The following is a 111227-nucleotide window of genomic DNA, read 5'->3' as shown; positions in this document are numbered from 1 at the left end:
CGCCTGGATATTGAATTTGCACGCTTTTTGCTCGAACTGCCGGATGCCGATCCGGTAAACTATCTCGATAAAATTCACCGCCTTGCGCCCCGACACCATGAGCATGGTTGATCTCGACCCTCCACGCTTCCAGCCGCCCCGGCCCGTCGCCGGCGACGATGGATCGCGTCGCACCGTGCTGTACGGCGAGTACACCGTTTTCAGCGTGTTCCAGCCCGTGTTTTCCGTGTCGCACCGGCGCGCGATCGGCTATCACGCGTCCTTGCGCGCCCGCGATGACGCGCATCGCCACATTCCGTCTCACGAAGTCTTCACGCAAGCCGCGCGGCGCGGCGATCTGCTCGAACTCGGCCGGCTCGCTGAATCGCTGCATCTGGGTAACTTCAACGCGTTCGACAGCCACGACGAATGGCTTTTCCTCAGCCTGCATCCCGCCGCGCTGATGGATACGAGTTACGGCGACGCCCTGCTCGCATCGCTCAAGGATATCGGCCTGCCGCCGCAGCGCGTCGTGCTCGAAGTCCCCGAGCAGGCGGGCGGCGAGACGACGCGATTCGCCGAAATCGTCGATTCGCTGCGCAAGTCGGGCTTTCTGATCGCGCTGGACGGCTTCGGCGTGAAGCATTCGAACATCGATCGCGTGTGGCATCTGCGGCCCGATATCGTGACGCTCGACCGCTGCATCCTGCAGCAGGCGACCGAGCATTCGCATATCGAGCGCGTGCTGCCGCGTCTCGTGTCGCTGCTCCACGAATCCGGCCAGCTCGTTCTGATGGGCGGTCTCGCGACCGAGCGCGACGCGTTGATCGCACTCGAATGCAACGTCGACTTCGTGCAAGGCGCGTATTTCGCGCAGCCGAGCGTCGATGCGGTTCACAGCGAAGTCGCGGCGGGCGTGATGGACGCGCTGTCGGCGGCATCGCGCGAACGCGTCGCGGCGCGCGAACGGGCGCAAGTCACGCGTCTCGGACCGTACGTGAGCGGGCTGGAGCGCGCATCGGTCAAGCTGATGGAAGGCGAATCGCTCGTCACCGCGACGAGCGAGTTGCTGCAACTCGCCGACACCGCCCGTTGCTTCCTGCTCGATCAGGCCGGACGGCAGATCGGCGACAACGTCGTGCCGATCGTGCGCACCTCGCAACGCGCGAAGCGTTTCAGCCCGCTGCTGCATTCGGAGGGCGCGAGCTGGGAACGCCGGCCGTATTTCATCGAGGCGCTGCGCGCGCCGGGACGTGTGCATCTAACAGCGCCGTATCTCTCGATCAACGATGCGCACCTTTGCGTGACGGCGTCTATCGCCGCGCAGACGCCTTATGGATTACAGGTGCTGTGCGTGGATATCAACTGGGAAGGCGCTAAGCAGCGATAGGTCTACGCGCCGTTGCCGGAATCGGGACGAAGCAGATCGAAGCCGGCGAGTACCAGCACGCCGGAGAGCACGATGAGCGCGGCGGAATGGCGGCCGAAATACAGCAACGCGGCCGCCGACCAGGCCGCGAGGCACAGGCCTGCGAAGCGTTTCATGGCGATGCGATTCGGAGCATGACGACAAGCCGACATTTTAGGCTCGCGTTTCAGCCCGTGCAGCGACGGCCTGCGCTCAGGCGCCGAGCGTCGCCCTGCCGCGATGCTTGCTCCGGCTCAGATACCGGCCCAGTCGAATCGACGGCTTTTCGATCGCATAGTATCCGGCGATGCTGACTGGAAGAATCAGCACGGCGGCGATCAGCATCGACATGCCGTGATACGTTTCGCCGAAATAATGCAGCACGCCCAGCAGCACGATACAGTGCAGCAGATACAGGCTGAAGGAAATCTTGCCGAGAAATACCAATGGCCGCGCAGCCAGAAAATCGGCAAACGGCCTGAGCGAAATCGCCAGAATCAAAATGCCGGTCACGGCCGGAAGAACGACCCAATCGTCGGCAAAACCGCGCAGCACATCGTTGGATATCAGATGGCGATTCACCGAGCCAACGAGGACATATAGGGCGAGAGAAATCACCAATGCGCCGAAAAGCCAGCGCGGAGAAATCGGCGCAAGTTTCGACACGATGGCGTCGCGATATCGCGCAATCAGGGCGCCCAGCACGAACATCGACATGTAATGAATGGTTGGAATCCACTCGCCCCGAAGACTCGCTTCCATGAGCGTCCGATGCAGAGGGAAGTAATAACCGAATGCCGCGAGTGACAGGCCGGCACTCAGCGCTATGGAAAACCAGAGCGGCATCGCAAACACTACGACTATCAGAATCGGAAAGATGAGCGAGATACGCATCTCGTAGACCAGCGACCAGAGCACCGGGTCCAGCGTGCTGTTGCTGAATGGAATCAGAAAGTAGATATGGTTCAGCAGATCATGCCGATCGATGCCTGCATGCCATGCCTCGTTGACCCACTCGCCGGTCCACGACAGATTCGACCGGTAAAGCACGCAATACGCTGCATATGCGGCGAGTACCGCAAACAAGTAAGGTATATAAATCCGGCAGACGCGCTTGACGACGAACTCGGCGAAACCTGGCCTGCTTTCACCGGTGACCTGCAAAGTCAGCGCAAAGCCGCTCAGCGCGAAGAACAGAATCACGGCGGAATGCCCCTCCGCGATTACGCGCCACGGAACATGCTGAAGCCATCGTGTCAGTGTGATTTGCGAATAGTGATTGAATACGACGGTCAAAGCGGCAATGCCGCGCAATGAATCGAGTTGGTGATAGCGTGTCGTCAATGTTCAGCTCGCGTCTTTGGTTGGCCGGGCCAATATGCAGAATCGGAAGCCAGTTCGGCGACCCCGATCCCGTTAGACTGAGTGAGACTTCGACGTTCCCCAAAAAGCGCCGCACACTTAAAATGCCGGGCGCACCAATAAAAAAGCCCTCTTTCGAGGGCTTTCTTTCCGCTTGCGACGCTCTGAAAACCAAAGAACGCCGCAACCAATTTTCACGCGCAATCAGGCACCGAAATTCTTCGCTGCGAAATCCCAGTTCACGATATTCCAGTAAGCCTCGATGAACTTCGGACGCGCATTGCGATAGTCGATGTAATAAGCGTGTTCCCACACGTCGATGGTCACGAGCGCTTTCGCGTCGGTCGTGAGCGGCGTGGCGGCATTGCTCGTCGACACGATATCCACCGTGCCGTCGGTCTTCTTCACGAGCCAGGTCCAGCCCGAACCGAACGTGCCGGTTGCGACCTTGGCGAATTCTTCCTTGAACTTGTCGTAGGAACCGTACTTTGCGTTGATCGCGTCAGCCAGCGCGCCGGTCGGTGCGCCACCGCCGTTTGGCGAAAGGCTGTTCCAGAAGAACGTGTGATTCCAGACTTGCGCGGAGTTGTTGAACACGCCGCCCGACGATTTCTTCACGATCTCTTCGAGAGGCAGGTTCTCGAATTCGGTGCCGGGGATCAGCTTGTTCAGGTTTGTCACATAGGTCTGGTGGTGCTTGCCATAGTGATACTCGAGCGTTTCTTCCGACATGTGCGGAGCGAGCGCGTTCTTGTCGAACGGCAGCGGCGGGAGCGTATGTTCCATGATGCGAGCTTCCTTTCTATGTGGATTGTGGGATTGTGAGGATTGAAGCGTGGAGCAATGGATTGTAGGCGAGTTGGGATAACCCAGCAAACCGTGTGCCCTTTATGAGCAAGATTGCTTTCCATATGCCTCACAAGGCGTAAAAAGTGCTCTGGCGAGCCTCTTCGGGCACGTCAAATGTACGCCGATTTCTTGTGTCGCGTCGGCTTCAGAATTCGTCTGACAGACGCGGCTGAACATCTGCAAGCAACACGTCCGCGGAGCCTTCCGCGAGATGAACGGTGAGCGGCCGCCTCGGTTTCAACGCGTTCGGCGCACGCACGGCGCGGCCGGTTTGAGCGTCGATCAATGCGGCATAGCCGCGTTCCAGCGTGCGCTGCGGACTGAGCACCTGCAAACGCGCCGCCAGTTCCGAGACGCACGCTTTCTCGCGCTCCGCGCGTCGCTCATGCGCGCCGCCGATCCGCTGCGCAAGCCGCAGCAGATGCTCGCGTTCGGCAGCCACGTTCGGACGCCTGCGCTGCCAGCGATATTGCACCAGCGCGAAATGCGCGCGCGCATCACGCACGGGCCGCGCGCCCGCTGCGCTGAGACGGCTCGCCAGTTGCCGCAGATGCGCACGCTGCCGCGCGAGCCGTTCCGCCGGACTGACGAGCCTGCGCGCGAGCCAGTCGAGTTGCTGCGCGCGCCGCTCCATCATTCGGCCGAAGCCGCGCGCGAGCGCCGCATGCCGATGATCCAGCTCGCGCAACAGCAGCACGCGCTGCGGGCTGACGAGTTCGGCGGCGGCGGTCGGCGTCGGCGCCCGCACGTCGGCGGCGAAATCGGCGATGGTGAAATCCGTTTCGTGACCGACGCCGCTCACCACCGGCAACTCGCTCGCCGCGATCGCACGCGCGAGCACTTCCTCATTGAACGCCCACAGATCCTCAATCGATCCGCCGCCGCGGCACACGATCAGCACATCGACTTCGCGGCGCGCATTCGCGGCTTCGACCATCGCCGCGAGCTTCGCGCCGACGCCCGCGCCCTGCACCGGCGCCGGATACACGACGACCGGCACATGCGGCGCACGACGCGCGAGCGTCGTGAGCACGTCGCGCAGAGCGGCGGCCTGCAACGACGTCACGATGCCGATGCCGCGCGGATGCGTCGGCAGCGCGCGTTTGCGCTCGGCCGCGAAGAGTCCTTCGCTTTCGAGTTGCGCTTTCAGCCGCAGGAACGCCTCGTAAAGCCGGCCCTGCCCCGTGCGCCGCACCGCTTCCACGTTGAGCTGCAACTCGCCGCGCGGTTCGTACATCGTGACGAGCGCGCGCACCTCGATCTTGTCGCCTTCTCGCGGCGTGAACTCGGCGTATTGCGCACGGCCGCGAAACATTACGCAGCGCATCTGCGCGTTCGCGTCCTTGATCGAAAAGTACCAATGGCCGCTCGCCGCACGCGTGAAGTTCGACACCTCGCCCGACACCCAGACGAGCGGGAACGACCGTTCGAGCATCGAGCTGATTGCGCGATTGAGTGCTGAAACGGGGATGACGGCATCGCCGCTTTGCGACGGCAGGGAATCGGGAGTCATGTCTGATGGGAAAAATATTTGCGCTGCGGCCGCCGTGTCCGATGGACAAATGCCGCTGAACGAGGTACGCAAGTGTAGCAAGTGTCCACACAGAAAGACTTACCGCAGTGCGCGCAGGATCATCGCCAGAGGCCCGTGACTTCGTTGCAAGCCATTGATTCTTTGACGATTTATTTTCGTGAACACTGTAATCCCCGGAGCAACTCTTTCCTGACGCGGTGATGCGCCCGACGCGCCGCAAGTTCTTCACAGACTTATCCACAGGCGCTCGAATTGCACCGGGCCGAATCCTCACACATGCTGGCGACTGGCGCCCACGGCTCACGCGCGCTAGAGTGCCGGGTTCCAGCACCCGCCAACCGTACTCCGAGGAGCTGCCGTTGCACGCCATGCCGTACCCGACCTGCCGCCCGCCAGCGTTCAACGCGAAGGCGGTCCATGTCTGATTTCAAGCCGCCGATCGAGAACTTTCTCGCCCGCGAATGGCGCCGTCGCGGTCCCGTCGCCTGGGCGCTGACGCCCTTCGCCTGCATCTTCGGCGCGATCGCAGCCACGCGGCGCGCCTTCTACGAACTCGGCTGGATCAAGCGCGTCGATGTCGGCGTGCCGGTGGTCGTCGTGGGCAACGTGACCGTCGGCGGGACGGGCAAGACGCCGACGGTCATCGCGCTCGTCGAGGCGTTGCGCGCCGCCGGGTTTCAGCCGGGCGTGGTCTCGCGCGGCTACGGCGCGAAGGTCGCGAAGCCGACGAGCGTCACGCCGACGTCCGCCGCCGCGCAGGTCGGCGACGAGCCGCTCCTGATCGCACGACGCACGCACGCGCCGGTGTTCGTCTGCCCTGATCGCGTCGCCGCCGCGAAGGCGCTGATCGAAGCGCATCCGAACGTCGATGTCCTCGTCTCCGACGACGGCCTGCAGCACTACCGCCTCGCGCGCGCGTTCGAGCTCGTCGTGTTCGATGCCCGCCTCGGCGGCAACGGCTTTCTGCTGCCCGCGGGTCCGTTGCGCGAGCCGATGTCGCGCCGCCGGGACGCGACGCTCATCAACAGCCCGTACGAGCGCACGCTGCCGCCGTGGCCGGACACGTTCGCGCTCGAACTCGAATCCGGCGACGCGTGGTTGCTCGACGATCCGCATCAGCGTCGTTCGCTCGATCAGTTCGCGGGCGAGAAAGTGGTCGCGGCGGCGGGCATCGGCTCGCCGGAGCGCTTCTTCGCGACGCTGCGCGCGGCGGGCATCACGCCCGCGACGCGCGCGTTCCCCGATCACTATTCGTATCGCGAGAATCCGTTCGCGGGCGTCGAAGCCGATGCGATCCTGATCACCGAAAAGGATGCAGTAAAATTTGGGGCCTGGCGCGACGCACGCATCTGGGTCGTTCCGGTGCAAGCCGTGCTCAGACCGCGCCTCATCGCTCTTGTTGTGGAGAAACTCCGTGGACGCACGTCTGCTTGAAATCCTCGTTTGCCCGATCTGCAAAGGCCCGCTCAGTTACGATCGCGCGGCGCAGGAACTCGTTTGCAGCGCCGACAAGCTCGCTTATCCGATCCGCGACGGCATTCCCGTGATGCTCGTCGACGAAGCGCGGCAGACGGTCGAAGGCACGCCCGTCGAGCCGATCAAGCCGAACGGCGACGCCTGAGTGCGCTGACATGTCCGTTCCGTTCATCGCGGTCATTCCGGCGCGTCTCGCTTCCACCCGCCTGCCGAACAAGCCGCTCGCCGATATCGGCGGCAAGCCGATGGTCGTGCGCGTCGCCGAACGCGCGCGCGAATCCGGCGCGAGCCAGGTGCTCGTCGCGACCGATTCCGACCGCGTGGTCGAGGCCGTGCGTGATCACGGCATCGAAGTGATGATGACGCGCTCGGATCATCCCACCGGCACGGACCGTCTCGCCGAAGTGGCGACGCGCCTGAACTGGGACGACGACGCGATCGTCGTCAACGTGCAGGGCGACGAGCCGCTCATCGATCCGCAACTCGTGCGCGATGTCGCCGCGCACCTTGCCGCGCGTCCCGAATGCGCGATCGCCACGGCCGCGCATCCGATTCACGATCCCGCCGACGTCTTCAATCCGAACGTGGTGAAGGTCGTGCTCGATGTGAAGAGCGTCGCGCTCTACTTCTCGCGCGCGCCGATTCCGTGGACGCGCGATCTCTGGCAGCCGCACTGGCCGGATGTCGCCGCGCTCGCAAAACTGCCTTCCGTGCCGGAGAACGTGCTGCGCCACATCGGGCTCTATGCCTATCGCGCGAAATTCCTGCGCGACTTCCCCACGCTCGCGCAAGCGCCGATCGAAGCCGCCGAAGCGCTCGAACAACTGCGCGCGCTGTGGCACGGCGAGCGCATCGCGGTGCGCGTGACGCGGGACGCGCCGCCGCCGGGCGTCGATACACCCGCCGATCTCGAGCGCGTCCAGGCGCTCTTCCCCACAGCCGACTGAGCGCTGCCGCACAACCCGTGTAAACCCCGCCGACGCCCGATTGGCGGGGGTTTTTGGCGATTTCTATCCGCGTTATTACGGTCGCGATCGTAAGGAGCCGTGGCATAATCAAGCGATTGCGCGAGCCTTCCGGTCAGCGCCACGCTCAACGTTGCGCCGCTGTCCGCAGGTGCCCGCCGTCTCCTTTCGGCCGCGCGCCCTGTCGTCGACGCCGCACGAGCCAAGCCACCGGATGTCAAATCAGCCTCGCGGCTTGAAGCGGTTTATAGACGATTCGGAGAGATCACCATGCGTTTGATCCTGTTGGGCGCACCCGGTGCGGGCAAGGGCACCCAGGCAAACTTCATCAAGGAGAAATTCGGCATTCCGCAGATTTCGACCGGCGACATGCTGCGCGCAGCCGTCAAGGCAGGCTCGCCGCTCGGCGTCGAGGCGAAGCGCTACATGGACGCGGGCGAGCTGGTGCCGGATTCGCTCATCATCAATCTCGTGAAGGAACGTCTGCAGGCCGACGACTGCCAGAACGGCTATCTCTTCGACGGCTTTCCGCGCACGCTGCCGCAAGCCGAAGCCATGAAAGACGCAGGCGTCGCGATCGACTACGTGCTCGAGATCGATGTTCCCTTCGACGAAATCATCACCCGCATGAGCGGCCGCCGCGTGCATGCTGCATCGGGCCGCACGTATCACGTCAAGTTCAATCCGCCGAAGGTCGACATGACCGACGACGTCACCGGCGAGCCGCTGATCCAGCGCGACGACGACAAGGAAGAGACCGTGAAGAAGCGTCTCGACGTGTATGTCGCGCAGACCAAGCCGCTGATCGCGTACTACAACGACTGGGCGAAGAGCGGCGAAGCGCCGAACGGTTTGAAGGCGCCGGCGTATCGCAAGATCGCGGGCACCGGCACCGTCGACGAAATCCGCACGCGCGTGTTCGACGCGCTGAAGTAAAGCGCGCTACGCTTAAGGCTCGAAGAAAACCCGCTCTCGACGAGCGGGTTTTTTTACGCCTGTGAATCCGCATGATCGATGTGCGAATTTGCGATCACGGGCTTCGCTACAATCGACGCGTTTCCCACAAGGACTACATCGGCGCGAGCGGCACTTACCCCTGCCCTCGCATGCACGCACGAATCACATAACGGAGAAGCAGCATGGAGATGCAAGGCAATGTCTTTCTGATTACCGGTGGCGCGTCGGGACTCGGCGCGGCAACGGCGCGGCTCATTACGGCGCAAGGCGGCAAGGTCGTGATCGCCGATATGAACGAGGCGGCGGGCGTCGCCCTCGCGAACGAGCTGTCCGGCGCCTTCGTCAAATGCGACGTGAGCCAGGAAAGCGACGGTCAGCGCGCCGTCGAAACCGCGACGAGTCTCGGCACGTTGCGCGGCCTCGTGAACTGCGCGGGCATCGCGCCGGCGGCGAAGACGGTCGGTCGCGACGGTCCGCACGCGCTCGATCTGTTCTCGAAAGTGATTTCGGTGAACCTCATCGGCACCTTCAACATGATCCGGCTCGCGGCCAGCGTGATGTCGAAGAACGAAGCCAACGATGCGGGCGAGTGCGGCGTGATCGTGAACACGGCATCGGTGGCGGCGTATGACGGGCAGATCGGCCAGGCGGCCTATGCGGCATCGAAGAGCGGCGTGGCGGGCATGACGCTGCCGATCGCGCGCGATCTGAGCAAGAGCGGCATCCGCGTGATGACGATCGCGCCGGGCCTGTTCGAAACCCCGATGCTGCTCGGCATGCCGAAGGAAGTGCAGGACGCGCTCGGCGCGATGGTGCCGTTCCCGTCGCGCCTCGGCAAGCCGGACGAATACGCGATGCTCGTCAAGCACATCTTCGATAACCCGATGCTCAACGGCGAAGTGATCCGTCTCGACGGCGCGATCCGCATGCAGCCGAAATGACGCTTTGGATGTGAAAACGGCGGGCTTCTCCCGAAGTCCGCCGTTTTCATTTCAGTCGCCGTTGTGCTGCGTGCGTTGCCGCAGCTCATGCAATTCGGTCTCGACGACCGTCGCGTCCTCGGCATCCGGGCGTATCTCGATGTAACGCTGCAAATCCTCGAGCGCCGGCCGCAGATAATCCAGGCGCGCGTACGCGAAGCCGCGATCGCGCACTTCCTCGATGCTGTTCGGCAGTGCGATCACGAGCCGCTGCTGAACCGCGAGCAGCCGTTGCCAGCGTTCCGTCTGCAAGTAGGTGCCCTTCAGATTCCGCAGCATGCGCGCGACGATCTCGCGGCGCGTCGCGGGCTGCAACAGCACGCGCAGCGCGCTGCCGATCGATTCGCCCACACGCTGCACATATGGCTCCAGCATCTCGACCATCTGCGCTTCGGAGAGCGTTTGGCCGGTAGTCGGATCGAGCATCAGATCCTGGCCCGGTGTGGCGACGCGCAGCAGGAAATGCCCCGGAAACGACACGCCGCGCACCGGCAAGCCGAGTTGCTCGGCCATTTCCAGATAGATCACCGCGAGCGAAATCGGAATGCCGCGACGCCGGCGCAGCACCACGTTCAGATGGCTGTTGTCGGGATCGTAGTAATCGTTGAGGTTGCTGGAAAAACCCAGCTCGCGAAAGAAGTATCGGTTGAGCGCATCGACCTTGTGCTCGACGCTCGCGTCGCCGGGCATGCGGCGGCGGGCGCGCACGACGAGTTCGTCGATCTCCGCGAGCGTGGCCTGCATGTCGAGATCGGGATACGCATCCTGCGCGAGCGACAAAGCCGCTTCCGTGAGCGGAAGGCTCTCGTCGTCCGCCATCAGCGAAGAGAAGTAGTCGAGGATACGCGTTGTCGTCATCAAAGCGTGCGTCTCTTGAAATAGGCGTACTTGAAGCCCATTGCGGACAGAATACCGAAATATAGCGCGGCGAACACGACGAGGCTCGCACCGAGGAGCGCGATGCGCATGAACGGCGTCGCGCGCATGCCGATCCAGTCGAAATTGATCGCCACCCAATGCATCGTGCCCGCAAGAATCAGGCACGCGCCGATCAGTTGCACGAAAAAGCGCAGCCAGCCCGGCGAAGGCTCATAGATCTTGCGGCGGCGCAGACCCGCGAACAACAGGAGCGCATTGGCGAGCGCGCCGAGGCCGATCGAAAGCGTCAGGCCCGCATGGGAAAAAATCGGCACGAAGATGTAGTTGCTCACCTGCGTCATGATCAGCACGAAGATCGCGATCTTCACCGGCGTCTTGATGTCCTGCTTCGCGTAGAAGCCCGGCGCGAGAATCTTGATGAGGATGAGCCCGATCAGCCCGATTCCATACGCCGCCAGCGCGCGGCTGACCATCACGACGGAATGGCTGTCGAACTTGCCGTAGTGAAAGAGCGTCGCGGTAAGCGGCTCGGCGAAGAAGAAGAGCGCGATCGCGCTGGGCGCGGCCAGCAGGAACGTGATGCGCAAGCCCCAGTCGAGCAGCGCGGAGTATTCGTCGTGGTTGGCGTCGACGTGCGCCTTCGACAAGCTCGGCAGCAGGATCGTGCCCAGCGCCGCGCCCAATAGAGCTGTGGGGAATTCCATCAGGCGGTCGGCGTAGTTGATCCACGACACGGCGCCCGCGCCGATATTCGACGCGATATTGGTGTTGATGATGAGGCTCAACTGCCCCACCGACACCGCGAACATCGCCGGGACCATCTTCAGCAACACGCGCTTGACGCCCGGATGCGCGAGCGCGCGCCGGAAGTTCAGCCCGACGCGCGGCGTCATGTCGATTTTCTTAAGGCCGGGCAGCTGCACGAGCAATTGCAGCACGCCGCCGACGATCACCGCATACGCGAGCGCATAGACCGGCACCTTCAGATGCGGCGCGACGAACACCGCCGCGAAAATGAACGCGACGTTCAACAGCACGGGGGCGAACGCGGGCAGCGAAAACTGCTTGTACGTGTTGAGCACGCCAGAGGCGAGCGTCGTCATCGAAATGAGGACGATGTACGGAAACATGATGCGCGTCATCTCGACCGCAAGCGTGTATCCGATGCCTTCGTGCTTGAGCCCCGACGCCACCGCGTAGACGACCCAGCTCGCGCCCGCCATGCCGGCGAGCGACAGCACGACGAGGAACCACGTGAGCACGGTCGACATCGCGTCGACGAGCGCCTTGGTCGGATCGTGGCCCTTGCTGTTCTTGAACTCGGCGAGGATCGGAACGAACGCCTGCGCGAACGCGCCTTCCGCGGAGAGACGCCGCAGCAGATTGGGAATGCGGAACGCGACATAGAACGCGTCGGTATAGAGACTTGCGCCGAAAGCTCGGGCGATCAGCGTTTCGCGGATCAGGCCGGTCACGCGCGACAGCAGCGTGAAGCCGCTGACCGTCAGGAGGGCTCGGAATAGATTCATGGGGCGCTTATTATACGGGCCGCGTGCTACGCGCCCACGAGACTCCGCGTCCTACAGACCAAATGCACCAAATCGCCCCGAGACGGCGCGATCCACGCGCCGCTTGTCACGCCTCATATTCCCTTGCTATAATTTCCGGTTTCGAAGCTCCAAAATTCTATTGGATTGCGTAGCTTCGCGTCTTTTCCGGCTCAGGCCGGCGATGTTTTAGAGGTTCTCGGGCAATCGTTCCCGGGAGTTCAGATCAAAAGGCAGCGCGATCGAGTGCCCGTGTAAGGGTTTTTCAAGGCCTTCGCCGGCCGCGCGCTCCGGACAAGTAACAGCAGAAACAGGACAAGGAAACCGTCATGGCAAATTCCGCTCAAGCTCGCAAGCGCGCCCGTCAGGCCGCCAAGGCAAACTCGCACAACTCGGCGCTGCGCTCGAAGTTCCGCACGGCCATCAAGGCAGTTCGCAAGGCTATCGAAGCCGGCGATCAGGCCAAGGCCGCCGAAGTGTTCCAGTCGTCGGTCAAGACGCTGGACATCATCGCGGACAAGAAGATCGTCCACAAGAACAAGGCTGCTCGTCACAAGAGCCGCCTGGCTGCAGCAATCAAGGGCCTGCAGGCCCCCGCTGCCCAGTAATTCCGGCTCGCTTCTGGCGGGCGCTTTCGGTCATCGCGAGTTTTCGTTGACGGGGCGTTCGCCGAAGCAGCTTCCTGTTTCCGCTGCGCAGTAACGAAAAAGCCCGCTTCGGCGGGCTTTTTTGCGTCTGCGACTTCTGTCGCTTGCTGTCGCTTACTGTCGATTCATCAGGGCTGGTGCTGCTGGGTCTGCGTGCCGTGATGCGGCGGCAGTTCGCACGCCTCGGTCACGAGCAGATCGTTGTCCTTCGCGAAGTTCAGCACGAAGTCGAAAGCCATCGGCTCGATATCGCGCAGGCGCGAATCGACGATCACGACCTTGATGTCGCCGATCATCGTCGGACGCACGTAGATGGAGTATTGCAGACGGGCGTTGGGCCCTTTCGCCTTGGGGCCGAAGCCCGACATCACACCGCACAGGCGCTCGGACCAATCGCTCGGCCGAAACTTCCTCCCGTTCCTGGTGATGCCTTGTATGAAGTATTCGGTCGGAGATGTTTCAGCCATGTAGAAATACCTTTTGACGGCCGGTGACGCGCACCGGGACGCACATGCCTGACGCAGGGAACCGCATGGGCCGGCGCAGGAGATCGATTCTGTGAGAACCGTCCGCGCCCGCGGCAGGATTGGCGGACTCGACAGCACTGCGCAATCCACCGCGAAATCGAAACGCACGAAGCCACGCCGACCGAATTCTTTCGAACCCTTCGCCGCAAATGCGCGTGAAACGGTGCTGAATGTTGCAGAACTGTTGAAAAACGAGCGAGCGCAATTATACCGCAGCGACCTCTTTTCCGCAGCGCACACAGACATCGGGCGCGTCCATCAGGGCTATTACGAAGCCACGGGCGGGGCCTGCGCGCTCGGCATCGTCCTTTTGGCCAGCCTCGTCAAACATCGCAAAATCCTTTATGCTCAAATGCGATACCACTCACGACGGCGGCGCCGTCCGGCCCTGACGCCTCATGGCGAAGCAGCCGGTTCGAAGCCGCCGCCTGCGTTTCATGACCGCCAAAAAAATTCGCCACTATCTTCAGTTCAAGGATTTTTCGCTTGACGACTACGAGTATCTGCTCGAACGCGCGCGCATCCTGAAGCGCAAGTTCAAGAACTACGAGACCTATCATCCGCTGCACGATCGCACGCTCGCGATGATCTTCGAGAAGAGCTCGACGCGCACGCGTCTCTCGTTCGAAGCGGGCATCTTCCAGCTCGGCGGCCACGCGGTGTTCATGAACACGCGCGACACGCAGCTCGGCCGTGGCGAGCCGATCGAGGATTCGGCGCAGGTCATCTCGCGCATGGTGGACATCATCATGATCCGCACGTTCGGCCAGGACATCATTCAGCGCTTCGCCGAAAGCTCGCGGGTGCCCGTCATCAACGGGCTGACCAACGAATATCACCCGTGCCAGGTGCTCGCGGACATCTTCACGTTCTACGAGCATCGCGGTCCGATTCACGGCAAGACTGTCGCGTGGGTCGGTGACGCGAACAACATGCTCTACACGTGGATCGAGGCGGCGCACATCCTCGGCTTCAAGCTGCGCCTCTCGACGCCGCTCGGCTACAAGCTCGACCCCGCGCTGGTCTCCGAGGAAAGCAAGCCGTTCTTCGAAGAGTTCGACGATCCGAACGATGCGTGCGCGGGCGCCGATCTCGTCACGACGGACGTCTGGACCAGCATGGGTTACGAAGCCGAGAACGAGGCGCGCATGAAGGCGTTCGCGGACTATTGCGTCGACGCGGAGATGATGGCGCGCGCCAATCCCGACGCGCTCTTCATGCACTGCCTGCCCGCGCATCGCGGCGAGGAAGTCAGCGCGGAAGTCATCGACGGCCCGCAGAGCGTGGTCTGGGACGAGGCGGAGAACCGTCTGCATGTCCAGAAGGCGCTGATGGAGTATCTCCTGCTCGGCAAGCTCAATCACTGAGCAAATCGGCGCTGCCGATGAGCCGCGCATCCCAATTTTGCGGAAGCGCGGCTTTTTGATGTCAAAATAGCGTTTTTTCCGCGCACTTCATGCCCGTCGCGCGCCCGACGGACGCGAAGCGGCGCACAACCGCCGCACCTGGCTTTTCAGCACACGAGTTCACCATGAGCGATATCAAGAAAGTCGTGCTCGCCTATTCGGGCGGTCTCGACACCTCCGTCATCCTGAAATGGTTGCAGGACAACTACGACGCCGAAGTCGTGACCTTCACGGCCGACATCGGCCAGGGCGAGGAACTGGAGCCCGCGCGCAAGAAGGCGCTCCAGCTCGGCATCAAGCAGGACAACATCTTCATCGAAGACCTGCGCGAAGAGTTCGTCCGCGATTTCGTGTTCCCGATGTTCCGCGCGAACACCATCTACGAAGGCGAGTATCTGCTCGGCACGTCGATCGCGCGTCCGCTGATCGCGAAGCGTCAGATCGAAATCGCCCGCGCGACCGGCGCGCAAGCCGTCTCGCACGGCGCGACCGGCAAGGGCAACGACCAGGTCCGCTTCGAGCTCGGCTACTACTCGCTCGAACCCGGCATCAAGGTGATCGCGCCGTGGCGCGAATGGGACCTGCTCTCGCGCGAAAAGCTGCTCGCGTACGCCGAGAAGGCCGGCATTCCGATCGAAATGAAGCACAAGCAAGGCGGCGCGCCCTACTCGATGGACGCGAACCTGCTGCACATCTCGTTCGAAGGCCGCCATCTGGAAGATCCGAAGGCCGAAGCCGAAGCCGATATGTGGCGCTGGACCGTGTCGCCGGAAGAGGCGCCGGATCAGCCGGAATACGTCGATGTCGAATTCGAGAAGGGCGATCCGGTCGCGCTGAACGGCAAGCGCCTGTCGCCCGCCGAGATGCTGACCGAGCTGAACCGCCTCGGCGGCAAGCACGGCATCGGCCGTCTGGATCTGGTCGAAAACCGCTATGTCGGCATGAAGTCGCGCGGCTGCTATGAAACGCCGGGCGGCACGATCATGCTGAAGGCGCACCGCGGCATCGAATCGATCACGCTCGATCGCGAAGTGGCGCATCTGAAGGACGATCTGATGCCGCGTTACGCATCGCTGATCTACAACGGCTACTGGTGGAGCCCGGAGCGCCGCGCGCTGCAGGTGCTGATCGACCACACGCAGGAGAAGGTCAACGGCTGGACGCGCGTGAAGCTCTACAAGGGCAGCGTGTCGGTCGTCGCGCGCGATTCGAAGGAAACGCTGTTCGACAAGACCATCGCGACCTTCGACGACGACGGCGGCGCCTACGACCAGGCCGACGCCGGCGGTTTCATCAAGCTGAACGCACTGCGCATGCGCATCGCGGAAAACGCACGCCGCAAGCGCGGCGCGTAATTCGCGCGTTTGTGGACGTAAAAAAACCCGCCGGACTTTCGTTCGGCGGGTTTTTTTCTGCGCGTCGGAATCAGAGGCAGACTGGTTCCATCTCCAGTTCGACGTTAAAGCGCGCGAGCACGTCGCGCGTGATGGCTTCAGCGAGTTCGAGCACTTGCGCGCCCGTCGCGCCGCCGCGATTCACGAGGACGAGCGCCTGACGGTCATGCACTGCCGCACCGCCGATGCCGCGCCCTTTCCAGCCGCATTGGTCGATCAGCCAGCCCGCCGCGAGCTTCACCTGTCCGTCCGCCTGGCGATACGAGACGACGCCGGGTTCGCGCTGTTGCAGCGTCTCGAATGCCGCCGCGCTCACGACCGGATTCTTGAAGAAACTGCCCGCATTGCCGAGCACGGTCCAGTCAGGCAGCTTGGCGCGGCGCACGCTGACGACCGCATCGAAAATGGCCTGTGCATCCGGTTTTGCGGCGCCTTCGAGCGCGCGCGCGACGTCGGCATAATCGGCGCGCGGCGTCCACGCTTTCGGCAGCCTGAACACCACCGACGTGATCATGAAGCGCCCGCGCCCTGCCCGCTTGAAGACGCTGTCGCGATAACCGAACGCGCATGCGGCGCGATCGAAGTCCACGCGTTCGCCGGTCGCGAGTTCGACCGCGCTGAGCCGCTCGAAGCGCTCGCCCATTTCGAGCCCGTATGCGCCGATGTTCTGAATCGGCGCGGCGCCGACCGTGCCCGGAATCAACGCGAGGTTTTCGAGGCCCGGCATGCCTTGTGCGAGCGTCCAGGCAACGAAATCGTGCCAGTTTTCGCCCGCGCCGGCTTCGACGAGCCAAGCGCCGTCGTCTTCGCCGATCACGCGTTTGCCCGCGATGCCGACGATCAGCGCGACGCCGTCGAAATCGCGCGTCAGCACGATATTGCTGCCGCCGCCGAGCACGAGTTGCGGCATGTTCGCGATGCGCGCATCGGTGGCGAGCGCGACGGCCGCATCGACGGAATCGATGCGCATCGCATGACGCGCGCGCGCATCGAAGCCGAACGTGTTGTGAGCGAGCAGAGAGAAATCGGAGAGAAGCTGGAGCGACATGAGCGAGGCGCGTCGGTAGAATGACGACAGGTCCGTGATTATAGCGATTGCGCGAGCCGCGCTTGCCCGGCGCGCTCGCCTCAATGAAGGAGAAAGACAGATGCCATCGTTTGACGTCGTCAGCGAAGCAAACATGATCGAAGTGAAGAACGCGATCGAGCAGTCGAACAAGGAAATCTCGACGCGCTTCGACTTCAAGGGTTCGGATTCACGCGTCGAGCAGAAAGAGCGCGAACTCACGCTCTACGCCGACGACGATTTCAAGCTCGGCCAGGTGAAGGACGTTCTGCTGAACAAGCTGGCCAAGCGCAGCGTCGACGTGCGTTTTCTCGACTACGGCAAGCAGGAGAAGATCGGCGGCGACAAGCTGAAGCAGGTCGTCACGGTGAAGAAAGGCGTGTCGGGCGATCTGGCGAAAAAAATCGTCAAGATCGTGAAGGACAGCAAGATCAAGGTTCAGGCGAGCATTCAGGGCGATGCGGTGCGCGTGCAAGGCACGAAACGCGACGACCTGCAAAGCGCTATCGCGCTGCTGAAGAAGGAAGTCACGGACACGCCGCTCGACTTCAACAACTTCCGCGACTGATTTTTTGCCGCAAGAAGTGAAAAAGCCGTTCCGGTTTGCGCCGGAACGGCTTTTTGCTTTATTCGGGCGCTTGCGCCGCTTTCTTCTTTTCGCCGATGCGGCTTTCCTGCCCCGCCAGCAACTTCGAAATATTGGCGCGATGCCGCCAGATCAGAAGCAGGCTCATCGCGAGAACTGCGAGCGAGATGCGGCTCGGCCCGAACAGGAACACCTGAAAAAACGGCGCGAACACGGCCGCGACCAGCGCCGCCAGCGATGAATAGCGGAAGAAGAACGCGATGATCAGCCAGGTGAGCAGCGTCGCGATGCCGAGCGCCGGGTGGATCGCGAGCAGCACGCCCGCCGCCGTCGCGACGCCCTTGCCGCCCTGAAACCTGAAGAAAACCGGGTAGAGATGCCCGAGAAAAACCGCGATGGCCGCGAGCGCCGTGGCCGTGATGATGCCGGCGCTATCCCAGCCGAAGCTCGCGCCGAAGTGCGCGACGATCCACACGGGCAGCCAGCCCTTGAACGCGTCGCCGATAAGCGTGAGGATCGCGGCCTTCTTGTTGCCGGTGCGCAGCACGTTGGTCGCGCCGGGATTGCCCGAGCCGTACGAGCGTGGATCGGCCAGTCCCATCGCGTGACTCACGACGACGGCGAATGAAATCGAGCCGATCAAATAGGACACGACGGCGACGATCAGAAAAATCATGGTGTCTTTTCAGTTATGGCGAGAGCGGAACGCATTCTAATCGACGCTCGCGCACTGCACGGGCTTCGCGTCGAGCAACTCGGTCAGAACGGACGGCTTCAGGCTCACGAGATAGCCGCGCCGCCCGCCGTTCAGATAGATCCGGTCGAGCTCCAGAATGCTCGATTCGACGTACACCGGCATCGCTTTCTTCGTGCCGAACGGCGACGTGCCGCCGACGAGAAAACCGGAATGCCGGTTCGCCACGTCGGGCTTGCACGGCTCAATGCGCTTCGCGCCCGTCTGCCGCGCGAGGTTCTTCGTGGACACGGTGCGGTCGCCGTGCATGAGGACGATGAGCGGCTTCGCGTGCTCGTCCTCCATCACGAGCGTCTTGACGACGACGTGCTCGTCCACGCCCAGTTGCCGCGCGGATTCCTCCGTGCCGCCGCGCTCGACGTAATCGTAGGGATGCTCGCCGAACTCGACCTTGTGACGGCGCAGGAACTGCGTCGCGGGCGTTTCGGACACGTGTTTGGCTTTCGACATGGACGCATTGTAGCGGCGCGCCGGGCCGCTCACCATTGGCCATCCGGACGAGTGTGCAGCAACGCGCCGCCGTGGCACGATCGTTCGCGAACGAAGCGCGTCAACCGCGCGGATGATGCTCGCGATGCAGCTTTTGCAGACGCTCGCGCGCGACGTGCGTGTAAATCTGCGTCGTCGAGATGTCCGAGTGGCCGAGCAGCAGTTGCACGACGCGCAAGTCCGCGCCGTGATTGAGCAGATGCGTGGCGAACGCGTGACGCAGCGTGTGCGGCGAGAGCGGCGCATGCACGCCGCCCTTCAGCGCATGGCGCTTGATGATGTTCCAGAACTGCTGGCGCGTCATGCCTTCGCCGCGCGCGGTGACGAAGAGCGCGTCGGCGGACCGCGCGCCGAGCAGCACCGGACGCGCTTCGCGCAGATAGCGTTCGAGCCAGTCGTGCGCCGTCGCGCCGAACGGGATCAGGCGTTCCTTCGAGCCTTTGCCCATCACGCGCACGACGCCTTCGTTCAGGCCGACCTCGACCGTTTTCAGCGTCACGAGCTCGGTCACGCGCAGGCCGCTCGCGTACATCAGTTCGAGCATCGTGCGATCGCGCAGGCCGAGCGGCGTCTCGATGTCCGGCGCGCCGAGCAGCGCTTCGACTTGCGTCTCGTTGAGCGTCGAAGGAAAGCGCGGAGGCTGCTTGGCCGAGCGCAGCTTGAGCGTCGGATCGGAGGACACGCGGTGTTCGCGCAACGCCCATGCGTAGTAGCGGCGAAAGACCGACAGGCGCCTATTCGCGGACGTCGCCTTGTCGCCGCGACGCGCCGCCATGTAGCCATTCATGTCGGCTTCGCCGGCGGCGTCGATCGATGCGCCGCGCGTCGTGCCGAGCCATTCGGCGAAAAGCTTGAGATCGCGGCGGTACGCTTCGAGCGAGTTTTTCGCGAGCCCGTGTTCGAGCCAGAGCGCATCGCAAAAGAGATCGATCGCGTCCTGACTTGCGCTCGGTTGCGGCGTTTGTAGTTCTTCAGTCGTTGCGCTCGTCATGCGATCCGTACACCTTCATGCGTCAGAAGCCAGCGCTTCACGTTGCGATAAAAACCTTCGCCGGGATGATGCGCGAAGCCGCCGATCCCGCCCGATGCCACTACCCGGTGGCACGGTATCACGATCGGCAGCGGATTGGAGCCGCACGCCTGCCCTACCGCGCGCGGCACGCTGCCGATCTCGCGCGCGAGCTGGCCGTAGGTCCAGACATGCCCCGCCGCGATGCCGCTGATGCCCCGCCACACGCGCTGCTGAAATTCGGTGCCGCGGATCGCAAGCGGCAGGTTAAAGCGCATCGACGGAGTGTCGAAGTAACGGCGAATCTGCGCGACGGCTTCTCTGGCGAGCGGCGTTTGCGGCTCGATACTTTCGACGTCATCAGGCAGATAGACGATCTCGCGCACCGACTGCGCATCGGCGCGAATGCCGACTTTGCCGAATGGCGCGTCGATCACGGCATCGAACGGGATGTTCTTCATGATTGCTCCAGCGCCCAGCGAACGTGCTCGCGGACGAGTTCAGACGAATCATCTTCACGCGCACGCAACGCGTCGACGATAGCCTGGCGCTCGCCCGCATCCAGCCCTGACGCGCGCAACGCGTTGCCCATCGCGACCGCGATATTGCGCAGCCAGCGCTCATGCCCGATGCGCCGGATCGCGCTGCCCTGCATGCGCGTGTCGAAATCACCGGCGCTCCATGCAAACAGTTCGACGAGCGTCGCGCGATCGAGCCCATGCCGCACATCGAAATCCGCGACGGGCGCGGCCTGCGCGAACTTGTTCCACGGACAGACGAGCTGACAGTCGTCGCAGCCATAGACGCGATTGCCGATCAGCGGACGCATGTCTTCGGGGATGCTGCCGTGCAGTTCGATCGTCAGATACGAGATGCAGCGCCGCGCATCCACGCGATACGGCGCGACGATCGCGCCGGTCGGACATGCGCCGATGCAGCGCGTGCATTGCCCGCAATGCGCGCCCTCGCGCTCGGGATTCGGATCGACGGGCAAGGGCACATCGACGAAAATTTCGCCGAGAAAGAAGAGCGATCCGGCATCGCGATCGAGCAGCAGCGTATGCTTGCCGCGCCAGCCAGTGCCCGCCTTCTGCGCAAGCGCGACTTCCAGAACCGGCGCGGAATCCGTGAACGCGCGATACCCGAACGGCCCGATCTCATTCTCGATGCGCTCGGCCAGTTGCTGAAGACGATTGCGCATGACCTTGTGATAATCGCGGCCGCGCGCGTAGATGGAGACCACGGCCTGCGATGGCTTCGCGAGCCGCGTCCATTCGATCGCGCGCCAGTCGTTCTTCTGACCATCGGCTGTCGCGACACTTTCATCGCCCGTTTTCGCGAGCGTCTGCGCCGGCAGATAGGCCATGCGCACGGTGATGACACGTCGCGTTCCGGCCACAAGCTCGGCCGGTCTTGCGCGTTTCATCCCATGTTTGGCCATATAATCCATTTCGCCGTGATAGCCTGCTTCGAGCCAATCAGTGAGGCCTTTCTCGGCATCCGTCAGGTCGATATCGCTGATACCGACTGCACCGAACCCCAACTCGCGCCCCCAGTTCCTGATGCGTTGCGCGAGTTCTGCCAGCGCGTTTTCATCGATATCGAAAACGCGAGACTCTGATACGGATTCAGCGGCTGCGTCGCTGGACGCGGTCGTGACTTCAACGGAATGTTCCGGCAATCGGTTCATCACGACATTTTACGAGCAATGCCCGAAAGCCCCGCACGAACGACGCAAGACCTTCCTCACGCGCTTCTCGAACGCCGCTTCGACCTGCGCGACGAAGCCGCGACGCTCGCTTTCGGAGAACGCTTCGCGCGCGCCATCGACATCACGCGCCTTCATACATTGCAATCGTCGTCTGAACGATTTCACGGTCTCCAGGTCCAGTTGATCGGAGATCTGGGCGCGGGCAAGACCACACTCGTGCGCGCCACGCTGCGCGCGCTCGGCCACGCCGGCCGCGTGAAAAGCCCGACCTACACGCTCGTCGAACCGTACTCGCTCGTCATCGAAAGCGGCCCGCTCGACGTTTATCACTTCGATCTCTATCGCTTCGCCGATCCGGCCGAATGGGCCGATGCCGGCTTCCGCGAATATTTCGATGCGGGCGCGCTGTGCCTCGTCGAGTGGCCGCAACAAGCGGGCGGCCTGCTCGGCGTGCCGGACCTCGTGTTCCAGCTATCGCTGCCGGACGAGCACGGCTCGCCGGGCGATTCGAACGAAGAAGAAGGCCGCGTACTGACCGCGCGGGCGTTCAGCGAAACAGGAAAGTCATGTCTCGAAAGATGTTGATCAAGCCATTTCATTCGATCGAAGCGGGCGCCGTCGCGCCGCACAACTGGCGCCGCCGCCAGGTGCTGCGCGCGGGCGCCTCGACGCTCGTGCTCGCGCTCGTCGGACCGAAGCTCGCGCACGCGAGCAGCGTGCTCGGCGTGCGCGTGTGGCCCGCGCGCGATTACACCCGCGTGACGATCGAATCGGACCAGCCGCTCCAGAACGCGAACCAGTTGTTGCAGGGACCGGACCGGCTCGTCGTCGATCTCTCCGGCATCGATCTCGATCAGGCACTGCGGGATCTCGTCTCGAAGATCACGCCGAACGACCCGCAGATTCAGGCGGTGCGCATCGGGCAATATCAGCCGCATGTCGTGCGCATGGTGTTCGATCTGAAGGGATCGGTGAAGCCGCAGGTGTTCAATCTGGGCCCTATCGGCAGCTACAAGTACCGGCTCGTGTTCGACCTGTATCCGGCCGTCGCGCCCGATCCGCTGATGGAACTGCTCGCCCAGACCGAGCGCAAGCAGGAGGCGCTCGACCGCGCGAATCCGAATCCGTCGGTGCCGCCGCCCGCGACGCTCTCCGGCCCGTCCACCGCGCAGAAGCCGACGACGCCCGATTCCACCGATGAGTTCTTCCAGAAGTACGCGCAGAACGATGCGCCGGCCGAAGCCGCGCCCGCGCCGAAGCCTTCGGTGAAACCGCAGCGCGCGCCGACGCCGCCGCCCGTCATCGCGAAGAAGAACGACGACGATGACCAGTACACCTTCTCCACGCCGAAGCAGTCCGGCACCACGCGCCTGCTGACGGTGGCGATCGATCCGGGTCACGGCGGCGAGGACCCCGGCGCGATCGGCGGCCAGGGCACGTACGAGAAGCACATCGCGCTCGACATCGCGAAGAAGCTGCGCGCGAAGATCGACGCTCAGCCCAACATGCGCGCAATGATGACGCGCGACGCCGACTTCTTCGTGCCGCTCAACGTGCGCGTGCAAAAGGCGCAGCGCGTGTCCGCCGACCTGTTCGTGTCGATTCACGCGGACGCGTTCACGTCGCCCGACGCACGCGGCTCGTCGGTGTTCGCGTTGTCCGAGCACGGCGCGTCGAGCGCGGCGGCGCGCTGGATGGCGGCCAAGGAAAATTCGTCGGATCAGGTCGGCGGCATCAACGTGAAGTCGCAGGACGCGAGCGTGAACCGCGCGCTCTTCGACATGTCGACGACCGCGCAGATCCGCGATTCGATGCGCTACGGCAGCTTCGTGCTGAACGAGATCGGCGGCATCAACAAGCTGCACAAGGGTTCGGTCGAGCAGGCGGGTTTCGCCGTGCTGAAGGCGCCGGACATTCCGTCGATCCTGGTCGAGACCGCATTCATCAGCAATCCGGACGAGGAAACGCGCCTGAACGACGACGCCTATCGCGACAAGATGGCCAACGCGATCATGAAGGGCATCAAGCGCTACTTCGCGGCGAATCCGCCGCTCGCGAAGAGCCGCATGACGTAAGACGCGTGCCGTGCTTCGTTCAGCGCGCCGGCAGGATGCGCTGAACGAGCCGCGCGCCGAACACATTCACCGCGAGTCCCGCCATCACGAGCGCCGCGCCGACCACCTGCGCAACGCTCAGCCCCTCGCCGAGAAACACCGCCGCCGACGCGAGCCCGATCACCGGGACGAGCAGCGAAAACGGCGCGACGCTTCCCGCCGGATAGCGCGCGAGCAACTTCCCCCACAGGCTGTAACCGACGATCGTCGCGATGAACGCGAGGTAGAGAATCGCGAACACGGACACGAGCGGGATCGACGCGAGACTCGCTTCGATGCGCGCCGGCCCTTCGAAGATCAGCGAGAGCGCGAGGAACGGCAGCGGCGGAATCAGGCTGCCCCACACGACGAGCGAAAGCAGATCGACCTTGCCCATGCGCTTGGTCACGACATTGCCGAGCGCCCACATCGCGGCGGCGGCGAGCGTGAAGAGAAAACCGGCGAGGGTCATCGCGTGACCGCCGCGCATGCCGATCAGCGCGAGCCCCGCGGCCGCGATCACGAGTCCGGCGACATTCGCAGCGCGGATACGCTCGCCGAGAAATATCGACGCGAAGATGAGCGTGAAAAACGCCTGCGCCTGCAAGACGAGCGACGCGAGCCCGGCCGGCATCCCCACGTACATGCCGTAGAAGAGCAGCGCGAATTGCCCGAGCGAAATGGTGAGGCTGTAAGCGAACAGCCAGCGCAGCGGGATCTGCGGGCGCTTGACGAAGAACACCGGTAAGGCGGCGAACGCGAAGCGCAGTGCGCCGAGCAGCATCGGCGGCACACCGTGCAATCCGAGTTTGATGACGACGAAATTGACGCCCCACGCGACAATGACCACCGATGCGATCAGCAAATCCTTTGGCGACATCGCCCTTCCCCTCGTGTCATGTGCATGTTGGCGAGTCGTAAAGTGTAGCGGAGCGCGCGGCGGCAGGTTCGTCGAATGCCGCGCGACGTGACGAAGGACGCAAAAAAGCGCCCGCGCCGGATGTCGGCGCGAGCGCTTTCTTCGGCGTGCCGGAACAGCGCTTACTTGCTCTGGCCGCTGTCCGTCGCGGAGTTGTTGCCGGTTTCCGCGGCCGGTGTCTTCTTGGTCCCTGCATGCGCCGACTGCTTGTGCATCTTGTGTTTCTTCTGCGTCATGGGCGCCGCCGAATTATCTGTGGCATCGTTGCCCATCGCGCCCGACGAATTGCCCGACGACGTCTGCGCGAATGCGCCCGTCGCGGTGGTAGCGGCGACGAGACCCGCGGTAATGGCGATCAACAGCTTGTTCCTGTTCATGGCGAAGCTCCTATCGAGGTTGCGAAAGTTGCGTGAAGCCGCACGCGGACTGATGAGCGCGGCGACGTAAAAAACGAGAGCCTCGGCGGCACGCCTGCGCCGCCCGGAATCGGCCGGTAAAATCGACGATGACACTCGCGCCATTCCGGCGCGCGATCTTTCCATCGGAATTCGCCATGCCATCGCCGCTCCGCGCATTGCTCAAGCCTCACGAACACGACGTCGGCGGCCTCATGGTGCGTCGCGTGCTGCCCGCGCTCGCGGCGCGCACCGTCGGACCCTTCATTTTTTTCGACCACATTGGTCCCGCAACGCTCGTGCCCGGCAAGGGTCTCGACGTGCGCCCGCATCCGCATATCGGACTGGCGACGGTTACGTATCTCTTCGACGGCGCGATCATGCATCGCGACAGCGTCGGCTCGGTGCAGAAGATCGTGCCCGGCGACGTGAACTGGATGACCGCGGGGCGCGGCATCGTTCATTCCGAACGCACGCCCGATGAAGAACGCGCGTCCGGCCAGACGATGCACGGCATCCAGACCTGGGTCGCGATGCCGGCAGCGAGCGAGGACATCGAGCCTGCGTTCGAGCATCACGCCGCGTCAGCGCTGCCGCAGATCGAGCGCGATGGCGTCACGCTGCGCGTGATCGCGGGCACCGCGTTCGGCGCGAAGGCGCCCACGCGCACGTTCTCGCCAACGCTCTACGTCGCCGCGCAGTTCGCGGCCGGCAGCGCGATCACGCTTGATACCGAGCACGAGGAACGCGGCGTCTATCTCGTGAGCGGCGACTTGTCGATCGACGGCGAAGCGCTGCCCGAACAGCAGATGGCCGTGCTCGCGCCGGGCGCGAACGTGAAGCTGCACAGCACGAACGGCGCGGTCGCGATGCTGCTCGGCGGCGCGCCGCTCGACGGCACGCGCTTCATCGAATGGAATTTCGTGTCGAGTTCGCGCGAGAAGATCGACGCGGCAAAAATCGCATGGAGCGAGCAGCGCATGGGCCACGTGCCCGGCGAGACCGAATTCATTCCGCTGCCGCCACAGCGCCGCGAAAATCGCGCGCCCGAGGCATGAGGCGTGCGTGCGCGCTTGAGAGTCACGCGGATCGTCCCCATCTGTTTGGGATAGACCGCAAGCATTAGGAGAAAACGCATGGATACGACCCTCGCCACCTTTGAGCACGACGTCATCAACGCGTCGATGCTCGCGCCCGTGCTCGTCGATTTCTGGGCGCCCTGGTGCGGCCCGTGCAAGACGCTCGGGCCGATGCTGGAGAAGCTCGAAGCCGAAGCCGCGGGAAAGTGGAAGCTCGTCAAGGTGAACGTCGATGAGAACCAGGAGCTCGCCGCGCATTTTCAGGTGCGCAGCATTCCACACGTGGTCGCATTCGCGGATGGCCGCCCGGTCGATCAGTTCATCGGCGTGCTGACGGAAGGCCAGTTGCGCGAGTTTCTCGACCGCCTCGTGCCTGATGGCGCCGACGCCGAGCGCCACGCCGCGCAGAGCGCATGGGCCGCGGGCAATCGCAAGCAAGCGATCGATACCATCAAGGCCGCGCTCGCGCTTGATCCCGGTTACGACGACGCGCGTCTCGACCTGATCGAATGGCTGATCGCGGAGCGCCGCATCGACGAGGCGAAGGAAGAGGACAAGCTGCTGTCGCCGAAGACGACGCAAGGTATCGATGCACGCTACAACGCGCTGAAGACCGAGCTCGACGCCGCCGATGCGGCCGCGGATCTGCCGCCCGCCGACGCGCTCATCGACGCGGTCAACGCGAATCCCGACGATCTCGACGCGCGCTTCGCGCTCGCCAACCGCCTGATCGCGGGCCGCGATTACGGGGGCGCGCTGGAGCATCTGCTCGCGATCGTCGTGCGCGATCGTGCCTTCATGGACGACGTCGGCCGCAAGACGATGCTTTCCGTGTTCGAGCTTGCCGCGAATCAGCCCGATCTCGTGTCGCAATGGCGGCGCAAGCTGAGCGCGGCGATCAACTGATCGCGTGCTTCAATTGAAAACGGCCAGCTTTTGAAGCTGGCCGTTTTCGTTTCAGGCCGCGCGCTTCGCCAGATCGCGCAGCACGAACGCAGCGGCCGCGAAGCCAAAGCTCGCCGTCACGCACACGCTCGATCCGAATCCCGCGCAATTGAGGCCGACCGGCCCGGCGTAGCCCGCGCCCGTTTCGAGATGCTCCGCGCCTTCGCTGATATCGCACGCGGGTGCTTCGGGATAGATCAGCGGTTCGTCGGAATAGACCGCGCTCACCTTGAAACGCGCCTTCGGCCCGCGCGGAAAGCCGTGCATCTTGCGCAACTGGCCACGCACTTTCGACAACAACGGGTCCTGAATCGTGAGCGCGAGATCGTCGATACGAATGCGCGTCGGGTCCAGTTGGCCGCCCGCGCCGCCGACGGTGATGAGCGCCTGCTTGCGCGCCACGCACCACGCGATGAGCGCGGTTTTCGTGCGCACGCTGTCGATCGCATCGACCACGTAATCGAAGCCGCCGCCGAGCGTCGCATCGAAATTGCCGGGCTCGACGAAGTCCTCGATCTGCCGCACGTCGCAGGCCGGATCGATCATTTTGATGCGCTCGGCCATCGCCGTGACTTTCGCCTTGCCGTAGTTGCCGTCGAGCGCGTGAATCTGCCGGTTCGTGTTGCTTTCGGCGACATTGTCGAGATCGATCAGCGTCAGCTTGCCGACAGCACTGCGCGCGAGCGCCTCGGCCACCCAAGAGCCCACGCCGCCGATGCCGATCACCGCGACATGCGCCCTTTCGAACGCGGCGAGCGCGGGTGCGCCGTAGAGGCGCGCGATGCCGCCGAAGCGTCGGTCGCGGTCGGCGGCGTCTTCGGCGGACGGCGTTACAGCAGTTTCGGATGAAGCGTTCATGGCGTGCGTGGATGAAACCGGGTACGTTGAAAGCAAACTAAAAGCCGGAAAAATGCAGCGCCGTTGTGCGGCGTCAATCAACGCTTACAGGCGGCTGTCGAGTGTGCAAAGTTGGGTGGTCGATCATGCAAAATGCGGGCGAATTGCGTATTCTGCCTTATCGAAACCCTGGACGTGATAGCTGCAAGCGCCGCACCGCCGGCACGCAACAGGTCCATGGGTAATCAGGGCAAGATCGTTTCACCTTGGCTATACTGACCCGACTGTAGCGCTTGCATAAAATGACCACTCTCGCAGACCTTCGCAAAAACTATTCGCGCGACGCGCTCGATGCGACCGACGTCGACCCGAATCCGGTGAGCCAGTTCCAGACATGGTTCGCCCAGGCGCTCGATGCGAAGCTGCCTGAACCGAATGCCATGACGCTTGCGACCGTCGATTCGCAAGGCCGTCCGTCTGCCCGCATCGTGCTCATCAAGGGCGTCGATGAACGTGGCTTCGTTTTTTTTACCAATTACGATAGCCGCAAGGGCCGCGAACTCGCCGCGAATCCGGCGGCGAGCCTGCTGTTCCACTGGATCGAACTCGAGCGCCAGGTGCGCATCGAGGGCCGCGTCGAAAAGACGAGCGATCAGGAAAGCGATGCGTATTACGCGTCGCGTCCGCTCGGCTCGCGCATCGGCGCATGGGCATCGGATCAGAGTCAGCCGCTCGAAAGCCGCGAGGCGCTGGAAGCGCGCGAACGCGAGATGATCGCCAGATATGGCGACGCGCCGCCGCGTCCGCCGCACTGGGGCGGTTATCGCCTCGTGCCCGACAGCATCGAATTCTGGCAGGGACGTCCGTCTCGGCTGCATGACCGCATCGTCTATACGCGTGATGACGCCGGCGCACCGTGGCGAATCATGAGACTCGCGCCGTAAGGCACAAGAGCGCGAGCACAGGAAGCAACCGAGATCGCAACGGCAACGAACATGAAGGCGCGAGCCTTCCCTTGATTTTCTTTAGCGCGGAGAAACAAGCATGTTCTGGGAGAAAAAGCTGACGCAGTGGGTTGAGGAAGTGCGCGACCGGGCCAATCTGCCCGCGCGGCTCGTGCTGTGGGATGGCCAGCAGCACGATTTCGGCCAGTTCGCCGCCCCTCAGGTGACGCTGCATGTGAAGAGCGCGACTGCGCTGCCCTATCTGCTCGAACCGAGTCTCGACAATCTCGGCGAAGCCTATGTGAAGGGCAAGATCGACATCGAGGGAAAGCTGTCCGACATCATCAACATCGGCTATTCGCTCGCGAAAAGCACGGTGACGAGCGCAAGCAAGCTCGCGCGCGTACGACGCTACTTCAATCACTCGAAGACGTCGGACAAGAAAGCCATTCAGTACCACTACGATGTGTCGAACGAGTTCTATCAGCTCTGGCTCGACAAGAACATGGTCTACTCCTGCGCGTACTTCGAGAATGGCGACGAAGACATCGACACCGCGCAGCTCAAGAAAATCGATCACATCCTGACGAAGATTCAGGTTCAGCCGGGGCATCGTCTGCTCGATATCGGCTGCGGCTGGGGCGCGCTCGTGATCCGCGCGGCGCAGAAGTTCGGCGCGCAATGCGTGGGCGTCACGCTCTCCGAGAACCAGTTCAGGCTCGCGACCGAGCGCGTCAAGGCGGCGGGACTCGAAGACCAGATCGAGATTCGCCTGCAGGATTACCGCGACATTCCGGGGCAATTCGATCGCATCACGAGCGTCGGCATGTTCGAGCACGTCGGGCGTAAGAACCTGCCGGGCTACTTCGCGAGAATCCGCGAACTGCTCGTCGATGACGGCATCGCGATGAATCACGGCATCACGTCGTCGGATGCCGACAGCGGCGAGACTTCGCTCGGCGGCGGCGAGTTCATCGACAAATACGTGTTCCCGGACGGCGAGCTGCCGCACATCAGTCTCGCGCTCGAATGCATGCAGCGCGGCGGGCTGGAAGCGCTCGACATCGAAAGTCTGCGGCGGCATTACGCGCGTACGCTCGACATCTGGGCCGACAGGTTCGAGGAGCACGCGGAGAAAGCGAAGACGCTCGTCGACGATGAGCACTTCCGCATCTGGCGCGTGTATCTCGCGGGCTGCGCGTATGCGTTCGAAAACGACGACGTGTCGATCTATCAGGTGATCTGCCGCAAGGCGGGGCGCAGCGCGACGACGCTGCCCTGGTCGCGCCGATATATCTACGAGAAGGCGCTCTGAACCACGAGCCGGTACACATCGAAACGGGCGAGCCGGAAGATCAGTTCGATCTTTTCGGCGCGCCTGCGACCGCTTCGGCGGAGCCTGTAAAGGCACCGAAGCAAGCGAAACCACGCGGCGTCCTGCCCGCGCCTGTGCAGCCCGAACTCGAATCGATCGCGAAGCGCCTGCCCGACGCGATCCATCTCGGCACATCGACATGGTCGTTTCCGGGCTGGCGCGGCATCGTCTATGGCGACGAGTATTCGAACACGAAGCTTTCCCGCGACGGCCTCACCGCCTACGGCGTGCATCCGCTCCTGAAAAGCGTGTCGATCGACCGCTCGTTTTATGCGCCGCTGTCGCTGGCCGAGTACGCGCGCTACGCATCGCAGGTGCCGGAGCATTTTCGCTTCATCGTCAAGGCGCCCGCCTCCGTCACCGATGCCTTCATTCGCGGCGAACGCGGCACGCCCGACGCGGAGAACCCCGCGTTTCTGAACGCGCGGATCGCCATCGACGAATTCGTGACGCCTTGCATCAGCGGTCTCGGCGGGAAAGCGGGCGCGCTCGTGTTCCAGTTCTCGCCGCTGCCCGATGCGATGATCGTCGATCCGGCGAGCTTCATCGAACGGCTCTCGGCGTTTCTGCAAGCGCTGCCACCGCTCGAAGGCGAGTCGTGCTATGCGGTCGAAATCCGCGACGCGGTCATGCTGACGCCGCGCTTCATCCGCGCGCTGCGCAAAGCGAACGTGCGCTATTGCATCGGCGTGCATGCGCGCATGCCGGACGTGCGCCGTCAGGCGAAGGCGCTCGCGTTGCTGGACGAAGAAAGTATGGGACCGCTCATCGTGCGCTGGAGTCTGCACAGCGGCTTTCGCTATGAACAGGCGAAGGCGAAATACGAGCCGTTCGACAAGATCGTCGACGAAGACCACGACACGCGCGAGGCGCTCGCCGAACTGGCGGCCCGCTATGCAATCGCGGGCCAGCCTGTGGTGATCGCGGCGAACAACAAGGCCGAAGGCTCGGCGCCGCTCACGTGCTTCGAGCTCGCGCGCGGCATCGCGGAGGAATGCGAGCGCGCGCGGAGCGACTAGAAGCGCATCACGCTTTCAGCCGATGCGCGAACTTCTTGCGAAACTTCGCGACTTTCGGCCCGACGACCGCCGCGCAATAGCCCTGATTCGGATGCTGCGCGAAATAGTTCTGGTGATACGCCTCGGCCGGATAGTAGTCGTCGGCGAGCGGCACGACCTGCGTGACGATCTTGCCGCCGAAGACGTCCTCGCGCTGCAGTTCGTCGATCACTTCGAGCGCGATCTTGCGTTGCTCGTCCGAATGCGTGAACACGGCCGAGCGATACTGCGTGCCGACATCGTTGCCCTGCCGGTTGAGCTGGGTCGGATCGTGCGTCGCGAAGAAGATTTCGAGCACTTCGCGGTAGCTGATAACCGACGGATCGAACACCACCTTCACGACTTCCGCGTGACCGGTTTCGCCGTCGCAGACCTGCTCGTACGACGGATTCACCACCTTGCCGCCCGCATAGCCCGATTCGACCGACTCCACGCCCTGCACCGCGAGAAACACGGCTTCGGTGCACCAGAAACATCCGCCGCCGAGCGTCGCGGTTTCCAGTCCCGCTTGTTGGCTAGTTTGGGTCATAAGGCGCAACTCCTCATCAAGTGCATGCGGCCATGCCGCGGATCATGCATATGGATGCATCCGGCCTTTTCTTCAACCTTCCGGATACGATGAGTCGAGCTTACTGGGTTTGGCCGCACGGCGCAGAATGCCCCCTCGCCGCAGAAAACTTGCTGCGGGAATACGGTCATTTGGCGGCCGGCGACTGCCGATTCCGATAGAATCGAGACAAATCTCCAGCTTTTACATGACTTCTGAAAAGGTTCTTCCGACTGAAGCGCGACGCGCGGCCGGCTCGGCAGCACATGACACACTCGACCGCCCATTTGCCTGCTCATCTGCCAAATGACACGCGCCAAAAGCCCTAATTTCGACCCGACCGCGTTTCGCGCCGCGCTCGGCCAGTTCGCGACCGGCGTCACGGTCATCACGACGCGCACCGAGTCAGGCCAGTTGATCGGCATCACCGCGAGTTCGTTCAACTCGGTATCGCTCAATCCGCCACTCGTGTTGTGGAGCCTCGCGACGAAATCGGCGTCGATGCCGGTATTCCGCGCGAACAGCCACTACGTGGTGAACGTGCTCGCGTCGTCGCAACTCGACCTGTGCCGGCGTTTCGCCACGGTCAAGGGTGACCGATTCGCGGGCGTCTCGCACGCCGCCGGCGACACGGGCATGCCGGTGCTCGACGGCGCGCTCGCGTGGTTCGAATGCCACAACCGCAGCCGCTACGACGAAGGCGATCACGTGATTTTCGTCGGCGAAGTGGAGCGATGCGGCGTGCGCGAAGACGCGACGCAAACCGCGCCGCTCGTCTTCCACGCGGGCGGCTTCCATACACTGGGAACGCTGGAATAAACGCTCAGGGCGTGTGCGGGCGTCCCGGCTGCTCGATCAGCGCGACCGGCACGCCCGCGTCGTCCTTCATCGTCTGAAGCACGATGTTCGAGCGGATGTCGATCACGCCGGGCGCCTTGTAGAGCTTCGACAGAATGAAGTCGGAGTAATGCTTGAGGTTGTGCGCGAGCACGCGAAGCACGTAATGCGTGTCGCCGGTGACGACGAACGCGCCGACCACTTCCGGCCATTCGCGCACGGCTGCCGCGAACTTCTCGTGCCAGTTTTCCTGGTCGTTGCGCATCGAGACGTGGACGAACGCCTCCAGTTCGATGCCGAGCCGCTCGCGGTCGAGGCACGCGCGATAGCTCGCGATCACCCCTTCCTCTTCCAGCAGCCGCATTCGGCGCAAGCACGCTGACGGCGAGAGCGAAATGCGCTCCGCCAGGTCCAGGTTACTGATCCGTCCATCTTCCTGCAGTACCGCCAGAATTCGGCAATCTGTTGCATCGAGCGTGAAGCCGGTCATTTTTGAGTCCCCTAGCCCGTTTCATCGAATTATGTTCTAAGCGCGCCACTTTTGGGTGGTTATTTCGCAAGCACGTTTCGAGATAACGCGACTATGATTTGACGCATCTTCACAAATTCTGCTAGGGCGCGTCATGACGCTTCTGGACATTTCTCCGCCGATCGACACCGCCACGCCCGTCTGGCCGGGCGACACGGCGGTCGGCATCGAGCGCGTGTGGCGCATGGAGGCGGGCTCGCCGGTCAATGTCGCGCGACTCACGCTCTCGCCGCACACCGGCGCGCACGCCGACGCGCCGCTTCACTACGACGAGCACGGCAAGCCGATCGGCGAAGTCGCGCTCGACACGTACATCGGCGAGTGCCGCGTTCTGCACTGCATCGGTGCTTCGCCGCTCGTCACGCCCGAACACGTCGCCGCGCATCTCGACGGCATTCCGCCGCGCGTGCTGCTCCGCACGTATGCGAACGCGCCGCTCGACGCTTGGGACAGCGCCTTCGCCGCCGTCGCGCCGGAAACCATCGACTTGCTGGCCGAAAAAGGCGTGAAGCTCGTCGGCATCGACACGCCCTCGCTCGATCCGCAAGACTCGAAGACGATGGATGCGCACAAGCGCATCCGCGCTCACGGCATGGCGATCCTCGAAGGCCTCGTGCTCGACGCCGTCGCGCCCGGCGATTACGAACTGATCGCGCTGCCGCTCAAATTCTCGACGCTCGATGCGAGTCCGGTTCGGGCCGTCCTGCGTCCGCTTTCCTGATGATCTTCAAATATATGGACTTTTCGATGAAACATCGTGACGAAGCAGCGGCGCTCGACCGCGACGATCCGCTCGCCGGCCTGCGCGACCAGTTCGCATTGATCGACGGCGTGATCTATCTCGACGGCAATTCGCTCGGCGTGCCGCCCAAAGCGTCCGCCGCGCGCGCCGCCGACGTGATCGCCGCCGAATGGGGCGAAGGCCTGATCCGAAGCTGGAACACGGCCGGCTGGTTCGCGCTGCCCAAGCGTCTCGGCAACAAACTCGCACCGCTCATCGGCGCCGGCGAAGACGAAGTCGTCGTGACGGACACGATCTCCGCGAATCTCTTCAAGATTCTGTCGGCCGCGCTCAAGCTCGCGAACGAACGCGATCCGAAGCGGCGCGTGATCGTCTCCGAACGTTCGAACTTTCCGACCGATCTGTACATCGCGCAGGGTTTGATCGAGCAGCTCGATCGCGGTTACGAGCTGCGTCTCGTCGACGATCCCGCAGAATTGCCCGCCGCAATCGACGAAAACACCGCGATCGCGATGATCACGCACGTCAACTACCGCACCGGCTACATGCATGACATGGTCGCGCTCACGCAGACGATTCATCGCGCGGGCGCGCTCGCCGTGTGGGATCTGGCGCATTCGGCGGGCGCGGTGCCGGTCGATCTGAACGGCGTAGGCGCGGATTACGCGGTGGGTTGCACGTACAAATATCTGAACGGCGGACCGGGCTCGCCCGCGTTCGTGTGGGTGCCGAAGCGCCATCAGAACGCTTTCTCGCAGCCGCTTTCGGGTTGGTGGGGGCACAAGAAGCCGTTCGAGATGAACCCGGTGTATCGCCCGGACGACGGCATCGGCCGCTTTCTCTGCGGCACGCAGCCGATCGTGTCGATGTCGCTCGTCGAATGCGGGCTCGACGTGTTCCTGCAAACCGACATGCAAACGCTGCGCCGCAAGTCGCTTGCGTTGAGCGATCTGTTCATCAGGCTGGTCGAGGAACGCTGCGGCGAATTACCGCTCTCGCTCGCGACGCCGCGCGAACATGCGCAACGCGGCTCGCAGGCGAGCTTCGAGCATCCGAACGGCTATGAGGTGATGCAGGCGCTGATCGCACGCGGCGTGATCGGCGATTATCGCGAGCCGCGCATTCTGCGCTTCGGCTTCACGCCGCTCTACACGCGTTTCGTCGATGTGTGGGACGCCGTCGAAGTCCTGCGCGATGTGCTCGCGACCGAAAGCTGGCGCGCGCCCGAGTTCGCCGAGCGCGCATCGGTGACCTGAGAGGAACGTCGACATGAGCAATACACAAGGCTGCCCTTTCGGACATGGCGCACCGGCCGCAACGCAGGAAAAAGGCTGGCACGACGCCAAGCTCGATTTCTCCGATTCGATGAGCTACGGCGACTACCTCGGCCTCGATTCGATTCTCAACGCGCAGCATCCGCTCTCGCCGGATCACAACGAGATGCTGTTCATCGTGCAGCATCAGACGAGCGAGTTATGGATGAAGCTCGCGCTCTACGAGTTGCGCGCGGCGCTGGCGGCCGTGCATCGCGACGAACTGCCGCCCGCGTTCAAGATGCTCGCGCGCGTGTCGCGCATCTTCGAGCAACTGGTGCAGGCGTGGAACGTCCTCGCGACGATGACGCCCTCCGAATACACCGCGATGCGCCCGTATCTCGGGCAGTCGTCGGGGTTTCAGTCGCATCAGTATCGGCAGATCGAGTTCATGCTCGGCAACAAGAATGCGCAGATGCTCAAGCCGCATGAGCATCGGCCGGAAATTCTCGAACAGGTGCGCGAGACGCTCGAAGCGCCCTCCTTCTACGACGAAGTGATCCGCCTGCTCGCCCGGCGCGGCTTCGAGATCGATCCGGCGCGCCTGAATCGCGACTGGTCGCAGCCGACGACGCACGATCCGTCCGTCGAGGCGGCGTGGCTCGCGGTGTATCGCGATCCGTCGCATCACTGGGACTTGTACGAGATGGCCGAAGAGCTTGTCGATCTGGAAGACGCGTTCCGGCAATGGCGCTTCCGGCATGTGACGACGGTGGAGCGCATCATCGGCTTCAAGGGCGGCACGGGCGGCACGGCGGGCGCGTCTTATCTGCGCAAGATGCTCGATGTCGTGCTGTTTCCGGAGCTTTGGCACGTCCGCACGGTGCTTTGAAGCTTCAGGCGAGACGCGCGGCCAGCGCCTTCAGCCTCGGGCCGATCGTCTCGCGAAAATACGCCTCGTCCATCGACGACGCCGGCCCGCTGCTCGACAGCACGAGCCAGCGTCCGTTGCGCAGATCGCGAAACGGCGCGGCGATGGCGTTGACGTCGTCGTGCCAGTCGCGGAACGAATAGCAGCAGCCGTCGCGCGCGAAATCCTCGATCGCGCGGCGGGCGGCATCGACCTTTGCCTCGCCTTCGTTTTTCCCGAGTTCGTCGAACAGCGCCTCGCGCGCCGCCGGTTCCTGCACGGCGAGATACGCGCGGCCCATCGAACTCGTGAGCATCGACAGGCGCGAGCCGGGCGCAAGCCCGAGCGTGAGCGCCGTCTCGCTGCGGATCGTTTCGAGATAGATCATGTCGAGCCCGTCGCGGCAGCCGAGCGAAACCGCCGCGCCGATCTCCCGCGCGAGCGCGCGCATGTGCGGGCGGGCGAGTTCGAGCGTGTCGGCGCCCGCGAGCAACGTGAATCCGAGCGACAGCACTCCCGTGTCGAGCGCGTATTTGCCCGCGGGTTCGTCGAAGCGCAGATAGCCGAGTGTCGTCAGCGTGTAGGCGAGACGGTTCACCGTCGCCTTCGGCAAACCGGTGCGATCGACGAAATCGCGGTTGCCCAACAGCGACTCGCCCGGTCGGAACGCGCGCAGCAAATCGAGCCCGCGCGCGAGTGCGACGACGAACTTGCGCTCGTCGATCTCTTCGGACGATAAATGGCGCGATGAAATCGACGCTGAATTTCGGTTGGAATCGGCTGGCATCGGGTGATAAACTCCAAACTGGATTTGCAAAACATTGTTTCGCTTAGCGGAACTCATGTCAAGCGCCCCGCGCGCCGGCGGAACGGACAGACCTGCATGGATCCCGACACGCTCCCGGCGCTTTTCGATGTAATCAGGAGATAGCACATGGCCGACGCCGCCCGATTCAACTGGGAAGACCCGCTCTTGCTGGATCAGCAACTGACCGAAGACGAACGCATGGTGCGCGACGCCGCGCGCGCTTACGCGCAGGACAAGCTACAGCCGCGCGTGATGCAGGCGTTTCGCGAGGAAAAGACCGATCCGGCGATCTTCCGTGAAATGGGCGAACTGGGTCTGCTCGGACCGACAATCCCCGAGCAATACGGCGGTCCGGGCCTCAACTACGTGTGCTACGGCCTGATCGCGCGCGAAGTCGAACGCGTGGATTCGGGTTATCGCTCGATGATGTCGGTGCAATCGTCGCTCGTGATGGTGCCGATCAACACCTTCGGCAGCGAAGCGCAGAAGGAAAAATATCTGCCGAAGCTCGCGCGCGGCGAATGGATCGGCTGCTTCGGCCTCACCGAGCCGAATGCAGGTTCCGATCCGGCCAGCATGACGACGCGGGCGAAGAAAGTGCAGAACGGCTTTTCGCTGTCCGGCACGAAGATGTGGATTTCGAACTCGCCGATCGCGGACGTGTTCGTCGTCTGGGCGAAGCTGGAGGAAGACGGCCGCGACGAGATTCGCGGCTTCATCCTCGAGAAAGGCTGGAAGGGTCTGTCGGCGCCGGCGATTCACGGCAAGGTCGGCTTGCGCGCGTCGATCACCGGCGAAATCGTGATGGATGAAGTGTTCGTCCCCGAAGAGAACATCCTGCCGGACGTGCGCGGGCTCAAGGGTCCGTTCACCTGCCTGAACTCGGCGCGTTACGGTATTTCGTGGGGTGCGCTCGGCGCGGCCGAAGCGTGCTGGCACACGGCGCGGCAATACACGCTGGATCGCAAGCAGTTCGGCCGGCCGCTCGCGGCGAACCAGTTGATTCAGAAGAAACTCGCCGACATGCAGACGGAAATCACGCTCGGCCTGCAAGGCGTGCTGCGCCTCGGCCGGATGAAGGACGAAGGCACTGCGGCTGTAGAGATCACGTCGATCATGAAGCGTAATTCGTGCGGCAAGGCGCTCGATATCGCCCGGCTCGCGCGTGACATGCTCGGCGGCAACGGCATCTCCGATGAATTCGGCGTCGCGCGTCACCTCGTGAATCTTGAAGTGGTCAATACGTACGAAGGCACGCACGATATTCACGCGCTGATTCTCGGCCGCGCACAGACGGGCATTCAGGCGTTTTTCTGAACGAGCTTAGTTCACGATCGGGAAGGGCCGGCGCGGTTGCGTCGGCCCTTTTGCTTTTCGTCGTTTGTAACTTTCGATTCGCGCCTGAAACTTTTACGGGTCAGATCGTATCCATTCCAGACGATGTCCATGCATCGTCGAGGCGCGAGCGACTGGAACGGAACCTGCGTAAATCCACGCGGCAGGATGCACGCCTCCTCGTCAGCGATCCCATCTTTGGTTACGATGCCCGTAGCCTTACCGATTGGAGCCTTTTATGTCAGAAATCAACAAGGAGCGATTCATGTCGGATATCAAATCTGTACTCGCTGACGCCGAAGATCTCTTGAAGCAAGCCGCTACCGCCACCGGCGAACGCGCTTCCGAATTGCGCGAGACAGCCCTTACCCGCCTGAAGCAAGCGAAGGAAAAAGCCGCGGACGCACAGGTCGTCGTGATCGAACGAGGCAAGAAGGCCGCGCGCGCCACCGACGATTACGTGCACGAGCATCCGTGGGCGTCCATCGGCATTGCGGCGGGACTCGGCATGGTGATCGGGCTTCTGATCAACCGCAAATAAAGCCGTCTTGCCGGGTCAATGGCCCGCGGATTGCTAACCCGCTTCTTGTCGCGGTCCCCGCTGGACTGAACCGCGAGCGCCCTGCCCGGGCGCGCGGCTCGACACTCGCACCGGCCGGCCGCTTCACGCGCCGACCGGACCCACAAAAAAGCGGCACCAACGCGCTCCTCGCATTCAAGCCATGACGACCGATCGGCCCACGCAGCAATCGTCCCCCGGACCGCTGCGACGAATTCTGAGCTCCGCCTTCGCCATCTTCGAGACGCGCCTTGAACTCATCGGCATCGAGCTTCAGGAGGAAAAGGAGCGGCTCATCGGCGTGCTTTTCCTCGGGCTCGCCGCCATGATGCTCGCGATGATGGCGCTCATATCTCTCACGGTGCTGATCGCCATCTTCTTCTGGGACACGTATCGCTGGCAGGCGCTCGGCGGCATCACCCTTCTGTATGCGCTGATTGCAATCGCATGCGGTCTGCGCGCGCGCAGCAATCTGCTCGATGCGCCGAACATGTTCGACGACACGCTCGCCGAATTCCGTAAAGACCGCGACACGTTCCGCTGATCTCCGCGCCCGACATAAGCCATGAGCCAAAACGACGACACCTTCAGAGCGCCCAAGCGCGACAAGATGCAGAAACTGCGCACGCCGCACATGCGCGCGCTGCGCAAGGAACTGCTGATCGCCCGTGCGGATGTCGAACGCATGGAAATGCGGCAAGCCACACTCGACCTGCGCGCGTCGGTCACGCACTTCAGTTTCCTGCGCTTTCTGATGCCGGGCGGCGGCGCGCGCCGGTGGGGCAAGCGCCGTGCGTCTCCGGGCGGTATCGGCGGCATCATCAGTTCGCTGCTCGGCTCGGGCAATATCGGCGTGCTGCTCAAGCAGTATCCGATCATCGGCTCGGTCGCCTCGCTCGTGCTCACCAAGCCGGTGCGAACGAAGCTGCTGCGCAGCGCGAAGCCCGTGCTCAAATGGGGCGGCCTCGCGCTCGCCGGATGGGAAGGCTGGCGCATTTATCAGCAGATGAAGACCGCCACGCCCGACGCGCCTAGTGACGCGGCCGATCCGACCGTTTTCTGACATCGGCATCAGCCCTTTCCCACCCAGCACGCCGCCGACTGTGCCGCATCGAGCGGATCGGTCGTGCCCGACGTGTGATTCCAGCGTAGTCCGGTGGCGTCGATGACGAAGGCGCCGCAGCCGTCCTCATACATCGGGCCCGCCGCGATGGGCACGGCTTCGATCGCGTAGCCGCCGTTCGTCGGCGATTCCGGGAGCACGGCGACGCGATACACCGTCGCACCATTCGAAGGCGCCTGATCGAGTCCTGCGCTCAGCGTGATGGCATCGACGCCCTCCGATGTCTGCGCGAGCCGCGCCGTTTCGACGAACTGAACGGCCCGCGTCAACGCCGACGCTGCATCGACGCGATGCGCCTTCGCGACATGCGTCCGATACGCGGGAACGGCGAAAGTCGCGATGATCGCCGCGACGGCCAGCGGCGACCATCAATTCAAGCAGGCTGAAGCCTTTCTCTTTCATGTCGATCCTTCAAAACGGCCGGCCGACGACGCGCCGCCAGTGACTTGTGCTGGTGCCGTCCGCAACCTCGATCCGAAGCTGTAGCCAGACTTCGGAATCGGGCGTCGCGCCGAAACCGCGCGCGGTGATCAGATAGGACGTGGCCGTCCATGCTTCGATCAGGCACTGCGGCGCGCGGCGCGCGTACGGCCATGAGGCGAACGGCGCGATCGCGGCAGCGGAAGGCCCTTCGAACGATGTCTTCATGCGCCATCGCGACGGTTCGTCGTTCGGCGACGGGCTCGTCGCAGGCAACGCGAGCGCCAGCATCCGGCTGCATCGGATGAGCGCGCTGTCCGCTGCATGGAAGGCCTGCACGCGCTCGCGCGTTGCGATGGCCGCGCGTGTCGCAACGAGCGATGCCTGGAGCCCGGCGCTTGCGGTGCCAGCATCATCGCGGCGAGAATCAGGACGATCGGCAACGTGGCGCCGCTTGAACGTGAACGGCGTTTCACGGCGCGTCCCCGGATGCATTCGCCGGCGCATTGCGAATCGCGACGCGCCGCCAGAATGTCTGGCGAGCGCGGCCGTCGTCGGCGAAGGCGGGCGCGCCGGTGCAATCGACGTAATTCGTTCTGCGCTTCGTCTGCGTGGCGAAACCGCGCACGAGCACGCAAATGTCGGCGGCGTAGGCATCGCGCCAGCGCTCGCGTGCGACCGCCGACGCGTCCAGCGCCGATGGCGAGCCCGTCAGCCAATACATCACCCGAAGCCGCTCGATTCCTTCGACGACCGGTTGCGCCTGCCTGCCGCCGCCTTCGCAGTAAAGCTCGGGTTCGCCGGACGAACTGCTGGCCTTCGCGTAGAAGCGGTTCGTGACGAAAGCATCGGCGACGGTCTGGCCGATGCAATCCGTCGGCACGCCGCCGCTCGACGCCCACGTGGACACGACGTCGGCGGAATAGCGGATCTGCACGCCGTCCGAATGGCTCGCAAGAACTTCGCACGAGGCAGCCGTATCCGCGCCGACGACGCGGCCTTGCGCGCAACCGAAGATCGGTGCGTCGGCGTTGGGGCCGAGGTTCGATGCGAATCCCGCCATCTGGATCTGCTGGCCGAGCATGTCGAGCGCGATCGATCCGGCGTCGTGGATGCGCGCGGCGTCAGTGGCGCGCTCGAACGCGACGCGCTGTGCCCGAATAAAGCGCCAACGACGCGCTCACGATCAAAATGCCGAGCGCGAGCGCGATCGTCATCTCCAGCAGCGTATGGCCGCGCGACGCGAAGAGGCGTGGAGTCATCGTGCGAACGCCACCGAAATGCACGACGTGAGCGGCCTGGCGAGTGGCTCGGGACACGGATCGTACCGGTCGTCGGCGCGCCAGCTCACCGTGGCGATGTGCACGCCGTCGGCGCGATCGAACACGGCTACGTCGCCTGCCGGCAGCATCGACGACGCCCTCGCCTGCCATTGCGGCACGATCGCCGCGCGATCCGTATCGCCGCGCACGCCCTCCGCGACCGAATCCGCGATGAGCGCCGCGCGCTCCCGCAGCAGCGCCGCCCGCTCGCCCCGTGCCAGTCCGCTCTGCACCGCGACCAGCCCGAGCGCGGTCACGGCCGTGAGCGTAAGCGCGATCATCACTTCGATCAGCGAGTCGCCGCATTGCGCGCGCTTCATGCCGACGCTCCGCAACCGCCCGGCGTCATGCGCGCCCGCCCGCCTGCCGCGAGCCGTATGCATCGGCGCGACCCGGAATTCGCCGCGGAATCGGCGCTGCGCGGGGCGAAATCGAAACTCCGGAATCCGCCGATCACCTGCCCGGCGGGCGGCGTGAAAGACAGTTCGGTCGATGTCGCGGCGATTGCAACCGACGTCATCGCCGGCTGCATGCGCAGAAGCGTCGAAACACCGTCGCGATCGACGAACACGCCCCATCCGCACGACCAGTCCGTGACGCCGGCCTCGCAGCTTCGCCCCGCCGCGAGGCAATGACGCGACGCGTCGATCCGGCATAGCGTGACGCGCGCGCCGCGCCTGACCGATTCGGCACGCGCAAGCGAAAGCGTGGAAAAAAGCGAGCGCGCCCGCGCATCGACCTGATCGCGCACCTGCCAGGCTACGAACGACGGCGCGGCGAACATCGCGAGAATCGCCATCACGGCGAGCACCACGCACAGTTCGACGAGCGTGAAACCTTGATTTGAAGCGTTGAACATCTGCATTCCTCATCGATCTGATCGGGCCGAAAGACGCAATCTAGCGAGAAGGAATGCGCGCCGCCATTCGCCGAATGGCCGAGTGTTCACGCGATCCGATGCCCGGCACACTGCGCGAGCGAAGTGCAGGAATTCAGGCTTGGGAGAGAAACGATGCGGAAAGGTTCAGCGCTTGCGCGAAGTCGATTTCTTCGGCGCGGCACGCCGGAATTCATCGAGCACGTCTTCGAATTCGGAGACGTCTTCGAAACGCTTGTAGACGGAGGCGAAACGCACGTAGGCGATGGTATCGAGCTGCCGCAACTCGTTCATCACGAGTTCGCCGAGACGTTCGCTCTGCACTTCGCGCTCGCCGCTGCCGAGCAACTGATACTCGATGCGGGACGCGGCGGCGTCGATCGCGTCGGCTGCGACCGGGCGCTTTCTCAGCGCAAGCTGCATGCTCGCGACGATCTTGCGACGGTCGAACTCGGTGCGGCTGCCGTCCTTCTTGACGACGGACGGAAGCGCCAGTTCGACACGCTCATACGTTGTGAAGCGCTTGTCGCACGAGGGACAGCGCCTGCGCCGCCGAATGGCCGCGCCATCCTCCGACACGCGAGAATCCACGACCTGGGTATCTTCGTGTCGGCAGAATGGGCAGCGCATCGGCGTTGGGCTCGCGAATTAACGGTAGACCGGGAAACGCTTGGTCAGATCGGCCACTTGCGCGCGCACGCGCTCGATGGTCGCCTGGTCTTCCGGATTGTCGAGCACGTCGGCGATCAGGTTGCCGACGATTTCCGCTTCCTTCACGCCGAAGCCGCGCGTGGTCATCGCGGGCGAGCCGAGGCGCACGCCGCTCGTGACGAACGGCTTTTCCGGATCGTTCGGAATGGCGTTCTTGTTGACCGTGATGTGCGCGGCGCCGAGTGCGGCTTCGGCGGCCTTGCCGGTGATCTTCTTGGCGCGCAAATCGACGAGCATCACGTGGCTTTCCGTGCGGCCCGACACGATGCGCAGGCCGCGTTTCACCAGCGTTTCGGCCAGCACGCGCGCGTTGTCGATCACCGCTTGCTGATACGTCTTGAACTCCGGCGACAACGCTTCCTTGAACGCGACAGCCTTCGCGGCGATCACGTGCATCAGCGGCCCGCCCTGAATGCCCGGGAAAATTGCTGAATTGATCTGCTTCTCGAACTCGGCCTTCATCAGGATCACGCCGCCGCGCGGGCCGCGCAGGCTCTTGTGCGTGGTCGTGGTGACGAAGTCCGCGTGCGGCACCGGGTTCGGATACACGCCCGCTGCGACGAGACCTGCGTAGTGCGCCATGTCGACCATGAAGTAAGCGCCGACGCTCTTCGCGATCTTCGAAAGACGCTCGAAGTCGATCTTCAGCGCAAACGCCGACGCGCCCGCGACGATCAGCTTCGGCTTATGTTCCTTGGCGAGCGCTTCGGTTTTTTCGTAGTCGATGTCTTCGGCTTCGTTCAGGCCGTAGCTCACCACGTTGAACCACTTGCCCGACATGTTGACCGGCGAGCCGTGCGTCAGGTGACCGCCCTCGGCGAGGCTCATGCCCATGATCGTGTCGCCCGGCTTGAGCACGGCGAAGAACACGCCCTGATTGGCTTGCGAGCCGGAATTCGGCTGCACGTTCGCCGCTTCGGCGCCGAAGAGCTGCTTCACGCGATCGATCGCGAGCTGCTCGACGATGTCGACATATTCGCAGCCGCCGTAATAGCGCTTGCCCGGATAACCTTCGGCGTACTTGTTCGTGAGTTGCGAGCCCTGCGCGGCCATCACGGCCGGGCTCGTGTAGTTTTCCGACGCGATCAGCTCGATGTGATCTTCCTGGCGACGGTTTTCCTGCTCGATCGCCTTGAGCAATTCGGGATCGACATTGGCGAGGGTACTTTCGGCTCTGTCAAACATACGTTTTCCGTGAGTTCAAAACAGGTTGACCGGATCGCGCGTGCGCCACGTTTGATGCAGACGCAAAAGACGCTGGAAACCGATGGAGTCCAGGCGCGACGGATAGAGGATGAATCCGGTTTCGCGGAACGGACAGCCACCGGCAACGCAACGACGGCGTGCGGATCTCAGCTGCCCAGGCGAACGGCAAAACGACGCTCCGCGCTTCCTGGTGGGTCGCTCCACCTTGAATCCGAAGATTCTATCGCCAGTCACGCGGGGTTTGAGCGTTGTAGTTTAATGGGCGGGCAGGCTTTAGGCAACCGGCTTCCGGCGCGATCGGGCGCGCCTGGAACCGCGCTTAAAGCACGATCGTTCGCGCTCGCGATTGCTTGCCGCGCCGCATCAATGGAAGTACCCTTTGCGCCGTCGCCGGATGCGCTCCGGCTTTACTCATTTCACCCCGTTCGGAGTCCGCTCATGATCGTTTTCGTCACCGGCGCGTCGGCCGGATTCGGCGCCGCCATCGCCCGCACTTTCGTGAAGGGCGGCCATCGCGTGATCGCTGCCGCGCGTCGCAAGGAGCGCCTGGTCGCGCTGTCGAACGAGCTCGGCGACGCGCTCCTGCCGGTCGAACTCGACGTGCGCGATGAAGATGGGGTCCGCAACGCCATCGCGTCGCTGCCCGAGGCGTTCGCCCAGATCGACGTGCTCGTGAACAACGCCGGCCTCGCGCTCGGTCTCGAACCCGCGCAGCGCGCGAACCTCGACGACTGGAAAGGCATGATCGAGACGAACTGCACGGGACTCGTGACCGTCACGCATGCGATCCTCCCCGGCATGATCGAGCGCAATCGCGGACATGTGTTCAATATGGGATCGGTGGCCGGCACGTATCCGTATATCGGCGGGAACGTGTACGGCGCGACCAAGGCGTTCGTGCGGCAGTTCAGCCTGAACCTGCGTTCCGACGTCGCCGGCACCGCCCTGCGCGTGACCGACATCGAACCGGGGCTCGTGGGCGGCACCGAATTTTCCAACGTGCGCTTCAAGGGCGACGACACCAAGGCGGCGACCGTATACAAGGACGTGCAGGCGCTGACGCCCGAAGATATCGCCGATGCGATCTACTGGATCGCCACACGTCCGGCGCACGTGAATATCAATGCAATCGAGATGATGCCGGTCGCGCAGACCTTCGCACCGTTGCAAATTCACCGCGGCTGATTCGGGTATATGCCCAAGGTTTTGGCAGTCGTGCTTCCGGTTCCGGTAAAATGCCGCCGATGAATATTTGTCAAAAAGCGAGCCGGAGCGGGCCGATCAGCCTCCGCGCGAGCGGAGCGGCGCAAAGGTGAGTGATTCGTTGACTTTCGATTGGCCGGTTCGGGTGTACTACGAGGACACCGACGCCGGCGGCATCGTCTTCTACGCGAACTACCTGAAGTTCTTCGAACGGGCGCGCACCGAATGGCTGCGCGCGTGCGGCATCGACCAGCAGCGTCTCGCAGAGTCGAACGGCATCGTGTTCGTCGTGCGACGCACGTCCGTCGAATACGCGTCGCCGGCGCGTCTGGATGACGTCATTCGCGTCGTGAGCCGCATCGAGCGGCTCGGACGCGCATCGGTGGATTTTCATCAGGAAGCGTGGCGCGACGGCGTGCTGCTCGCGAGCGGCGACATTCGCGTCGCTGCGGTGGATCGCGCGTCGATTCGTCCGGCCGCCATTCCCGACGGCGTGCTCGACGGGTTGAAGCGCGGCCCAAACGCCGCGCCCGTCACCGCGTCATGCGGCGCGAATCCGGATCGGGCCTGAACGATGAACACATCGCACCCCGAAGCGAACCAGGGCATCGGTAACAGAGGAAGCACTAACGAGCATGAGCCGGTCAAGGCGCGGCTTTCGTTTGATTCACATCCCTTTCACGAAAGCATGATGCTTTGAGCGGACGCCCCTTGCGGGACGTAACAGCGGACCTTTATGAACAATACACAAGACCTGTCGATCATTTCTCTCGTCATTCACGCGAGCCTGCTCGCGCAGGCGGTGATGGCGCTGCTGCTGTTGCTGTCGCTGCTGTCGTGGACCTTCATCTTTCGCAAGTGGTTCGCGATTCGTCGCGCGCGGGCGCAAACCGAGCGTTTCGAGCGCGATTTCTGGTCGGGCGGCGACCTGCAGGCGCTTTATCAGAGCGCGGCGAATAATCGCCACACCATCGGTGCGCTGGAGCGTATCTTCGAATCCGGCATGCGCGAATTTCTGAAGGGCAAGGAGCGCCGCATCACCGATCCGGGCGCGATCCTCGACGGCTCCCGCCGCGCGATGCGCGCCGCGTTTCAGCGCGAGATGGACGTGCTCGAGGCGAATCTCGCGTTTCTCGCGTCGGTCGGCTCGGTGAGTCCGTATATCGGTCTGTTCGGCACCGTCTGGGGCATCATGAATTCGTTCCGCGGACTCGCCAACGTGCAGCAGGCGACGCTCGCGAACGTGGCGCCGGGCATCGCCGAGGCGCTCGTCGCGACCGCGATTGGCCTCTTCGCCGCGATTCCGGCGGTGGTCGCATACAACCGTTACGCGCACGATATCGACCGTCTGGCGATCCGCTTCGAAACCTTCATCGAAGAGTTCTCGAACATTCTGCAGCGTCAGGCGCACTAAGCAAGGAGTCCGCGATGGCAGGCCCCATTCGTTCCAGCATGCGCGGCAGCTCGCGCCGCGCGATGTCCGATATCAACGTCGTGCCGTATATCGACGTGATGCTCGTGCTGCTCGTCATCTTCATGGTGACGGCGCCGCTCGTTTCGCCGTCCATCATCAATTTGCCGACGGTCGGCAATGCGCAGCCGCAGGAGCAGCAGCCGCCTCTCGTCATCAACATCAAGGCGGACGGCAGCATGAACGTCCGCTACAAGGAAGAAGGCGGCGCGACGCAGGAGCAGAAGATGTCGAAGGAAGAGCTGAACACCTTCGTGCTCAATCGTCAGGAATCGCATCCGGATCAGCCCGTCGTGATCGCGGCGGACAAGACCGTGAAGTATGAAGTCGTGATGAACGTGATGTCCGATATGAAGGCGCGCGGCGTGAAGCGCGTCGGATTGCTCGTCAAATCGCAATGACCCTTTTGCACAGGCAGACACGCGCATCGTCCGCGCGACCGATTCGCCCGCCGCGCGAGCGTGGCACGGGCAAGGCGTTCGCGCTCGCGGCGTTGATGCACCTGCTGCTCGGCTGGCTGCTGTACCACGGCATCAACTGGCAGAACAACACGCCCGCGGGCTCGGAAGCGGAAATCTGGACCGAGATTCCGGACACGTCCGCGCCGACGCCCCGCCCCGCTCCGCCACCGCCCACGCCGGTGAAGGTGCAGCCCGCGCCGCCGCCCGCGAAGGACGAGGACGCGGATATCGCGTTGCAGGAGAAAAAACGCAAGCAGCAGGAAGTTGCCGCCCGTGAAGCGCAGCTGGCCGAGCAGCGCCGTCAGCAGGAACAGGCGCGTCAGGAAGCTGAAGAAAAGCGCCAGCAGCAACTCGCTGCCGCGGCCGCTACTCAGAAGGCCATGCAGGACAAGCAGAAGCAGATCGAGCAGCAGCGTCAGGCCGAACTGCAGAAGCAGCAGCAACAGAAGGCGCAGCAAGACAAGCAGCGTCAACAACAGCAGGCCGAAGCGCAGAAGCAGGAACAGCTCAAGGACCAGAAGGAACAGCAGGAAGCCAAGGCGAAGGCCGATGCACAAGCCAAGGCCAAGGCTGAAGCCGACGCGAAGGCGAAGGCGGCTGCGCAGGCGAAAGCCAAGGCCGATGCGGAAGCGAAGGCCAAGGTCGATGCCGAGCGCAAGGCGCGTCTCGCGCAACTGCAAGGTCAGTTGGGCGGGGGAACTGCGGGCAGCGGCGAAGGCCTCGCGAAGAGCGGCACGGGCAAGGGCGCGGGCGGCAATGCGACCTCGCCGGGATACGCCGAGAAGGTGCAGCGACGCGTGCGGCCGAATATCGTGTGGGCGGGCGAAACAGCCGGGCTCGAGACTGTCGTGTCGGTGCGTTGCTCGCCGACGGGCACGCTGCTGTCGGCGACCATCACCCGCTCGAGCGGCAACGAGCAGTGGGATCAGGCGGCCCTGCGCGCAGTGCAGCGCTCGGATCCGATGCCGGTGGATATCGACGGCAAGGCTCCCGACCGTTTCACGATTACGCTGCGTCCCGCAGGAGGCTGATCGTGCTTGAAAAGCCGCACTGTAAGCCGGCATTAAGCAGCGGGAACGAATTGTGCGAGCGCGGGTCTGTTCTGCAGTCCGCGGACACTTGAAAACGCTTTTATCTGGAACCTATACAGCATGAGTTTGATGACGAAGCTTGGCCTGAAAACGCTGGTCGCGTCCTGCCTGATCGCAGCCGGCACCGCCGCACACGCCCAGTTGAACGTACTCGTGACCGGCGTCGGTTCGACCCAGTTTCCGATCGCGACAGCCAATTTCGCCAATGAAGCGAGTTCTCCGCAGCAGGTCAGCGCGATCATTCGCCAGGATCTGCAGAGAAGCGGCAAGTTCACGAATATCGACGCGGGCGGCACGCCGGTGTCGGAGACCGATTCCGTCGATCTCGGCGCCTGGAAGGCAAAAGGCGCGGACGCGTTCGTGTCGGGCAGCGTGAACAAGCTGCCCAACGGCCAGTACGAAGTGCGCTTCCGCCTCTACGACACCGTCAAGCAGCAGAATCTCGGCGGCCTGTCGCTCGTCAGCGCCGAAAGCGGCCTGCGCATCAGCGCGCACAAGATCGCTGACTACATCTACGCGAAGCTGCTCGGCGGCCGCGGCGTGTTCGCCACGCGTCTGTCCTATGTCATTCAGACGGGCGGCCGCTATCAATTGCAGATTTCGGATTCGGACGGACAGGACGCGAAGATCGCCCTGTCCAGCCCGGAGCCGATCATCTCGCCGGCGTGGTCGCCGGACGGCACGAAGGTCGCATACGTGTCGTTCGAAAAGAAGAAGCCGGTGGTGTACATCCACGATCTGCCGACGGGACGTCGCGTGGTCGTGTCGAATCAGAAGGGCAACAACAGTGCCCCGGCGTGGTCGCCCGATGGCCGCAAGCTCGCGGTCGCGCTCTCGCGCACCGGCAACACGCAGATTTTCGAAGTCAACGCAGACGGCTCCGGCCTGCGCCGTCTGACGCAAGGCAGTTCCATCGACACCGAGCCGTACTACTCTCCTGATGGCAACTCGATTTATTTCACGAGCGATCGCGGCGGCCAACCGCAGATCTATAAGATGCCGGCGGCGGGTGAAAGCGCCGGCGCGGCCCAGCGGGTCACGTTTGCAGGCGCGTACAACACGAGCCCGCGCGTGAGTCCGGACGGCAAGCAACTCGCGTACATTTCGCGCACTGGCGGCGGCTTCAAGCTGTATCTGCAGGACCTCGCGTCCGGCACGGCGACGGGGCTGACCGACACGACGCATGACGAATCGCCGAGCTTCGCGGCGAATGGTCAGTACATCCTCTACGCCACCCAAGTGAACGGACGTGGCGTGTTGGCAGCCGTTTCGACCGACGGTCGTACGCGGCAAGTCTTGTCCGTACAGGGCGGTGTGGTGCGCGAGCCGTCCTGGGGTCCGTTCATGCAATAAGTCCAGCAATAACGTTTCACAAACAACGTTCAGCTACAACACAAGGAGAGGTACCATGATGTCGAAACTTCGTATCGGCCTGGCAGTTGCGATGGTCGGCGCATTGGCGGCGTGTCACTCGGGCGTGAAGCTCGACGAAGGCCAGAACAAGGGTGCAGTCGGCACGCAGCCGAACCCGACGGACGTGAAGCAGGTCAACATCGACCCGCTGAACGACCCGAACAGCCCGCTCGCCAAGCGCAGCATTTTCTTCGACTTCGACAGCTACGCCGTGAAGGACGACTATCAGCCGCTGCTGCAACAACACTCGTCGTACCTGAAGAGCCATCCGGAGCGTCACGTGCTGATCCAGGGCAACACCGACGAGCGCGGCACGAGCGAGTACAACCTGGCGCTCGGCCAGAAGCGTGCGGAAGCCGTGCGTCGCGCGATGTCGCTGATGGGCGTCGCCGATACGCAGATGGAAGCCGTGAGCCTCGGCAAGGAAAAGCCGACGGCAACGGGTCACGACGAATCGTCGTGGGCACAGAACCGCCGTGCGGACCTCGTGTACCAGCAGTAATCAACTTAACGTAACCAGTCACGGGTGAGTCGCCCTATGTTGTCTCGCTTTCCCTTGCTGCGCCTGGCCGCAGCCGCGTGCGTACTCGGTTCGACGATGCTGAGCGTGCCCGCGCACGCCGGCGTCTTCGACGACACCGAAGCGCGTAAAGCCGTGCTCGATCTGCGCACGAAAACTGACAGCCTGTCCAGTCAGTTGCAGGCGGCCCAGCGCACGATCCTCGATCAATCGAACCGTATCGACCAGCTCAATCAGCAGGTCGCCACGCTTCGCGGCCAGAACGAGGATCTGGCCAATCAGGTCGGAACGCTGCAAAAGCAGCAGAAGGACTATTACGCCGACCTCGACGCGCGCTTGAAAAAGTTCGAGCCGCAGCAAGAGACTGTCGACGGCGTAACCGGTTCGGTGCAGCCCGGCGAGACGGAAGCGTTCAACGCAGCGTCGACTCAATTCCGTAACGGTGACTACAAAAATGCCGCGGCGTCGTTCAAGGCGTTCGTGGCGAAGTATCCGCAGAGCCCGTATCAGCCGACGGCGCGGTATTGGCTCGGCAATGCGCTCTACGCGCAGCGCGACTACAAGGGATCGACGGCGATCTGGCAAGACCTGGTGAAGAGCTATCCGACGCATCCGCGAGCGCCCGAGGCGTTGCTCGCAATCGCGAACAACCAGATCGAGCAAGGTCAGAAGGCGGCTGCCAAGCAGACGCTTCAACAGATCATCTCGCAGTACGCCGGTACGGAAGTCGCGCAGACCGCGCAGAGCAAGATGTCGCAGGTGAAGTAAGCGAAGCGTCATCGTTTCGCGCCTCTCGAGGAGAATGCCCGCGGGCAATGAAGCCGCGGGCGTTTTTCTTTCGAGAATCAGGCTGTCCTTCGACGAACCGGGTTGACGGTTCTCGGAATTTGAGATTATAATTTTGCCTCTTTCGGGTCGTTAGCTCAGCTGGTAGAGCAGCGGACTTTTAATCCGTTGGTCACAGGTTCGAATCCCGTACGGCCTACCAAAGAATCAGGCAGAAAGCCCAGTCATTGCGACTGGGCTTTTTGTCTTTGTGCCTTCGCTGCAAGCCGGTCCATGTCCCGCGCATCGAGACACGAAATGTCTCAACCCTTCCTATAATCGGAGTCATTCCCGCCTATCCCCGCGCGCTATGACCTCCAGCCTCGACGAAGCCATCCTCCGCGTGTTGCCCACCGAACGGGACGCGACCGCCTGGCTCTCGACGCCCGAAATCCGCAGGCGTCTCGAAGAGCGCGGCCATCGCGTCGGCTATACGAAGAAGGTGCAGCGCCATCTGACCGCGCTCGAAGCCGATGCGCGCGTTGTGTCGATGCTCAACGGCCGCGAGTTGCTGTGGCAGCGCAAGCCGTGGCTGCACGGCCTGCAGGAAGGCGTCAGCGGCCTGATGAGCGCGTCGGAAGCGGTGGCGTTCCACATCCTTCAGCGCTTCGCGGGCAACAAGCTGCCTAACGCCGTGACGCGCGACATCGATCCGCTCTTCAAAGCGGCCGAATCGCGGCTGTCGCAGGAAAAGGCGGACAGCCGCATCTATCGCGCGTGGGCGGACAAGATCGATTCCGTCGACGGCTCGTTCACGCTGATTCGTCCGAAGCTGCGGCCGGAGATCTTTCAGACCGTCGCGACCGCCACTTTCTTCGAGCGCGAATTGCTCGTGCAGTATCGCCCCGCATACAAGGCGGAGCAAAAGCCCGAACAAGGCAACGATCCGAAGACGAAAACACTCTGGCCGCTCGCGCTCGTCGAATCGGCCGGCGTGATGTACATGGTCGCGCAAGATCCGAATCGCGCGCCGCGTCCGGAGAAAGGCGAGACGGAATGGATGCGCACGCTCTATCGGCTCGATCGCATTCGCTCGGTGACGGAGTCCGGCGAATCCTTCACGTACCCCGAAGATTTCAAGCTGCGCAAGTACATCGAAACGCAGCAGGTCTTCGACTTTCTGCCTGAGCCGCCCGTGCTGCTCGAACTCGCCTTCGAAGGCAATGCGGGCAATCAGTTGCGCGAATCGCCGATGTCGAAGGATCAGCAAATCGACGCCCTTCCCGATGGCCGCATGAAAGTCACGGGCACGGTCACGCCGAGTCTCAAGCTGCGCTGGTGGCTGCGCGCGCTGGGGGCGGGCGTCGAGATTCTCGCGCCGCAAGGTCTGCGCGATGAATTCGCGGACGACTATCGCAAGCTCGCGAGCCGCTATGGTCAGGTAGACGCGCAATGAACGACGCCGCGTTTTTCGAGCAAGCAGCCGAATGGATTCGTCATGCCGACGGCCTGCTGATCACCGCGGGCGCAGGTATGGGCGTCGATTCCGGACTGCCGGATTATCGCGGTCCCGAAGGCTTCTGGCGCGCCTATCCGGCGTTGCGGCATCACGGATTTTCGTTCGAGGAGATGGCGAATCCCGAAGGCTTCGTTCGCCATCCGCGGCTCGCGTGGGGCTTTTACGGGCATCGGCTCGCGCTGTATCGCGCGACCGCGCCGCATGACGGCTTTCATGTGCTGAAGCGCTGGGCCGCGCGCATGTCGCACGGCGCGTTCGTCTTCACGAGCAATGTCGATGGCCAGTTCCAGCGCGCGGGCTTCGCGCCCGAACGCATTGCCGAGTGTCACGGTGCGATCGACTCACTGCAATGCATCGACGCCTGCACGAACGACATCTGGTCCGCCGACAGCTTCGATCCGATCGTCGACGAGACGCGCTGCGAGCTCGTCAACGCGATGCCGCGCTGTCCGCATTGCCACGCGCTCGCGCGTCCGAACATCCTCATGTTCGGCGACTGGAACTGGATCGACACGCATTCGGCGCGGCAGGAGCAGAGGCTGGCCGCGTGGCTGCATGGCGTGGAAAACCTCGTGGTCGTCGAACTCGGCGCGGGCCGTGCGCTGCCGACGGTCCGGCGCTTCAGCGAGCGCAACGGGCCGCGCGTCATCCGCATCAATCCGCGCGAGCACGCGATTGCGCCGGGCTCGGGCGTAGGCATCGCCGGCGGCGCGCGCGAGACGCTGATGCGCCTCGACCGCATGCTTCAGCCCATGTAACGCACGTTGACCTGCGGTCCGAACACGTCGCGCACGATATCGACCAGATGATCGTGGTGGCTCAGAAAAATCACCTGCGTGCGTTTCGCGATCTGCGCGAGCACGCGCAGCCCGGCGCGCGCGCGGCCATCGTCGAAATTGATGAACAGATCGTCGGCGACGAACGGCAGCGCCGACGCCTTCTCACCATGCTCTTCCAGCGCCGCCAGCCGCAGCGCGAGATACAACTGATCGCGCGTGCCCTCGCTCATTCCTGCGATATCGACATGTTCGCCGCTCGCACGAACCGCCGACAGCGCCATCGGCTGCCGGTCGTAATCGACGACGAGCCGCGAGAAGGTATCGAGCGTGAGCGCCGAAAAGATCGCGCTCGCGCGTGAGAGCATCGGGCCCTGCCGACGCTCGCGATAGCGATCGATCGCCCACTTGAGCAGCGTCGATGCGGTCTCGACTTTCACGAAGCGCTCGGCGGCATCGGCCATTGCGGCAAGCGCTTCCTGGCGCTTCGCTTCGGCGCGCGCGGCATTCGCTTCGCCCGAAATGGCGTCGAGTTCGCGACGTGCGGCATCGAACGCGGTCGTGGTTTCGTTCGCGATTCGCACCGACTCGGACAGCGCCGCCCCGATGCGCGAAAGCTCGGCCGGCACGTTCGGCATGTCGGCGCCCTCCACTTCCGCGACGAGCTCGTCGAGCGACAGGCCATCGCCGCCCTTGATGAGCGCGGCGCGCGCGTCGTCCACCGCCGCGATCAGTGCCCGCTTTTTCTGCGATTGCGCGATCAGCGCCTGGAGCACGTCCGGTGTATCGACGCCGGCCAGATCATAGAGCGGACGCAGCGTCTCCTTCGCCTGTTCGACGTCGGCACGCGTCTGGTTCACCTGCTCGCTCGCCGACGCATGCGCCTTCTTCAATCGCTCCCGCTCGGCATGCGCCGCGGATGCGCGATCGAGGCGCGCTGACAGTTCCGTCGCGATTGTCTTCGCGCCTTGCGTCGCGAGCGATTCATCGAGTTCGCGCGCGAGCTGCGCCGCATCGGCGTCGAGTGCGGCGAGCGCCGCGCGCATCGCGTCGATCTGGCCGGTGCGCGTGGTTTCGATCTGCGTCAATTGCTCGCCGATCTTCTTCACGATATCGATGGCCGCTTCGGCCGCGGCCAGCGAATCCGACGCGTTCGCAAGGCCCGCCTTCGCGATGGCCGCCGACCACTCGCGCTGCCAGCGCGCGTACGATTCGCGGGCCGCTTTCGCGACGCCCTGCCGCGCGATTTGTTCAACCCGAGCTTCATCGAGTTGCGCGGCGACATTGCGGCGCGTCACCGTGGCTTCGTCGATGGCCGCGATATGCGCCTCGGCCATGTCGCACAGCATGCCGAGAGCGGCGTTCGCATCGGTGTGCGCGCCCGCCTCCGAAAGATGCCGCGCGAGCAAGTCGCGGCGCGTATCGGCATCGGCGGATTCGCGCGCGAGTTCCTCGGTGCGCGCGTCGAGCGTCTGCGCCGCGAGCAGCGCCTTGTCGCGCGCGGCGATCCACGACGGCGCATCGTCGAGCGGCATGTCCGCGATCTGCGATTGCGCGGCGAGCGCGCGCCACGCGTCGTCGAATGTCGCCAGCGCCGCTTCGGCTTCGCGCACGCTTTCCTCGCGCCGCGCGAGCGTCGATGCCTCGCTCGCGACGCGCCGTTTCAGCGCCGCGAGCTGCGTCGCGTGACCGACCGATCCAAGCTGACGATCGGCGAGGTCGTCGGCCGCGTGCATCGTGCTTTCGAAACCGGACGCGCCTTCATCGAGCGCGATATCGCCGGACCGGATCGCGGTCCACGCCGCATCGCGCGACGCGCGTGCGGCATGAACCTGATCGCCCGTCACGACATCGTGCGCTTCGACGAGCGCATCCAGTTCGCTGCGCGTCGCGTGAAGCGTGTCCTGCGCTTCCTTCGCGCGATCCGTGGCGAGGGTCAGCCGCGACGCGAGTTCCTGACGCTGCGTGCGCAACGCGGCAATGCGCTCGGCCGCCGGCAGCGTCATCGACTTCAATTCGGCGATCGGGCGCGACCATCGGCCAAGCGAGGCGATGCCCGCGTCGAGCGTCTGCTGCGCGTCGCGCGTCGCGTCTTCGAGGCGCTCTTTCGCCGCGTCCGAATCGCGATACTTTTGCGCGGCACGCAACGCGGCACGCAGACCCGGCGGCACATCGCCGCCCGCGATCGCCGCGAGCTTCGCGAGCTTCGCTTTCAGCGTGTCGATCTGCGCGGCGCTTTCGTCGGCGGCCTGATCCGCGTTGCGCGCGGCGAGTTCGAGTTCGCCGCGTTCGAGCATCAGGCTCGTGACCGTCTGGAGCGCGAGCGCGCCGGGCATCGTGCGGCGCACGTCCGCTTCGTCGTGCGGCCAGCCGAGTTGCGCGCCGTCCTGCGCGATCTGGCGCAGACGCATCGCGACTTCCTGTTCGAGCCGGGCAATATCGGTCGCGTGATGCGTGCAGCGCTGCTGCGTGGCGTCGAGCGCACGAATGCGTGCCTGTGCAGCGAGCAGCGCGTGATCGATGTGAATCGCGCTCAGTTCGGCGTGCAATTGCCCGGCTGCTTTCGCGTGGACGTCGAGCGCGCCTTGCGCGGTAGCGAGCCGCGTGAGTGCGTTTTGCAGCGTCGCCTCGGCGTTCGCGGGCAAATCGACGACTTCGCCCAGTTCGCGCAACTCCGCCGCCTTCTCGCGCCACACGTTCAGAAACGGCGCGACGCGCCGCACACGTTCCAGCTTGCCGCGCTGCGCTTCGAGTGCCGCGCGATGTGCGTCCTGTTCGCGGCGCTTTTCCTCCGCCTCTTCGACGGCGACATGCGCGCGCGTCCACTTCGCGGTTCGCACGCTAGCGAGCTTCAGTTCGTCGGTGGCTTCGTCGTATTGCTTCCGGCTGATGTTGTACGCGCAGCCCGACTTGCGCTTCGCCCACAGGCTGTCGGCTTCGTCCGCGAGACGCTGGCGCACGTCGCCCAAGCTCGCGATACCTGCCGCTGATTGAAACAGCACCTGCCCGACATCGCTCGACGCGTCGAGAATGCTCTGTCCGCCGCGAATCAGCGCCGTGTGATCGAGGCAGTACATCTGCTCGAAGAAGCTCTTGTCGGCCGCGCCGAGAAACGTCGCGAGCGCGTCGGCGGGAAGCGCGTCGCCGTTCGGCGCACTGAGCGACGATTTACGGCTCTTCGTGCGATGAAACGCGAAGGCTTCATCGCCCGTTTCGATCGACGCGCCGAGCCGCAAGTCGCTCTGCGGATGCACGAACGCGAGCGGCGAGCTGTGCGGCATGCCGAAGAGCAACTCGGAAATCGCGTTCTTGATGGTCGATTTGCCGGCCTCGTTCGGACCGACGACGAAGTGAAAGTCATGTTCCGCCGCCGGAAACTCGACGGCGTGATCGGTGAACTTGCCGTAGCGAATGAGTTCGAGCGTGCCGATGCGCATCGCTTACTCCGCGTCCGCCAGTTGCGCGATCAGTCCGGAGCGCACTTCGCCGACCAGCTTCGCGAGTTCGCCGTTGCGCACGTATTCGAGCTCGGGCACGGACTTCTGCAATTCGCTCGGAGCCTGCGATGCCAGCGCGATGAGTCTATCTTTCAGCATGCTCAGAAACTCCGGGTCGGATTCGGCTTCGATCAGCAGACCGTGAAGATCGGCGAGCGCATCGGTGCGGCCCGTCGACGGTTCGCTGTGCGCGAGCGGCTCGGTCGCGATCTTCACTTTTTCGAGCCACAGACGGTCGTGGCTGATCGCTGCGATCTGCGCGAGCACTTCGGCGCGCAGTTGCGTCTCCAGTCCGAACAGTTCGCCGTGCGCGCCAGTTGCGCCGGTGATCGTCACGCGCACCGCGTGCGGCACGGACGACGCCGCCGCTTCGACGAGCGCCTCAAGTGCGCGTCCGACCGCGAGCGCGACTTCATCGAGCGTGCTCGCCGACGATGCATCCACCGTGACCGCTTCCCAGCGCAGCACGTCGATGAAAAGCCGCTCGACGCTCACCTCTTCCGTGTCCGACACCGTGACGAGCACCGCGCCGCGCCGGCCCGTCTCGCGGATGTTGCGTCCTTGCAGATTGCCCGGAAACACGATGGTCGATGCGTCCTGCCAGATCGCGTAATCGTGGACGTGGCCGAGCGCCCAGTAGTGATATTCCTTCGCGTGCAATTCAGCGACGGAGCACGGCGCGTAACTCGCGTGCATCGAGCCACCTTCGAGCGCGGTATGCAGCACGCCGATGTTGAAGTACCCCGCGACAGGAGCCGGATACGAGGTGACGAGATTCGTCGTGACCGCTTTTTCCTTGAAGCTATGACCGTGCAACGCGACCTTCAGTGCGTCGATGCGAAAGGTCTGCGGCTTTCTCGTCGAGAACGTGTGGACGTTGTCGGGTAATTGAAGCTGGCTCGTCATTTCGCTTTCGGCATCGTGATTGCCGAACAGCACGTAGACAGGAACGCCCGCGCGTCGCAGGCGGCCCATTTCGCGGCAGAAGAAGATGCCCGTGTTGTGATCGCGCCAGGTGCCGTCGTACAGATCGCCGGCGATCACCATGAAATCGACCTGTTCGTCGACCGCCACCGACACGAGCTTCGAAAAGGCTTCGCGCGTGGCGTTGCGCAGCATGTCGGCGGGTGCGTCCGTGTAGGCGGAAAGGCCGTGCAGCGGGCTATCGAGGTGAATATCCGCGGCGTGAATGAAGCGCATGCTGTCTCCGTCAAAGGATGTCTTTCTGCCCGGACGATGGGACGACGATCATAGCAGCCGATCCGGACACATCGCGTCCCGATCGAAGTTGCGCATCCGGGACGCCGAATGTCCCGCGCCGCTCGCAGAATCGGCCGTTCGGATTCAACGCGACACGAGGATAACGATGAACGAAACACTCGAGCGGCACGCCACGATCACGAGCCCTTACACGCCCAGGAATGTCGATGCGGCGATCGTGCATCTGGAGCGCGTGCTGTCGGCGGAAGGCGCGAATTCGCTGTTCGGTCAGACCTACTGGCGCACGCGCGTCCAGCAGGTGAGCGCGACGCGCGGCCTGCAACACGGGCAGCGCGCGCGGCTGGAACGGCTGATGAAATTGCTGTCGGATGTGGGCTGCGTTCAGGCCTTCGAGCGCTGAACCGTCTGCGCCAGCGTGACGAATTCGGCCACCGGCACTTCTTCGGCGCGGCGCGTGAGATCGAAGCCAAGGGCATCGAAATCGATCGTGTCGCGATACGCGCCCAGGTTGTTGCGCAACACCTTGCGACGTTGCGCGAACGCGGCCTTCACGACATCGCTCAATACGGTTTCATCCACTTCGGGCAACTCGTGCGGCGCGAACGGAATCATGCGCACGATCGCGGAATTCACCTTCGGCGGCGGATTGAACGACTCGGGCGGCACGTCGATGAGCTTGTCCATCACGTAACGGTATTGCAGCATCACCGAGAGACGTCCGTAGTCTTTGCTCGCGGGCTCGGCGATCATGCGATCGACCACTTCGTCCTGCAGCATGAAGTGCTGGTCAATCACCTTGTGCGCGAACGCCGTCAGGTGAAACAGCAGCGGACTGGAAATGTTGTACGGCAGATTGCCGACGATGCGCAGCGTCGGCTTGTCCTTGTCCTCGCCTTCGAGCGCGAGCGACGCGAAATCGAAATCGAGCGCATCGGCGGAATGCACGACGAGCCTGTCGCCGAAACGCTTTTCCAGACGGCCGATCAGATCGCGGTCCAGCTCGACCGCGTGCAGCGGCGACTCGGGCGTGGCCAGCCGCTCGATCAGCGGCTCCGTGAGCGCCGCGAGTCCCGGCCCGATCTCCACCATGCGCTCGCCCCGCTTCGGCGCGATCACATCGACGATGGAATCGATCACGCCCTGATCGACGAGGAAGTTTTGCCCGAAGCGCTTGCGCGCGAAATGGCCTTGATGTTTGGTCGACATACTCGTTTGAATGAAGCGGCCGCGCGGCGCGAAATCAGGCCGCGCGTTTGTGACGCGCCATGGTGACGGCGGCGTCGATCGCGGCGATCATGCTGCCCGGATCGGCGCGGCCCGTGCCGGCGAGATCGAGCGCGGTGCCGTGATCCACCGACGTGCGGATGATCGGCAAGCCGAGCGTTACGTTGATGCCCTCGCCGAACGTCGCGTATTTCAGCACCGGCAAGCCCTGGTCGTGGAACATCGCGAGCACGCAATCGGCGTCTTTCAGATAGCGCGGCTGGAACAGCGTGTCGGCGGGATACGGCCCGGGCGCGTCGATGCCGAGCGCGCGCGCGCGTTCGAGCGCGGGCGTGATGACGTCGATTTCCTCGCGGCCCAGATAACCGTTCTCGCCCGCATGCGGATTGAGACCGGTGACGAGAATGCGCGGCGCGCGCAAGCCGAAATGCGCGCGCAGATCGTGATCGACGATGGCGAGCGTTTCGACAAGGCCGTCGATGCTGAGCGCCGCGGACACATCCTTCAGCGGCAAATGCGTGGTCGCGAGCGCGACGCGCAGCGGACGCTCGCTCGATCCCGCCAGCATCATCACGACGCGCGGCGTGTTCGTGCGCTCGGCGAGGTATTCGGTATGACCGGTGAAGGGAACGCCGGCATCGTTGATCGTGCTCTTTTGCAGCGGCGCGGTGACGATGGCGTCGAAACGGCCGGAAACAGCGCCGTCGATCGCGGCATCGAGCAGAGTCAGCACGTAGCGCCCGTTCGCGGCATTCAGCTTGCCGGGTTCGGCGGGCACGGCGAGCGCGTGATGCTCGATTGCGACCGTGCCGTGCGCCTCGGGCCAGCCCGCTCCGGCGCGCGTCTGGAGCAGCGCGCGATCGCCCAGCACCGTGAAGTGCGCCGACGGCCAGCGCTCGCGCGCCTGCCTGAGCGCCGCCGCCGTCAGTTCCGGGCCGACGCCGGCCGGCTCGCCGGTCGTGATGGCGATGGCGAGCGGCCGGGCGTCGGCGGTGCTCATGTTGTTACTGCGGCAGGGCAGCGATGCCCTTGTACTGCACGTACGCGGTGTCGCGCAGTTCGCGCAGCCAGTCGGAATACGCCTGCTCGGCCTTGCGCTGGCCGATCGCCTGACGCGCGATGTCGAGCTGCTGCGACGCCGATCCTTCCGCTTCGCGACGGCCGAGCACCTGAATCAGGTGATAGCCGTACTCGCTTCGCACCGGATCGCTGACGGCGCCGTCCTGGAGATTGTTCATCGCGCGCTCGAACTCGGGCACGGTCTCGCCCGGGCTGATCCAGCCGAGATCGCCGCCCTGCGACGCCGAGCCGTCCTGCGAATAGGTGCGCGCGAAGTTGGCGAAATCGCCGCCCGACGCGACTTGCTGCTTGATGTCGAGCAGTTTCTGGCGTGCGGCTTGTTCGGACATGCCGTCCGACACGCGCAGCAGGATGTGGCGCACGTGCGTCTGCACGAGCTTGGGCGCATCGGCGGCGGTGCCCTGACTCGCGCGGCGATCCACCAGCTTGATAATTTCGAAACCGCCGTCGGTGCGCAAAAGCGTCGGGACGACCTGGCCCGGTCGCAACGTCGACACGGCATTCACGATGCCCGCCGGCAACGTGCCGGGCGTGCGGAAACCGAGATCGCCGCCCTTGCTGGCGTCGGTGTCCTGCGAGTTCTGCTTGGCGAGCTTCGCGAAATCCTCGCCGCCTTGCGCCTGCTTGAGCACGGCATCGGCCTGGGCCTGCACCTTCGCGACTTCGCCCTGAGGCGCGTCCGACGGGAGCTTGAACATGATGTGCTGAAGGCGCAGATCGCTCGTATTGCGCGCGCCCGGACCGCGCTGGCTGGCGATGTAGTTCGCCACTTCGCCGTCGGACACGGTGATCTTGCTGTCGACTTCCTTCTCGCGCAGCTTCGAAAGCGTGAGCTCCGTGCGTGCGTCGCGCGTGAAGGTGGACCAGGGCACGCCCTGCGCCTCGATGCGCGAGCGATACACGTCGAGCGTCATCTGGTTTTGCTGCGCGAGACGCGCGAGCGTACGGTTGACCGTGGCATCGTCGATGGCGATGCCGTCTTCCTTCGCCTTCTGAAGCTGAATGCGCTCGAGTACCATCTGATCGAGCACTTGCCGCTGCATCTGGTCCGCGGGCGGCACGGGCGCGTTCTGCTGCTGGAGACGCTTGACGATGAGCGTCGTGCGGTCTTGCAACTCGCGCTGCGTGATAACGCCGTCGTTCACCACCGCGACGACTGAATCGGCGACCTGCGCATTGCGATTCGACAACGCCTGCGCACCGGCCGGCGAACTCAGGATCAGCGCGCCAGCGAGCACGCCCGCTGCGATTGCCGTCGATCGAAACATATTCACGTTTGCCACAGATACTCCATCAAATACGGGCTTCACCCGTTTGTGTCCTGCTTGAATGTGCTGCACTGCGCGGCTCCTGGCCGCTCTTCACTGCCTGACGTTGGATGCCGCACGCGGCCGCCCGTTCCGGCCTTACTCGTAATCGCTGTACCGGGAGAGCGGCGGCGCCGCTGGCGGCGGCGGCTGATAACCCTGGACGCTCGCGCGGAACGCGCTGACGAGACCGTTGTCGACGTTCGACAAGCCCTTGAACGTCAATTGCGCGAGCACGCGCGTGCCGGACGAAGGCTGGCCCTGCGTGTTCACGCCGTTGGCGTAACGCTGCATGCCGAAGCCCAACGCCCAGCAGTCGGCATCGTACTGGAAGCCCAGGAGCCCGTCGACGAGACGATGGCTCGCGAGATCGTAATTTACGCGGCCGACGGCATAGAGGCGATTCGTGAGCGGCCACTCGGCCGATAGCAGGATCTGGTTGATCGGCTCGTTCACCAGCGTGGTCTGGTTCGAACGCGTGTAGCGGTAGCCGATGTTGATCACCTTGCGTTCCGCCGGACTGAACGCAAAACCGATGCTCGAGCGCACAAGCTGGTTGTTGTCCACATTATATTGGAACGCGGTTTCCGAGGCGAAACCAGCGCCCAGCTTGATGGCCGCGCCCGCGATCAGGTCCGAGTGCTTTGCCTGTTCGGGCAACTGGCCCGGCGTGATCGTGACGCGCTGACTCTGGAAATAATACTGCTGCGCGATGACGAAACGCGCGCGCTCGTCGCCCGTCGCCGGATTGATGAAGCGCGTCGTCAGGCCTGCCGTGATGCGGTTCGCGTCCGCGATGCGGTCGTTGCCGACGAATGTGTTCGGCGTGTAGATCTCGGCGAGGCCGAAGTCGGCTTCGGATGTATCGAAAATCGGCGCGAAGTCCTGATTGTGATACGGCGTGTAGACGTAGTAGAGCCGCGGCTCCAGCGTCTGGATGTAATCCTGGCCGAAGAGCCGGACCGAGCGGTCGAACACGAGGCCCGTGTCGAAGCTGACGGTCGGAATCGACTCGGTGAAATTCTTCGGCTGCCCCGTCACCGGCGGCGACGAGCCCGCCACCTGGGTCGTCGCGATATGGCTCAGGTCGTAGGACGCGAAGTGCCATTGCACCTTCGGCGTGACGAAGTAACCCGGCGCGTTGATCCCGTAACTCAGATACGGGTTGAAGTACAGGCGGTTGCCGTCTGTGGCGCCGTCGGTCGTGATCGTGAAGCGCGTCGCGTCCAGTTCCGCGCCGTAGTCGAAGCCGCCGACGTTGTACTTGCTGTACTGAACGTTCACCTGCGGCTCGCGCGCGTAGGGCGGAACCGACGGCTGCAGCGTCTGCCAGCGCTGTTCGCGCGCGATTACCGACCACGGGCCGTTGTTGTACGTGAGCCCTGCTTCCTGCTGATACAGCAACTGCGTGCCGTTCAGGAACTGATTCGACGCGTTGCCCAGGTCTTCCGGATATTGATCGTCCGAAACCTTGTTGTAATTGACATAGCCGCCGAAGCCATTGCCGAAGTTCTGCCGATGCTGCCAGAAGATCGCATAGCGATTCGTGTGCGTCTGGCGGTCGTCCGGCAGATAGTCGCCGGTGAACGACCCGGAATACGTCGGCGACAGATACCGGTACGTCGCCTCTCCGAGTACGCCGCGCCGCGTCATGATGCGCGGCGTGACGGTCAGATCGCGATTCGGCGCGATATTGAAATAGTACGGGATCGTCGCTTCGAAGCCGGTCGTCGAGCTGAGCGAGAAGGTCGGCGGCAACAGGCCGCTGCGACGATCGCTCGTAAGCGGAAACGACAGCCACGGGCTGCCGAAAACCGGCACGCCCTGGAAGAACAGCACGCCGTTATGCGCGACGCCCTCTTCGGCGCCGGTGTCGAAATCGAACGACGTGCCCTTGATGTACCACGCCGGATCGGATTCGCACTGACAGGCGGTGTAGGTGCCGTGATCGATGCGCGCGCGCTCGTCGTCGATCATGTCGGCGCGCTCGGCGCTGCCCGAGCCGCCCGTCACGTTGAAATGGTACTTCGGGTTCGTCATGAACCCTTCGTTGGCCTCGACCTTCAGATGCGCTTCCGGACCGATGAACGACACGCCGTTGTCGATCAGCCTGACATTGCCGAAAGCATCGGCCATGTCCGTATCCTGGTCGTAATGCAGCGCGTCGCCCTTGATGACCGTCACCGTGCGCCGGATCTCCGCCGATCCCTTCGCCGCCATGTCTTCGTCGGTGGTGCCCGTCGCCTTGTCGCTCAGGAAGAAGGTCGAAGGCTGCTGGCCGTTTTGCAGCGGACGCTCTTCGAGTTGCGGCGCGAGGCGCAGACTGCCGGGGCCGTCGAGCGGCTGAGGATACGCGGCGTCGCCCGAGAGCTGGGCGTGCGCGAGAGCCGGCATCAGGCCCGGAACGGATAGAAGCGCGACGACGAGCCGCCGCCTGCGTGGCTGAGCGTCGCCTTGGGTTTTCGATACGGGAAACTGTCGTGGCGGCATGTATGGGTGGCGGTTCGATCCCGTTCGCGTCCCACGCGCCGATGCCGCCGGGCAGGCGGCCGCGCCCTTTCCGCAGTCACGAGCTTGACGGTCCGTTGTTAAGCAGGGACGACACTCGATCGAACGGTGACGCTCACGGTCGTCGGGGGCCTGGCGCCAGGCGTGAAACGGATCGCTTAAAAAAGTCGTGGGGTATTATATGGCAAGATGTTTGGCCCCTCGAATTTATGACGCATATTCCTTCCGACGCCCGCCTGAATCAGCTCCGCTCATGGCTTGAAAATTTCGCCGGACGCTACCGGCTGAATGTCGCCAGTCTCGCCCCCGCTTCCGCCGATGCAAGCTTCCGTCGCTATTTCCGGCTGCAGAGCGATTCGGAGCATGGCAAGACGCTCATCGCCGTCGATGCGCCGCCGCCCGAGAAATGCCGCGAGTTCGTGCAGGTCGCCGGGCTGCTCGAAGCGGCGAACGTGCACGTGCCGAAAATCCTCGAAGCCGATTTCGACGCCGGCTTCATGCTCGTGACGGATCTCGGCACCACGACTTACATGTCCGTTCTCGACGAAAAAAACGCGCGCCCGATGATGCGCGCCGCGATCGACGCGCTGAGCCGCTTCCAGCAAACCGCGCGCGAAGGCGTGCTGCCGCCTTTCGACGAGGCGTTCCTGCGGCGCGAGATGGAGTTGATGCCCGAGTGGTTCATCGGCCGCCATCTGGGCCGCGAAGTCACCGCCGACGAACGCAAGACCCTCGACCACACCTTCACGCTGCTCGTCCGGAGCGCGCTCGCTCAGCCGCAGACCTTCATGCTGCGCGATTTCATGCCGCGCAATCTGATGGTGTGCGAGCCGAATCCGGGCGTGCTGGATTTTCAGGACGCGGTGTACGGGCCGATCACCTACGACATGGCGTCGTTGATGCGCGACGCCTTCGTCAGCTGGGAAGAAGCCTTTCAGCTCGATTGCGTCGCCTATTACTGGGAACGCGCGAAGAAGGCCGGACTTCCCGTCGATGCGGATTTCGGCGAGTTCTACCGTCAGCTCGAATGGATGGGCCTGCAGCGGCACATCAAGGTGCTCGGGCTGTTCGCGCGCATCCATTATCGCGACGGCAAGCCGCAATATCTCGCCGATCTGCCGCGCTTCATCGGCTATGCGCGCAAGGTTGCCGAGCGCTACGCGCCGCTGTGGCCGTTCGCGCGTCTGCTCGATTCGCTGGAAGGCCGCGCGATCGAAGTCGGTTACACCTTTTGAGTTCACGATGACGCACGCTTTGAAGACGGCGATGATCTTCGCCGCCGGCCGTGGCGAACGCATGCGCCCGCTCACCGATACGTGTCCGAAACCGTTGCTCGAAGTTGCCGGCAAACCGCTTATCGTGTGGCAGATCGAGCGCCTTGCGGCGGCGGGCGTCGGGACGATCGTCATCAATCATGCATGGCTCGGCGAGCAGATCGAGGCCTCGCTTGGGAACGGTTCGCGCTGGGGCGTCGAGCTACGGTATTCGCCGGAAACCGAGGCGCTGGAGACGGCGGGCGGCATCGCGCAGGCGCGGCATCTGATCGGGGACGGCGTGTTCATCGCGGTCAGCGGCGACGTATTCTGCGATTTCAATTATTCGACCTTGCGCGACCACGCCGAAGCACTGAAGGCGCGTGCAGAACCCGGCATGCATCTCGTGATGGTGCCGAATCCGCCGTTTCACCCGAAAGGCGATTTCGCCTTGTGCGACGGCGTGCTCGCACTCGAAGGCGAGCCCCGTTACACGTTCGGCAACATCGGCCTGTATGACACGCGCATGTTCCGCGATCTCGCGCCCGGAACGCGCCGCGCGCTGACGCCGTACTACCGCGAAACGATCGCGGGCGGGCGCGCGAGCGGCGAACGCTACGAAGGCCGCTGGGAAAACGTCGGCACACCCGCGCAACTTCGCGCACTCGACGACGAACTGCGGACCCTCTGAACGGCGGCGCGCGTCGGGGATTGGGACGCATCCGATGGTAAAATGCGCGGTTCTCCCGTCTTTGCCTTCCGGCCGCGCCCGCAATCATGTCCGATACCCGTCCCGATACCCTCTTCGCGCTCACCGCGCTCTCGCCGCTCGACGGCCGCTATGCCGCCAAGACAGAAGCCCTGCGCGAATGGCTCTCCGAAGCCGCGTTCATGCGGCATCGCGTGACGGTCGAGATTCACTGGCTGATCGCGCTGTCGCGCGCCGGTTTCGCCGAAGTGCCGCGCTTTTCCGAAGCGTCCGAGCAATTCCTGCTGAGCCTCGCCGAGCGCTTCACCGCGCACGACGCCGCGCGTATCAAGGACATCGAGCGCGTCACGAATCATGATGTGAAGGCCGTCGAATACTGGCTCAAGGAGTCGGTCAAGGGCCAGCCGGAACTGGAGCGTGCGAGCGAGTTCATCCACTTCGCGTGCACGTCTGAAGATATCAACAACACGTCGCACGGCCTGATGCTCGCCGGCGCGCGCGAACACGTGATCCTGCCGGCGCTGCGCTCGGTGTACGAGCGCCTCGTGAAGCTGGCGCACGCGCAAGCCGAACAGCCGATGCTCTCCCGCACGCACGGCCAGCCCGCGAGCCCGACGACGCTCGGCAAGGAAATCGCCAACGTTGCAGCGCGTCTTGCGCGCGCGATCCAGCGCATCGAGAAGGTCGAACTGCTCGGCAAGATGAACGGCGCGGTCGGCAACTTCAACGCGCATTTGTCGGCGTATCCGGAATTCGACTGGGAAGCGTTCTCGAAGGATGTAGTCGAGAATCGGCTGAAGCTCACGTTCAATCCGTACACGATCCAGATCGAGCCGCACGACTACATGGCCGAACTGTTCGACGCGGTGGCCCGCGCGAATACGATCCTGCTCGACCTCGATCGCGACGTGTGGGGCTATATTTCGCTCGGCTATTTCAAGCAGAAGCTGAAGGCCGGCGAAATCGGCTCGTCGACGATGCCGCACAAGGTCAATCCGATCGACTTCGAGAATTCGGAGGGCAATCTCGGCCTCGCAAACGCGACGCTGCGCCATCTCTCCGAGAAGCTGCCGGTCTCGCGCTGGCAGCGCGATCTGACGGATTCGACCGTGCTGCGCAATATCGGCGTCGCGTTCGGCTATTCGCTGCTTGCATACGACGCGCTGATCCGCGGTCTCGACAAGCTCGAAGTGAATGCCGCGCGCCTGAACGAAGATCTCGACAACACGTGGGAAGTGCTCGCCGAGCCGGTGCAGACGGTGATGCGCCGTTTCGGCATCGAGAATCCGTACGAGCAGCTGAAGGAGCTGACGCGCGGCAAGGGCATCACGCGCGAGGCGCTGCAGACGTTCATCGCGGGTCTCGCGATTCCCGCCGACGCGAAGAAGCTGCTGCTGGAAATGACGCCGGGTTCGTACATCGGCAAGGCGGTCGAGTTGGCGAAGCGGATCGCCTGACGCCGGCCACGTCCCGACAATGAGAAAGGCCCCACGTTCTGCGACGTGGGGCCTTTTCTCTTGCTGAAGCGCGCGTTCAGCGCGTCTTCAGTTCCTCAATCACGATATCGACGATTTCCTCGGGCGTGTGCTCGATGCTCACGATGATCGCCTCGTCCTCGCCCGGCGGTTCGAGCGTTTCGAGCTGGCTTTTAAGCAGCGACGGATCGAAGAAATGGCCAGTGCGCGACCCGAGCCGATGATGCAGGACCTCGAATGTGCCTTCCAGATAGACGAAGCACACGTCCTTGTCGTTCTCACGCAGGACGTCGCGATACGAGCGTTTCAACGACGAGCACGTAAACACCGCCGTTTCGCCCGCGCCCTGCTTCTCCTCGATCGCGGCGCGAATCGTCTTCAACCACGGCCAGCGGTCTTCGTCGGTCAAGGGTATGCCCTTGTGCATCTTCTCCTTGTTGGCGGCGCTGTGAAACGCGTCGCCGTCGGTGAACGAGCAGTGCAAGCGCTCCGCCAGCAATTCGCCGATGAGAGACTTGCCGGCCCCCGACACGCCCATTGCGATCAGAATCATCGAACTCTCCTTACACGAACGCCGCAAGCACGAAGGTCAAACCGAGTCCCATCAATGAAATGATGGTTTCGAGCAGCGACCAGGTCTTGAACGTCTGTCCGACCGTCATCCCGAAATACTCTTTGATCAGCCAGAAGCCACCATCGTTCACATGCGAGAAGATCAGCGAGCCGGAGCCGGTGGCGAGCACCAGCAGTTCCGGGCTCGTATGGCCGCCCGCCGCGGCGGCGATCGGCGCGACGATGCCGCATGCGGTCGTCATCGCGACCGTCGCCGAGCCCGTCGCGAGACGGATCAGCGCGGCGACGAACCAGCCGAGCAAGAGCGGCGACAGGCTTGCCGACGACGCCGTCGCGACGATCTGCTGCGAGATGCCGCTATCGCGCAGAACTTGGCCGAAACCGCCGCCCGCACCGACGATCAGCGTGATGCCCGCGATCGGCGCCAGACACTCGCCGCAGAACTTCTGAATCTGCTCGCGGTTGAAGCCCTGCTTCGCGCCGAAGGTCCAGAAGCTGACCAGCACGGCGATCAGAAGCGCCATATCCGACTGGCCGATAAAGCGCAGCAAATCGTTCGGCAATGTTTTCGGCGTGAAGACCAGATCCGCCCAGCTTCCGATCAGCATCAGAATCACCGGCAGCAGAATCGTGAACAGCGTGATGCCGAAGCTCGGCAGATCGTGCTTTTTCTCGGTGTCACCGTGTTTTTGGGTGAACTGGTCGGCGAGCGCGTTGGCATCCGACAGTTTGATGTACTTGTGGATCATCAGCGCGAACAGCGGGCCCGCGACGATTGCTGTCGGCACACCGACGATCAGACCGTACGCAATCGTCTTGCCGATATCCGCGTGATACGCCTGCACCGCGAGCAATGCGGCCGGGTGCGGGGGAATCAGACCGTGCACGACCGAAAGGCCCGCGACCATCGGTAAGCCGATCAGCAGCAGCGACTTGCCGGTGCGTCGCGCGACGTTGAACGCGATAGGAATCAGCAGCACGAAGCCCACTTCGAAGAACACCGGCAAGCCGACGATGATCGCGACGACCATCATCGCCCAGTGGATGTTCTTTTCGCCGAATAGATTGATCAGCGTATTGGCGATGCGCTCGGCGCCGCCCGATTCGGCCATCATCTTGCCGAGCATCGTGCCAAGACCCACGACGACGGCAATATGGCCGAGCGTATTGCCGTTGCCGGTTTCGAACGACTTGACGATTTTGTCCATCGGCATGCCGACCGCGAGGGCCAGCAACACGGACACGATCATGAGGACGAGGAACGGGTAAACCTTATAGCGTGCGATCATCAGGATCAGAACCGCGATCGCGATCACCGCGTAGAGCAGCAGCATGCTCCCGTGGACGGCTGGCATAACGCCTCCTTGATTTGTTGAGGTTTTTTGCGCTATGTATGCGTTTGCCGTCGCTGCACTGCACACATGAGCAATGTCCGGCAAGCGCGAACACGGCGCTGGGCAACGGAATTCTACTTGTAAGCGAGGCAATTGGCCGGGGAAATGGCCTTCGCAAAATTATGAGCGACTCGCACGGCTATTCGCTCGAAGTCCGGACACGCGAAGATCAGCATAGGGGACGGCCACAAGGCCGTACCCCTGCCACACCACCCGGCATGCGGGTCCGCACCGGGCGGTTCGGGAAGTTGAGGTCAGCAGAGCCGGGGGACGCCAAGCCGGTCGAAGTAAGCGATGGTCATCACGCGCTTGAGCAGCCGGTCGCTGTTGCGCCACCAGCGACGACTGTTAGCCGCCACCTGTCGCGCCACATCGGCCGGTGCAGCCAGCGCGCGCAGTTCCCGGTAGATGGTTGAGCCACGGCGCCAGTGCTTGAGCTGGATGGCGCGCAACCGATGGAGCAGCCACTCGTCCAATAAACGCCAGACCTTCGGTGTCTGCGCCAACCGGAAGTAAGCCTTCCACCCCAGCACATAAACCCGCAGCCTTTCCAGCACGTCCTTCATGCTGCGCCCGCCATTACGACGGGTCAGTTCACGAATGCGGTGCCTGAACGTCAGCAGCGCTTTGAGCGCCACCTTGCGTTTCACGACCCCGCCGGGCGCTACCCACAGGCTGTAGCCCAGAAACTTGCGACCAAATACACTCGCCACCGCGCTTTTGGGCTCGTTGACCTTCAGGCGCAGTCGACCATACAGGCGTCGCAACAGCGTCATCACCCGCTCGCCTGCGCGACGACTACGAACATAGACGTTCGCATCGTCGGCGTAACGTGCAAAGCAATGACCCCGCCGCTCCAGTTCCTTATCCACCTCGTCAAGCAGCACGTTGGCCAGCAACGGCGATAGCGGCCCGCCCTGCGGCGTGCCCTGATCCCGCTGCTGGAACATCCCGTCATCCATGATGCCGCTGTTCAGATACGCACGGATCAGCCGGATCACGCCCGCATCATCGATTCGTTTCTGTAGACGGTCGATCAGAATGTCGTGGTTGACCCGGTCGAAGAACTTCTCCAGGTCAACATCCATCACGACTCGCCGACCCGACTGCACGTACGATTGCGCGGCTAACACCGCGTCGTGCGCACGCCGTCCAGGACGAAAGCCGTAGCTGTGCTCGCTGAAGGTGGGATCCAGAATCGGTTGCAGCACTTGCAGCAGCGCCTGCTGGATCAGCCGGTCCGTCACCGTCGGGATGCCGAGCTCGCGCTCGCCTCCGTCCGGTTTCGGTATCGTCACCCGTCGCACCGGACTGGGCCGGTACTTCCCCTTGAGCAACTGTTCGCGGATCGCAGGCCACGCGCTCACCAGATGACGCGACGTCTGATCAATGTCCAGACCATCCACGCCAGCGGCGCCCTTGTTGGCCCGCACCCGTTTGAACGCCTGCTTCAGGTTCTCTCTCGTCAGCGCCGCTTCCAGCAGCGCTGAGCCTATGTCCCCGGATTCATGTCGCGGGCCGCAGGCTTCGTCGCTCACCGGCATAGGCGCAGCTTCACCGCGCGTGGCTCCCGTTCGCCCCGCTTGCGCGGGCATCTGACGCAATACCTGTCGCATCGACATGACGCTGGACACTCCCTCCCGTTTGGCCCTTCGTCACTAGCTTCGGCCTCATCGACCTGTCCTGTGACTACTATGGCCGCTGCTGACTTCTCGCTCCGGCTCGACACCGTCGCCCTTTCAGGCATGAGGCGAGATCTCCCCATACATGGACGCCCCCGGCTTGCCAAGCTCCCAGTCTGTGACGACGCGAGGTAAAGATTGCACCCGTACATTCGGACTCTTACTGTGGCCTACTGCCACGGTCCCTGATGGGATGTGCTGGTTGGTGCCGCAATCGGGTAATCGCACTCGAGGTGCCTGGGGAGACGCGGGCTTAACCAACCACGGTCTAACCTGTTTGCCATCGCTGCCTGATCGCTCGTGCAATCGGTGGAGTTCTGCTTGCTGCTCTGCCTTCACTTGCCGCTGCTCGTCCTGCAAGCCTTCTACTTAAGCTTTACCGTGATCGGTACGGAATTCACTGTCGCGGGCCAATAGAGCCCATACGATGCGTGCATTTTTGTTGGCTAACGCGACGATTGCCACATTCTTGTTGCGCCGAGCGATAAGCTTGTTCAGCCACTCGTGCTCGTTCAGCCTGCGCTCGGCGTATCGGATTATCGCGCGCGCTCCGTGTATGAGAAGTGTGCGTAAATAGGTGTCGCCTCGCTTGCTGATGCCTTGCAGGTTCTTCTTTCCGCCAGTCGAATGCTGTTTGGGTCCCAGCCCCAGCCATGCCGCTAACTGCCTACCGCTGGAGAAATTCTTTGCATCACCGACTGAGGCCACTAGCGCACTTGCCGTAATTGGCCCGATGCCGGGAATCTTCTCCAGCTTTCGCGAGAGTGCGTTGGCGCGATGCCACGCCTGAATCTGCGCTTCGAGCTCACCCACCTGTCGGTCCAGCTCCTTCAGATGATCGAGCAAGCGACGAATTAATTCGTGAAACGCGGCTGGCAACTGCTCCTTCTCCTGATCTAGCAACGCCGGCACGAGTTGGTATAAGCGGGCGGTACCTTGCGGCACAATCAAGCCGAACTCACCCAACAAACCGCGAATCTGATTGGCTTGCGCGGTTCTTGCCTTGACGAACCCCTGCCGAACCCGATGCTGGGCTAGTACAGCTTGCTGATCAACGTGTTTGAGAGGGACAAATCGCATGCTCGGCCGTGTGACCGCTTCACAGATGGCTTCAGCATCGGCCGCGTCATGTTTGTTTGTCTTCACGTAGGGCTTCACGAATTGTGGCGCCATCAGCTTGACGGTGTGCCCGAGCGCCTGGAGCTTACGTGCCCAATAGTGGGCGCTGGCGCAGGCCTCCATGCCGATTAGGCACGCGGGCAGATTCGCGAAGAATTCCAGCATTTGACTGCGCTTTAATTGCTTCTTGAGAGCGACCTTTCCGTGTACGTCCACACCGTGAACTTGGAATACGTTCTTCGCCAGATCAATGCCAATCGTCGTAATCTGCATGATGACGCTCCCCTCGGTTCAAGTGGTTGCTCGACACTTCCACTTTGGCACATCGATGCCGTGACGAGTGGGGGCGTCCATCCCATTGGGTAAGAACGCACTCCTTCATCGCACAACCGCCGCATCTACGCCACTTCGCCTTGGTCACGAGAGCTTTGCGGTTCTTGGCCCGCTCGCCCTGCTCGGCAGCGCCTTCTATGCGGTTCTTGTTCATCGGCTCGCGATTTATGCTCCACGCTTCCTCCCCACACTCGGTCGCCCTCATGCAGTTGCGCTTCGCTTCGTTCGCTGTGACCAGCTTACGGCGGGACTTACACCCACAGGAGTGCGCCCATGCTGGGCGCACCAAAAAAAACCGACGTTCAACGAACGTCGGTTTTCGGAAGGACGATGCAAGCCGCAGCGACTCGATCATTCGATACGCATCGAGCCGCCGGCTTCGATGGCGATCCGCCAGCGCATATGAAGTTAAGCTCGCACGCGCTGCTGCCACCCCGCCTAAGTTTCGGATTGTCGAACGCCTCAACGACTCTGACTTGTTTTACCGGCCAATGCGTCCAACTGGGCCTTGTTGATCAGGTCCGTCGGCGCAAGACCAGATGAACCGCCGGGGATGACCGTGCCGTCCTTGCCGGCCAGCATGATGTTGCTGTAGTCAGTGCTTCCGTCCTTTCTTGCCTCGGGCCCGCATCAGATCGAGCCATTGCGTGTCGAGCGCGCGGCCCATTTCGAAGATGACGTCGACGGCATCGGTCGCATCCGGAGTGCGCATGATGCGCAGGCCTTTCGACGCGGCGTCGACTTGCGGCGGCAATGCGTTCTGGTCGCCCACGGAAGCTTCTGAAGTGCTTTCGACAAAAAAATCACATTCTGGCCCAGGCCGTTCTGCCAGATGTTTTGGCCTTGATGCGTGACGACTGAAATTCCGACTCGAATGGTCATCGGATTGGCATCCTGAAAGACGACACTACACTTTTGGAAAAAGAGGTTCCGCTGTAACTTGATCGCGGCGACCCGCAAGGAGTAAGGCAGCGGGCGGCGTGGCGTTGCTGGACATATGCAGCATCGGCGGAGTAAGGAGGTTGCACGCAAAGTGCGCTGAAATTCCTGATTGAAACGCTTCCGCGTCTTGATATAACGGGGAACTTTCGAAACCTAAATATATAGAAGAAGCGTTGAAATTCCCAGCACATCCAAGACAATTGAGAACCTTTTATCCCAGTCTTAAAGAAATTCAAACCGTCTTAATCGCCGTGATTTTTGCAGTTCAAATTAATCCGATTCGCAAAAAGAAAAAATGGTGAGCGAACTCCGAAGCTTGAGGCAGAGCGAGTGAGGGAAAAGAGTCGAACAGGAAATCAGACCGGAAAAAGAGCGCGCCGGACCGCTCACACGGTCACGACGCGCCTTCTGATGTAAGGACGGAAAAGCTTACTGGTGCGGCGCCAACTCGCTGGCTGCGCGTGCAAGACGCGTGACTTCCTCCCAGTTCCGCGCGGCGAGTGCGGCCTTCGGCGTCAGCCAGGAACCGCCGACACACACCACATTGGGTTGCGCGAGAAAGTTGGACGCGCTTTCAGCCGTGATGCCGCCTGTCGGACAGAATTTCAAATTCGGGAATGGTCCGTAGAAAGCCTGCAGCATCGGAATGCCGCCCGCCTGTTGTGCCGGGAAGAACTTGACAATCTCGTAGCCCAGCTCCATCGCGGCTATGATATCGCTCGGCGTCATCACGCCCGGCAGCAGTGGCAACCCTGCGTCTTGCGCGGCCTGGTGCATGTCCTTCGTGAGACCGGGCGACACCCCGAACTGCGCGCCCGCCTTCTTCGCCTGCGCGCAATGCTCGGGCTTCGTGATGGTGCCCACGCCGACGACGATATCGTCCGCCAACTGGCTCGCGCGCTCGATCGCGCCGATGCCTGCTGGCGTGCGCAGCGTGATTTCCAGCACTTTCACGCCGCCCGCATGCAGCGCGCGCGACACATGTTCACCTTGCTCGACCGTTTCGAATGCCAGCACCGGAATCACCGGGCCCAGACGCACGATTTCGCTTACCGATTTCATTTGATGCGACTCCTGTTTTTTGGTGCGGTGCCTTGCGGTCTATCCGCGAGTTCTCGACGTTGCGATGCTCAATGATGCGTGGCGTGCGCCTTGTTCAGCGCCGATGCCGCGGCGCGCGCGTTATCGCGAAGCGGATTCCTCTCCTGCGGGGCCGCCGCGCCGTTCGCCCCGTCGTGCGCGGACGTTGCGCCGATCAGCGCGCCGAACACCGACGCGCCCTCTTCCGCCGGCAGCGCCGCGCTCCGGAACACACCGAACAGCTCGCGTCCGAATCCTGCTTCGTTGTCCGCCTGATGAAGCGGCGCCTGCACTTCGCGCGATGCCCACTCGTTCGCATCGATCTCGATGTCGAGCACGCCGGCGGGCGCGTCGATCACGAGCATGTCGCCGGTGCGGACCTTCCCGAGCGGGCCTTGCAGAAGCGCCTCGGGCGACACGTGAATGACGGCCGGCACCTTACCCGACGCGCCCGACATGCGCCCGTCCGTGACCAGCGCGACATGGAAGCCCTGATCCTGCAGCACGCCGAGCAGCGGCGTCAAACGATGCAACTCGGGCATGCCGTTCGCCCGCGCGCCCTGGAAGCGCACCACGGCGACGAAATCTCGCTTCAGCTCGCCCTTGTCGAACGCTTCCTGCACTTCCTCTTGCGAATTGAACACGATGGCCGGCGCCTTCACCACGCGATGCTCTGGCGCGACCGCCGAAATCTTGATGACGCCGCGCCCGAGCTTGCCCTGCATCAGACGCAGCCCGCCGTCCGGCTGGAACGGCTCGCCGATGCCGCGCAGCACCTTGGTGTCGTGGCTTTCGGGTGCGCCGTCGACCCATTGCAGTTTGCCGTCGATGAGCTTCGGCTCCTTCGTATAGTGCGAAAGCCCCTTGCCCGCGACCGTCTGCACGTCTTCGTGCAACAAGCCGCCTTCGAGCAGATTGCGCACGAGGAACGCGACGCCGCCCGCCGCGTGGAAATGGTTCACGTCGGCCTTGCCGTTCGGGTAGATCTTCGCGAGCAGCGGCACCACTTGCGAAAGCTCGTCGAAATCGTTCCAGTCGATCATGATGCCTGCCGCCCGCGCAATCGCCACGAGATGCAGCGTGTGATTGGTCGAGCCGCCTGTCGCCAGCAGCGCGACGATGCCGTTCACGATCGCCTTTTCATCGACGACATGGCCGATAGGCGTGTAGTTGCCGCGTTCCAGCGTGATATCGAGCACGCGACGCGCGGCCTCGGCCGTGAGTGCGTCGCGCAGAGGCGTGTGCGGGTGCACGAACGCCGCGCTCGGCAGATGCAGCCCCATCACTTCCATGAGCATCTGATTGCTGTTGGCCGTGCCGTAAAAAGTGCAGGTGCCGTGGCCGTGATACGCCGCCGATTCCGCTTCGAGCAGCGCAGCGCGATCGCATTTGCCGGTCGCGAATTCCTGACGCACCTTGGCTTTGTCGTCGTTGGTGAGGCCGCTCGTCATCGGGCCGGCGGGCACGAAAATGGTCGGCAGATGACCGAACTGCAGCGCGCCGATGGCAAGCCCCGGCACGATCTTGTCGCAGATGCCGAGGCACAGCGCCGCGTCGAACATGTTGTGCGTGAGCGCGACCGCCGTGCTCATCGCGATGACTTCACGCGAAAAGAGCGACAGTTCCATGCCGGCGTTGCCCTGCGTGATGCCGTCGCACATGGCGGGCACGCCGCCCGCGAATTGCGCGACGCCGCCGTGCTCGCGCGCCGCCTGCTTGATGATGTCGGGGAAGCTCTTGTACGGCGCATGCGCGGACAGCATTTCGTTATAGGACGACACGATGCCGATGTTCGGCTCGCGAATCGTCTTGATCGCTATCTTTTCCTCGCCTTCGAGCCCGGCGAAACCATGCGCCAGATTCGCGCACGAAAGCGCGCCGCGCGCCGGAAACTTGCCGTGCGCGGCATCGATGCGCGCCAGATATGCGGAACGCGTCGGCTTGCTGCGCTCGATGATGCGATCGGTGACTTTTTTGAGTTGCGAATGCGGGGAAACCATCGAAGCTCCTTCGTCTAACGCCCGGCGCGCCGCCGTCGAGGTTGGGTGGAATGTTGCAGGGAACGGCGTTCGAATCGTCGTCGTGCGAAATTGCCGTGTTTCGCGATATTAGTAGAAAAACTACACGCTGACAACGGGGATTCGCGCCTCTTTATTAAGCGACCGCATGGATCAAATCACTTACGGGAGAATGTTCTACGGGAATTCCCTTAGATTGCCTCGGTCAATTCTGTAGTATTTGTACATCATGGAGATTCAGCTATAGTCCCAAGCAATTTTCAGCATAGGCGAGATTTCCGATGTTGCTGTCTCAAGTCGAAGCAAAGCGCGAGCAAATGCGGCCGTCGGAGCGCAAGCTGGCCAACTACGTGCTCGAAGCACCGCGCGAGGTACTCGACCTGTCGATGACCGACTTCGCCGCGCGTGCCGGCGTCAGTCAGCCGACCATCGCGCGGTTCTGCCAGGCGCTCGGCTTTTCGGGCTTCCGCGAATTCAAGATTCGCCTCGCTCAAAACATAGCAGCGGACGTTCCCACCGTTTATCGCGATGTGCGCACGGACGAGCCGCCCGCGGGCGTCGCCGCCAAAGTGCTCGACCGGACCATCGGCGCGTTGATTGCCGTGCGCAATTCACTGTCGTCGGACAGCGTCGCGGCGGCCATTGCGATCCTCGCCGAAGCGCGCCGCATCGAGTTCTACGGCGCGGGCGGATCGGGCATCGCCGCGCTCGATATGCAGCACAAATTTTTTCGGTTGGGCGTACCGTCTGTCGCATACTCCGATCCGCATACGTACACCACTTCCGCCGCACTGCTCGGCGCGGGCGATGTCGTCGTCGCGATTTCCAATACCGGGCGCACGAGAGACATTCTCGACGCGTGCAGATCGGCGTTGAACGGCGGCGCAAGGGTCATCGCGATCACGCACGGCCACTCGCCGCTCGCGCGCATGGCCACGGTCGGATTGTTCGCGAATGTCGATGAAGATACCGACATTTTTTCGCCGATGACATCGCGCGTATCGCATCTCGCGATCGGCGACATTCTGGCGGTCGGGCTGGCGCTGGCCCGCGGCCCCGCGTTAGCGGACAAGCTTGCCGAAGCGAAGGACGTGCTCGAAGGACGGCGGGTGGGAGCGTAGGCAGCGAAGGCTGTGTGCCCTTCAAATGAGGGGCGAATGATGGCCTATGCTGTCCATAACCTCGATCGTTTATCTGGATCCGCATGAACAGTTCGTTCTCCGTCGGGGAAGCTATCACGCCCCGGAACAAGAAGGCGGCAGGACGCGTCGATATCGGCATCGCCGCGAGCCTGACGAAACTCTCACCGAGCTTTATGGAGGCGTGCCGGCAGATTGCCGCACGCAGCAGCGTGCCGCTTCACTTCCATTTCTGACGAGCGGCGGCGACGCCGTCACGATGCTGCATCTGGCGAAAGTGGCCAGACAGGCGATCGTCACGACAAACGGAACTGTCGTGCCTCATCAGGACTACATGGGTTACGTGAATTATCTCAAGAACCTGGACGTGTTCCTGAGTCCGTTCCCTTTCGGCAACACGAACGGCATCGTGGACGCGTTCTCAGTGGGACTGCCGGGCATCTGCAAGACGGGCCGTGAAGTCTTCGAGCGGATCGACGGCGCGATGTTCATTCGCGCCTATATGCCCGGCTGGATGGTCGCGGAAACTGTCGAGGAATACGTCGAAGCCGCGCTGCGACTCGCGAACAATCACGAAGAGCGCGAATCGCTGCGCCGTTACATGCTCGAAAAGAACGTGGTGCAGCGATTCTTCGAAGGGCGTCCGGAAGTCTTCGGTGAAATGGTGCTCGATCTCGTCGAACAGCAGCGCCTCAAAACGGCTTGATCACCACGAGCAAGGTCGCGCCCAGCAGTCCGAGCACCGGCAATTCATTGAACATTCGATACCACTTGTCCGAGCGCTTGTTTTCGCCACGTTGAAACGTGTGCAGCAAGCGCCCGCAATACCCGTGATAGGCGATCAGCAGAACGACGATGGTCAGCTTCGCGTGCAGCCAGCCCTGTCCCGCGCCGATTCCGACGACGAGCCACAGCCACAGACCGCACGCGAGCGCAGGCACCGCGATGAACGTCATGAACCGAAACAGCTTGCGCGCCATCAGCAGCAGACGCGCGGTGGCGGCGGAATCGGTTTCCATCGCGAGGTTCACGAAGATGCGCGGCAGATAGAAAAGCCCCGCGAACCACGAAGCGACCAGCACTATATGCAGCGATTTGATCCAGAGCATCGTTCTTCTTGTCGACTCGCACTTATTGACGGACTTCGCCACGCCCCAGCACCACGTACTTGAGCGATGTCAGCCCTTCGAGACCGACCGGGCCGCGCGCGTGCAGTTTGTCGTTCGAAATGCCGATCTCCGCGCCGAGGCCGAATTCGAAGCCATCGGCGAAGCGCGTCGATGCGTTCACCATCACGCTCGCCGAATCCACTTCGCGGAGGAAGCGCATGGCGCGGTCGTGATCTTCGGTGACGATCGCGTCGGTGTGATGCGAGCCGTAGGCGTTGATATGGTCGATCGCTTCATCGAGGCCGCCGACGATCTTGATCGACAGCACCGGCGCGAGATATTCCGTGCTCCAGTCGTCTTCGGTCGCATCGACGAGCCCGCCGATTTTCGCCGCTTCGAGCACGGCGCGCGCTTGCCCGTCCACGCGCAGCTCGACTTCCTTTGCCTGATAAGCGCGGGCGAGTTGCGGCAAGGCTTGTTGCGCGATGCCGCGCGCGACGAGCAGCGTTTCCATCGTGTTGCAGGTGCCGTAACGATGCGTCTTCGCGTTGTCGCAGATGACCGCTGCCTTGTCGAGATCCGCGCGATCGTCCACGTACACGTGACAGATGCCATCAAGGTGCTTGATCATCGGCACGCGCGATTCTTCCATCAGTCGCGCGATCAGTCTCTTGCCGCCGCGCGGCACGATCACGTCGACGAATTCGGTCATCGTGATGAGCTTGCCGACCGCCGCGCGATCCGCTGTCCCGACGACCTGCACCGCGTCCTGCGGCAAGCCCGCCCCTTCCAGCCCGACGCCGATCAGCTTCGCGAGCGCCGTGTTGCATTCGAGCGCCTCGGAGCCGCCGCGCAGAATGGTCGCGTTGCCGGATTTGAGGCACAGCGCGGCCGCGTCGATGGTCACGTTCGGCCGCGATTCATAGATGATGCCGATCACACCGAGCGGCACGCGCATCTGACCGACCTGAATGCCGCTCGGACGGAATTTGAGCCCGCTGATTTCGCCGATCGGATCAGCCAGTGCAGCAACTTGCCGCAAGCCTTCGACCATCGTATCGATCGCTTTATCCGAGAGCGTCAGGCGGTCGATGAACGCCGCATCGTGGCCTTTCTCGCGCGCGCGCGCGAGGTCGCGGCCGTTCGCTTCCTTGAGCGCTTCACGCTCGCGTTCGATGGCGTCCGCCACCGCGTTGAGCGCCGCATTTTTCGCCGCCGTCGACGCCCGCGCCATCGGGCGCGACGCGGTGCGCGCGCGTCGGCCGAGGTCGGTCATATATTGATCGATGTTCATCGTGAGTCTCTTCCGTGATCCGCTTTCTTGAGCCGCTTTCAGGGCCGAAGCGTCAGTGCATTCATTCTAAGCTGTTGCGCGGATTGCAACAGCGTATGACAGAAGCGTTCTAGCGACGCGGTCGTGGCGCTGGCGCGGCCTGCCCCGGCTTGCCGCCGTGGGCGACCGCCATCGCGAGTTCGAACATGCCGGCCCACGGGTCCGGCGGCGGCTCACTGCCGCGCTTTCCGGTGCTTCCGGAAAGCCCTTTCACCTGACGGTCCAGCCGCGCCGCGAGCGACAGCGCCTTTTCCAGCGCTTCGTCCGTCACGCGCGAGAGCGCCGGGCCGATCAGCCGTTCGCGCGGCCCCCACACGCGGTTCTCGCGCATGAGCGTGGCGAGCGGCTTGCCCGCCGCGACGCCGCGCTTGATGCGCAACAGCGTGCGCACTTCCTCGACGAGCGCCCACAGCACGAGCACGGCAGCTTCGCCTTCGCCCTTCAGACCGTCGAGCATGCGCGCGAGGCGGCCGACATCGCCCGTCAGCATCGCTTCGTTGAGCTTGAACACGTCATAGCGCGCGACGTTCAGCACGGCGTCGTGGATCTGCTCGAACGTGAGCACGCCTTCGGGATACAGCAGACTGAGCTTCTGGATTTCCTGATGTGCGGCGAGCAGATTGCCTTCCACCCGTTCCGCGATGAACGACAGCGCGCGCCGCCCTTCCTCGCCGGGCGCGACGCGCTGCCCTTGCTGCGCGAGCCGCTGGCCGACCCACATCGGCAATTGCGCGCGTTCGACCGGATCGATCTTCAGCGCGACGCCCGCGCCGAGCAGCGCGGTGAACCACGCTGACTTCTGCGTCGCGCCGTCGACACGCGGGAGTGTGACGAGCGTCACGGCGTCCGGATTATCGGCGCCGGCGAGCGTCTTCAGCGCTTCCGCGCCTTCCTTGCCGGGCTTGCCGGTCGGAATTCGCAGTTCGATCAGCTGACGGTCGCCGAAGAGCGACATCGACTGCGTGGCGCCGATGAGCGCGCTCCAGTCGAAACCGCGCTCGACAGTGAACACCGTGCGATCCGTGAAGCCGCCCGCGCGCGCGGTGGCCCGAATGCGGTCGCACGCTTCCTGCGCGAGCAGATGCTCGTCGCCGTAGACGACGTACAGCCCCTTCAGACCTTTCGCGAGGTGCGCTTCGAGCGCGTCGAGCTTCAGTTGCATGATGCTGACGAGCGCGCGATCAGAGCGGCGGCACCGGCAGCGGCGCGCGCGGCGCGACGCCCGGCGTCTGCTCGCCCGGCGCCGGATGCAGCGAGCGCACCGTCGCGAGACGGCGGGTCAACTGGTCGACGGCGTCGTTGCGCATGTCGTTGTAAAGCAGCACGGTTTCCTGGCTTTTTCCAAGCGTGTATTGATCGCTGTAGGTCATCGAACGATTCAATACGATGGAGCTCGGCGGAATCAGCAGCGTGCCGTCCGCGCCCATCAGCGAGTAATTCACGCTGTACACGAGCTCGTATTCCTGCACGACGCCCTGCGCGTTCAGGCTCAGCGTGCGCAGGCCCGTCCCTTCGGACAAATTGAGCGTCGCGTCCGGCTTCTCGAAAGGCTTGACGATCACCGTGTCGCTGCCGCCCTGAACCATGCGCTCGAGGCGCGCGACCATCTGCGGCGCGCCGCCTGTGATCGCGAGCCGCTTGAACGCATAGTCCTGCTGCCCGCGCAGTTGGAAGCCGCATGCGGACAGCGCGGCCGCGCCGCCCACGAGCGCAAGGAACGAGCGCCTGCTTACGCCTTTCTCGACGGCTTTCCCGGTCACATCGACTCCCCTAGTTTTGCGCATCAGACGACCACGTTGACGAGACGCCCCGGCACCACGATCACCTTCTTCGGCGCGCGGCCTTCGGAAAACTTCGCGAACATTTCGTGCGCGATCGCGGCCTTCTCGATGGTTTCACGCGATGCGTCCTTCGCGACCGTCAGCGCGCCGCGCACCTTGCCGTTGACCTGCAGCACGAGCTCGATCTCCGATTGCTCGAGCGCGGCCTCGTCGACCTTCGGCCAGGGCGCGTCGAGGAGCGGGCCGAATTCCTTCTTGTAGCCGAGTTCCGACCACAACTGGAACGTCACGTGCGGTACGACCGGATACAGCACGCGCAGGAGCACACCGAAGGTTTCATTCAGCACGCCGACGCCCGCGTTCTTCGCGCCATCGACCGCGTTGAGCATCTTCATCGCCGCGGACACCACCGTGTTGTACTGCAGGCGGCCGTAGTCGAAATCGGCCTGCTTGAGCACGGTGTAGATTTCGCGGCGCAGCGTTTTGTCCGCATCGTTGAGCGCCGATGCATCGAGCTTCGCGTGCTGGCGCAGCGCATCGGCGTTGTCGTGCGCGAAATGCCACACGCGGCGCAGGAAGCGGCTCGCGCCTTCCACGCCCGCGCCCGACCATTCGAGCGACTGCTCCGGCGGCGCTGCGAACATCACGAAGAGGCGCGCGGTATCCGCGCCGTACTGATCGATCAGCGTTTGCGGATCGACGCCATTGTTCTTCGACTTCGACATCTTCTCGACGCCGCCGAGCACGACCGGCTGACCGTCGGCGTTGAGCGTCGCCCCGGTCGGACGGCCCTTGTCATCGTGCGCGACGGTGACTTCGAGCGGGTTGTACCAGGTCTTCTTGCCGGCCGCGTCTTCGCGATAGAACGTTTCGTTCAGCACCATGCCCTGCGTGAGCAGATTCTTTGCGGGCTCGCCGAACTTGATGAGGCCCATGTCGCGCATGACCTTCGTCCAGAAACGCGAATACAACAGGTGAAGAATCGCGTGCTCGATGCCGCCGATGTACTGATCCATCGGCATCCAGTAATCGGTGCGCTCGTCGACCATGGTCTGCGCGTCCGGCGCGCTGTAGCGCGAGAAGTACCAGGACGAATCGACGAAGGTGTCCATCGTGTCGGTTTCGCGCTTCGCCGCCGCGCCGCATTTCGGGCACGCGCAATTCAGGAACGCTTCGGACTTCGCGAGCGGATTGCCCGAGCCGTCCGGCACGAGGTCTTCCGGCAGCACGACAGGCAGATCCTTTTCTGGCACCGGCACGTCGCCGCAGCTCGGGCAGTGGATGATCGGAATCGGCGTGCCCCAGTAACGCTGGCGCGAGATGCCCCAGTCGCGCAGGCGCCAGGTGATCTGCTTGTCGCCGAAGTCCTTCGCCTTGAGATCGGCGGCGATCGCGTCGATCGCTTCCTCGGTGGTCATGCCGTCGTACTTGCCGCTGTTGATGAGACGGCCCGCGGTCTTGTCGCCGTACCACTCTTCCCAGGCATCGGTCGAATAGGTCTTGCCTTCGATGTCGATCACCTGATCGATGGCCAGGCCGTACTTCTTCGCGAAGGCGAAATCGCGCTCGTCGTGCGACGGCACGCCCATCACCGCGCCTTCGCCGTAGGACATCAGCACGTAGTTGCCGATCCACACTTCGACCTGCGCGCCCGTCAACGGATGCGTGACGTAAAAGCCGGTGGGCACACCCTTCTTTTCCATCGTGGCGACATCGGCTTCCGCCACGCCGCCGCGCTTGCATTCGTCGATGAATGCCTGCAGATCCGCGTTGTCGCGCGCGAGGCGCGTGGCGAGCGGATGTTCCGCCGCGACTGCCGCGAACGTGACGCCCATGATGGTGTCGGCGCGCGTGGTAAAGACGCGCAGCAGCTTCGCTTCGCCGTCGATTTCATACGGAAAGCCGAAGTTCACGCCGAAGCTCTTGCCGATCCAGTTCTGCTGCATGATCTTGACGCGCTCGGGCCAGCCGAGGCCTTCGAGATCGTCGAGCAACTGGTCCGCGTAATCGGTGATGCGCAGGTAGTACATCGGGATTTCGCGCTTTTCGACGAGCGCGCCCGAGCGCCAGCCGCGCCCGTCGATGACCTGCTCGTTCGCGAGCACGGTCTGATCGACCGGATCCCAGTTCACCGTGCCGGTCTTCTTGTACGCGATGCCCTTTTCCAGCATCTTCAGGAACAGCCACTGGTTCCATTTGTAGTAGTCCGGCGAGCACGTGGCGACTTCGCGTGACCAGTCGATGGCGAGGCCCATCGACTGCATCTGCTTCTTCATGTACGCAATGTTCTCGTACGTCCACTTCGCCGGCGGCACGTTGTTCGCCATCGCCGCGTTCTCGGCGGGCATGCCGAACGCGTCCCAGCCCATCGGCATCAGCGTGTTGTGACCGTTCATGCGCAGATAACGGTACATCACGTCGTTGATGGTGTAGTTGCGCACGTGACCCATGTGCAGCTTGCCCGACGGATACGGCAGCATCGAGACGCAATAGAACTTGGGCTTGGCCGACGTCTCGGTCGTCCGGTAGACGTCGTTCGCACGCCAGTTGCTCTGCGCGGCGGATTCGACGTCGGCGGGTACGTATTTATCGTGCATGGTGTGGTTTGGCTTTCGGCAAATGCTGGGAACGGACATTGGAACCAGCCGCATCGATATGAGCGGCGAGTCCAGGCGCTGCGGCATTGCTGACACGGCGCGGCGTCGGAATTCGGGTCTGCCGGCTTCTGCAAGGCCCGCCGAACGGGGAAAAACGCGATTATACCGTTCGATGCGCGGCAACTCGCGCGCTTATCGCGCGGGCGCCTGTGCCTGCGACCGCGCGGGCTGCGTGACGAAGCCAATGCGTTCCAGCCCCGCCTGCTGCGCCGCGCCCATCACCTGCGCGATGATTTCGTAGCGCGTCGCGCTCGACGCCCGCAAATGCAGCTCGGGCTTTTGCGCCGTCTTGCCCACATCGGCGAAACGCGCGCGCATCTGATCGAAGCTGACGGGCGTGTCGTTCCAGAAGAGGCTGCCGGCGTCGTCGATGGAAAGCGTGATGGTTTGCGGCGTCTCGCGCGCGGGCTGCGACGCGACTTTCGGCAGATCCAGCCGGATCGCGTGCGTGAAAAGCGGCGCCGTGATGATGAAGATGACGAGCAGAACGAGCATGACGTCGATGAGCGGCGTCATGTTGATGTCGGCCATCGGCTGGCCGTTGGATTTCTTGTCGAGTCCGCCGAAGGCCATCGCCGCGCGCTCCTAGTCGGCCGGACCGCAGACGAACGCGTGCAGATCGTGCGCGAAGCCGTCGAGCTCCTCGGAAATCTGCCGCACGTAGCGGCCGAGCACGTTGTACGCGAGCACGGCGGGAATCGCGACGACCAGCCCGAACGCCGTCATGATGAGCGCCTCGCCGACCGGTCCGGCGACGTTTTCGATCATCGCCTGCCCGCTCGACGCGATGCTGACCAGCGCGTGATAAATGCCCCACACGGTGCCGAGCAGGCCGACGAACGGGGCCGTGCTGCCCACCGATGCGAGCAGAACTTGGCCGAATTCGAGTCTGCGTTGCGATCGGAGCAACGCATGACGCAGCGCGCGCAGGACGCGTTCGCTGCGCTCCACGCGAGCGAGCAGCGCGCCGGGCATTTCAGCTTCCGACGCGCGCCAGGCGGCTTCGGCGAGCGGCAGAAACACGCGCTCGCGATCGGCGCGCTGCAATGCGCCGATCCCGTCTTTCAGACTGGACGCCTGCCAGAAACGCTGTAGTGCACGCGGGCCTTGCCATTTCGCACGCGCGAGAATCCACGCCTTCACGAGCAGGAAGCACCAGCTCGCGAGCGACATCGCGAGCAGCAAGCCCGCGACCGCGTGCGTCACGGCATCGCCGGATTGCAGATAGTGGATTACGCCCGTTGCGGCCATCGTCGCGAAGATGAATCAGCGCAGGCCGAGGACGTCCTGCATGTCGAAGAAGCCCTTGTCGTGCCCTTGCAGGAAGCGCGCGGCGCGCAGCGCGCCTTGCGCATAGGACAGACGGCTCGCCGACTTGTGCGTGATCTCGATCCGCTCGCCGATGCCCGCGAAGAGCACCGTGTGATCGCCGACGATATCGCCGCCGCGAATCGCCGAGAAGCCGATGGTCGACGGATCGCGCTCGCCCGTCACGCCTTCGCGCGCGTACACGGCGCAGTCCTTCAGATCGCGGCCGAGCGCGTGGGCGATCACCTCGCCCATCGCGAGCGCGGTGCCCGACGGCGCGTCGACCTTGTGCCGGTGATGCGCCTCGATGACTTCGATGTCGTAGCCCTGCGCGAAATGCTTCGCGGCGAATTCGAGCAGCTTCAGCGTGACGTTCACGCCGACGCTCATGTTCGGTGCGAACACGACGCCGATCTTCTCGCCCGCCTGCTTCAACTGCGCCTTCTGCTCGTCCGAGAAACCCGTCGTGCCGATGATCATCTTCACGTTGTGGCGCAGCGCGGCTTCGAGATGCGCCATCGTGCCTTCGGGGCGCGTGAAGTCGATCAGATAATCGGCGTCGGCGAACACGCGCTCGATGTCGTCGGTCAGCAGAACGCCCGTGGTTTTGCCGAGGAAAGCGCCCGCGTCCTGCCCGAGTTGCGGCACCCCGGGCCGGTCGAGCGCGCCGGCGAGCTGCGCTTCGGAATCGTTGAGAACGGTTTCGATCAGCATCCGGCCCATGCGGCCCGACGCCCCGGCGATGGCGATCTTCATGGCAGTCTCGTGTTGAACCGCGCGCAACACGCGCGATGGATGATGCGGATTGACGATGCGGCTGAAGCGGCGCGGCGTGAAAACGCGTAGCGCGGCTTCAGCTTCAAACGGCTGAACTGCTTACTGGCTTTGCTGCGGCAGATAGAACTGCGCCTGGCCGCCCGCGTTGGCCGGCGCCGGCGATGTACCCGCCGGACCAACCGCGCTGCTGTCCGGAATGTTGATCGTCTGCGGGCGGCGCTGCAATTGAATCTGCGAGTTGCTGCCGCTCTGGCCGCTCGATCCGGGCGCGCCACCCGCCGTCTGCGGCACGTTCACGCGCACCGACGACTGCGTGCGGCCCGTCGGCGTGTCGATCTGCGCCGTTGCGCGATTGGCTGCCTGCGCGGCTTGCTGATTTGCGTCGCCCGCAAACGCGGCCGCGGTATTCGGCTGCGTGGACGGCTCGCCGGAAGGCGCGGTCACCGCCGCCGTCGACGCCACCGCCGCCGATGCCGCCGCGGGCGCGGCCGCCTTCGCGACCTTGACGCCCTTGTCGCCGTCGATTTCCGCGAGCAGTTCGAGGTTGGACGGCAGATTTTCGCCGCCCGACCAGCTCACGACGCGATCGCTCGCGAAGTTCACGACGAAGTCACGCTGCTGGACGATGGACGTCGATCCGCGTTTGAAATAGAACACATAGTCCCAACGATCGGCGTGGAACATGTCGGTCAGAAGCGGCGTGCCCAGAAGCTGCTTCACCTGATCCCGCGACATGCCGACCTGCATCTGGCTCGCCGCTTCCTGCGAAACGAAATTGCCTTGCACGACCGTGATCCGATACGGTGTGATGCTTTGCGCGATCTTCTGCGTGACGCTGTCGTACGCCGAGCAGCCGGCGAGCAATGCGGCCAAGGTTGCTGCGATCACGGTTCCCCGCATGCGACGGCTCTCCCTGCAATTCGATAAAGATTTGGAAAACATTTCACCTTTCACGCGAGGCGCTCCGAGGTCGCGCTCTTTTCATCCAATTCGCCTTGTGTCCGCACGGGATGTCGGGAATTGGAAAAACGCATTACTATGAGAACCTTGAATTGTACTCTAGGGATGCCTAGCCATGACCAATCCCGCCGATCTCAAAAATATCGGGCTCAAGGCGACCCTGCCGCGCCTCAAGATTCTCGAAATTTTTCAGCATAGCCCGGTGCGCCATCTGACCGCCGAAGACGTGTATCGAAGCCTGCTCAACGAAGAGCTCGATATCGGTCTCGCGACGGTTTATCGCGTGCTCACGCAGTTCGAGCAAGCCGGCCTGCTGTCGCGAAGCAATTTCGAATCGGGCAAGGCCGTGTTCGAGCTCAACGAGGGATCGCATCACGATCACCTCGTGTGCATCGATTGCGGCCGCGTGGAAGAGTTCTTCGATGCCGAGATCGAACGCCGTCAGCAATCGATCGCGAAGGATCGCGGATTCAAGCTCCACGAGCATGCGCTCGCGCTGTACGGCGCATGCACGAAGGAAAACTGCCCGCACCGCAAGCATTGAGGTTCGCGCGCCGCTCGTTGGCGCGTGGATGTGAAAACCGCCGTCCATCTGCTCGATGGACGGCGGTTTCGTTTCGTCTATACGTTTCGTGTCCTGCGTCTGCGATCGATTCGCAGTTGCATTACGATTCGCGCGACGTGCCTCAAGCAACGTGCACTTCGTGTTCGATCAGCGTGTATCGCTCCGGCAGATCGATCTCGTCGCAATTCGGAAGATCGCCACCGCGATCCACGACGATGAAATCCGCCGCCTTGTCGAGCACGATCAGCGGGTGATGCCAGACGCCGCGCGCATAGTTCACGCCCTGCCAGCCGCGTGCGTAAAACGCGCGCATCGCGGCGGGATCGAACTCGCCCGCGGGCGCGACGACCACGAGATAGCGCACGTCCGCGAGCGGCACGAACGCCTGGCTGCCGAGCGGATGCCGCTCCATCATCGAGATCACGACCGGCTGCGGGCGCGGTTGCCCGCGAAACACGTTGATGAGCGGCCGCCCTCCGCTCTCGAACCCGACCTCCACGTTGGCGAGATCGTGAAAGCGCTCGGTCGTGCCCGCGTTGATCGGAAAATGGCGCGCGCCTTCGAGTTCGATGACATCGCCGAACGGGGCGAAGGCTTCGCGCGTCAGCGGTTCCAGCGTCAGCGTTCTCATTCGATCTCTCCGAAGATGCGCAGCCGCGACACCCCGCCATCCGGATAGATATTGAAGCGCACGTGTGTCACCGGTCCGAGCGCGGCGATCTCGTTCTCGAAGCGATGCACGTTGTCCATCGAAAGTTTCTGCTCGCCGAGCAGCACGGGCCAGAACATCGCCTGCGTGACGAGCGACTCATCCGTGCCGCCTTCCACGCGTGCCGCCTGCAGCGAGCAGCGATCCGGATAGTTGCCCTTGAAGTGCGCCGTATCGACCTCGATCGCGCGGATCACGCCGGGATTCGCCAACGCGACGATCGCCCAGTCATTGCCCGGCTCGCGACGCCGACGCGTTTCCCAGCCATCGCCCATGTTCACGCCGCGCCCTGGCATCAGCATCTGCGACGCGGGACCGAAGTGCTGATTGTTCGCCGCGACGAGATACGCGCCGTTTTCGATCGCCGCGAGATCGAGCAGCGTGCCGCGTTCGACGCGCGAGAAATCCGTCTTCGGCTGTCCGTAGACGCGCAGCCGCGCGATGCCGCCATCGGGATAGATGTTCACGCGCAGATGCGTGTATGCGCGCGTATCGCCGATCTCGACATAGTGATGATGATTACCCTGCAGCGTCGTCGCCGGCACGATCTCGCGCCAGTCGCCGTCTTCCTGCGGATTGCCGCGTTCGCTGTAGCACGCTTCGATCGACGCAGCCGGCGGGAAATTGCCGGTGAAGTGGCTCGTATCGATATCGATGCCGTGGATCACGCCCGCGCGCGCGAGCTTGACGATGCAGTAGTCGTAGCCCGTCGTGCGCTTGCGGCGCGTCTCCCAGCCGTCCATCCACTTGCCGTGCTCGTCGTACTTGCCGGGAATGAACACCGCGGGCTGCGGCTCCAGCATGCGCTCCTTCGGCGCGAAGAATTCGTCGGTGGCGAAGAGCGCCTGCGCGCCGAGCCGCGGGTCTGCGAGGTTCATGTAGCGGCGGGCGAAAGCGGGAGCGTCTGCGTCGAGAATCGGGTTGGCCATTTCAGTTTCCTTCGGTTGCGGTGAATCAAACTGCGTGTGCGTTTTCATGACCGTGACCGTGCGCGGGTTCCGGCGCGGCGGGCACGAAGCGGTATTCGGCGTCCTGGTCGAGCACGCGCTTGGCGCGCGCCCGGTCGATGTCTTTCTCCCACACCGCGACGACCACCGTCGCCACGCAGTTGCCGATCAGATTGGTCACGGCCCGTGCGATGCCGACGAACCAGTCGACCGGCAGAATCAGCACGAGGCCGAGCACGGGAATCGCGGGAATCGCGGAGAGCGTCGCGGCCAGGATCACGATGGCCGAGCCGGGAATGCCGTGCGCGCCTTTCGAGGTCACCAGCGACACGAGCACGACGACGATCAGGTCATGCAGCGACAGCGGCGTGTTGGTTGCCTGCGCGATGAAGATCACCGCGAGCGTGAGATAGATCGAGAAGCCGTCGAGGTTGAACGAGTAGCCTGTCGGGATCACGAGACCGACGGTCGAATCCTTCACGCCCATCCATTCGAGCTTGCGCATAATCTGCGGCAGCACGGCGTCCGATGAAGCCGTGCCGAGCACGATCGAGAGTTCTTCACGCAGATAGCGAATGAGCTTGAAGATCGAGAAGCCCGCGAGGCGCATCACCACACCGAGCACGACGAACACGAACAGGAAGCAGCTCGCGTAGAACACGATCACGAGCAGGCCCAGTTGCTTGAGCGACGCGACGCCGTACTGGCCGGTCGTGAACGCGATCGCGCCGAGCACGCCGAGCGGCGCCAGCTTGATGATGAACGCCATGATGCGGAAGAACACGTTCGACAGTTCGTCGATGAAAACCGTCACGCGTTGCGCCTTGTCGCCGAGCATCGAGAGCGCCGCGCCGAACAGGATGGCGAACACGAGCACTTGCAGGATGTCGCCCTTGGCGAAGGCATCGATCGCGGTGTCGGGGATGATCTTCAGCAGGAAACCCGCGGTGTCCTTGAGGCTCTTCGCGTGCTCCGTGTACGTGGCCAGCGACGCCGCGTTGAGCGTATGCAGATCGATATTCATGCCGACGCCCGGACGCGTCACCCACGCGAGAATCGCACCGATCACGAGCGCGATGGTCGTCATGATCTCGAAGTAGATGACCGCCTTCAGTCCGACGCGCCCGACCTTCTTCAGATCGCCCGCGCTCGCCATGCCGCTCACGACGACGCAGAACACGATCGGCCCGATCACCATCTTGATGAGCTTCAGAAAGCCGTCGCCCAAGGGCCGCAACGATTGGCCGAACTGCGGAAACAGCGCACCCACCACGATGCCGATAACCAGCGCAATCATTACCCTGCCGAACAGCGAATTTAGAAATCTCGACACGACCGTCTCCTCGTGTAATGTCTCAGGACCTGAGCAACTGTTCCGACTGGTCGGACCAGTGCTGTGATGTGGAATATTAGAAAGCCGATATATCCCCGTCAAGGAAGCATTCGTAGCGGTATACCCTGTTCGATCCGGGCACGAAAACGGCCGCGAAACGGTCGTTCACACGCGCGCGCGGCACGCGCATACAATGGCGGTCAGACCGGCCAATACTGTTTTCCTCTTATGAAAAACGTCCCGCATACCGTGACCGACGCCGCGATCGCGACCATTCGCGCGCGCATCGAATCGAGCGTGTACCCGGTCGGGAGCTTGCTGCCGGCGCAACGGCAACTATCCGAGGAACTGTCGATCAGCAGGGCGTCGTTGCGCGAAGCGCTCTCGACGCTAGAAGCGCTCGGCATGCTGCACATACGGCCGGGCAAGGGCGTGTATGTCAACAACGCGCAGGCGAGCACCGCGCATCCGTGGCGCTTTGCGGATCAGGCATCGCTGCCCGACACGTATCAGATGCGCTTCGCGCTGGAAGGATTCGTCGCGCGGCTCGCGGCGCATTCGATCGGCGATTCGGACATCGACTGGCTCGACGACAATCTCGATTCGCTGCACGCGGCGCTAACGGAATCGGCGCTCGAGGAAGCCGCGCAACTGGACTTCGCGTTCCACATGCGCATCGTGAGCCTCGCGGGGAACGCGGCGATCGAATCGATCCTGCGCGGCAGCGCCGACATCATGAAGGAGAGCCAGCGCCTGCCGTTTTATCGGCGCGAACTGGTGCTGTCGACGTATCACGAGCACGCGATCATCATCGAAGCGTTGAAGGCGCGCGACGGAGAGAAGGCCGGCCGCGCAATCGAAGGGCACATCGTCAATGCGGCGCAGCGCGCGGGCGTGCATTTTCCGGTGCCGAACAGATAAAGCACGGCACTTCCCGATGGGTTCGCGGTCTCAGCAAGGGCCGTGCGTGATGGAGGTTTCTATCCGCTTGCGCTGCCCTGCAATTGGCGAACATCAAGAGGAGCAGCGTCGATGGACATGCAACAACTCGTTTCAGAATTTCTATCGTCGGAGCACGGCGCGCAGGCCACACAAGCGCTGACCGATCAGGGCTTCAGTCCAGAAGATAGCCAGCAAATGCTCGGCACCGCAGCGGAAACCGCGCATGCGCATGCCGAAGAGCAGAATCAGGGCTTGCTCGGCGATCATCCGGGCAAAAGCTTTTTCGCCGCGTTCGCCGCAGGGCTCGTGCGGGGCGACGGCTTTCTGAAATCGATGGAAGAAGGTGGCGAGGGCGTGCTCACGGGTCGCATCGCCGAATCGATCGCGGCGCGCATGGGAATCGATCCCGGCACGGCATCGACGGTTGCGGCAGCGGCGACGCCGTATGTCGTGTCGTTCCTTCGGGAAAAACTGGCGTAACGCAAACTGACGCAGCAAAAAACAAAGCCGCTCCGAGAGCGGCTTTGTCGTTTCAGCGGGCTGAAACCTGCGTCGCCTTACTTGGCGTTGGCGAGCGCGACAGCCGTATCCAGCATGCGGTTCGAGAAGCCCCACTCGTTGTCGTACCAGCTCGACACCTTCACGAGACGGCCCGAGACCTTCGTGAGCGTGGAGTCGAACGTCGACGAAGCCGGGTTGTGGTTGTAGTCGATCGACACGAGCGGCGCATCGTTGTAGCCGAGCACGCCCTTCAGCGCGCCTTCCGACGCTTCCTTCATGATCTTGTTGACTTCCTCGACCGTCGTGTCGCGCGCGGCGATGAACGACAGATCGACCACCGACACGTTGATCGTCGGAACGCGGATCGCGTAGCCATCCAGCTTGCCGTTCAATTCCGGCAGCACGAGGCCGACCGCGGAAGCCGCGCCCGTCTTCGTCGGAATCTGGCTATGCGTGGCCGAGCGCGCGCGGCGCAGGTCTTCGTGATACACGTCCGTCAGAACCTGATCGTTCGTGTAGGCGTGGATCGTGGTCATCAGGCCATTCACCAGACCGATCTTGTCGTTCAGCGGCTTGACCAAGGGAGCCAAGCAGTTCGTCGTGCACGATGCGTTCGAGATGACCGTATCGGAAGCCTTCAGCACGTTGTGGTTCACGCCGTACACGATGGTCGCGTCCACATCCTTGCCGCCCGGCGCCGAGATGATGACCTTCTTCGCGCCGCCCTTGATGTGCGCGCTCGCCTTCTCCTTCGTCGTGAAGAAGCCCGTGCACTCCATCACCACGTCGACCTTCAGCTCGCCCCACGGCAGTTCCGCCGGGTTGCGGTTCGCCAGCACGCGGATCTTGTCGCCATTGACGACGAGGTAATCGCCGTCCACCGACACTTCGCCCGGGAACTTGCCGTGCGCCGTGTCGTATTGCGTCAGGTGCGCGTTGGTCTTGGCATCGCCCAAGTCGTTGATGGCGACGATCTCGATGTCATGCTTCTTGCCGTTCTCATAGAGGGCGCGCAGCGTGTTGCGGCCGATACGGCCGTAGCCGTTGATTGCAACGCGAATCGTCATGGTCTATCTCCTTGGCTTAAAAAAACCTTGCTTCGCTGAGATCGATGCTTACGCGGCGAGAACGGCCTTTGCCGTCTTGACCACGTTCTCCACCGTGAAGCCGAAATGTTTGAACAGCGCACCCGCCGGGGCCGACTCGCCGAACGTGTCGATGCCGACCACGCCACCTTCGAGGCCCACGTACTTGCGCCAGAAATCCGTCACGCCCGCCTCGATCGCCACGCGCGCCACGCCCTTCGGCAGCACGCGCTCGCGGTATTCGGCGTCCTGCTTGTCGAACACGTTTGTGCAGGGCATCGATACGATGCGCGCGCCGATGCCTTCCTTCGCCAGCGCCTCGACCGTTTCCATCGCGAGCTGCACTTCCGAGCCGGTCGCGATGAGGATGATCTTGCGCGCGGGGATATCGTCGTTCCAGTCGCGCAGTACGTAGCCGCCCTTCGCGATGTTGGCGATCTGAATGTCGTTGCGCGTCGAGAATTGCAGGTTCTGGCGGCTGAAAATCAGCGTCGACGGACCGTGATGCGCGATTGCATGCGTCCACGCGACGGCCGTTTCGACCGTATCGGCCGGGCGCCACGTCTGCAGATTCGGGATCAGGCGCAGGCTGGACACGTGCTCGATCGACTGATGCGTCGGACCGTCTTCGCCGAGGCCTATGGAATCGTGCGTGTACACGAAGATCGAGCGCGACTTCATCAGCGCGGCGACGCGCAGCGCATTGCGGCTGTAGTCCGAGAACGTCAGGAACGTGCCGCCGAACGGACGATAGCCGCCATGCAGCGCGATGCCGTTGATGGCCGCGCTCATGCCGAACTCGCGCACGCCGTAATTGATGTGATTGCCCCACTGGATGCCCGAAGGATTCGCGTTTTCCGCGTCTCCTGCGGCACGCACCGCTTTGGAAGCCTTCCAGTTGGTGAGGTTCGAGCCGGTCAGGTCGGCCGAGCCGCCGAGCAGTTCCGGCAGCGCTGCCGCGAGACCTTCGATCGTGTTCTGCGACGCCTTGCGAGTCGCGACCGTTTCGCCCTTCTGGTTCGCATCCTCGATGATCTTAGCGGCCGCTTCCGCCCAGTTCGCCGGCAGTTCACCGGTCATGCGGCGCGCGAATTCGGCGCCTTCGCCGGCGTACTTCGCCTTGTATGCGTCGAATGCCTTGTTCCACTCGGCTTCGGCGTGCGTGCCCTGTTCCTTCGCGTCCCACGCCGCATACACTTCCTGCGGAATTTCGAACGGACCATAGTTCCAGCCGATGGCCGCGCGCGTCGCCGCGATTTCCTTGTCGCCGAGCGGCGCGCCGTGCGCGTCGTGGCCGCCCGCCTTCGTCGGCGCGCCCTTGCCGATGACCGTGCGGCAGCAGACCAAAGTGGGCTTGTCCGACTTCTTCGCGCTAGCGATGGCGGCATCGACCGCATCGACGTTGTGACCGTCCACCGCGCGGATCACGTTCCAGCCGTAGGCTTCGAAGCGCTTCGGCGTGTCGTCGTGGAACCAGTGCTCGACGTGACCGTCGATCGAGATGCCGTTGTCGTCGTAAAGCGCGATCAGCTTGTTCAGCTTGAGCGTGCCCGCGAGCGAGCAGGCTTCGTGCGAGATGCCTTCCATCAGGCAGCCGTCGCCGAGGAACACGTATGTGTAATGGTCGACGATCTTCGCGTCAGCCTTGTTGAATTCAGCGGCGAGCAGCGCTTCGGCGAGCGCCATGCCGACCGCATTGCCGACGCCCTGGCCGAGCGGGCCGGTGGTCGTCTCGACGCCGGCCGTCATGCCGTATTCCGGATGGCCCGGCGTCTTCGAATGCAACTGGCGGAAGTTCTTCAGTTCGGCGAGCGGCAGGTCGTAGCCGGTGAGGTGCAGGAGCGAATACAGCAGCATCGAACCGTGACCGTTCGACAGAACGAAACGGTCGCGATCGAACCAGTGCGGGTTCGTCGGGTTGTGCTTCAGATGGCGCGACCACAGCGCGACGCCGATTTCGGCCATGCCCATCGGCATGCCGGGGTGACCGGAATTGGCTTGTTGAACGGCGTCCATGGCGAGCGCACGGATTGCGTTGGCCATGAGGGCGGTCTGGCTGGAGGTCGGGAGCGTCATGTCGAGTCTGGGCAGGTCCTGAAATGATCCGCGGTGCTTCTCTGGCAGTACTTCTCACACGAGCCGGACCCGCAGGACACAACGTTTTCAGGACCGGAACGACGAGAAACGACGAGGATCGGGAGGCCGTCATTCTAACAGACCGGTCCGATTGACACGCGCCTGTAAGGCGCGAGTCCGGTGCGGCCGGACGTCCCGGCGCGCTGGCATGTTCCGTGCAAAACACCGTCGGCGATTTGCGGGGAACCGCTGCGCGTCGCGTGCGTCGCAAGCGAAACCACAGTGTCACGACATCGTGACAACGCGTGACATTACACGGTAACGCGCGCCGCCAACGGACGTTCATCCGGCGAAATCCGTCCAGCGCGCCGACTTTGTGCAAGTTGCCTGCCGCTCCATTGTTCGTACGGCTTCATGGCAAAATGTTTCCCATGTGCAGCAAGGCTTCAAGGAGTGCTTTCGATGACCGACCCTCGCCCCGCCGACGTCCCCTGGCTGACTCCGTATCTCACCGTGCGCGACGCACGCCTGAGCATCGCGTTCTACGAGAAGGCGCTCGGCTTCGCGGTGCGCGACAGCGTGAACGACGACGGCACTGTCATCCATGTCGAGATGACGTATCGCGGGCAGTTGATCGTGATGTTCGCGCCCGAAGGCGCATACGGTTCGCAGGCGCGCACGCCAAAGAGCTCGGGGCAGATGGCGCCGCAGTCGTTCTATCTTTATGTCGATGACGTCGACGCCACTTTTCAGCAGGCGCTCGCCGTCGGCGCGAAGCCGCTCATCGAGCCGCAGGATCAGTTCTGGGGCGACCGTTTCGCCCAGATCGAAGACCCGGACGGCTATCGCTGGGCGATCGCGCGGCATCTGCGCTGAAGCGCCACGTCGCCGGCAGGCGTCACCACTATCCGCGGACAGAACGTTCGCGATCGACCATTCATGCAACGTTTTCATGTCGACGGTCCGCTCTTCGTGGGCCAAATCCTCTCTCTTCCCGATGACGTCGTGCGTCACGTGCAGGTGCTGCGCCTGCAAACCGGCGATCCGGTCACGCTCTTCGACGGCCGCGGCGGTGAATATCGCGGCGAGCTGATCGATATCGCGAAGCGCGCCGCGACCGCGCGCATCGACGAACACAGCGATCGCGAAGCTGAGCCGCCGTATCGCCTGACGCTCGCGCAAGGTATCGCAGGCGGCGACAAGATGGACTGGCTCATCGAGAAGGCGGTGGAACTGGGCGTGGCGGCCATCGCGCCGATCACGGCCGAACGCGGTGTCGTGCGCCTTTCCGGCGAGCGCGCGCTCAAGCGCCAGGCTCACTGGCAGGCGCTTACGCGCGCGGCGTGCGAGCAGTGCGGACGCAACCGCGTGCCCGATGTCGCGCCGCCACGCGATCTCCACGCCTGGCTCGCCGATCTCCCCGCCGCCATCGATGGCGAACTGCGCCTGCTGCTCTCGCCGCGCGCCGACGTGAGCTTCGCCTCGCTGCCGGCCGATGCGCCGCGCGGCCCCGTCACGTTACTGATCGGACCGGAAGCGGGTTTCTCGCCCGGTGAAGAAAGCGCGATCATCGATGCGGGATTTTCCGCGCTCGGACTCGGCCCGCGCGTTCTGCGCACGGAAACGGCGGGCATCGCGGTGCTCGCGGCGCTGGCCGCGCGTTGGGGCGGATGGTGATCCGCCCGGCGCACACAAACGAAAACAGCCCGATGGACGCGCGTCGCCGCGTCCATCGGGCTGTTGCTTGTCTCGACCAGCGCGCTCGCGCCGGCCGCGCTGATCAGACGAACGAGTAGAACACGCGGAAAGCCACTTTCCGTTCGGCCCAGAATTCCGCCGCGTCGCGGAAGACGTCGAGCAGGACTTCGCGGCCTTCCTTATCGAACTTCTGCGCGATAGGCAGTTGTTCGAGCACGATCACGAAACCCGGTTGCGAGCCCGCCTTGTGGACGAGATCGGTGAGGGAATCGTAGAGCGCGTCGTAGTTCTTGCCAAAGTGCTTCGGAAACAGAAACGACGTGGCGATAGTCTCCAGCACTTCCTGCTTGCTCTGAGCCTGCCCGAGATACGCGTAGAGGAAATGCTGGCCGAGGCGGTTCGCCTCGTCCGCGAGATCCTGCACGCGGAACGCGCGAATCGACTGAACGATATTCGGCCTCACCGTGGCGAACATCGTTTCCGGATCCTCGTGCGGATGGCCCTCCTCAGGCCTTGTCTCGTCGTCCGGTCTGTTGTCGTGTTCTGTCATGCGTAGCCGCAGTACTCGCTGAAACAGGTTGCCATCGCCGGTGGCGAAAAGATCACTCGCGACGCTGTGGTCGTGCGCGTAGATGTTGTCGCTCATGCCGTAAATCCTGTAGTTAATCCGCAATCCGTTTGAAAGTGGCGTAGTGGTCGTCTGTGTAGTAGCAGTCATCGACCTGCTTCTTCGGGCCGCCGCACACGATCCGGCGCGCGCCGCGATCCCTCGCGCGAGGCGTGGGAACCGTGTATTCGTGGTAGTAGCCGCGTGGATGCCGCGGAAGCAAACGCTCGCGATTGCCGAACACGACGCCGTCCTTCTCGTAAGGGAATGGGCCACTCGTTTCGATCAGCCGCAAGGTCGCGACCGCCTGCCTCGGCAACTGCGCAATCTGGACGGTGGCCAGTCCGTCACGCTTGCGCTCGCCGGTCGCGTCCGGTTGCCGTACCTGCGCCTCCCGGACCGCCTCTGCCGGCGAAACCGGCGCCGCACTCGTGGACGCAACCGGTTCCTGACCGCCGCTTCGAGGTTCATCCTTGCCGCACGCGCCCAAAAGGACGCTCAGAGCGACGAAAAAGGAGAGTCCTCGCGCGCGTGTCACCAAACGGCTGCCCTCGCGTTGCACCAGAATCCGGCGACCATGAAAGATGTAAGGGTATCGCTAATGACAGGGCGAAGCAACGTTGGGCGGAAAATCGGAATTTTTTTCTCAGTTTGGCGGAAGGCTGCCATTTCCGGTCGACCTGCTATCCGACAATTTAGCCCAAATCTGAGAGATTTTTATCTTAAACAGGATAATAATTTGCTCGTGGGATCTTGAAGCCTCTGGATGAGCCGCCTCACTCATCGCCAGCTTCACGGCATTGCGCTCCGCCGACGATCCTGCGTTTCGCGGGTTAAAGCAGATGCCCCCTTTTGCTTTTTCTCGGGCGTGCCGTGGACACACGGCACGCTTCTTTTTCGCCCAGACAAAAAAAACGCGGCGGGCAAGCCCGCCGCGTTTCATCTCTTACCCAAGCCCCGATCAGCGCGCCGCCGAAGCATCCGCCACCAGCAACGCCGTCATATTGACGATCCGCCGCACGGTCGCCGACGACGTCAGCACGTGAACCGGCTTCGCCGCGCCGAGCAGGATCGGCCCGATCGCGATGCCGCTTCCCGCCGCCGTCTTCAGCAGGTTGTACGAGATGTTCGCCGCGTCGATGTTCGGCAGGATCAGCAGGTTCGCGTCGCCTTCGAGCGTCGATTCGGGCAGCACTTCCTTACGCAGCCGCGCATCGAGCGCGACGTCGCCGTGCATTTCACCATCGACATCCAGATCGGGCGCGCGCTCCTTCAGGATCGCGAGCACGTCGCGCATCTTCTGCGCGGTCGGCGCGTTGCTCGTGCCGAAGTTCGAATGCGACAACAGCGCGATCTTCGGCACGATGCCGAAGCGCTTCACTTCTTCCGCCGCAAGCATCGTGATTTCGGCGAGCTGCTCGGGCGTCGGATCGACGTTCACGTGCGTGTCGACCAGGAAAATCTGGCGGCCCGGCAACACCAGCGCGTTCATCGCCGCGTAGACCTTCGCGCCTTCCTTCTTGCCGATGACCTGATCGATGAAGTGCAGATGGCGATGCGTCGTGCTCACCGTGCCGCAGATCATGCCGTCGGCTTCGCCCTTTTGCACCAGCATCGCGCCGATGAGCGTCGTGCGGCGGCGCATTTCGAGCTTCGCCATCTGCTGGCTGATGCCCTTTCGCGCCATCATCTTCGCGTACGACTGCCAGAAGTCGCGGTAACGCTCGTCGTGATCCGTATCGACGACCGAGAAATCGACGCCCGGCGCAAGACGCAGCCCGAACTTCTGGATGCGCTGCTCGATGACCGCCGGCCGGCCGATGAGTATCGGCTTGGCGATCTTTTCATCGACGGCGATCTGCACCGCGCGCAGCACGCGCTCCTCCTCGCCTTCCGCGAACACGATGCGCTTCTTCTCCGACTCCACGCTGCGCGCGAGCTGGAACACGGGCTTCATCGTCGTGCCGCTGTGATAGACGAACTGCTGCAGATGCTGCTCGTAGGCTTCCATGTCCTCGATGGGACGCGTCGCCACGCCGCAATCCATCGCGGCCTTCGCCACCGCCGGCGCGATCTTCACGATGAGGCGCGGATCGAAAGGCTTCGGAATCAAATATTCCGGACCGAACGACAAATCCTGAATGCCATAAGCGGTCGCGACGATATCGCTCTGCTCCTGACGCGCGAGCTCCGCGATCGCGTTCACCGCCGCGATTTCCATTTCCTTCGTGATCACGGTCGCGCCGACATCGAGCGCGCCGCGGAAGATGAACGGGAAGCACAGCACGTTGTTGACCTGGTTCGGATAATCCGTGCGGCCGGTGGCCAGCACCGCGTCCGGCCGAACTTCGAGCGCAAGCTCCGGCAGGATTTCAGGCGTCGGATTCGCGAGCGCGAGAATCAGCGGCTTCGCGGCCATCTGCTTGACCATGTCCTGCTTGAGCACGCCGCCAGCCGAGAGACCGAGGAACACGTCCGCGCCTTCCATCACTTCGGCGAGCGTGCGCGCGCTGGTTTCGCGGGCGAACAGTTCCTTGTCCGGATCCATGAGTTCGGCACGGCCCTTGTAGACCACGCCGGCGAGATCCGTCACGTAGATGTTCTCGCGCTTCATGCCGAGATCGACGAGCAGATTCAGGCAGGCCAGCGCCGCCGCGCCCGCGCCCGAGGCGACGAGCTTCACTTCGCCGATGTTCTTGCCGACCACCTTCAGACCATTGGTGACCGCCGCTGCGACGACGATCGCGGTGCCGTGCTGGTCGTCGTGGAACACGGGAATCTTCATGCGCTTGCGGCATTCCCGCTCGACGATGAAGCAGTCCGGCGCCTTGATGTCTTCCAGATTGATGCCGCCGAAGGTCGGTTCGAGCGCGGCGATCACATCGACGAGCTTGTGCGGATCGCTTTCGTTCAGCTCGATATCGAACACGTCGATGCCCGCGAACTTCTTGAAGAGCACGGCTTTGCCTTCCATCACCGGCTTCGACGCGAGCGGCCCGATGTTGCCGAGACCCAGCACGGCCGTGCCGTTCGACACGACGCCCACGAGGTTACTGCGCGCGGTGAAACGCGCGGCGTTCAGCGGATCTTCAACGATCGCTTCACACGCGAACGCGACGCCCGGCGAATAGGCCAGCGCGAGGTCGCGCTGGTTGATCATCTGCTTGGTGGGCGCGATCGCGATCTTTCCGGGGACCGGGAATTCGTGATAGTCGAGTGCAGCTTCGCGCAACTTGGTATTGGCGTCAGTCGTCATAAGGCGGGCTAGCAGTGCGGGATTTAGAATGGAAGTTCGAACGCATTGTAGCGCCATTCAGAGACGGTTTCGGACCGCGCTCCATGCATTTCGGCTACAAGTGCCATGACCGGAAAAGGTCTGATCGCCTCGTGGGGCAAGGCTCGCGGCACATCGTTCGATTTTTTCGAGATGCGGGACGGAGGCTTTCGGGCTTTCCTGCACGTCCCGCGCTTTTCTCTTGCAGCGCACAAAAAACCTATCCATCGCCGACGATGCTCTCCGAGTTTTCACTGATCGACCGATTCTTCGCACGCCGCGCGACGGCGCCCTCGCCACGTCATGACGACGAGGCCGCGACGCCGCTCGGCATCGGCGACGACTGCGCGCTCATCGCGCCGCCCGCCGGCCATCAGCTCGCCATTTCGACGGACATGCTGGTCGAAGGCCGCCACTTCTTCGCCGATGTCGATCCATACGCGCTCGGCCACAAGGCGCTCGCGGTGAATCTGTCGGACCTCGCCGCGATGGGCGCGAAGCCGCACGCGTTCACGCTCGCGCTCGCGTTGCCGCGCGCCGATGAAGCATGGCTCGAAGCGTTCAGCAACGGCCTCTTCGCGCTCGCGGAGCGTCACGATTGCGCGCTCATCGGCGGCGATACGACGAGCGGCCCGCTCAACCTCTGCATCACTGTGTTCGGCGACGTGCCACATGGCGCGGCATTGCGCCGCGACGCCGCACGGCCCGGCGACGACATCTGGGTATCGGGCACATTGGGCGATGCGCGCGCGGGACTCGGCGCGATACGCGGCGAATGGCGCGCGCCCGACGACGACGCCGCCGCGAACTGGAAGCGCGCGCTGGAGCGGCCCGAGCCGCGCGTCGCGCTGGGCCTCGCGTTGCGCGGCGTGGCGCACGCGGCGCTCGATATCTCCGATGGCCTCGCCGGCGATCTCATGCACATCCTGAAGCGCTCGGGCGTTCGCGCCGTCGTCGATGCCGATGCCGTGCCGTGCTCGGACGCCGTGCGCGCGCTGCCCGACGCCGCGCGCCGCGCCTGCACGCTCGCGGGCGGCGACGACTACGAGCTCTGCTTCACCGCGCCCGCCGATGCGCGCGACACGCTCGCGAATATCGCGACGAGCGTGAAAGTGCCGCTGACCCGCATCGGTACAATCGAATCATCCGGTGCGCCGGGTATCGCGTCTATCGCCTGGCGCGATGCCTCGGGCGCCCCGCTCTCTCTGACGTTGCAAGGCTTCGATCATTTTCATGCAGACTGACCCGACACTCGCGGGCGAATCGAACGATTCGCGCAACCCGCCGCGCGCCGCGCCGCGCAAGGCGAGCGCGCGCTTCATGCTCACCCATCCGCTTCATATTCTTTCGCTCGGCTTCGGCAGCGGCCTGTCTCCCATCGCGCCCGGCACGGTCGGCACGCTGTTCGCGTGGGTGTCGTTCGTCGTGTTCAATCCGCATCTGACGGTCGCCGAGTGGGGCGCGCTGATCGTCGCCGGTTTCATTGCCGGATGCTGGTTCACCGGCTTCACCGCGAAGAAGATGGGGATCGCGGACCCGTCGCCGGTGGTGTGGGATGAGATTGTCGCGTTCTGGCTCGTGCTGCTGCTCGTCACGCCCGCGACCTTCACCGGTCAGTTGTGGGCGTTCATCGTGTTCCGTTTCTTCGACATGGTGAAGCCGCCGCCCATCCGCTATTTCGATCGCCATTTGAAAGGCGGTTTCGGCATCATGTTCGATGACCTCGTCGCGGCGTTCTTCACGCTGCTCGTGATCGCGCTCTGGCGCATGACCGCCTGATATTTCAATTTTTCGAGAAGACGCCATGCCAACCGACACCGTCGTTCACCAACTTGCGATTCGCGTCGGCAACAAGCTGCGCGACGAACGGCTGATGCTCGCCACCGCCGAGTCGTGCACGGGCGGCATGGTCGCGACCGCCATCACCGATATTTCCGGCAGCAGCGCGTGGTTCGAGCGCGGCTTCGTCACCTATTCGAATCTCGCGAAGGTCGAGATGATCGGCGTGCCGGCCGCGTTGATCGAGCAGCACGGCGCGGTGAGCGAGCCCGTCGCGAAAGCGATGGCCGAAGGCGCGCTGCGCAACAGCCGCGCGCAGGTGTCGGTCGCGATCACCGGCGTCGCGGGTCCGGCGGGAGGAAGCGAAGCGAAGCCGGTGGGCACGGTGTCGTTCGCGTGGAGCAACCGGCTGGACACCGGCGTCGAAACGCAACTGTTCAAGGGCGATCGCGAACAGGTGCGCGCGCAGGCGGCGGCGCATGCGCTGCGCAAGCTGCTGGAGTTTCTGGATCGGAACGAACGGTGAAACGCAGCGACATCGCATGACAGAATCAAACAGCGAGATGGCCGATCCGGCCACATACACCAGAGATCAGGTGGCCCGCTGGATGGGCCCGAAGACCATCGGCAAGGCGCTCGGCTATGTCCGCGATGTCGGCGATATCGTCTTGATGGGGAACGTCCTGCAAGCGGAAGTACAGGGGACGCAACCGGAGCCGTACCAGGTAGAGATCGAATTGAGGAAGAGCCGGCCGTACGGCTACTGCTCCTGCCCGGTCGGATACGAGTGCAAGCATATCGCGGCGACGTTGCTCGCCTGGCTGGAGCGAAAGGAAGCCGCTGAGCGAAGCGGCTTGAGTCCGGGCGTCGAGCGGTGGCTGTCGGGCGTTCGCGCCAAGGTCGAGGCGACGCGGCTGGCGCAGGCGAAAGCGGCGCGGCCCGCAACCGGCGCGGTGTATCAGATTGTCTACGCGCTCGTGCCGTCCCTGCGCGGTAGCTTCGGTTTCGAACTGGTGACGCTCAAGGCGCGGCTCAACGTCAATGGTGAGATTCGCGCGACAGAAAACTGGTACCCGAACTACGCCGCCTGGAAAAGCCCGCCGAAATTCGTGAACGCGGAAGACGAAGCGATCATTCGCGCGCTCAGAACCGAGCGCGGCTTTTCGAGCAACTGCTACGAACTACTCGGGAAGCGCGGCGCGGTGGTCTGGCAGATGATGCTCGCGACGGGCCGTCTCTACTTCGAGCCGAACGCGAATGCCCTGCAGTTGAAACAGCCCTTGCGCGAAGGCGCGCGCCGCCGCGGGACCGTCGAATGGATTCCGCGCCACGACGACATGATTTTCGCGGCGCTCGAAACCGAGCCGGAAGGCGGCATCGTGCTGCCGACCGAACCGCCGTGGTATTTCGACGGCATCGCGAAGGAAAGCGGAATCGTCGAAACGCAGATTCCCGATGAACTGCTCGCCGACTATATGGCGATGCCGATGCTGACGCTCGAGGAAGCGAACATCGTGCGCGCGACCCTCGCCGAATTCGCACCTGAGCTGCCCGCGCCGCCCGGCGACGGCGACACGGGAACCCGCATGATCGACGTCGCGCCGGTGCCCGTGCTCACGCTCGACACGCTTCTGCTCGACGCGCCTCGCAAGCTGAACGCGCCGCCGGCGGAACTCGACATCGCCCGACTGGATTTCGACTACGACGGCATCACGATTTCGGCGGACAGTTCCGAGACGATCCTGAGGCTGCCGGACGGCCAGCGCGTTCACGTCGCGCGCCGGGACGATTTCGAGAACGCGTGCTGGAATCGTCTGGCCAAGGCCGGGCTGAAGTCCATTGGTGGCGTGCAAGACCTTCACGACGATTCGCCCGACGCTGGCGGCTTCATCATGCCCGCGCGCGACGCATGGACCGCGTTTGTCGCTGAACAGTTGCCTGCGATGCGCAAGGCGGGCTGGCGCGTCGTCATCGTGCCGAATTCGCGTTTCGATGTCGTCGAGATCGACGAGATCGAGGCGGCCGCGCGCGCCGCCGAGAACGGCTGGTTCGATCTCGAACTGGGCATCATGGTCGAGGCGGAACGCGTTCGGCTCGAACCGCTTCTCGCGGAACTCTTCGCCCGCGACCGCCGCTGGCTCGGCGGCGCGATCGACAAGATCGACGATGCGCATGCCGTCGAATTCCGCACGCACGCGGGCAGGCGCTTCAGCGTGCGCGCCGCGCGGATCAAGCCGCTCGTGCGCGCGCTGATCGATCTGTTCGACCGCGCCGACTTCAACGCGGATACGCCGTTGCGTATCTCGGCGCTCGAAGCCGGCCGTCTCACCGACGCCGATGAAAAAGTGCGCTGGCAATTCGACGGCGACGCATCGATGGTCGGACTCGTGCAACGGCTGCGCAAAGCCGCTGGCCCGCGCCGGATCGACGTGCCGCGCGGCCTGCAAGCGACGCTGCGCGATTATCAGCGCGAGGGCGTCGACTGGATGCAGTTCCTGCGCGAGCACGAACTCGCCGGCGTGCTCGCCGACGACATGGGCCTCGGCAAGACGGTGCAGACGCTCGCGCATATCCTCGTCGAAAAGGAAGCCGGCCGGCTTACGCAGCCGGCGCTGATCGTCGTCCCGACCACGCTCGTCAACAACTGGCAAGAAGAAGCGCGGCGTTTCGCGCCCGGACTCAAAGTGCTCGATCTGCATGGGCCGCAGCGGCACGAACGCTTCGCGGGCATCGCGGAGCACGATCTCATCGTCACGACGTATCCGCTCGTGTGGCGCGATCACGAGGCGCTGTCCGCGCACGACTATCACCTGTTGATACTCGACGAAGCGCAGTACGTGAAGAACGCTTCGAGCAAGGCGGCGGGCGTGATCCGCACATTGCGCGCGCGGCATCGCCTGTGTCTTACCGGCACGCCGCTCGAAAATCATCTGGGCGAGCTCTGGTCGCAATTCGATTTCCTGCTGCCCGGTTTTCTCGGCACGCAAAAGGACTTCGCGGCCCGCTGGCGCAAACCGATCGAGAAGTACAACGACCCGACGCGCCGCGACCTGCTCGCGCGCCGGATTCGCCCCTTCGTACTTCGTCGCCGCAAGGACGATGTCGCCACCGAACTGCCGCCGAAGACCACGATCGTGCGCAGCGTCGAACTGGAAGGCGCGCAGCGCGATCTCTACGAGATCGTGCGCGCGGCGATGCAGAAGAAAGTGCGGGACGCCATCGAGAAGCAGGGTTTCGCGCGCAGCCATATCCTGATGCTCGACGCGCTCCTGAAACTGCGGCAAGTGTGCTGCGATCCGTCGCTCGTCAAGCTGCCGGGCGCGAAGAAGACGCAGGAATCGGCCAAGCTCGCGCTGTTGCTCGAGATGCTGCCGAATCTCATCGAGGAAGGCCGGCGCGTGCTCGTGTTCTCGCAATTCACGGGCATGCTCGCGATCATCGCCACGGCGCTCGATGAAGCCGGGCTCACGTACGTCACGCTGACCGGCGAGACCGCCGATCGCAAGACGCCCGTGCAGCGCTTTCAGGCGGGCGAGGCGCCGATTTTCCTGATCAGCCTGAAGGCAGGCGGCGTCGGACTGAACCTGACCGCCGCCGATACCGTCATCCACTACGATCCGTGGTGGAATCCCGCCGCCGAGAATCAGGCGACGGATCGCGCGCATCGCATCGGGCAGGACAAGCCGGTGTTCGTGTACAAGCTCGTCGCGACCGGCAGCATCGAAGAAAAGATACTGTCGATGCAGGAGCGCAAGGCAGCGCTCGCGGCGGGCATCCTGTCCGAGGACGCGCGCGCCGTGGAGAAGTTTTCCGCCGAGGACATCGACGCGCTGCTCGCGCCGATTCCCGATGCCTGAACCGCGCGCTCAGCGGTAGGCGTTGATCGTGTCGCGTGTCTTCTTCGCCCCTTCGGCGGCGGCTTGCGCGAAGTCGTCGCCCTTGCCTGCGTAGATGATCGCGCGCGACGAGTTGATCAGCATGCCCGCGCCGCTCGCGGTGCGGCCCGCGCGCACGGTCGCCTCGACATCGCCGCCTTGCGCGCCGATGCCCGGAATCAGCAAGGGCATATCGCCGACGATCCCGCGCACCGTTTCGATTTCCTTCGGAAACGTCGCGCCGACGACCAGCCCGAGCTGGCCGCTCGCGTTCCACTTTTCCGCCGCGAGCGTCGCGACGACCTGATACAGCGGCTTGCCATCGGTGGTGAGGAATTGAAGATCCGAGCCGCCTGGATTCGACGTGCGGCACAGCACGATCACGCCGCGGCCTTCATGCGCGAGATACGGCTCGATCGAATCGAAGCCCATATACGGATTGACGGTCACGGCATCCGCGTCGTAGCGCTCGAACGCTTCCTTCGCGTACTGCTCGGCCGTGCTGCCGATGTCGCCGCGCTTCGCGTCCAGAATCACCGGAATGCCGGCGTGGTTCTCGTGGATATGCGCGATCAGCGCTTCGAGCTGATCTTCCGCGCGATGTGCCGCGAAGTACGCGATCTGCGGCTTGAACGACGACGCATACGGCGCGGTCGCATCGACGATGGTCTTGCAGAACTCGAAGATCGCATCGGCGCGTCCGTTCAGGGCGCCAGGGAATTTGGCGGGTTCCGGGTCGAGGCCGACGCAAAGAAGCGATTGCGTCCGCGACCACGCGGCGTTGAGGGTCTGGATGAAGGACATGGCGGGATTTCGTTGAACGTCGATGCCACGCATTTTAACGTGCGCGGCATCGCTTCCCTTTCGCGATCAGCGCGCAGCGTCCCGCGCCCGCGCCTTGGCTCCGGCTCGCGTGCGCGGCCTCGAGCGCCGCGCCGCTTCCCCGGTGCGCTCGACGGTGAACCGAAACTCGCGCGACAGCCGCTCGCCCGGTTCGAGCACGGTCATCCCGTGTGCCTCGCCGCCGCCGGGCAGATTCACCGCGTTGATCGGATGATCGACCGGCTCGAAGCAGAAAAAGCTCTCGCCGGGCGGCGCGTACAGCACGTAGTAATCGGTGTCGGCGGCGATCGTGAGCGACAGGCGGCGCTTCGGCCACAGCACGCTCGTGCGGCCGCTCCAGCCGGTGAACGCGTTGTTGACCATCTCCGATGGCATCGGATACGCAACGCCGAATTGCCACGCGGGCGGCGCGGGCACGTGGCGCACCGGCAGCCAGTCGTCGCCGCAGAGCCACACGCCGCCCGCCGCCGCGGACAACTCCGTGTCCGCCTCGCGCATCAGGAATGGATGCAGCCCGAGGCCGAACGGCAGCGCTTCGTCGCCGGTATTTTCCACGTCGAGCGTCACGGCGAGCGTGGCTTCGTCGAGCGTGTAAGTCTGTGAGGCGCGAAAGGCATACGGCTTGCCGTCGCTGCGATCGAGCGTGAGACGCACGCGCGCGGACGCTTCCTCCGCGACTTCCCACGCGCCGAGCCAGCCATCGCCATGTAACGGCAGCGGTTCGCCGGCGCGGTTGCACGGCACGTCGATCGATCGTCCCGAAAACTGAAAGTGCCCGTTGCCGATACGGTTCGAGTACGGCAGAAGCGGATAGCACGCGAGCTGATTCGGGTCCGTGTCCGGACCGGGATCGACGCACGGCCGGAAGATCGGCACCAGCGTGCCCTGATGGCGCCAGTCGAAACGCGTGATCCCGCCGCCGAGCGACGGCGCGAGTTCGAGCCGCAGATGCGCGTTGGCGAGCGTGATGCAGCCATCGACATCGCGGCCGCCCATTGCGACCATCGCGGTGCCGGGGCCGGGGCGGATCGGTGGTTCGGTTGCGGCGGCGAGCCTCGAACGCCGTGCGTTCGCCTGTGCCTTGGACTTCGATGCAGGATTCGGTCTTTGCTCTGTGCGCGCAACAGCCATGACTCGTGCTCCATCGAGAGGCGAAGAACCCGGCGTGGCCGGGGTGTGCCGGGCGGCGCGTCGGTCGCGCGCCGCCTCGCTATTTTTCGTTACGCCTTGCCTGCAAATACTGCTTCGGCGATGCCGCGCGCGCCGGGTGTCGCGACGAACACGCCGCCTGCGTGCGCATCGCTTTTCAGCGCGTCATCGGCGAGTCCGATGCGCGCGCTCGTGATAAACAGCGTGCCGAAGTCCGCGCCGCCGAACGCGGCGCAACTCGGCTGCGCGGTCGGCACATCGATGCGCGCGGTCTCGCGGCCATCGGGTCCATAGCGCACGACGCGCGCGCCGCCCCACTGCGCGTTCCACAGACCGCCATCGGCATCGACGATCGAGCCGTCGGGCACGCCAGTGGCATCCGTCAGTTCGACGAACACGCGATCGTTCGCGAACGTCGGATAGTCGCAGACGCGAATCTGGCGCGTCGGCGAATCGCAGTAGTACATCGTCGCGCCGTCGGGCGAAAAGCCGATGCTGTTCGAAATCGCGCAATTGCCGAGCGGCAGGCGCTCCAGCGACAGATCCCGGTTCAGCCGATAAAACCCGCCGATCGCCTGCGCATCGTCGATATCGTGCTTCGTGCCGAACACGAAGCGCCCTTCGCGGTCGCAGCGGCCATCGTTGAGACGCGTCGGCAGATCGGCTTCGACTTCCATGAAGGTGTCGATGTTACCCGTCGCGATCTCGTAGAACGCGAGCCGCGACGCGAGGCCGAGCAGTAGAAAACGCGCATCGGCGCAGGGCGTGAAGCAGCCGAGCCGCTCGGGCATCGCGAACGATTCGCTCGCGCCGTCGCGCGGATCGTAGCGCCACAGCTTCTCGCCTTCGATATCGGTCCACCAGAACGTGTCGCTTGCGGCGCACCATGTCGCGCCCTCGCCGAGCGAGCATTGGCTGTCGATCAGAAGCTGCGCGCGAGTCGAGTTCATCAGGCCCATCCTCCGTCGACGACGATGTCTTGCGCCGTCATCATGCTGCTGTCGTCCGAAGCGAGGAAGAGCGCTGCGCGCGCGAGATGCACGGGCAGCAGTTCCCCGCCGATGCACTGGCCCTGCTTGATCGCTTCCTTGCCGGCGTCGTCGAGCCACAGACGTTTTTGCTTCTCGGTCATCACCCAGCCCGGCACGAGCGTATTGACGCGGATGCCGAACTTGCCGAGATCGCGCGCGAGGCCGCGCGTCATGCCCTGCACCGCCGATTTCGACGTCGTGTAGACGGGAAAGTTGCCTTGCTTGAGCATCCAGCTGATCGAACCGAGATTGATGATGGAGCCGCCGCCGAGGTGCTTCATGTCTTCGATCACGGCCTGAGCTGCGAAGAACTGATGGCGGATGTTGACCGCGATGGCTGCATCGTACGATTCGGGCGTGACGTCCTCGATAGCATGGCGCTTGTCGTTGGCGGCGTTGTTGACTAGCACGCCGATTGGGCCGAAAGCTGCGCGGACGTCCGCGATGCCTTTTCGCAAGGCGTCGATGTCCGTCAGATCGACGCGCAGGAACATCGGGCGGGTCTGGTTTGGTGTCAGGGCTGCGCCCAGGCGGTCGGCCAGCGCTTCGCCCGCGTCAGTGTCGATGTCGAAGAAGGCGACTTTCGCGCCCTGATCGAAGAAATGTTCGACGAAGCCCTCGCCGATGCCGGTTGCGCCGCCCGTTATCAGGACTGTTTTGCCTTCCAGGCTTGGGTATCTTGCTAATGATTTGTCGATGGGGGGCATTTGGGGTTCGTCTCTTTGCTTGCGCTTCTGTGGAGTCCTGCGTTCGTGTCGGTCTATTT

111 protein-coding genes, 1 tRNA gene, 2 pseudogenes and 1 riboswitch are annotated in these 111227 nt (G+C 63.6%); of the genes and pseudogenes, 52 read left to right on the top strand and 62 right to left on the bottom strand.

The genetic code is table 11. The features are described from left to right. Positions 1-97 precede the first annotated feature (97 nt). Complete coding sequence (locus tag PQR08_RS07100) at positions 98-1369, top strand: EAL domain-containing protein (RefSeq protein WP_187605973.1); 1272 nt, start codon at positions 98-100, stop codon at positions 1367-1369. Positions 1370-1371: 2 nt separating this feature from the next. Here the strand turns inward: PQR08_RS07100 and PQR08_RS07095 are convergent, their stop codons facing one another. From PQR08_RS07095 to xseA, 4 genes are all read right to left on the bottom strand, one after another. Then, entirely contained in the window at positions 1372-1524 is a 153-nt protein-coding gene (locus tag PQR08_RS07095; RefSeq protein WP_035500807.1) for a hypothetical protein, read from the bottom strand. A gap of 76 nt (positions 1525-1600) precedes the next feature. Then, complete coding sequence (locus PQR08_RS07090; protein WP_408161157.1) at positions 1601-2731, bottom strand: acyltransferase family protein; 1131 nt, start codon at positions 2729-2731, stop codon at positions 1601-1603. 222 nt (positions 2732-2953) lie between these two features. Beyond that, a complete protein-coding gene (sodB, locus tag PQR08_RS07085) occupies positions 2954-3535 on the bottom strand; it encodes a superoxide dismutase [Fe] (protein ID WP_035500805.1) in 582 nt (193 codons plus the stop codon). A gap of 208 nt (positions 3536-3743) precedes the next feature. Beyond that, positions 3744-5111: an exodeoxyribonuclease VII large subunit gene (gene xseA / locus PQR08_RS07080; RefSeq protein ID WP_408161156.1), complete on the bottom strand. Its 1368-nt coding sequence runs from the start codon at positions 5109-5111 to the stop codon at positions 3744-3746. Between the two features lie 438 nt (positions 5112-5549). Here xseA and lpxK point away from each other — a divergent pair, with 438 nt between their 5' ends. The 5 genes from lpxK (at position 5550) to PQR08_RS07055 (ending at position 9471) form a co-directional block, all read left to right on the top strand. Next, positions 5550-6566, top strand: a complete 1017-nt coding sequence (gene lpxK, locus PQR08_RS07075) for a tetraacyldisaccharide 4'-kinase (protein ID WP_408161155.1) — start codon at positions 5550-5552, stop codon at positions 6564-6566. Continuing rightward, positions 6547-6753 carry a Trm112 family protein gene (locus PQR08_RS07070; protein ID WP_061119386.1) on the top strand — a complete coding sequence of 69 codons (207 nt, stop codon included), beginning with the start codon at positions 6547-6549 and terminating at the stop codon, positions 6751-6753. The genes lpxK and PQR08_RS07070 overlap by 20 nt, the downstream gene beginning before the upstream one ends. Before the next feature lie 10 nt (positions 6754-6763). After that, positions 6764-7555, top strand: a complete 792-nt coding sequence (kdsB, locus tag PQR08_RS07065; RefSeq protein WP_408161154.1) for a 3-deoxy-manno-octulosonate cytidylyltransferase — start codon at positions 6764-6766, stop codon at positions 7553-7555. Positions 7556-7843: 288 nt separating this feature from the next. Next, a complete protein-coding gene (gene adk / locus PQR08_RS07060) occupies positions 7844-8509 on the top strand; it encodes an adenylate kinase (protein WP_187605978.1) in 666 nt (221 codons plus the stop codon). Between the two features lie 203 nt (positions 8510-8712). Then, on the top strand, positions 8713-9471 hold the full coding sequence (locus tag PQR08_RS07055; protein WP_408161153.1) for a 3-hydroxyacyl-CoA dehydrogenase: 759 nt from the start codon (positions 8713-8715) through the stop codon (positions 9469-9471). Between the two features lie 51 nt (positions 9472-9522). Here the strand turns inward: PQR08_RS07055 and PQR08_RS07050 are convergent, their stop codons facing one another. After that, positions 9523-10368 carry a SirB1 family protein gene (locus PQR08_RS07050; RefSeq protein WP_408161152.1) on the bottom strand — a complete coding sequence of 282 codons (846 nt, stop codon included), beginning with the start codon at positions 10366-10368 and terminating at the stop codon, positions 9523-9525. Then, a complete protein-coding gene (murJ, locus tag PQR08_RS07045; protein WP_408161151.1) occupies positions 10368-11918 on the bottom strand; it encodes a murein biosynthesis integral membrane protein MurJ in 1551 nt (516 codons plus the stop codon). Before murJ ends, PQR08_RS07050 begins: the two co-directional genes overlap by 1 nt. A gap of 347 nt (positions 11919-12265) precedes the next feature. Between murJ and rpsT the strand changes: the two genes are divergently transcribed. After that, positions 12266-12544: a 30S ribosomal protein S20 gene (gene rpsT, locus PQR08_RS07040; RefSeq protein ID WP_035500787.1), complete on the top strand. Its 279-nt coding sequence runs from the start codon at positions 12266-12268 to the stop codon at positions 12542-12544. 167 nt (positions 12545-12711) lie between these two features. Here the strand turns inward: rpsT and PQR08_RS07035 are convergent, their stop codons facing one another. Continuing rightward, the gene (locus PQR08_RS07035) at positions 12712-13050 is read right to left on the bottom strand and encodes a DUF3579 domain-containing protein (RefSeq protein WP_187605981.1); all 339 of its coding nucleotides are present in this window, start codon (positions 13048-13050) and stop codon (positions 12712-12714) included. 91 nt (positions 13051-13141) lie between these two features. Between PQR08_RS07035 and PQR08_RS07030 the strand changes: the two genes are divergently transcribed. The 3 genes from PQR08_RS07030 to PQR08_RS07020 all read left to right on the top strand — a co-directional run bounded on the left by PQR08_RS07030 (position 13142) and on the right by PQR08_RS07020 (position 15871). Further along, positions 13142-13600 carry a hypothetical protein gene (locus PQR08_RS07030; RefSeq protein WP_408161150.1) on the top strand — a complete coding sequence of 153 codons (459 nt, stop codon included), beginning with the start codon at positions 13142-13144 and terminating at the stop codon, positions 13598-13600. Then, entirely contained in the window at positions 13548-14477 is a 930-nt protein-coding gene (gene argF / locus PQR08_RS07025; RefSeq protein WP_187605982.1) for an ornithine carbamoyltransferase, read from the top strand. The genes PQR08_RS07030 and argF overlap by 53 nt, the downstream gene beginning before the upstream one ends. Positions 14478-14641: 164 nt before the next feature. Continuing rightward, complete coding sequence (locus PQR08_RS07020; RefSeq protein ID WP_187605983.1) at positions 14642-15871, top strand: argininosuccinate synthase; 1230 nt, start codon at positions 14642-14644, stop codon at positions 15869-15871. A 70-nt stretch (positions 15872-15941) separates the two neighbouring features. Here PQR08_RS07020 and murB read toward each other — a convergent pair whose 3' ends face one another. Beyond that, positions 15942-16958, bottom strand: coding sequence for a UDP-N-acetylmuramate dehydrogenase (gene murB, locus PQR08_RS07015; protein ID WP_408161149.1), 1017 nt, complete (start codon positions 16956-16958; stop codon positions 15942-15944). A gap of 100 nt (positions 16959-17058) precedes the next feature. Between murB and PQR08_RS07010 the strand changes: the two genes are divergently transcribed. Then, entirely contained in the window at positions 17059-17544 is a 486-nt protein-coding gene (locus tag PQR08_RS07010; RefSeq protein WP_014192189.1) for a YajQ family cyclic di-GMP-binding protein, read from the top strand. 58 nt (positions 17545-17602) lie between these two features. Here the strand turns inward: PQR08_RS07010 and plsY are convergent, their stop codons facing one another. From plsY to queG, 5 genes are all read right to left on the bottom strand, one after another. Then, complete coding sequence (gene plsY, locus PQR08_RS07005) at positions 17603-18238, bottom strand: glycerol-3-phosphate 1-O-acyltransferase PlsY (RefSeq protein WP_238212718.1); 636 nt, start codon at positions 18236-18238, stop codon at positions 17603-17605. A gap of 36 nt (positions 18239-18274) precedes the next feature. Next, entirely contained in the window at positions 18275-18766 is a 492-nt protein-coding gene (gene ybaK / locus PQR08_RS07000; protein WP_187605986.1) for a Cys-tRNA(Pro) deacylase, read from the bottom strand. Positions 18767-18866: 100 nt separating this feature from the next. Next, a complete protein-coding gene (xerD, locus tag PQR08_RS06995) occupies positions 18867-19796 on the bottom strand; it encodes a site-specific tyrosine recombinase XerD (protein ID WP_408161148.1) in 930 nt (309 codons plus the stop codon). Beyond that, positions 19793-20275: a methylated-DNA--[protein]-cysteine S-methyltransferase gene (locus tag PQR08_RS06990; protein ID WP_250484084.1), complete on the bottom strand. Its 483-nt coding sequence runs from the start codon at positions 20273-20275 to the stop codon at positions 19793-19795. The genes xerD and PQR08_RS06990 overlap by 4 nt, the downstream gene beginning before the upstream one ends. Then, positions 20272-21504, bottom strand: a complete 1233-nt coding sequence (queG, locus tag PQR08_RS06985) for a tRNA epoxyqueuosine(34) reductase QueG (protein ID WP_250484085.1) — start codon at positions 21502-21504, stop codon at positions 20272-20274. The genes PQR08_RS06990 and queG overlap by 4 nt, the downstream gene beginning before the upstream one ends. Positions 21505-21522: 18 nt before the next feature. On the opposite strand from queG, the gene tsaE reads away from it, so the two are divergent. Continuing rightward, positions 21523-22110 (top strand): tRNA (adenosine(37)-N6)-threonylcarbamoyltransferase complex ATPase subunit type 1 TsaE, encoded by a 588-nt coding sequence (tsaE, locus tag PQR08_RS06980; RefSeq protein ID WP_250484086.1) that lies wholly within the window; start codon positions 21523-21525, stop codon positions 22108-22110. Beyond that, on the top strand, positions 22092-23600 hold the full coding sequence (locus PQR08_RS06975; RefSeq protein WP_250484087.1) for an N-acetylmuramoyl-L-alanine amidase: 1509 nt from the start codon (positions 22092-22094) through the stop codon (positions 23598-23600). The genes tsaE and PQR08_RS06975 overlap by 19 nt, the downstream gene beginning before the upstream one ends. 19 nt (positions 23601-23619) lie before the next feature. On the opposite strand, the gene PQR08_RS06970 is transcribed toward PQR08_RS06975, so the two are convergent. Continuing rightward, positions 23620-24498, bottom strand: a complete 879-nt coding sequence (locus tag PQR08_RS06970; protein WP_250484088.1) for an EamA family transporter — start codon at positions 24496-24498, stop codon at positions 23620-23622. 161 nt (positions 24499-24659) lie between these two features. Further along, a complete protein-coding gene (locus tag PQR08_RS06965; RefSeq protein WP_250484089.1) occupies positions 24660-24914 on the bottom strand; it encodes a hypothetical protein in 255 nt (84 codons plus the stop codon). Positions 24915-25090: 176 nt separating this feature from the next. Here PQR08_RS06965 and PQR08_RS06960 point away from each other — a divergent pair, with 176 nt between their 5' ends. Beyond that, a complete protein-coding gene (locus PQR08_RS06960; protein ID WP_250484090.1) occupies positions 25091-25990 on the top strand; it encodes a pirin family protein in 900 nt (299 codons plus the stop codon). A 78-nt stretch (positions 25991-26068) separates the two neighbouring features. Next, on the top strand, positions 26069-26917 hold the full coding sequence (gene trxA / locus PQR08_RS06955) for a thioredoxin (protein WP_187605995.1): 849 nt from the start codon (positions 26069-26071) through the stop codon (positions 26915-26917). Positions 26918-26968: 51 nt separating this feature from the next. On the opposite strand, the gene PQR08_RS06950 is transcribed toward trxA, so the two are convergent. Then, a complete protein-coding gene (locus PQR08_RS06950) occupies positions 26969-27814 on the bottom strand; it encodes a tRNA threonylcarbamoyladenosine dehydratase (protein ID WP_250484091.1) in 846 nt (281 codons plus the stop codon). 281 nt (positions 27815-28095) lie between these two features. Here PQR08_RS06950 and pdxH point away from each other — a divergent pair, with 281 nt between their 5' ends. The 3 genes from pdxH (at position 28096) to PQR08_RS06935 (ending at position 31131) form a co-directional block, all read left to right on the top strand. After that, positions 28096-28737, top strand: coding sequence for a pyridoxamine 5'-phosphate oxidase (pdxH, locus tag PQR08_RS06945; RefSeq protein ID WP_408161146.1), 642 nt, complete (start codon positions 28096-28098; stop codon positions 28735-28737). Positions 28738-28837: 100 nt separating this feature from the next. Beyond that, on the top strand, positions 28838-30052 hold the full coding sequence (locus PQR08_RS06940; protein WP_250484093.1) for a class I SAM-dependent methyltransferase: 1215 nt from the start codon (positions 28838-28840) through the stop codon (positions 30050-30052). A 17-nt stretch (positions 30053-30069) separates the two neighbouring features. Next, positions 30070-31131: a DUF72 domain-containing protein gene (locus PQR08_RS06935; protein WP_408161237.1), complete on the top strand. Its 1062-nt coding sequence runs from the start codon at positions 30070-30072 to the stop codon at positions 31129-31131. A gap of 7 nt (positions 31132-31138) precedes the next feature. Here PQR08_RS06935 and msrA read toward each other — a convergent pair whose 3' ends face one another. Further along, a complete protein-coding gene (gene msrA, locus PQR08_RS06930) occupies positions 31139-31699 on the bottom strand; it encodes a peptide-methionine (S)-S-oxide reductase MsrA (protein ID WP_408161145.1) in 561 nt (186 codons plus the stop codon). Positions 31700-32023: 324 nt separating this feature from the next. On the opposite strand from msrA, the gene PQR08_RS06925 reads away from it, so the two are divergent. Beyond that, positions 32024-32536 carry a flavin reductase family protein gene (locus tag PQR08_RS06925; RefSeq protein WP_187606000.1) on the top strand — a complete coding sequence of 171 codons (513 nt, stop codon included), beginning with the start codon at positions 32024-32026 and terminating at the stop codon, positions 32534-32536. Between the two features lie 4 nt (positions 32537-32540). On the opposite strand, the gene PQR08_RS06920 is transcribed toward PQR08_RS06925, so the two are convergent. After that, the gene (locus PQR08_RS06920; RefSeq protein ID WP_035500753.1) at positions 32541-33044 is read right to left on the bottom strand and encodes an Lrp/AsnC family transcriptional regulator; all 504 of its coding nucleotides are present in this window, start codon (positions 33042-33044) and stop codon (positions 32541-32543) included. 133 nt (positions 33045-33177) lie between these two features. Here PQR08_RS06920 and kynB point away from each other — a divergent pair, with 133 nt between their 5' ends. From kynB to kynA, 3 genes are read left to right on the top strand one after another with little or no spacing between them, the layout of a single operon-like run. Further along, a complete protein-coding gene (gene kynB, locus PQR08_RS06915; RefSeq protein WP_250484095.1) occupies positions 33178-33804 on the top strand; it encodes an arylformamidase in 627 nt (208 codons plus the stop codon). A gap of 26 nt (positions 33805-33830) precedes the next feature. Further along, positions 33831-35081 (top strand): kynureninase, encoded by a 1251-nt coding sequence (gene kynU, locus PQR08_RS06910; RefSeq protein ID WP_408161142.1) that lies wholly within the window; start codon positions 33831-33833, stop codon positions 35079-35081. Positions 35082-35094: 13 nt separating this feature from the next. Then, positions 35095-35970, top strand: coding sequence for a tryptophan 2,3-dioxygenase (gene kynA, locus PQR08_RS06905; RefSeq protein WP_187606003.1), 876 nt, complete (start codon positions 35095-35097; stop codon positions 35968-35970). A gap of 4 nt (positions 35971-35974) precedes the next feature. Here kynA and PQR08_RS06900 read toward each other — a convergent pair whose 3' ends face one another. After that, the gene (locus PQR08_RS06900; protein WP_187606004.1) at positions 35975-36775 is read right to left on the bottom strand and encodes an IclR family transcriptional regulator; all 801 of its coding nucleotides are present in this window, start codon (positions 36773-36775) and stop codon (positions 35975-35977) included. A gap of 147 nt (positions 36776-36922) precedes the next feature. Here PQR08_RS06900 and PQR08_RS06895 point away from each other — a divergent pair, with 147 nt between their 5' ends. The 4 genes from PQR08_RS06895 (at position 36923) to PQR08_RS06880 (ending at position 39753) form a co-directional block, all read left to right on the top strand. Next, on the top strand, positions 36923-38113 hold the full coding sequence (locus tag PQR08_RS06895) for an acyl-CoA dehydrogenase (protein ID WP_035500746.1): 1191 nt from the start codon (positions 36923-36925) through the stop codon (positions 38111-38113). 256 nt (positions 38114-38369) lie between these two features. Then, entirely contained in the window at positions 38370-38672 is a 303-nt protein-coding gene (locus PQR08_RS06890; RefSeq protein WP_035500744.1) for an ElaB/YgaM/YqjD family protein, read from the top strand. Between the two features lie 181 nt (positions 38673-38853). Beyond that, on the top strand, positions 38854-39234 hold the full coding sequence (locus tag PQR08_RS06885) for a phage holin family protein (protein ID WP_187606005.1): 381 nt from the start codon (positions 38854-38856) through the stop codon (positions 39232-39234). Between the two features lie 21 nt (positions 39235-39255). Beyond that, on the top strand, positions 39256-39753 hold the full coding sequence (locus PQR08_RS06880; protein ID WP_408161141.1) for a DUF3318 domain-containing protein: 498 nt from the start codon (positions 39256-39258) through the stop codon (positions 39751-39753). An 8-nt stretch (positions 39754-39761) separates the two neighbouring features. Here the strand turns inward: PQR08_RS06880 and PQR08_RS06875 are convergent. From PQR08_RS06875 to glyA, 8 genes and pseudogenes are all read right to left on the bottom strand, one after another. Then, positions 39762-40215, bottom strand: a pseudogene (locus tag PQR08_RS06875) (type IV pilin protein). A gap of 9 nt (positions 40216-40224) precedes the next feature. Next, the gene (locus PQR08_RS06870) at positions 40225-40572 is read right to left on the bottom strand and encodes a pilus assembly PilX family protein (protein ID WP_250484100.1); all 348 of its coding nucleotides are present in this window, start codon (positions 40570-40572) and stop codon (positions 40225-40227) included. A 133-nt stretch (positions 40573-40705) separates the two neighbouring features. Further along, complete coding sequence (locus PQR08_RS06865) at positions 40706-41317, bottom strand: PilW family protein (protein ID WP_313761176.1); 612 nt, start codon at positions 41315-41317, stop codon at positions 40706-40708. A gap of 40 nt (positions 41318-41357) precedes the next feature. Beyond that, entirely contained in the window at positions 41358-41495 is a 138-nt protein-coding gene (locus PQR08_RS06860; RefSeq protein WP_313761177.1) for a hypothetical protein, read from the bottom strand. After that, complete coding sequence (locus PQR08_RS06855; protein WP_250484101.1) at positions 41492-41875, bottom strand: type IV pilus modification PilV family protein; 384 nt, start codon at positions 41873-41875, stop codon at positions 41492-41494. The genes PQR08_RS06860 and PQR08_RS06855 overlap by 4 nt, the downstream gene beginning before the upstream one ends. Then, the gene (locus PQR08_RS06850) at positions 41872-42420 is read right to left on the bottom strand and encodes a GspH/FimT family pseudopilin (protein WP_408161139.1); all 549 of its coding nucleotides are present in this window, start codon (positions 42418-42420) and stop codon (positions 41872-41874) included. Before PQR08_RS06850 ends, PQR08_RS06855 begins: the two co-directional genes overlap by 4 nt. A gap of 159 nt (positions 42421-42579) precedes the next feature. Next, entirely contained in the window at positions 42580-43062 is a 483-nt protein-coding gene (gene nrdR / locus PQR08_RS06845) for a transcriptional regulator NrdR (RefSeq protein WP_035500727.1), read from the bottom strand. 18 nt (positions 43063-43080) lie between these two features. Continuing rightward, positions 43081-44328: a serine hydroxymethyltransferase gene (gene glyA / locus PQR08_RS06840; protein WP_238212744.1), complete on the bottom strand. Its 1248-nt coding sequence runs from the start codon at positions 44326-44328 to the stop codon at positions 43081-43083. Positions 44329-44494: 166 nt separating this feature from the next. Next, positions 44495-44593, bottom strand: a riboswitch (ZMP/ZTP riboswitch). Positions 44594-44787: 194 nt separating this feature from the next. Here glyA and PQR08_RS06835 point away from each other — a divergent pair. The 11 genes from PQR08_RS06835 to PQR08_RS06785 all read left to right on the top strand — a co-directional run bounded on the left by PQR08_RS06835 (position 44788) and on the right by PQR08_RS06785 (position 53550). Further along, positions 44788-45534, top strand: coding sequence for an SDR family NAD(P)-dependent oxidoreductase (locus tag PQR08_RS06835; RefSeq protein ID WP_238212746.1), 747 nt, complete (start codon positions 44788-44790; stop codon positions 45532-45534). A gap of 139 nt (positions 45535-45673) precedes the next feature. Further along, the gene (gene ybgC, locus PQR08_RS06830; protein WP_408161138.1) at positions 45674-46123 is read left to right on the top strand and encodes a tol-pal system-associated acyl-CoA thioesterase; all 450 of its coding nucleotides are present in this window, start codon (positions 45674-45676) and stop codon (positions 46121-46123) included. Between the two features lie 165 nt (positions 46124-46288). Further along, a complete protein-coding gene (gene tolQ / locus PQR08_RS06825) occupies positions 46289-46966 on the top strand; it encodes a protein TolQ (protein ID WP_061121284.1) in 678 nt (225 codons plus the stop codon). Positions 46967-46980: 14 nt separating this feature from the next. Next, positions 46981-47424, top strand: a complete 444-nt coding sequence (tolR, locus tag PQR08_RS06820; protein ID WP_035500719.1) for a protein TolR — start codon at positions 46981-46983, stop codon at positions 47422-47424. Further along, a complete protein-coding gene (gene tolA / locus PQR08_RS06815; protein ID WP_408161137.1) occupies positions 47421-48515 on the top strand; it encodes a cell envelope integrity protein TolA in 1095 nt (364 codons plus the stop codon). The genes tolR and tolA overlap by 4 nt, the downstream gene beginning before the upstream one ends. Positions 48516-48635: 120 nt before the next feature. Further along, on the top strand, positions 48636-49928 hold the full coding sequence (gene tolB / locus PQR08_RS06810) for a Tol-Pal system beta propeller repeat protein TolB (RefSeq protein WP_408161136.1): 1293 nt from the start codon (positions 48636-48638) through the stop codon (positions 49926-49928). 55 nt (positions 49929-49983) lie between these two features. Continuing rightward, a complete protein-coding gene (pal, locus tag PQR08_RS06805; protein ID WP_035500712.1) occupies positions 49984-50490 on the top strand; it encodes a peptidoglycan-associated lipoprotein Pal in 507 nt (168 codons plus the stop codon). A gap of 36 nt (positions 50491-50526) precedes the next feature. Next, positions 50527-51276 (top strand): tol-pal system protein YbgF, encoded by a 750-nt coding sequence (gene ybgF / locus PQR08_RS06800; RefSeq protein WP_187606017.1) that lies wholly within the window; start codon positions 50527-50529, stop codon positions 51274-51276. Between the two features lie 144 nt (positions 51277-51420). Then, positions 51421-51496, top strand: a tRNA-Lys gene (locus PQR08_RS06795). A gap of 147 nt (positions 51497-51643) precedes the next feature. Continuing rightward, positions 51644-52729 carry a helix-turn-helix transcriptional regulator gene (locus PQR08_RS06790; RefSeq protein WP_408161135.1) on the top strand — a complete coding sequence of 362 codons (1086 nt, stop codon included), beginning with the start codon at positions 51644-51646 and terminating at the stop codon, positions 52727-52729. After that, positions 52726-53550 carry an SIR2 family NAD-dependent protein deacylase gene (locus PQR08_RS06785; RefSeq protein ID WP_408161134.1) on the top strand — a complete coding sequence of 275 codons (825 nt, stop codon included), beginning with the start codon at positions 52726-52728 and terminating at the stop codon, positions 53548-53550. The genes PQR08_RS06790 and PQR08_RS06785 overlap by 4 nt, the downstream gene beginning before the upstream one ends. Here PQR08_RS06785 and PQR08_RS06780 read toward each other — a convergent pair. Together PQR08_RS06780 and PQR08_RS06775 are read right to left on the bottom strand one after the other, a co-directional pair. Further along, positions 53538-57005 (bottom strand): ATP-binding protein, encoded by a 3468-nt coding sequence (locus PQR08_RS06780; protein WP_408161133.1) that lies wholly within the window; start codon positions 57003-57005, stop codon positions 53538-53540. The two genes, PQR08_RS06785 and PQR08_RS06780, sit on opposite strands and share 13 nt — an antisense overlap. A gap of 3 nt (positions 57006-57008) precedes the next feature. Next, positions 57009-58265, bottom strand: a complete 1257-nt coding sequence (locus tag PQR08_RS06775; protein ID WP_250484107.1) for a metallophosphoesterase family protein — start codon at positions 58263-58265, stop codon at positions 57009-57011. Positions 58266-58431: 166 nt separating this feature from the next. On the opposite strand from PQR08_RS06775, the gene PQR08_RS06770 reads away from it, so the two are divergent. Next, on the top strand, positions 58432-58686 hold the full coding sequence (locus tag PQR08_RS06770; RefSeq protein ID WP_035500939.1) for a hypothetical protein: 255 nt from the start codon (positions 58432-58434) through the stop codon (positions 58684-58686). Here the strand turns inward: PQR08_RS06770 and rsmA are convergent. The 4 genes from rsmA to PQR08_RS06750 all read right to left on the bottom strand — a co-directional run bounded on the left by rsmA (position 58668) and on the right by PQR08_RS06750 (position 64387). Next, positions 58668-59492 (bottom strand): 16S rRNA (adenine(1518)-N(6)/adenine(1519)-N(6))-dimethyltransferase RsmA, encoded by an 825-nt coding sequence (gene rsmA, locus PQR08_RS06765; protein WP_250484108.1) that lies wholly within the window; start codon positions 59490-59492, stop codon positions 58668-58670. The genes PQR08_RS06770 and rsmA overlap by 19 nt on opposite strands. Before the next feature lie 34 nt (positions 59493-59526). Then, positions 59527-60510, bottom strand: a complete 984-nt coding sequence (pdxA, locus tag PQR08_RS06760; protein WP_408161131.1) for a 4-hydroxythreonine-4-phosphate dehydrogenase PdxA — start codon at positions 60508-60510, stop codon at positions 59527-59529. A 4-nt stretch (positions 60511-60514) separates the two neighbouring features. After that, positions 60515-61858 carry a peptidylprolyl isomerase gene (locus PQR08_RS06755; protein ID WP_187606139.1) on the bottom strand — a complete coding sequence of 448 codons (1344 nt, stop codon included), beginning with the start codon at positions 61856-61858 and terminating at the stop codon, positions 60515-60517. 138 nt (positions 61859-61996) lie between these two features. Continuing rightward, positions 61997-64387, bottom strand: a complete 2391-nt coding sequence (locus PQR08_RS06750) for an LPS-assembly protein LptD (protein ID WP_408161130.1) — start codon at positions 64385-64387, stop codon at positions 61997-61999. Positions 64388-64614: 227 nt separating this feature from the next. Between PQR08_RS06750 and PQR08_RS06745 the strand changes: the two genes are divergently transcribed. The 3 genes from PQR08_RS06745 (at position 64615) to purB (ending at position 67824) form a co-directional block, all read left to right on the top strand. Further along, on the top strand, positions 64615-65640 hold the full coding sequence (locus PQR08_RS06745; protein WP_408161129.1) for an aminoglycoside phosphotransferase family protein: 1026 nt from the start codon (positions 64615-64617) through the stop codon (positions 65638-65640). A 7-nt stretch (positions 65641-65647) separates the two neighbouring features. Next, positions 65648-66349, top strand: coding sequence for an N-acetylmuramate alpha-1-phosphate uridylyltransferase MurU (murU, locus tag PQR08_RS06740; RefSeq protein WP_408161128.1), 702 nt, complete (start codon positions 65648-65650; stop codon positions 66347-66349). A gap of 86 nt (positions 66350-66435) precedes the next feature. Next, positions 66436-67824, top strand: coding sequence for an adenylosuccinate lyase (gene purB, locus PQR08_RS06735; RefSeq protein ID WP_187606026.1), 1389 nt, complete (start codon positions 66436-66438; stop codon positions 67822-67824). 76 nt (positions 67825-67900) lie between these two features. Here the strand turns inward: purB and PQR08_RS06730 are convergent, their stop codons facing one another. The 8 genes and pseudogenes from PQR08_RS06730 to edd all read right to left on the bottom strand — a co-directional run bounded on the left by PQR08_RS06730 (position 67901) and on the right by edd (position 76965). Continuing rightward, the gene (locus PQR08_RS06730) at positions 67901-68395 is read right to left on the bottom strand and encodes a gluconokinase (RefSeq protein ID WP_408161127.1); all 495 of its coding nucleotides are present in this window, start codon (positions 68393-68395) and stop codon (positions 67901-67903) included. Between the two features lie 10 nt (positions 68396-68405). Continuing rightward, entirely contained in the window at positions 68406-69770 is a 1365-nt protein-coding gene (locus PQR08_RS06725; RefSeq protein WP_408161125.1) for a GntP family permease, read from the bottom strand. 293 nt (positions 69771-70063) lie between these two features. Next, positions 70064-71431: a group II intron reverse transcriptase/maturase gene (gene ltrA, locus PQR08_RS06720; RefSeq protein WP_408161124.1), complete on the bottom strand. Its 1368-nt coding sequence runs from the start codon at positions 71429-71431 to the stop codon at positions 70064-70066. Positions 71432-71860: 429 nt separating this feature from the next. Further along, positions 71861-72883 carry an IS110 family RNA-guided transposase gene (locus PQR08_RS06715; protein ID WP_408161123.1) on the bottom strand — a complete coding sequence of 341 codons (1023 nt, stop codon included), beginning with the start codon at positions 72881-72883 and terminating at the stop codon, positions 71861-71863. A gap of 655 nt (positions 72884-73538) precedes the next feature. Continuing rightward, positions 73539-73715 (bottom strand): DUF2827 family protein, encoded by a 177-nt coding sequence (locus PQR08_RS38860; protein WP_250484114.1) that lies wholly within the window; start codon positions 73713-73715, stop codon positions 73539-73541. Positions 73716-73732: 17 nt separating this feature from the next. Then, positions 73733-73825, bottom strand: a pseudogene (locus PQR08_RS38855) (hypothetical protein); the annotation flags it as partial. A 489-nt stretch (positions 73826-74314) separates the two neighbouring features. Beyond that, complete coding sequence (eda, locus tag PQR08_RS06705; RefSeq protein ID WP_408161122.1) at positions 74315-74947, bottom strand: bifunctional 4-hydroxy-2-oxoglutarate aldolase/2-dehydro-3-deoxy-phosphogluconate aldolase; 633 nt, start codon at positions 74945-74947, stop codon at positions 74315-74317. Between the two features lie 68 nt (positions 74948-75015). Continuing rightward, a complete protein-coding gene (edd, locus tag PQR08_RS06700) occupies positions 75016-76965 on the bottom strand; it encodes a phosphogluconate dehydratase (RefSeq protein ID WP_238288318.1) in 1950 nt (649 codons plus the stop codon). Positions 76966-77264: 299 nt separating this feature from the next. Between edd and PQR08_RS06695 the strand changes: the two genes are divergently transcribed. Then, complete coding sequence (locus tag PQR08_RS06695) at positions 77265-78104, top strand: MurR/RpiR family transcriptional regulator (RefSeq protein ID WP_408161121.1); 840 nt, start codon at positions 77265-77267, stop codon at positions 78102-78104. 202 nt (positions 78105-78306) lie between these two features. Further along, entirely contained in the window at positions 78307-78828 is a 522-nt protein-coding gene (locus PQR08_RS06690; protein ID WP_408161120.1) for a hypothetical protein, read from the top strand. Here the strand turns inward: PQR08_RS06690 and PQR08_RS06685 are convergent. From PQR08_RS06685 to PQR08_RS06645, 9 genes are all read right to left on the bottom strand, one after another. Continuing rightward, positions 78815-79231, bottom strand: coding sequence for a CopD family protein (locus PQR08_RS06685; RefSeq protein ID WP_408161119.1), 417 nt, complete (start codon positions 79229-79231; stop codon positions 78815-78817). The genes PQR08_RS06690 and PQR08_RS06685 overlap by 14 nt on opposite strands. A gap of 22 nt (positions 79232-79253) precedes the next feature. Then, positions 79254-80525, bottom strand: a complete 1272-nt coding sequence (locus PQR08_RS06680; protein WP_408161118.1) for a glutamate-5-semialdehyde dehydrogenase — start codon at positions 80523-80525, stop codon at positions 79254-79256. A gap of 109 nt (positions 80526-80634) precedes the next feature. Beyond that, positions 80635-81726, bottom strand: coding sequence for a DNA polymerase III subunit delta (holA, locus tag PQR08_RS06675; RefSeq protein ID WP_408161117.1), 1092 nt, complete (start codon positions 81724-81726; stop codon positions 80635-80637). A gap of 19 nt (positions 81727-81745) precedes the next feature. Continuing rightward, positions 81746-82348, bottom strand: coding sequence for an LPS-assembly lipoprotein LptE (locus PQR08_RS06670; RefSeq protein ID WP_408161116.1), 603 nt, complete (start codon positions 82346-82348; stop codon positions 81746-81748). Beyond that, positions 82348-84942, bottom strand: coding sequence for a leucine--tRNA ligase (leuS, locus tag PQR08_RS06665; protein WP_408161115.1), 2595 nt, complete (start codon positions 84940-84942; stop codon positions 82348-82350). The genes PQR08_RS06670 and leuS overlap by 1 nt, the downstream gene beginning before the upstream one ends. Positions 84943-85134: 192 nt before the next feature. Then, on the bottom strand, positions 85135-85575 hold the full coding sequence (locus PQR08_RS06660) for an ExbD/TolR family protein (RefSeq protein ID WP_408161114.1): 441 nt from the start codon (positions 85573-85575) through the stop codon (positions 85135-85137). A 12-nt stretch (positions 85576-85587) separates the two neighbouring features. Further along, entirely contained in the window at positions 85588-86253 is a 666-nt protein-coding gene (locus PQR08_RS06655) for a MotA/TolQ/ExbB proton channel family protein (protein ID WP_238288310.1), read from the bottom strand. 15 nt (positions 86254-86268) lie between these two features. Then, positions 86269-87066, bottom strand: a complete 798-nt coding sequence (gene dapB, locus PQR08_RS06650; protein ID WP_035507637.1) for a 4-hydroxy-tetrahydrodipicolinate reductase — start codon at positions 87064-87066, stop codon at positions 86269-86271. A 120-nt stretch (positions 87067-87186) separates the two neighbouring features. Beyond that, positions 87187-87987 carry an outer membrane protein assembly factor BamE gene (locus PQR08_RS06645; protein ID WP_187606044.1) on the bottom strand — a complete coding sequence of 267 codons (801 nt, stop codon included), beginning with the start codon at positions 87985-87987 and terminating at the stop codon, positions 87187-87189. Between the two features lie 175 nt (positions 87988-88162). Between PQR08_RS06645 and fur the strand changes: the two genes are divergently transcribed. Then, entirely contained in the window at positions 88163-88591 is a 429-nt protein-coding gene (gene fur / locus PQR08_RS06640) for a ferric iron uptake transcriptional regulator (RefSeq protein WP_035507641.1), read from the top strand. 142 nt (positions 88592-88733) lie between these two features. Here fur and PQR08_RS06635 read toward each other — a convergent pair whose 3' ends face one another. Genes PQR08_RS06635 through PQR08_RS06625 form a run of 3 tightly spaced genes read right to left on the bottom strand, consistent with a single transcriptional unit; the run spans position 88734 to position 91601 of the window. Then, positions 88734-89243, bottom strand: coding sequence for an ureidoglycolate lyase (locus PQR08_RS06635; RefSeq protein WP_408161113.1), 510 nt, complete (start codon positions 89241-89243; stop codon positions 88734-88736). After that, positions 89240-90250 carry an allantoicase gene (gene alc, locus PQR08_RS06630; RefSeq protein ID WP_238288306.1) on the bottom strand — a complete coding sequence of 337 codons (1011 nt, stop codon included), beginning with the start codon at positions 90248-90250 and terminating at the stop codon, positions 89240-89242. The genes PQR08_RS06635 and alc overlap by 4 nt, the downstream gene beginning before the upstream one ends. A gap of 25 nt (positions 90251-90275) precedes the next feature. Then, positions 90276-91601: a C4-dicarboxylate transporter DctA gene (locus PQR08_RS06625; protein ID WP_187606047.1), complete on the bottom strand. Its 1326-nt coding sequence runs from the start codon at positions 91599-91601 to the stop codon at positions 90276-90278. A gap of 228 nt (positions 91602-91829) precedes the next feature. Between PQR08_RS06625 and PQR08_RS06620 the strand changes: the two genes are divergently transcribed. Both PQR08_RS06620 and PQR08_RS06615 read left to right on the top strand, forming a co-directional pair. Beyond that, positions 91830-92522, top strand: a complete 693-nt coding sequence (locus tag PQR08_RS06620; protein WP_408161112.1) for a FadR/GntR family transcriptional regulator — start codon at positions 91830-91832, stop codon at positions 92520-92522. Positions 92523-92633: 111 nt separating this feature from the next. Continuing rightward, the gene (locus PQR08_RS06615) at positions 92634-93023 is read left to right on the top strand and encodes a hypothetical protein (RefSeq protein ID WP_250484128.1); all 390 of its coding nucleotides are present in this window, start codon (positions 92634-92636) and stop codon (positions 93021-93023) included. A gap of 77 nt (positions 93024-93100) precedes the next feature. Here the strand turns inward: PQR08_RS06615 and gap are convergent, their stop codons facing one another. Further along, positions 93101-94111 (bottom strand): type I glyceraldehyde-3-phosphate dehydrogenase, encoded by a 1011-nt coding sequence (gap, locus tag PQR08_RS06610; protein WP_035507658.1) that lies wholly within the window; start codon positions 94109-94111, stop codon positions 93101-93103. A 48-nt stretch (positions 94112-94159) separates the two neighbouring features. Continuing rightward, the gene (gene tkt / locus PQR08_RS06605) at positions 94160-96205 is read right to left on the bottom strand and encodes a transketolase (protein WP_408161111.1); all 2046 of its coding nucleotides are present in this window, start codon (positions 96203-96205) and stop codon (positions 94160-94162) included. Positions 96206-96667: 462 nt separating this feature from the next. Here tkt and PQR08_RS06600 point away from each other — a divergent pair, with 462 nt between their 5' ends. Beyond that, on the top strand, positions 96668-97081 hold the full coding sequence (locus PQR08_RS06600; RefSeq protein ID WP_187606051.1) for a VOC family protein: 414 nt from the start codon (positions 96668-96670) through the stop codon (positions 97079-97081). A 63-nt stretch (positions 97082-97144) separates the two neighbouring features. Then, positions 97145-97882 carry a 16S rRNA (uracil(1498)-N(3))-methyltransferase gene (locus PQR08_RS06595; protein WP_408161110.1) on the top strand — a complete coding sequence of 246 codons (738 nt, stop codon included), beginning with the start codon at positions 97145-97147 and terminating at the stop codon, positions 97880-97882. A 103-nt stretch (positions 97883-97985) separates the two neighbouring features. On the opposite strand, the gene PQR08_RS06590 is transcribed toward PQR08_RS06595, so the two are convergent. The 3 genes from PQR08_RS06590 to PQR08_RS06580 all read right to left on the bottom strand — a co-directional run bounded on the left by PQR08_RS06590 (position 97986) and on the right by PQR08_RS06580 (position 101766). Further along, positions 97986-98549 (bottom strand): barstar family protein, encoded by a 564-nt coding sequence (locus tag PQR08_RS06590; RefSeq protein WP_187606053.1) that lies wholly within the window; start codon positions 98547-98549, stop codon positions 97986-97988. 16 nt (positions 98550-98565) lie between these two features. Further along, a complete protein-coding gene (locus PQR08_RS06585) occupies positions 98566-99048 on the bottom strand; it encodes a guanyl-specific ribonuclease (RefSeq protein ID WP_408161236.1) in 483 nt (160 codons plus the stop codon). Positions 99049-99471: 423 nt separating this feature from the next. Then, complete coding sequence (locus tag PQR08_RS06580; RefSeq protein WP_187606055.1) at positions 99472-101766, bottom strand: NADP-dependent malic enzyme; 2295 nt, start codon at positions 101764-101766, stop codon at positions 99472-99474. Positions 101767-102020: 254 nt separating this feature from the next. Between PQR08_RS06580 and thiL the strand changes: the two genes are divergently transcribed. From thiL to PQR08_RS06560, 4 genes are read left to right on the top strand one after another with little or no spacing between them, the layout of a single operon-like run. Beyond that, complete coding sequence (thiL, locus tag PQR08_RS06575; RefSeq protein ID WP_408161109.1) at positions 102021-103028, top strand: thiamine-phosphate kinase; 1008 nt, start codon at positions 102021-102023, stop codon at positions 103026-103028. After that, complete coding sequence (locus PQR08_RS06570) at positions 103018-103563, top strand: phosphatidylglycerophosphatase A family protein (protein ID WP_187606057.1); 546 nt, start codon at positions 103018-103020, stop codon at positions 103561-103563. The genes thiL and PQR08_RS06570 overlap by 11 nt, the downstream gene beginning before the upstream one ends. Positions 103564-103588: 25 nt before the next feature. Then, positions 103589-104089 (top strand): CinA family protein, encoded by a 501-nt coding sequence (locus tag PQR08_RS06565; RefSeq protein WP_187606058.1) that lies wholly within the window; start codon positions 103589-103591, stop codon positions 104087-104089. A gap of 16 nt (positions 104090-104105) precedes the next feature. Beyond that, on the top strand, positions 104106-107420 hold the full coding sequence (locus PQR08_RS06560; protein ID WP_408161108.1) for a DEAD/DEAH box helicase: 3315 nt from the start codon (positions 104106-104108) through the stop codon (positions 107418-107420). A gap of 9 nt (positions 107421-107429) precedes the next feature. Here PQR08_RS06560 and pyrF read toward each other — a convergent pair whose 3' ends face one another. The 4 genes from pyrF to PQR08_RS06540 form a co-directional block, all read right to left on the bottom strand. Next, positions 107430-108242 carry an orotidine-5'-phosphate decarboxylase gene (pyrF, locus tag PQR08_RS06555; protein WP_408161107.1) on the bottom strand — a complete coding sequence of 271 codons (813 nt, stop codon included), beginning with the start codon at positions 108240-108242 and terminating at the stop codon, positions 107430-107432. 66 nt (positions 108243-108308) lie between these two features. Beyond that, a complete protein-coding gene (locus PQR08_RS06550) occupies positions 108309-109412 on the bottom strand; it encodes an aldose 1-epimerase (RefSeq protein WP_250484135.1) in 1104 nt (367 codons plus the stop codon). 89 nt (positions 109413-109501) lie between these two features. Next, on the bottom strand, positions 109502-110389 hold the full coding sequence (locus tag PQR08_RS06545; protein ID WP_408161106.1) for an SMP-30/gluconolactonase/LRE family protein: 888 nt from the start codon (positions 110387-110389) through the stop codon (positions 109502-109504). Then, positions 110380-111168 (bottom strand): SDR family NAD(P)-dependent oxidoreductase, encoded by a 789-nt coding sequence (locus PQR08_RS06540; protein ID WP_250484137.1) that lies wholly within the window; start codon positions 111166-111168, stop codon positions 110380-110382. The genes PQR08_RS06545 and PQR08_RS06540 overlap by 10 nt, the downstream gene beginning before the upstream one ends. Positions 111169-111227 lie beyond the last annotated feature (59 nt).

This window comes from Caballeronia jiangsuensis (assembly GCF_046030135.1).
GTDB classification, from domain to species: Bacteria; Pseudomonadota; Gammaproteobacteria; order Burkholderiales; family Burkholderiaceae; genus Caballeronia; species Caballeronia jiangsuensis.
The sequence above is the reverse complement of the archived record's forward strand: the minus strand, read 5'-3'. Positions and strand labels throughout refer to the sequence as shown.

Excerpts from the sequence above, each read along its gene's own strand:
- ltrA (WP_408161124.1), bottom strand. The coding sequence starts at position 71,431 with ATGTCGATGCGACAGGTATTGCGTCAGATGCCCGCGCAAGCGGGGCGA.
- tolR (WP_035500719.1), top strand. The coding sequence starts at position 46,981 with ATGGCAGGCCCCATTCGTTCCAGCATGCGCGGCAGCTCGCGCCGCGCG.
- PQR08_RS06900 (WP_187606004.1), bottom strand. The coding sequence starts at position 36,775 with ATGCCAGCCGATTCCAACCGAAATTCAGCGTCGATTTCATCGCGCCAT.
- PQR08_RS06860 (WP_313761177.1), bottom strand. The coding sequence starts at position 41,495 with ATGACTCCACGCCTCTTCGCGTCGCGCGGCCATACGCTGCTGGAGATG.
- PQR08_RS06975 (WP_250484087.1), top strand. The coding sequence starts at position 22,092 with ATGTCTCGAAAGATGTTGATCAAGCCATTTCATTCGATCGAAGCGGGC.
- PQR08_RS07035 (WP_187605981.1), bottom strand. The coding sequence starts at position 13,050 with ATGGCTGAAACATCTCCGACCGAATACTTCATACAAGGCATCACCAGG.
- PQR08_RS06540 (WP_250484137.1), bottom strand. The coding sequence starts at position 111,168 with ATGCCCCCCATCGACAAATCATTAGCAAGATACCCAAGCCTGGAAGGC.
- PQR08_RS06780 (WP_408161133.1), bottom strand. The coding sequence starts at position 57,005 with ATGCGCATCGGCACGCTCGAACTCATTCGCTACGGCAAGTTCACCGAT.
- PQR08_RS06680 (WP_408161118.1), bottom strand. The coding sequence starts at position 80,525 with ATGAACATCGATCAATATATGACCGACCTCGGCCGACGCGCGCGCACC.
- plsY (WP_238212718.1), bottom strand. The coding sequence starts at position 18,238 with ATGATTTTTCTGATCGTCGCCGTCGTGTCCTATTTGATCGGCTCGATT.
- tolA (WP_408161137.1), top strand. The coding sequence starts at position 47,421 with ATGACCCTTTTGCACAGGCAGACACGCGCATCGTCCGCGCGACCGATT.
- PQR08_RS06950 (WP_250484091.1), bottom strand. The coding sequence starts at position 27,814 with ATGAACGCTTCATCCGAAACTGCTGTAACGCCGTCCGCCGAAGACGCC.
- holA (WP_408161117.1), bottom strand. The coding sequence starts at position 81,726 with ATGCAACTGAAGCTCGACGCGCTCGAAGCGCACCTCGCGAAAGGTCTG.
- PQR08_RS06550 (WP_250484135.1), bottom strand. The coding sequence starts at position 109,412 with ATGGCTGTTGCGCGCACAGAGCAAAGACCGAATCCTGCATCGAAGTCC.
- kynU (WP_408161142.1), top strand. The coding sequence starts at position 33,831 with ATGAAACATCGTGACGAAGCAGCGGCGCTCGACCGCGACGATCCGCTC.
- kynA (WP_187606003.1), top strand. The coding sequence starts at position 35,095 with ATGAGCAATACACAAGGCTGCCCTTTCGGACATGGCGCACCGGCCGCA.
- PQR08_RS06545 (WP_408161106.1), bottom strand. The coding sequence starts at position 110,389 with ATGGGCCTGATGAACTCGACTCGCGCGCAGCTTCTGATCGACAGCCAA.
- fur (WP_035507641.1), top strand. The coding sequence starts at position 88,163 with ATGACCAATCCCGCCGATCTCAAAAATATCGGGCTCAAGGCGACCCTG.
- PQR08_RS06960 (WP_250484090.1), top strand. The coding sequence starts at position 25,091 with ATGCCATCGCCGCTCCGCGCATTGCTCAAGCCTCACGAACACGACGTC.
- murU (WP_408161128.1), top strand. The coding sequence starts at position 65,648 with ATGACGCACGCTTTGAAGACGGCGATGATCTTCGCCGCCGGCCGTGGC.
- gap (WP_035507658.1), bottom strand. The coding sequence starts at position 94,111 with ATGACGATTCGCGTTGCAATCAACGGCTACGGCCGTATCGGCCGCAAC.
- tsaE (WP_250484086.1), top strand. The coding sequence starts at position 21,523 with ATGCCCGAAAGCCCCGCACGAACGACGCAAGACCTTCCTCACGCGCTT.
- PQR08_RS06775 (WP_250484107.1), bottom strand. The coding sequence starts at position 58,265 with ATGCGCTTCATTCACGCCGCGGATATTCACCTCGATAGCCCGCTGCAC.
- PQR08_RS07095 (WP_035500807.1), bottom strand. The coding sequence starts at position 1,524 with ATGAAACGCTTCGCAGGCCTGTGCCTCGCGGCCTGGTCGGCGGCCGCG.
- rpsT (WP_035500787.1), top strand. The coding sequence starts at position 12,266 with ATGGCAAATTCCGCTCAAGCTCGCAAGCGCGCCCGTCAGGCCGCCAAG.
- PQR08_RS06895 (WP_035500746.1), top strand. The coding sequence starts at position 36,923 with ATGGCCGACGCCGCCCGATTCAACTGGGAAGACCCGCTCTTGCTGGAT.
- tolQ (WP_061121284.1), top strand. The coding sequence starts at position 46,289 with ATGAACAATACACAAGACCTGTCGATCATTTCTCTCGTCATTCACGCG.
- PQR08_RS06855 (WP_250484101.1), bottom strand. The coding sequence starts at position 41,875 with ATGAAGCGCGCGCAATGCGGCGACTCGCTGATCGAAGTGATGATCGCG.
- PQR08_RS07055 (WP_408161153.1), top strand. The coding sequence starts at position 8,713 with ATGGAGATGCAAGGCAATGTCTTTCTGATTACCGGTGGCGCGTCGGGA.
- PQR08_RS06970 (WP_250484088.1), bottom strand. The coding sequence starts at position 24,498 with ATGTCGCCAAAGGATTTGCTGATCGCATCGGTGGTCATTGTCGCGTGG.
- PQR08_RS06725 (WP_408161125.1), bottom strand. The coding sequence starts at position 69,770 with ATGCCAGCCGTCCACGGGAGCATGCTGCTGCTCTACGCGGTGATCGCG.
- leuS (WP_408161115.1), bottom strand. The coding sequence starts at position 84,942 with ATGCACGATAAATACGTACCCGCCGACGTCGAATCCGCCGCGCAGAGC.
- argF (WP_187605982.1), top strand. The coding sequence starts at position 13,548 with ATGACCGCCAAAAAAATTCGCCACTATCTTCAGTTCAAGGATTTTTCG.
- PQR08_RS06790 (WP_408161135.1), top strand. The coding sequence starts at position 51,644 with ATGACCTCCAGCCTCGACGAAGCCATCCTCCGCGTGTTGCCCACCGAA.
- kynB (WP_250484095.1), top strand. The coding sequence starts at position 33,178 with ATGACGCTTCTGGACATTTCTCCGCCGATCGACACCGCCACGCCCGTC.
- PQR08_RS06635 (WP_408161113.1), bottom strand. The coding sequence starts at position 89,243 with ATGAGAACGCTGACGCTGGAACCGCTGACGCGCGAAGCCTTCGCCCCG.
- xerD (WP_408161148.1), bottom strand. The coding sequence starts at position 19,796 with ATGACGAGCGCAACGACTGAAGAACTACAAACGCCGCAACCGAGCGCA.
- PQR08_RS06560 (WP_408161108.1), top strand. The coding sequence starts at position 104,106 with ATGACAGAATCAAACAGCGAGATGGCCGATCCGGCCACATACACCAGA.
- PQR08_RS06645 (WP_187606044.1), bottom strand. The coding sequence starts at position 87,987 with ATGCGGGGAACCGTGATCGCAGCAACCTTGGCCGCATTGCTCGCCGGC.
- alc (WP_238288306.1), bottom strand. The coding sequence starts at position 90,250 with ATGGCCAACCCGATTCTCGACGCAGACGCTCCCGCTTTCGCCCGCCGC.
- trxA (WP_187605995.1), top strand. The coding sequence starts at position 26,069 with ATGGATACGACCCTCGCCACCTTTGAGCACGACGTCATCAACGCGTCG.
- PQR08_RS06565 (WP_187606058.1), top strand. The coding sequence starts at position 103,589 with ATGCCAACCGACACCGTCGTTCACCAACTTGCGATTCGCGTCGGCAAC.
- tolB (WP_408161136.1), top strand. The coding sequence starts at position 48,636 with ATGAGTTTGATGACGAAGCTTGGCCTGAAAACGCTGGTCGCGTCCTGC.
- PQR08_RS06880 (WP_408161141.1), top strand. The coding sequence starts at position 39,256 with ATGAGCCAAAACGACGACACCTTCAGAGCGCCCAAGCGCGACAAGATG.
- PQR08_RS06835 (WP_238212746.1), top strand. The coding sequence starts at position 44,788 with ATGATCGTTTTCGTCACCGGCGCGTCGGCCGGATTCGGCGCCGCCATC.
- PQR08_RS06715 (WP_408161123.1), bottom strand. The coding sequence starts at position 72,883 with ATGCAGATTACGACGATTGGCATTGATCTGGCGAAGAACGTATTCCAA.
- rsmA (WP_250484108.1), bottom strand. The coding sequence starts at position 59,492 with ATGTCGACCAAACATCAAGGCCATTTCGCGCGCAAGCGCTTCGGGCAA.
- PQR08_RS06670 (WP_408161116.1), bottom strand. The coding sequence starts at position 82,348 with ATGCGCAAAACTAGGGGAGTCGATGTGACCGGGAAAGCCGTCGAGAAA.
- PQR08_RS06865 (WP_313761176.1), bottom strand. The coding sequence starts at position 41,317 with ATGCTCGGCCAGCAGATCCAGATGGCGGGATTCGCATCGAACCTCGGC.
- murJ (WP_408161151.1), bottom strand. The coding sequence starts at position 11,918 with ATGAATCTATTCCGAGCCCTCCTGACGGTCAGCGGCTTCACGCTGCTG.
- lpxK (WP_408161155.1), top strand. The coding sequence starts at position 5,550 with ATGTCTGATTTCAAGCCGCCGATCGAGAACTTTCTCGCCCGCGAATGG.
- PQR08_RS06620 (WP_408161112.1), top strand. The coding sequence starts at position 91,830 with ATGAAAAACGTCCCGCATACCGTGACCGACGCCGCGATCGCGACCATT.
- PQR08_RS06580 (WP_187606055.1), bottom strand. The coding sequence starts at position 101,766 with ATGACGACTGACGCCAATACCAAGTTGCGCGAAGCTGCACTCGACTAT.
- PQR08_RS06755 (WP_187606139.1), bottom strand. The coding sequence starts at position 61,858 with ATGTTTCGATCGACGGCAATCGCAGCGGGCGTGCTCGCTGGCGCGCTG.
- pdxH (WP_408161146.1), top strand. The coding sequence starts at position 28,096 with ATGACCACTCTCGCAGACCTTCGCAAAAACTATTCGCGCGACGCGCTC.
- PQR08_RS06615 (WP_250484128.1), top strand. The coding sequence starts at position 92,634 with ATGGACATGCAACAACTCGTTTCAGAATTTCTATCGTCGGAGCACGGC.
- PQR08_RS07100 (WP_187605973.1), top strand. The coding sequence starts at position 98 with ATGAGCATGGTTGATCTCGACCCTCCACGCTTCCAGCCGCCCCGGCCC.
- PQR08_RS06655 (WP_238288310.1), bottom strand. The coding sequence starts at position 86,253 with ATGGCCGCAACGGGCGTAATCCACTATCTGCAATCCGGCGATGCCGTG.
- PQR08_RS06750 (WP_408161130.1), bottom strand. The coding sequence starts at position 64,387 with ATGCCGCCACGACAGTTTCCCGTATCGAAAACCCAAGGCGACGCTCAG.
- PQR08_RS06595 (WP_408161110.1), top strand. The coding sequence starts at position 97,145 with ATGCAACGTTTTCATGTCGACGGTCCGCTCTTCGTGGGCCAAATCCTC.
- PQR08_RS06695 (WP_408161121.1), top strand. The coding sequence starts at position 77,265 with ATGTTGCTGTCTCAAGTCGAAGCAAAGCGCGAGCAAATGCGGCCGTCG.
- PQR08_RS06770 (WP_035500939.1), top strand. The coding sequence starts at position 58,432 with ATGAACGAAACACTCGAGCGGCACGCCACGATCACGAGCCCTTACACG.
- PQR08_RS06745 (WP_408161129.1), top strand. The coding sequence starts at position 64,615 with ATGACGCATATTCCTTCCGACGCCCGCCTGAATCAGCTCCGCTCATGG.
- PQR08_RS07050 (WP_408161152.1), bottom strand. The coding sequence starts at position 10,368 with ATGACGACAACGCGTATCCTCGACTACTTCTCTTCGCTGATGGCGGAC.
- PQR08_RS06850 (WP_408161139.1), bottom strand. The coding sequence starts at position 42,420 with ATGCAGATGTTCAACGCTTCAAATCAAGGTTTCACGCTCGTCGAACTG.
- eda (WP_408161122.1), bottom strand. The coding sequence starts at position 74,947 with ATGAAATCGGTAAGCGAAATCGTGCGTCTGGGCCCGGTGATTCCGGTG.
- PQR08_RS06940 (WP_250484093.1), top strand. The coding sequence starts at position 28,838 with ATGTTCTGGGAGAAAAAGCTGACGCAGTGGGTTGAGGAAGTGCGCGAC.
- edd (WP_238288318.1), bottom strand. The coding sequence starts at position 76,965 with ATGGTTTCCCCGCATTCGCAACTCAAAAAAGTCACCGATCGCATCATC.
- ybaK (WP_187605986.1), bottom strand. The coding sequence starts at position 18,766 with ATGTCGAAAGCCAAACACGTGTCCGAAACGCCCGCGACGCAGTTCCTG.
- PQR08_RS07010 (WP_014192189.1), top strand. The coding sequence starts at position 17,059 with ATGCCATCGTTTGACGTCGTCAGCGAAGCAAACATGATCGAAGTGAAG.
- purB (WP_187606026.1), top strand. The coding sequence starts at position 66,436 with ATGTCCGATACCCGTCCCGATACCCTCTTCGCGCTCACCGCGCTCTCG.
- PQR08_RS06890 (WP_035500744.1), top strand. The coding sequence starts at position 38,370 with ATGTCAGAAATCAACAAGGAGCGATTCATGTCGGATATCAAATCTGTA.
- adk (WP_187605978.1), top strand. The coding sequence starts at position 7,844 with ATGCGTTTGATCCTGTTGGGCGCACCCGGTGCGGGCAAGGGCACCCAG.
- PQR08_RS07020 (WP_187605983.1), top strand. The coding sequence starts at position 14,642 with ATGAGCGATATCAAGAAAGTCGTGCTCGCCTATTCGGGCGGTCTCGAC.
- xseA (WP_408161156.1), bottom strand. The coding sequence starts at position 5,111 with ATGACTCCCGATTCCCTGCCGTCGCAAAGCGGCGATGCCGTCATCCCC.
- thiL (WP_408161109.1), top strand. The coding sequence starts at position 102,021 with ATGCTCTCCGAGTTTTCACTGATCGACCGATTCTTCGCACGCCGCGCG.
- pal (WP_035500712.1), top strand. The coding sequence starts at position 49,984 with ATGATGTCGAAACTTCGTATCGGCCTGGCAGTTGCGATGGTCGGCGCA.
- glyA (WP_238212744.1), bottom strand. The coding sequence starts at position 44,328 with ATGTTTGACAGAGCCGAAAGTACCCTCGCCAATGTCGATCCCGAATTG.
- pyrF (WP_408161107.1), bottom strand. The coding sequence starts at position 108,242 with ATGTCCTTCATCCAGACCCTCAACGCCGCGTGGTCGCGGACGCAATCG.
- ybgF (WP_187606017.1), top strand. The coding sequence starts at position 50,527 with ATGTTGTCTCGCTTTCCCTTGCTGCGCCTGGCCGCAGCCGCGTGCGTA.
- PQR08_RS06685 (WP_408161119.1), bottom strand. The coding sequence starts at position 79,231 with ATGCTCTGGATCAAATCGCTGCATATAGTGCTGGTCGCTTCGTGGTTC.
- dapB (WP_035507637.1), bottom strand. The coding sequence starts at position 87,066 with ATGAAGATCGCCATCGCCGGGGCGTCGGGCCGCATGGGCCGGATGCTG.
- PQR08_RS06660 (WP_408161114.1), bottom strand. The coding sequence starts at position 85,575 with ATGGCCTTCGGCGGACTCGACAAGAAATCCAACGGCCAGCCGATGGCC.
- msrA (WP_408161145.1), bottom strand. The coding sequence starts at position 31,699 with ATGACCCAAACTAGCCAACAAGCGGGACTGGAAACCGCGACGCTCGGC.
- kdsB (WP_408161154.1), top strand. The coding sequence starts at position 6,764 with ATGTCCGTTCCGTTCATCGCGGTCATTCCGGCGCGTCTCGCTTCCACC.
- sodB (WP_035500805.1), bottom strand. The coding sequence starts at position 3,535 with ATGGAACATACGCTCCCGCCGCTGCCGTTCGACAAGAACGCGCTCGCT.
- PQR08_RS06885 (WP_187606005.1), top strand. The coding sequence starts at position 38,854 with ATGACGACCGATCGGCCCACGCAGCAATCGTCCCCCGGACCGCTGCGA.
- PQR08_RS06785 (WP_408161134.1), top strand. The coding sequence starts at position 52,726 with ATGAACGACGCCGCGTTTTTCGAGCAAGCAGCCGAATGGATTCGTCAT.
- PQR08_RS06965 (WP_250484089.1), bottom strand. The coding sequence starts at position 24,914 with ATGAACAGGAACAAGCTGTTGATCGCCATTACCGCGGGTCTCGTCGCC.
- murB (WP_408161149.1), bottom strand. The coding sequence starts at position 16,958 with ATGTCGCTCCAGCTTCTCTCCGATTTCTCTCTGCTCGCTCACAACACG.
- PQR08_RS06570 (WP_187606057.1), top strand. The coding sequence starts at position 103,018 with ATGCAGACTGACCCGACACTCGCGGGCGAATCGAACGATTCGCGCAAC.
- PQR08_RS06920 (WP_035500753.1), bottom strand. The coding sequence starts at position 33,044 with ATGACCGGCTTCACGCTCGATGCAACAGATTGCCGAATTCTGGCGGTA.
- tkt (WP_408161111.1), bottom strand. The coding sequence starts at position 96,205 with ATGACGCTCCCGACCTCCAGCCAGACCGCCCTCATGGCCAACGCAATC.
- nrdR (WP_035500727.1), bottom strand. The coding sequence starts at position 43,062 with ATGCGCTGCCCATTCTGCCGACACGAAGATACCCAGGTCGTGGATTCT.
- PQR08_RS06730 (WP_408161127.1), bottom strand. The coding sequence starts at position 68,395 with ATGATTCTGATCGCAATGGGCGTGTCGGGGGCCGGCAAGTCTCTCATC.
- queG (WP_250484085.1), bottom strand. The coding sequence starts at position 21,504 with ATGAACCGATTGCCGGAACATTCCGTTGAAGTCACGACCGCGTCCAGC.
- PQR08_RS06990 (WP_250484084.1), bottom strand. The coding sequence starts at position 20,275 with ATGAAGAACATCCCGTTCGATGCCGTGATCGACGCGCCATTCGGCAAA.
- PQR08_RS06590 (WP_187606053.1), bottom strand. The coding sequence starts at position 98,549 with ATGAGCGACAACATCTACGCGCACGACCACAGCGTCGCGAGTGATCTT.
- pdxA (WP_408161131.1), bottom strand. The coding sequence starts at position 60,510 with ATGAGCACCGCCGACGCCCGGCCGCTCGCCATCGCCATCACGACCGGC.
- PQR08_RS06600 (WP_187606051.1), top strand. The coding sequence starts at position 96,668 with ATGACCGACCCTCGCCCCGCCGACGTCCCCTGGCTGACTCCGTATCTC.
- PQR08_RS06925 (WP_187606000.1), top strand. The coding sequence starts at position 32,024 with ATGACACGCGCCAAAAGCCCTAATTTCGACCCGACCGCGTTTCGCGCC.